This window comes from Cellulomonas sp. URHE0023 (assembly GCF_000688475.1).
Classification (GTDB): Bacteria; Actinomycetota; Actinomycetes; order Actinomycetales; family Cellulomonadaceae; genus Cellulomonas.
The window spans coordinates 396,968-510,589 of record NZ_JIAN01000006.1 but is presented as its reverse complement, the minus strand read 5'-3'; the positions used below and the strand labels follow the sequence as shown (position 1 = coordinate 510,589).

Here is a 113,622-nt window from a genome sequence, read left to right as displayed (position 1 = left end):
CCCTGCTCGACGACTCGCTCGCCATCCTCGACCTCGCCTGGACCGGTGAGCCGTTCAGCTTCGAGGGCACCCACCACCGGGTCAGCGACCTCGTGTTCCAGCCGCGGCCCGTGCACGGACGCATCCCCGTGTGGGTGATCGGGTCGTGGTTCGCTCCTCGGTCGATGCGTCGGGCCGCCGGTCGTGACGGCGTGCTGCCGATCCGCAGGGAGGACGGGTTCGACCCGCTGAGCCCGGACCAGCTGCGCGAGGTGCGGGCCTGGGTGTCCGAGCAGCGCGGAGGTGAGCCGTTCGAGCTCGTCGTCGAGGGGGTGCTGCCGTCCGACCCCGTGCAGGCCCGGGACCGTGCTGCGACGCTCGAGGATGCCGGCGTCACCTGGTGGATCCACTCGGACTGGGACTTCAGCACCGTGACGCCGGACGGCCTGCTCGACCGGATCCGGCTCGGCCCCGTCCCACGGTGAGGTGCTGACGGCTCCAGCGCGGCGGGCGGTCGCTGTGGGCGGTCCGGGGGAGACTAGGACGGTGAGCCTCTATCGCGACGAGGCGATCGTGCTGCGTACCCACAAGCTGGGGGAGGCCGATCGCATCGTCACCCTCCTGACCCGGTCGCACGGCAAGGTGCGTGCGGTGGGCAAGGGTGTGCGCCGGACCTCATCGCGGTTCGGCTCGCGGTTGGAGCCGTTCATGCACGTCGACGTGCAGCTGAGCACGGGCCGCAACCTGGACATCGTGACGCAGGCCGAGACCCTCGGGTCGTACGGGCGTCAGGTGTGCGAGGACTACACCCTGTACACCGCGGGCGCCGTGATGCTCGAGACGGCGGACCGGCTGGTCGAGGCCGAGCGGGAACCGTCGCTGCAGCAGTACTGGCTGCTGGTCGGTGCGGTCCGGGCGCTCGCAGCCCGCGAGCACGCTCCGGGCCTCGTTCTCGACTCCTACCTGCTGCGCGCGCTGGCCGTTGCCGGCTGGGCGCCGAGCTTCACGGACTGCGCGCGCTGCGGCGAGCCCGGTCCGCACTCGGCCTTCGCCGTCGCGTCGGGCGGTGCGGTCTGTCGGGCCTGCCGCCCGCCAGGGGCCGCGGCGCCCGCTCCGCAGACGTTCGAGCTGCTCGCCGCCCTGCTCGCGGGCGACTGGTCTGTCGCGGAAGCGAGTGCCGAGCGGCATCGCGGCGAGGGCAACGGTCTGGTCGCCGCGTTCTGCCAGTTCCACCTGGAGCGTCAGCTGCGCTCGCTGCCGATGGTCGAGCGGGTCTGACCGCCCGACCACCGGCCCCCGCTCACTACAGAGCGGACGCGAACGCGGACGCGACGGGGTCCTTCGAGCCCGTCTCGATGAAGCGACGCAGGTTCCCCAGCACGTAGGAGCTCCACGAGTCGTCGCAGACCTCGTAGCACTCGTGCTCGGGGACGAGCCCGACGTGGGTGAACACCACCTGGGTGCGTCCGCCGTTCTCAGCGATGTCGAACGTGACCGTCGTGCCGTTCCACTCCTGCCGGTTGGCGATGAACGTGAGCTCGCTCTCGAGCGCCAGCCACGCGATGCGGGTGCTCGGGACCAGCTCGGTGATCCGGAACTTGACGTAGTGCACGTCGGTGACGCGGTAGGTGAACTCCGCGCCGAGCTCGTCGGTACGGCCCTCGATCTGCGGTTCGGTCGGTGCCGGCGGGCCGGCCCACCACCCGCGGACGTCGTTGATGGCCGTGAAGACCTCGTCGGCGCTCTGGTCGACGGTGAAGGTGAGGGTCAGGCTTGTGCTGCTCATGGTGCGGGTCCCTTCCGATGTGCAACCGATAAATTGCACTTCACCGTAGGTGCTCGACCCGCATAGTGCAACCATTCGGTTTCACATCGGCTGGCGCGGCACAATGTCCGTCGTGCCGCACCCTGTCGAACCGCCGTACCCGCACCCGTCGGGCGCCCGTCCGCCGAGCATCCCCAAGGAGTTCGTGCCCAAGCACGTGGCCGTGGTCATGGACGGCAACGGCCGCTGGGCGAACGCGCGTGGGCTGCCCCGTGTCGAGGGCCACAAGGCGGGGGAGGCCTCGCTCCTCGACGTGGTCGCCGGGGCCATCGAGATCGGCGTGGAGCACGTCTCGGCGTACGCCTTCTCCACCGAGAACTGGTCGCGCTCACCCGACGAGGTCCGCTTCCTCATGGGCTTCAACCGTGACGTGCTGCGCAGGCGCCGCGACCTCATGAACTCCTGGGGGGTGCGCGTGCGGTGGGCGGGCCGGCGTCCGAGGCTCTGGCGGTCCGTGATCAACGAGCTCGAGACCGCCGAGGAGCTGACCAAGGGCAACTCCACGGTCACGTTGACCATGTGCGTGAACTACGGCGGTCGCGCCGAGATCGCCGATGCGGCACAGGCCATCGCCCGCGAGGTCGCGGCCGGTCGGATCAGGCCGGAGAAGGTCAACGAGAAGCTGTTCGCGAAGTACCTCGACGAGCCCGACCTGCCGGACGTCGACCTCTTCCTGCGGTCCTCGGGCGAGCAGCGGACGTCGAACTTCATGATCTGGCAGGCCGCCTACGCCGAGCTCGTGTTCCTGGACGAGCCCTGGCCGGACGTGGACCGCCGGCACCTGTGGCGCGCGGTCGAGACGTACGCGCGCCGCGACCGTCGCTACGGCGGGGCGGTCGACAGGGCGGAAGGTTCCAGCCCGGGGTGATGTCGGCGGTTCCGGCTACAGTCGTCCAGATGGCGTTCACCGTGGAGATGATCACATTCGACACGGCCGATGCCCGGGCGCTCGCCGCGTGGTGGGCCGCGCAGCTCGGTGGCACCGTCCGCGACGACCACGACGGCTGGTACGTCATGGTCGTGCCGCCCGAGGGTGGTCCGTGGCTCGGGTTCCAGAAGGTCACGCACCCGACGCCGGGCAAGAACCGGGTGCACATCGACCTGCGGCCGCAGGACCCGGCCGGCGCGATCGAGCGGCTGGTGTCCAACGGCGCGACGTTCGTCGCCGAGCACGAGGCGGGTCCCGTCGCATGGACCGTGCTGGCGGACCCGGACGGCAACCAGTTCTGCGTCGGGCGCGGCTGACGTCAGGCCGGGTCCGCAGGCACGGCCGGCTCGACCGGCACGTCTCGCCGCGCGCGACGAGACAGCCGGAACCACACGAGCCCGCCGATCACGACGGCCAGCACAAGCACCCCGGCAAGAAGCGCCCACGGAGACGCGTCGAACAGGTTGAGCGCCCCCCAGACGGCGCCGAAGCCGATGGTCGCCCAGACCACCGCCCAGACGAGGGCGCCGGGGATCGAGGCGAGCGTGAACCGCAGGTACGGCATCCGGACCAGCCCGGCGGACGCGAAGATCGCGGTCTGCAGCCCGACGGTCAGGTAGGCCAGCATGACGGCGAGAGCGCCCCAGCGGCGCACCATGCCGAGGCCCTTCTGGGCGGCGCTCGTGCTGGTCCACTGCTCGAGCCTGTCCATGGTCGAGTGCCACCAGCCGGGGCCGCGGTCATGCTGATGGGTGCCCTGCGCTCCGCGGACCACACCGCGCCCGGCCCAGTACGTGGCGTGCGATCGGGCCATCACGATGACGAACAGCCCGACGATCGCGATGCCGACAGGGACCCCGCCGAGGTGGTAGGCGTCCCGGACGTTCACTCCGCGATCGTACGTGAGGGCGGATCGATGACCGTGTCGTCGACGAGCAGGACGTCGTCGACCATGTCCGGGTGCGGGTCCCGTGGGGGGACCGGGCGCCGGACCAGAGGGCGTACCGCAGCGCCGACCCCGTAGACGAGGATCGCCAGGACGACGATCGTCGCGCCCGGCGGGATGTCGTGCCAGTACGTGATGACGAGTCCGACGACGCTGACCACGACGCCGATGATGCTCGCGGCGGTCATCGTGCGGCTGAACGACCTGGCGTACAGCTGCGCGATCGCCACCGGCACGATCATGAGCGCGCTGACCAGGAGAAGGCCCACCACGCGCATCGCGATCGTGACGGTCAGTGCGGCGATCGTGGCGATGAGCATCGACAGGAGGCGCACGGGAAGGCCGCTGGCGCGGGCGAACTCCTCGTCGTGGCTGACCGCGAACAGTGCGGTGCGCAGGCCGAGGCCGGCACCGAGCACGAGGGCTGCCAGTCCGGCGGTCCACCACAGGTCGGTCGTCGACACGGTGGAGATCGACCCGAACAGGTAGCTGACGAGGTTGGCGTTGGTGCCGCCCGCGACCTTGATGAGCAGCACGCCACCAGCGATGCCGCCGTAGAACATCAGAGCCAGGGCGAGGTCGCCGCTGGTGCGGCCCCGTTCGCGCACCAGCTCGATGACGATCGACCCGGCGATCGCCGCGACCACGGCGCCCGGCACGGCCAGGGCGTCCTGGGGGACCAGCCCGGCCCAGCTGCCGACGAGCCAGCCGACCGCGACCCCCGTGAGGGCGACGTGGCCGATGCCGTCACCCATGAGGGCCATGCGCCGCTGCACCAGGAACGTGCCGACGACCGGCGCAGCCGCACCGACGAGCACGGCGGCGATCAGGGCTCGTTGCATGAGGGGAGACGTCAGCAGCTCGACGACCTGGTCCCAGGCGGTCACGGGAGCACCTCCACGGTGAACGGCGAGGGCGGTTCCTCAGGGTCGGAGTGTGCGTGCGTGTGGTCGTGCCACTCGCCGGCGTGCTCGTCGCGGGCGTGGGGCGGCGAGCCGTCGTGCGCGACGCGTCCGTGCCGCAGCACCACTGCTCGGTCGATGAGCGGGGCGAAGGGCCCGAGCTCGTGCAGGATCACGACGACCGTGGTCCCCGCCTCGTGCAGGCGGCTGATCGTCTCGACGAAGGTGGTCTGCGTCGGGATGTCGATGCCGGACGTAGGCTCGTCGAGCACGAGCAGGTCCGGCCGGCACACGAGGGCACGGGCGATCAGCACGCGCTGCTGCTGGCCGCCGGACATCTCCTGAACCTGCTGGTGCACCCGGTCGGCGAGGCCCACGTCGGCGAGGGCGTCGAGGGCCCGCTGGCGATGTCCGTGCGGTCGACGGAGCATCCGCCCGTGCAGGAGCCCGGACGTCACCACCTCGAGCGCCGTGGCGGGGATCCCGGATGCGGCAGGCAGCCGCTGGGGGACATAGCCGATGCGGTTCCACGGGGCCGTCGGACCGAGCGGTGCACCGAACAGGCGGACGGCGCCGGTCGTCATGGGGATGACACCCAGCAGGCTCCGGACCAGGGTCGACTTCCCGGAGCCGTTGGCGCCGAGGAGCGCGAGGACCTCGCCCTGCGCCACCGTCAGGTCGATGCCGGCGAGGATCGGCTGGCCGCCGATGGTCACGCCGAGGTCGGTCGCCTCGATCACGGGCGTCGGGTGGGTCGACGGGCTGCTCATGTGCACTCCAGGTCCGTGCGCAGGGCGTCGAGGTTGCGTGCGGCGATGGAGAAGTAGTCGTCCGCGGGGTCCGCGAGGCCCTCGATCGGGTCGAGCACCGCCGCGGTGATGCCGAGGTCGGAGGCCAAGGTCTCGGCGACCTTCGGGCTGACCAGGCTCTCGAAGAAGATCGTGCTGATGTCCTCGCTGCGGACGATCTTCTCGACGGCGGCGAGCCGGGCGGGTGACGGCTCTGCCTCGGGGTCGATCCCGGAGATGCCGACCTGCTCGAGGTCGTACCGGTCCGCGAGGTACCCGAACGCCGCGTGCGAGGTGACGAACGTCCGGGTCCGGCAGTCGGCGAGGCCGTCGGAGTAGGCCGTGTCGAGGTCGTCGAACCGCTGGGTGAGCGCGGCGGCGTTGGCGGCGTACTGCGTCGCGCCGTCCGGGTCGATCTCGCTCAGGGTCTCGGCGACGTCCTGGACGAGCGCGGGCATGCGGGTCGGGTCCAGCCAGAAGTGCGGGTCGTAGGCACTCCGGTCGTGCTCCTCGGCTAGGGGCTCCCCGGAACCGGCCTCGTGCTCCTCGTCGGTGGTGAGCAGCTCGGTGTCCTGAGCTGCGTCGACGACGTGGTCGGGGCCTGTGAGCGCGACGGCGTCGTCGACTGCCGGCTGGAACCCTGACAGGTAGACCACGAGATCGGCCTGGTCCAGCCGGGAGACCTGCGCGGGGGAGAGCTCGACGTCGTGCGGCTCGGCACCCGGCGGCGTCAGTGATCGGACCGTGACGCGCTCTCCGCCCACTTCCTGCACGACGTGCTCCAGAGGGTAGAACGACGCCATGACGTCCACCGTCCCGTCGGCGACCGGGGACTGTGCGTCGGTGGCGCAGCCGGTGAGCGCGGACCCGACGAGCAACGCGGGGCCGGTCAGCAGGGCGGCGACCCGTAGCGCGGGGGGGATCATGGGGATCATTCTCATCGTAATCGAGAACGATTGTCAAAACCGTTGTGCCGCTTCACCGGTAACCTGAAGCGCTGCTCAATCCGCGACGACGTCGCGGTCCGCCCGCCCGCGACACCCAGCCGCGGGCGCCACCACCCTGGAGTGATCGAACGTGGCACCTTCCCGACTGGACTCTGTCGTCTCCCTCGCCAAGCGGCGCGGCTTCGTCTTCCCCAGCGGTGAGATCTACGGAGGCACCCGGTCCGCGTGGGACTACGGACCCCTCGGTGTCGAGCTGAAGGAGAACATCAAGAAGCAGTGGTGGCGCACCATGGTGCAGGGCCGCGACGACATCGTCGGCCTGGACTCGTCGGTGATCCTGCCCCGCCAGGTCTGGGTCGCCTCCGGGCACGTCGGCGTCTTCACCGACCCGCTGACCGAGTGCCTGAGCTGTCACAAGCGCTTCCGCGAGGACCACCTCGTCGAGGAGTTCGAGGAGAAGAAGGGCCGTGCGCCCGAGAACGGCCTCGGCGACATCGCCTGCCCCAACTGCGGCACCCGCGGTCAGTGGACCGAGCCCCGCGACTTCAACATGATGCTCAAGACGTACCTGGGCCCGGTCGAGGACGAGTCCGGCCTGCACTACCTGCGCCCGGAGACCGCGCAGGGCATCTTCGTGAACTTCGCGAACGTGTCGACGACGGCCCGCAAGAAGCCCCCGTTCGGGATCGGCCAGATCGGCAAGTCGTTCCGCAACGAGATCACGCCCGGGAACTTCATCTTCCGCACCCGCGAGTTCGAGCAGATGGAGATGGAGTTCTTCGTCGAGCCCGGCACGGACGAGACCTGGCACCAGTACTGGATCGACACGCGTACCGACTGGTACGTCGACCTGGGCATCGCTCGCGACAACCTGCGGCACTTCGAGCACCCGCAGGAGAAGCTCTCGCACTACTCGAAGCGCACCGTCGACATCGAGTACCGCTTCGGCTTCCAGGGCAGCGAGTGGGGTGAGCTCGAGGGCATCGCCAACCGCACCGACTTCGACCTCAAGACGCACTCCGAGCACTCCGGTCAGGACCTCTCGTACTTCGACCAGGCGACGAACACACGCTACGTGCCCTACGTGATCGAGCCCGCCGCCGGTCTGACGCGGAGCCTCATGGCGTTCCTCGTCGAGTCGTACACCGAGGACGAGGCCCCCAACACCAAGGGCGGTGTCGACGTCCGCACGGTGCTCAAGCTCGACCCGCGCCTGGCTCCGGTCAAGGCCGCCGTCCTGCCGCTGTCGCGCAACGAGTCCCTCTCGCCCAAGGCCCGGGACCTCGCCGCCGAGCTGCGCAAGAACTGGAACGTCGACTTCGACGACGCCGGTGCCATCGGCCGCCGGTACCGCCGCCAGGACGAGATCGGCACGCCGTTCTGCATCACGGTCGACTTCGACACGCTCGAGGACCAGGCCGTGACCATCCGGCACCGCGACGACATGACGCAGGAGCGGGTCTCGCTCGACAAGGTCACCGGCTACCTCGCGCAGCGGCTCGTCGGCGCCTGACGACCAGACGCGAACGGGTCGGCGGCCCTCAGGCTGCCGACCCGTTCGCGACGGCCACCGTGGTGACATCCGTCATCTCGATCGGGTGACGGTCGGCCGGGACGTGCGAGTGCCTGGGTCGACAAGATCGAGCCATGACATTCACCGACACGCTCCCCACGCCGGCACCCGCCGGTCCGAGCCCGCTGGCGATCGACCTGCGCGGCTTGCACAAGTCCTTCGGAACGGTGCGCGCCGTCGACGGGATCGACCTCGCGGTCTCGCCCGGTGAGGTCGTCGCGTTCCTCGGCCCCAACGGTGCGGGCAAGACGACGACGATCGACATGCTGCTCGGCCTGGCGAACCCGGACCAGGGTTCGGTCTCCGTCCTGGGGCTGGAGCCCGGCCGGGCCATCGCCGAGGGACGGGTCTCGGCCGTCATGCAGAGCGGCGGGCTGCTCAAGGACCTGACCGTCGGCGAGACGGTCGAGCTGACCGCGTCGTTCTTCCGCTCGGCGCGCAGCGTGCCGGAGGTGCTCACGCGTGCCGGCATCGCCGACATCGCGGACCGCCGGGTGGGCAAGTGCTCCGGCGGCCAGCAGCAGCGCCTGCGTTTCGCGCTGGCCCTGCTGCCCGACCCGGACGTGATCGTCCTCGACGAGCCGACCACCGGGATGGACGTCGAGGGCCGTCGGGACTTCTGGACCGCGCTGCGCGCCGACGCGTCGCGCGGCCGGACGATCCTCTTCGCGACGCACTACCTGGAGGAGGCAGACGCCTACGCCGACCGGATCGTGCTGGTCAGCCGCGGCAAGATCGTGGCCGACGGGTCCGCCGCGCAGATCAAGAACCTGGCGTCCGGCCGGATCGTGAGTGCGTCGCTGCCGGACATCACCCCCGCCCAGACCGCGGCCGTGGAGAGCCTGCCCGGCGTCCAGGGTGTCGAGCTGCGTGGCGACCGGATCCTCGTGCGGACGTCCGACTCCGACGGCGTCGCCCGCCACCTTCTCACCAGCACCACGGCCTCCGACGTCGAGATCACCGCCCGAGGTCTCGAGGACGCGTTCCTCGCGCTGACGGGCGACCACGCCGAGGCCGACGAGGCCACCGAGACCACCAGGAGCAACGCATGAGCGCCACAGCCCCGACGACCTCCACGATCGCGACGTCGACCGACCGCGCGCCACGGACCGGGCTGGTGAACGTCCGCTTCCTCGGCGTCGAGCTGCGCCGGCTGGTCCGGAACCGCCGCACCGTGGTCTTCACGCTGGTGATGCCGCCGGTGTTCTTCCTGCTCTTCGGCACGGCCGAGGACTACACGACGCAGTCCGTCGGCCATGCGAACGTGACCGCGTACATCATGGTCTCGATGGCGCTGTACGGCGCCATGATCGCCACCACGAGCGGCGGTGCGAGCGTCTCGGTCGAGCGCGCTCAGGGCTGGACCCGCCAGCTGCGCCTCACGCCGCTGCGACCGTCCACGTACGTCTTCACCAAGGTCGCGGTCGCGATGGTGATGGGTCTGGCCGCGGTCATCGTCGTCGGTGGTGTGGGCCTGGCGTCGGGTGCCACGGGGGGTGCCAGAGTCCTCGCAGAGTCGCTCGTGCTCGCGTGGGTGGGCTCGGTCGTGTTCGCGGCGTTCGGTCTGTTCATGGGCTACCTGCTGCCGTCGGAGAACGTCATGCAGATCCTCGGCCCGAGCCTGGCGCTGCTGGCCTTCGCCGGCGGTCTGTTCGTCCCGCTCGGGGAGGGCGTGTTCGCGACGCTCGCCAAGTTCACGCCCACCTACGGCCTGGCCGAGCTGGTCCGCGCACCCCTGACGGGTGACGGCGTCAGCATCTGGGCCGTCGTCAACGTCGTGGCCTGGGCCGCCGTGTTCGGGTTCGGTGCGGCCTGGCGGTTCCGCCGGGACACGGCACGCGTGTGACCTCCTCACGGGTGCGTCCGACGGACCGCCGCCCGACTACCGTGGACGCCGTGAGGCGCGAAGCGGAGGTCGGCGGCGGTCCTCCGTCCGCGGTTCCGGCCGTGCCCGGACGTGCAGCACCACAGGCGGGGCCGGCGGGGCAGGACCCGGACGAGCGCTACCCGAACTGGGGTGGCCGGGCTGCCTTCGTCGACGACAACGACGGCTTCGGGAGTCCGCGCGTCCGCAAGGTCATGCGGGTCGTCGGCCCCCTCATGGGGGTGGTCTGGGTCGTCTTCCTGGTGCAGCCCTGGTCGGTCGCCTGGCACAGCCCACCGGGACCTGAGCGCACCATCTCGCTGCTCGCGATCGCGGGCCTCGGGGCGAGCTTCACCTGGGTGGTCCTCGCCCGCGTGGGACCCAACCGTCGCCAGCGGGACTCGAACCGTTTCGTCATCCTCGTACTTGGCGGTCAGCTGGTTCTCGTCGGCCTCTCCTGCCTCGCCACCCAGGAGCAGGGTCTGTCCGGCATCGTGTTCGTCTGCGTCTCCGGCGTCTTCCTCCTGCGTGACCCCCGCGCACTTCTGCTTGCGGCTGTCGTCGCGGTGGCCGTCGTGGTCGTTCCGCGCCTGGTCCCGGGGTGGGAGACCGACGACGAGCTCGTCATCTCGGTGATCCTGGCGACGGTCGCGGTCTACGGCTTCACGCAGCTGATCCTGCGCAACCGTCAGCTCCGCCTGGCGCAGGACGAGGTCGCGATGCTGGCGGTGGACCGCGAGCGCGAGCGGATCGCCCGGGACATGCACGACGTCCTCGGGCACTCGCTCACGGTGATCGCCATCAAGGCGGAGCTCGCGGGCAAGGTGTTCGACCTCGACCCCGACCGCTCCCGCGCCGAGATCGCCGAGGTCCAGGCGCTGGCGCGCACCGCCCTCGCGGACGTCCGGGGCATGGTCACCGCGACGCGCGAGATGACCCTTGCGGGGGAGCTGACCGGTGCCCGTCAGGCGTTCGACGCGGCCGGCGTCGAGGCAGAGGTGCCCGGCTCGATCGACGAGGTGCCGGCCGAGCTGCGCGAGCTGTTCGCGTGGGCGCTGCGTGAGGGCACGACCAACGTCCTGCGCCACTCGGCCGCGACCCGGGTCCGCGTCACCATGTCCTGCGACACGCTCACGGTCGACGACGACGGCTACGGTCCGGCGGTGGTCGGCGCCGTCCCGGGCAACGGACTGACCGGTCTGAGCGAGCGGGCCCGGGCCGCCCGCGCCCACGTGACCGTGTCCGCGAGCCCGCTGGGCGGGTACCGACTGCTGGTCACCACGAAAGGTGCCCGATGATCCGCCTGCTGCTCGCCGACGACCAGGCGCTGGTGCGCGGTGCGCTCGCAGCCCTGCTCGACCTGGAACCCGACCTCACCGTGGTCGCGCAGGTCGGTCGTGGCGACGAGGTGGTGGCCGGGGCCAGGGCGGCTCGCGCGGACGTCGCGCTGCTCGACGTCGAGATGCCGGGCATCGACGGGATCGCCGCGGCGGCCGCGCTGAAGGCGCAGCACCCGGCCTGCCGGTCGCTGATCGTCACGACCTTCGGTCGCCCCGGCTACGTCCGGCACGCGCTGGACGCAGGTGCCAGCGGCTTCGTCGTCAAGGACACGCCCGCCGACCAGCTCGCCGACGCGGTGCGGCGCGTGCACCAAGGGCTCCGCGTCATCGACCCGGACCTCGCGGTCGAGTCGCTCGCGGTCGGGCACAGCCCGCTGACCGACCGCGAACGTGACGTCCTGGTGGTCGCGGCGACCGGCGGGACCGTGGCGGACATCGCCCGAGAGACGTACCTGTCCGAGGGAACGGTGCGCAACTACCTGTCCGCGGCCATGGGCAAGACGGGTGCTCGCACGCGCGCCGAGGCCGTCCGGCTGGCTCAGGAGTACGGCTGGTTGCTGGGCTGAGCGACAATGGAGGCATGACCGTCTCTGTCCCAGTGGTCCCCGCGCGCGCCGGCGCCGTGCTGCCGCCGTTGCGGATCGGACCTCTGACGGTCGACACGCCGGTCGTCCTGGCACCCATGGCCGGTGTCACCAACGCGGCGTTCCGGCGCCTGTGCCGCGAGTCCGGCGCCGGTCTGTACGTCGCCGAGATGGTCACGTCTCGCGCGCTGGTCGAGCGTGGCGAGGAGTCGATGCGGATCATCTCGCACGAGCCGGACGAGCGTCCGCGGTCCGTGCAGGTGTACGGCGTCGACCCCACGACGGTCGCTGCGGCGGTCCGGCTCATCGCCTCCGAGGACCGGGCTGACCACGTCGACCTCAACTTCGGCTGCCCGGTGCCCAAGGTCACGCGGCGTGGCGGTGGCGCGGTGCTCCCGTGGAAGCGGGACCTGTTCCGCGCGATCATCACGGCCGCCGTGGACGCCGCCTCGCCGTACGGCGTGCCGGTCACCGTGAAGATGCGCAAGGGCATCGACGACGACCACCTGACGTACCTCGAGGCCGGGCTGGTGGCGCAGGAGGTCGGTGTCGCGGCGGTCGCGCTGCACGCCCGGACCGCTGCCGACTACTACTCCGGGACCGCCGACTGGGATGCGATCGCCCAGCTCAAGGCCACCGTCACGGACATCCCGGTGCTCGGCAACGGGGACATCTGGTCCGCCGAGGACGCCCTCGAGATGGTCGCGCAGACCGGCTGCGACGGCGTCGTCGTGGGTCGCGGCTGCCAGGGTCGGCCGTGGCTGTTCGCGGACCTCGCGGCGGCGTTCGCCGGCTCGGACGAACGCGTGAAGCCTGGTCTGGCCTATGTCGCGACGATCGTGCGCCGACATGCGGAGCTGATGGTCGAGCACTTCGGCGACGAGGGGAAGGCGCTGCGCGAGATGCGCAAGCACATGGCCTGGTACTTCAAGGGCTACGTCGTCGGAGGCGAGACCCGTGCGGCGCTCGGGCTGGTCTCGACGATGGCCGAGCTGGACGACCGCCTGGCCGGGCTCGACCTGGACCAGGGCTACCCGGGGGCGGGTGCCGAGGGTCAGCGCGGTCGCGCCGGCTCGCCCAAGCGGCCTCTGCTCCCGTACGGCTGGCTCGACTCGCGGGAGCTGTCCGCGGAGTTCGCGAAGGCTCTGCACGAGGCCGAGCTGAGCGTCTCCGGCGGCTGACCCCTGGCTCCCGGTTCAATGGCGGCGGACCGGGACACCGGCCGCCAGGCGGGCTACGTCGTCGCGCGTCGCGTGCGGGGCGCCCAGGGAGCGGGTTCCGACCGCCAGTGCCCCCGTCGCCGCGGCGTGAGCCAGCGCGGTCGTGGTGGGCAGGCCGTCGAGGACCGCCGACAGCAGCCCGGCCAGGAACGCGTCGCCGGCGCCGTTGGTGTCGATGACGGTCGCGTCGGCGGTGCCCACTGAGATCCAGCCGTCGGCGTCGAGCGCGAGCGCGCCCTCGGCGCCGTCGGTGCAGACCGCCAGACGGCAGCCTCGGGCCACGGCGTCCGCGAGGTACGCCCGCCGGTCGGTCAGGCGGGCCGCACTGACGAGCAGGACGTCGGCGGCGACGGCGAAGTCGCGAGGGTAGGCCGCTGCGCCGTCGTCGTCGTGCACGTCGCACCACACGGGGACGCCGGCAGCCCGGGCGGCCGTGAGGAGAGGACGACTGTGGTCGGCGAGGTCGAGAACGGCGACGTCGACCCCGTCGAACGAGGGCGCAGGTCCCGGGGCGGCGGTCGGCAGCTCGAGGTAGATCGAGAGGCGCGCGCCGTCGTCGGCCATGAGGTTGACGTGCCGCTCGGTACGTCCGGCCGATGCGGGCTGTGCCACGAGGTCGATGCGAGGGTGGTCGAGCGCCGCCCGTACCTGGGTCCCGAACGCGTCGTCACCCAGCACCGTCCGCAGCGTGACGTCCACTCCCAGCGCGGCCAGGGTCACCGCCTTGCCCGCCGAGGTGCCGCCGAGGCCGTCGTCGTGCGAGCTCGCGAAGAGCGTGTGCGAGACAGGGGCCGGCAGGGCCGGCAGCCGGACCAGGGTGTTCCAGGACGCCGGACCGTTGATCAGCACATGAGTCACGGACGCGATCCTAGGGCGCTAGGGTGAGCGTTCCTGCAACTTGCTGCAACGTGTTGCGGCCCGTATCCGGTTGGTGACGATGACGCACCCGCTCCGTGCCCGCGCGCTCCTCGCGGCCGTCGCGCTCGGCCTGCTGACGGCCTGCACCGCCCCGGACGAACCCGTGGCGGTCCCGACGGACGGGGCCGGCCACGACGTCGGGGTAGAGCTGTTCCAGTGGACCTGGGAGGCGATCGGGCGCGAGTGCACCGACCACCTCGGCCCCGCCGGCTATGCGTGGGTGCTCACCAGCCCGCCGCAGGAGCACATCCTGGGGGAGCAGTGGTGGACCGCCTACCAGCCGGTGAGCTACCAGGTGGAGTCGCGCCTCGGCACACGTGAGCAGTACGCGACCATGGTGGCGACGTGCCACGACGCCGGGGTCGACGTGTGGGCCGACGCCGTGGTCAACCACATGACCGGACAGGACGAGCCCGGCACCGGCTGGGCCGGTTCGTCCTACAGCCACTACGGCTACCCCGGCCTGTACGACGAGGCTGACTTCCACCACTGCGGGCTGACGCCGAACGACGACATCTCGAACTACAAGGACGCCGCCCAGGTGCAGACGTGCGAGCTGGTCAACCTCGCCGACCTGGCCACCGAGGCCGAGCACGTCCGCTCGACGATCAGGACCTACGTGCAGGACCTGCTGTCGCTCGGTGTCGACGGCTTCCGCATCGACGCCGCCAAGCACATGGCCCCGCAGGACGTCGCGGCGGTCGTCGCGGACCTGCCCGAGGGCACCGGGATCGCGCAGGAGGTGATCCGCGGTAGCGGCGAGCCGGTCACGCCCGAGCAGTACACCGGCAACGGCCAGGTGTACGAGTTCGCGTACGGCAAGGACCTCAAGGGGATCCTGGCCGGCACCCCAGGGCTCGCGCTCCGGCTGGGCGAGGGCTACCTGCCGTCGCAGGACGCCGTCGCGTTCGTCGACAACCACGACACCGAGCGCAACGGCTCCACGCTCAGCTATCTCGACGGAGCGGACTACGGGCTGGCCAACGTGCTGATGCTCGCCGGGCCGTACGGCACGCCGCAGGTCTACTCCGGGTACGCGTTCACGGACCGCGACGCAGGCCCCACGCAGGACGCGGACGGACGCGTTGTCGACGCGGCCTGCGCGGACGTGCCGGGCCCGGACGCGAACGTGGTCGACGGCGACTGGGTGTGCCAGCACCGCTGGCCGGCGGTCGAGGGGATGCTCGGCTGGCGTGCCGTCGCCGCGGAGGCGCCGGTGAGCGACCCCTGGCACCGGGGTGAGGGCGTGGCGTTCGGGCGAGGGGACCGCGCCTTCGTCGTGGTCAATGCGGGCGACGAGCAGCTCACCGTCGACCTGGCCACGAGCCTGCCGGACGGCCGCTACTGCGACGTCCTGACGGGCCCGGTCGTGCGCGGCGCGGACTGTCCGGGCGCCGAGGTCGTCGTCCAGGACGGATCCGTGAGCGTCGCCGTCCCGCCGAGCGGTGCACAGGCCTGGGACCTGGCGTCCCGCCGCTGACAGCAGGGTCAGCGACGGGACGGCACGTCCCGTCGTCCGGTCAGCCAGGCAGGCGCACCCAGGCCGTCGCGTCGGACGGGACGAGCACCGTGCCCGCGTCGTCGAGCCCGAGCTCGACCGACGCCAGCAGCACCTCGGCGCCCGCAGGGAGCGAGACGGGCGTCGAGCCCAGGTTGGCGACGACCAGCACCTCACGGTTGGTGAACGCGATGACGTCGTCGTCGAAACCGGGCGCCCATGCGACGCCCCCGGAGCCGAGCACCGCGGACCGCCGCAGCGCGAGCGCCGACCGGTAGGTCTCGTAGGTGGACCCCTCGACGCCGCGCTGCGCGTCGAGCGCGTAGGCGGCCCAGTCGGCCGGCTGCGGCAGCCAGGTGACGCCCGTGGGCGAGAACCCGAACCCTGCCTGGTCCGCAGCCCAGGGCAGCGGGACGCGGCAGCCGTCACGGCCCCGCTCGGCACCGCCGGTGCGGAAGAACGCAGGGTCCTGGCGCAGGTCGTCGTCGAGCGAGGTGTGGTCGGGGAGCCCGAGCTCCTCGCCCTGGTAGAGGTAGGCCGACCCGGGCAGACCGAGCATGAGCAGAGAGGCGGCGCGTGCACGCCGCAGGCCCAGGGCCACGTCGGGCTGCTCGTCGCCGTGCCCGATGCCGTTCGGCCGCGAGCCGGGCACGGTCAGGCCCAGCCGGGAAGCGTGCCGCACGACGTCGTGGTTGGAGAGCACCCAGGTGGTGGGCGCGCCCACGGAGTCGGCCGCGTCGTAGGAGGCTTCGATGACGGCGCGCAGCGCAGGAGCGTCCCAGTGCGTCGCCAGGAACGCGAAGTTGAAGGCCTGCTGCATCTCGTCGGGCCGGACGTAGCGGGTCAGCCGGGACAGCGGGTCCACCCAGGCCTCGGCCACGAGCGCGCGGTCGCCGGGGTACTCGGCGAGCACCCGGTTCCACGCGCGGTAGATGTCGTGGACCCCGTCCTGGTCGAACATCGGGCCGTGGTTCCCGGTGGCGGCCTCGGACCCGTCGGAGCCCTCGATCATCGAGACGTGCCCGTCCCAGTCGGGCAGCCCGGGAGCCTTGACCATGCCGTGGGCGACGTCGACGCGGAAGCCGTCCACCCCCCGGTCCAGCCAGAAGCGCAGGATCGCCTCGAACTCGGCGCGGACCTCAGGGTGCTCCCAGTCGAGGTCGGGCTGACGCGAGTCGAACAGGTGCAGGTACCACTGCCCGTCCGGCACCCGGGTCCAGGCGGCGCCGCCGAAGATCGACTCCCAGTTGTTGGGCGGGAGCGACCCGTCGGGGCCCTTGCCGTCGCGGAACAGGTAGCGGGCGCGCTCCGGCGAGCCGGGCGCGGCGGCGAGCGCGGCCTGGAACCACACGTGCTCGTCGGAGGTGTGGTTGGGGACCAGGTCGACGATCACCCGCAGGCCGAGTCCGTGTGCGCGCTCGAGCATCTGGTCGAAGTCGGCGAGCGTGCCGAACAGCGGGTCGACGTCGCGGTAGTCGGCCACGTCGTACCCCGCGTCCGCCTGCGGGGAGCGGTAGAACGGCGAGAGCCACACCGCGTCGACACCCAGCTCGGCCAGGTGCTCGAGCCGGGACGTCACACCGGGCAGGTCGCCGATGCCGTCGCCGGAGGCGTCCGCGAAGGAGCGTGGGTAGACCTGGTAGATCACCGCGTCGCGCCACCACTCGCCGGCGGGCGAGCCGGCGGCGTGGACGAGGGTGGTCACCGGGCGCGCGTCAGTCGTGGTCATGCGGGCAGGCCTCACTTCGGTCTGTCGGTGGGGAAGGGGCCCCGTCGGTGGTCGGTCGCGACGCGCACGAGGGCGCGCCGGCCCGGTCAGAGGGCGGCGGGGACGTGCTGGGGGGTGGCCGATGCGGTGGCGGGTGCGGCGCCCGTCGACGCGCGGACGATGAGCTCAGGGTGGAACTTGAGCTCCGTCCGGGACGCGGGGGTGCCGTTGATCTCCGCCACGAGGGCCGACACGGCCGCGTGTCCCATGGCGAGCACGGGCTGGCGCACCGTGGTCAGCGGCGGGTCCGTGAACGCGATCAGCGGGGAGTCGTCGAAGCCCACCACGGACAGGTCCCCGGGCACGTCCAGGCCGCGCGAGCGGGCGGCCCGGACGGCCCCGAGCGCCATGAGGTCGGAGCCGCAGATGATCGCGGTGTGCCCGGAGTCGATGAGCTCTCCGGCAGCCGCCTGGCCGCCCTCGACGGTGAACAAGGTGGTGACCACGTGCGCAGCCGCGTCCGTGATGCCGAGGTGCCGTTCCAGATTGACGGCGAACTCCACCCGTTTGCGCGCCGCGGGCACGAACCGTTCGGGTCCGATGGCCAGTCCGATGGACCGGTGGCCGAGCGAGATCAGGTGCCGGAACGCGAGGTCGAGGGCGGCCGTGTCGTCGGTGCAGACCGACGGTGCGTCCACACCCTCGGCGAAGCCGTTGACCAGCACGATCGGCACGCCGCGGCTGCGCAGCCGGTGGTAGCGGTCCTTGCTCGCGGCGGTGTCGGCGTGCAGGCCGGAGACGAACACGATGCCGTCGACGTTGTGCTCCAGGAGCATCTCGACGTACTGGTCCTCCGTGGTGCCGCCCGGCGACTGGGTGCACAGCAGCGGCGTGTACCCGCGCTCGGTGAGCATGGTCTCGATGACCTGGGCGAACGCGGGAAACACGGGGTTGGACAGCTCGGGCACGACGAGCCCGACCAGACCGGCGGAGCGGGTGCGCAGCTTCTCGGGTCGCTCGTAGCCGAGCACGTCGAGCGCGGCGAGCACGGCCTGCCGGGCCTGGGACGACACGCCGTGCTTGCCGTTGAGGACGCGAGAGACGGTCGCCGTGCTGACGCCGGCCTGTTCGGCTAGGTCCGTCAGTCGGGTACGCACGGGGGGCAGCGTAGGGGACACCGGACCTCCTTGTCCGTGAGGGGTGATGATGGTCGTCGAGCGGATTCTGAGGGCGCAACGCGTCGGCTCATGCACCGCTGAAACCGTTGCCTGAAAGTTACCGTAACGACTTGCAAGCGATGTGGCAACGAGGTTAGCGTCGCCCCCATCAGGCCAGCGTTGGTGGGATGTCCCGCCGGACGCGGGCACCCCCACACGATGATGGAGATGACGATGCGACGGAGCATCCCGGTCGTCGCGGCTATGGTCGGCCTGGCGCTGACCCTTACCGCGTGCTCTGGTTCAGACGACAGCGGCGACGACGCCTCGGCGGCACCCAGCGAGAGCGCGGCGGCCACCGGAACCCTGACGATGTGGGTGGACGACACCCGAATCGACGAGATGAAGCCCGTCGTCGCGGCGTTCAGCGAGGAGTCCGGCGTCCAGGTCGACCTCGTGCAGAAGCCGACCGGCGACATCGGCAAGGACTTCGTCGCGCAGGTTCCGACCGGTGAGGGCCCCGACGTCATCGTCTCTGCGCACGACGGCCTCGGCGAGTGGGTCAAGAACGGCGTCGTCGCGCCGGTCGAGCTCGGTGACAAGGCAGGCGACTTCTCGGAGTCCGCGCTCGCCGGCGTCACCTACGACGGCAAGACCTATGGCACGCCGATCTCGATCGAGAACATCGCACTCGTCCGCAACAACGCGCTCGTGGCGGAGACCAAGGCGACGACGTTCGACGAGCTGATCGCCGAGGGCAAGGCGGCCGGTAAGCCGTTCTCCGTGCTGATCCAGCAGGGTGAGGCGTCCGACCCGTACCACCTGTACCCGCTGCAGACGTCGTTCGGTGCCCCCGTGTTCGAGCAGAACGCAGACGGCTCCTACACCGACACCCTGGCCCTCGGCGGCCCGGCCGGGGAGGCGTTCGCCACCTACCTGGCCAAGCTCGGCGCGGACAAGGTCCTCGACCTGGCGGTCAGCGGCGACCAGGCCAAGCAGGCGTTCCTCGACGGCAACGCGCCGTACATGATCACCGGCCCGTGGAACACCTCGGCGTTCGAGGAGGCCGGGATGGACATCTCCGTGCTCCCCGTCCCGAGCGCGGGCGGCCAGCCGGCACAGCCGTTCGTCGGCGTCCAGGGCGTCTTCGTCTCGTCGAAGTCGAAGAACCCGGTCCTCGCCAACGAGCTCGTCGTCAACTACCTGTCGACCGAGGCCGCGCAGGACATGCTGTACCAGGAGGGTGGCCGCATGCCGGCCAACGCCGCCTCCGCCGCGAAGGTCGACAACCCCATCCTCAAGGGCTTCGGTGAGGCCGGCGCGACCGGTGCCCCGATGCCGGCCATCCCGGCGATGAGCAGCGTGTGGGCTTTCTGGGGTGCCACCGAGGCTCAGATCATCAGTGGTCAGGCCGAGCCTGTGAGCGCCTGGAACACGATGGTGGCCCAGATCCAGGAAGCGGTCGACAAGGTCTAGTGGTGACAGACGTCCCGCCGGGTCCCGTCAGGGTGCCCGGCGGGACGTCCTCGCCCGCGTCCGGCGCGGGTCTGCACCACTACCGTGTGACTAGCCGTCACCCGTGCTTCGGAGGACTCGCATGACCGACCAGAAGATCGAGGCGCCCCCGGTCACTCCCGATACGGCACCGCCGCGTCGCGTGCGCGGAGACGACTCCCACGCCAGGAACTTCTCCGCGGGGTTCGTCGTCAAGCTCGTGCTCGTCGGCCTTGTCGATGCCCTCGGCGTGTACGGGATCCTCACGGCCCTGGCGGTGCAGTCGTGGGCGATCGTCGCGTTCCTCGTGCTCGCTCTCGTGGTGGTGAACTGGGTCTACTTCTCACGGCGCGCGGTGCCGGGCAAGTACCTGGTCCCCGGGCTGCTGTTCCTCCTCGTCTACCAGCTCTTCGTCATGGCCTACACGGGCTACGTGGCGTTCACGAACTACGGGGACGGGCACAACTCCGACAAGGCCGACGCGATCGAGGCGATCTCGATCCAGAACGAGACCCGCGTCGAGGGCTCGCCGACCCTGCCGCTCACGGTCCTGAACCAGGACGGTGAGCTCGGGTTCGCGATCGTGCAGGACGGTGACGTCCAGGTGGGCTCGGCCGAGGAGCCGTTCGCACCTGCCGACGACGCCACCGTCGAGGGCGGGAAGGTGACGGCCGTCCCGGGCTGGGAGGTACTGGGGTTCGCCCAGATCGCCCAGCAGCAGGACGCCATCACCACGCTGCGCGTCCCGTTCTCCGACGACCCGTCCGAAGGGTCCGTCCGGACCCAGGACGGCTCCACCGGGTACGTCTACGAGTCCACGCTCGAGTACGACGCGGCGACTGACACGTTCACGGACGCGGCGACCGGCGAGACGTACACGCCCGCGGACTCGGGCAACTTCGTGTCCGAGGACGGCGACGTGCTCACCCCGGGGTGGCGGGTTGGGGTCGGCTTCGACAACTTCACGAAGGTCTTCACCGACTCACGGCTGGCCGGTCCGTTCGCCCAGATCACCGTCTGGACCTTCGCCTTCGCGTTCCTCTCCGTGCTGACCACATTCGCCCTTGGCCTGTTCCTCGCGATCGTGTTCAACGACAACCGGATCCGCGGCCGGAAGATCTACAGGTCGTTGCTGATCCTGCCGTACGCCGTCCCGGGGTTCCTGTCCGCGCTCGTCTGGCGCGGCATGCTCAACGCGAGGTTCGGCTTCATCAACGAGGTCCTGCTCGGCGGTGCGGACATCAACTGGCTCGGAAACCCGTGGCTGGCGAAGCTGTCGATCCTGGGGGTCAACCTCTGGCTGGGGTTCCCGTACATGTTCCTGGTGTGCACGGGTGCACTGCAGTCGATCCCTGCAGACACCATCGAGGCTGCCCGCATCGACGGCGCCGGAACCTGGAGAGTGTTCCGTGCGATGACGCTGCCGCTGCTCATGATCTCGGTCGCGCCGCTGCTGATCGCGTCGTTCGCCTTCAACTTCAACAACTTCACGCTCATCTACATGCTGACCGGCGGTGGCCCGAACTTCGTCGGCACGCCGGTCGTGGTGGGCCACACCGACATCCTCATCTCGATGGTCTACGCGGTGGCCTTCGAGAGCGGGAACAAGCAGTACGGACTGGCCAGTGCGTTGTCGATCCTGATCTTCCTCATCGTCGGGCTCATCTCCTTCTTCAGCTTCCGCCGGACCCGCACCCTCGAGGAGATCTGAGATGGCTCGCACCGAGCTGGAGACGCCGGCACTGCGCGGCCGTCGCTGGTGGGCTGAGGTCGGGTGGAGGCACGTCGTCGGGTGGGTGATGATCCTGATCTGCGTCCTGCCGCTCGTCTACGTCTTCTCCGCATCGCTCAACCCGGGCGGCACACTGACCGGGTCCAACAAGCTGTTCCGCACCTTCGACCTGCAGAACTACAGCGAGCTGTTCGCCGAGGGGTACCAGGACTGGTTCGTCAACTCGATCATCATCTGCACGGTGGCTGCGCTCGGCACCGTCCTCATGGGTGCTGCGGCGGCGTACGCCTTCTCCCGCTTCCGTTTCCAGGGTCGCCACGGTGGCCTGACGGCGCTGCTGATCGTGCAGATGTTCCCGCAGATGCTCGCGTTCGTCGCGATCTTCCTGATTCTGCTCTCGATCGGAGACGTGTTCCCGGCGCTCGGGCTCAACAGCCGGCTCGGTCTCACGGCCGTCTATCTCGGCGGTGCGCTCGGGGTGAACACGTTCCTCATGTACGGGTTCTTCAACACCGTTCCGCGGGAGCTGGACGAGGCGGCAAAGATCGACGGCGCGTCCCACGCACAGATCTTCTGGAAGATCATCCTGCGGCTCGTCGCACCGATCCTCGCCGTCGTCGGTCTTCTGTCGTTCATCGGGACGTGGAGCGAGTTCCTCGTCGCCAAGGTCGTGCTCCAGCGGCAGGAGGAGTTCACTCTCGCCGTCGGGCTGTACTACTGGGGGTCGGACGAGCGCAACGCGCAGTGGGGCCTGTTCGCGGCCGGTGCCGTGCTCGCGGCCATCCCGGTCGTCGTGCTCTTCCTCTTCCTGCAGAAGTGGATCGTCTCCGGCCTGACGGCGGGTTCGGTCAAGGGATGAGCCACCTGCTCGACCTCCCGCACCACGACGGTTCGGAGGTCTACGTCCGGCGTGCCACCCCGCGGCTCGGTGAGGTGGTGCCGGTGCGGGTCCGGGTGCCCGCCACGGGCACCGAGCGGGCCGTGTGGGTGCGCACGGTGCGTGACGGGGAGCCGCGTCTCGTCGAGGCGCAGGTGGAGCGGTCCGACGAGCACGAGCGCTGGTACGTGGCCGACGTCCCCGTGCACAACCCGGTCACCAGCTACCGCGTGCTGCTCGACCAGCCCGGCGGCTACCGCTGGCTCAACGGTCGGGGCGTGCACGAGCGGGACGTCCCGGACGCAGCCGACTTCCGGCTCACCGTGCACGACCAGGCGCCCACCTGGATGGACACCTCCGTCGTGTACCAGGTGTTCCCCGACCGGTTCGCTCGTGGCGGCTCGCCCGACGCGCCGCTGCCCGACTGGGCGCTGCCCGCGCGCTGGGACGACGAGCCGATCGGTGGAGGACCGGGGACCTCAGCGCAGCTCTACGGCGGGGACCTGCCCGGGATCGAGGCCCGCCTTGAGCACCTGCAACGCCTCGGCGTCGACACCCTCTACCTGACGCCCGTCTTCCCGGGCCGGTCCAACCACCGGTACGACGCGAGCACGTTCGACCACGTGGACCCGTTGCTGGGGGGCGACGCGGCACTGGCGTCGTTGAGCCGGGCGGTGCACGCGCGAGGCATGCGGATCCTGGGCGACCTCACCACGAACCACACCGGCGCCGGCCACGAGTGGTTCACGCGCGCGCAGGGGGACCGGTCCAGCGAGGAGGCCGAGTTCTACTACTGGTCCGACACCGACCCGGGGTACGTCAGCTGGCTCGAGCACGCGTCTCTGCCCAAGCTCAACTACAACGCGCCCGCGCTCGCCGCCCGGATGGTGCAGGGCCCGGACTCCGTGATCGGCCGCTGGCTCGCCGAGCCGTACGCCCTCGACGGGTGGCGGATCGACGTCGCCAACATGACGGGCCGCTACGCCGACGACGACCTGACGCACCTGGTCGCACGGACCATCCGCGCGACGATGCGGGACATCAACCCGGACGCGGTCCTGGTCGCCGAGCACTTCCATGACGCGGGTCTGGACCTGGCCGCGGGTGGCTGGCACGCGAACATGAACTACTCGGCGTTCACCCGACCCGTGTGGACCTGGCTCGTGGACCCGGCCGGCGAGCTGGGCTTCCTCGGTATGCCGGTGCCGATCCCGCGCCGCGACGGAGCCTCCATGGTCGCGACGATGCGCGACTTCGACGCGACCGTCCCCTGGAGCATCACGACCCACCAGTGGAACATGCTCGGCTCGCACGACACCGCACGGCTGCGCACCGTCGTCGGTTCGCGCGAGCGCGTCGAGCTCGCGGCCGGCCTGCTGTTCACCTACCCGGGCACGCCGGCGATGTTCGCGGGCGACGAGGGAGGCCTGACGGGGACCAACGGCGAGCACGCACGTGTGCCGATGCCGTGGGGCGACATCGACGCGGGCGGCGGACGGCGCTGGGACGCCCGCACCTTCGAGGTCTACCGGTCGCTGATCGCGGTACGCCGACGGTCGCGTGCCCTGCGCGAAGGCGGGATGCGGTGGGCGGTCGTGCGGCCAGACGCTGTCGCCTACCTGCGCGAGACGCTCGACGAGCGGGTGCTCGTGGTGGTCGCGCGTGCGCCGTGGGAGGGCGTCGACCTGCCACGGCACCTGCTCGCCTCCCACGCCTCCCCGGAGAACCTCTACGGCGGAGGAGACCTCGACGTGCGACCCGATGCGCTGCGCGTCGCGGGGGACGGTCCCGGGGTGCAGGTCTGGCGGCTGTCCTGATCGTTAGGCTGGCGCCGTGACGGTACCGGACCAGGCACTGGCCCATCCCCCCGACGTCGACGGCTACGTCGACGCCGACCGTGAGCGCTGGGTCCGCGAGGGCACCAAGTCCCGCGAGCGCACGGCGTTCGAGCGGGACCGCGCCCGGTTGGTGCACTCCTCGGCGCTTCGCCGGCTCGGGGCCAAGACGCAGGTGCTCGGACCGTCGTCGGACGACTTCGTGCGGACCCGCCTCACGCACACCCTCGAGGTCGCACAGGTGGGCCGCGAGATCGGCAAGGCGCTCGGGTGCGACCCGGACGTCGTCGACACCGCCTGCCTCGCCCACGACCTGGGCCACCCGCCGTTCGGGCACAACGGCGAGCGCGCGCTCGCGGAGCTGGCCAAGGGCATCGGCGGCTTCGAGGGGAACGCCCAGACGCTCCGGCTCCTCACGCGCCTCGAGCCCAAGGTCGTCGGACCCGACGGTCACGCGGTCGGCCTGAACCTCACACGCGCCAGCCTGGACGCGTCCGTGAAGTACCCGTGGCGGCACCTGCGCGGCCCCATCAGCGAGGCGAGCGGGCGACCGACCCACAAGTTCGGCGTCTACGAGGACGACCTGCCGGTGTTCGAGTGGCTCCGCAAGGACGCGCCCGACGGTCGCAAGTGCCTCGAGGCGCAGGTCATGGACCTGGCCGACGACATCTCCTACTCGGTGCACGACGTCGAGGACGCCGTGGTCGGCGGGCGTCTGGACCTGGAGGTGCTGGGCGTCCCGCGCGAGCGCGACCGTGTGGTCGAGGCGGTGCAGACCTGGTACGGCGACGCGGTGAGCGGCGACGAGCTGCAGGATGCGATCGACCGGCTCGTGACCGCCCAGCTGTGGCGGCTCGGGTTCGACGGGTCGCGCGGTGCTCTGGCCCATCTCAAGGACTCGACGAGCCAGCTCATCGGCAGGTTCGCGAAGGCGTCCCAGCGCGCCACGCGGGCCGAGTACGGCCCCGGACCGCTCACGCGGTACGCCGCCGACCTGATCGTCCCGCACGAGACGCTCGCGGAGATCCTCGTGCTCAAGGGCCTTGCGGTCACCTACGTCATGGCCCCGCGCGAGCTCGAACCGCTGTACCACCGGCAGCGCGAGGTGCTCACCGATCTGGTCCACGTCCTGTCGGAGCGCGCCCCGATCGCGCTCGAGCCCCCGTTCGCCGCCGACTGGGCGGCCGCCGCCGACGACGCCGCTCGACTGCGGGTGGTGATCGACCAGGTGGCTTCCCTGACGGACATCTCGGCCGCCGAGCTGCACGCCCGGCTCGTCCACCCGCCACGTCACGGCGGACCGGCCGCCTTCGTCTAGGTTCGTCTCGAGCCCGAACACCTCGGTCGGGCGGCCACGGACCAGGTCGACGATCGTCTCGGCGGCCTCGTCCTCCTCCAGCCGGTGGTCCGCGACCAGGCGCGAGGTACCTGGGCGTCGAGCCGTCGTGGTCCCGTCGGGGGCGGCTCGATGACCTCACGACAAGCGGTTGCCACGACGTGCCGCCGTGCCTAGCGTTCGGGTCGTGGAGGAGCCGCCGGTGCCGACGATCTACGACGTCGCACAGCCCGCCGACGTGCTCCCGATGGACGCGGGCGAGGCGCTCGCGGAGCTGCGCACGCGGTTCGCGAACACCGGGATCGAGCACGAGCTCGCCCAGATCGCCCGCGACGGGTCGCAGAAGCTGCCGGTCCGCGTCCTCGCCGTCGCCCAGCAGCGCGCGGAGGCTGGACTGCCCGTGGGAACGGCGGGTGCCGCCGTCATCGCCGGGTGGATCCGGTTCCTCGAGTCCGCCGACGTGTCGTCCGTCGACCCGGGCGCGGTCGAGCTGGCCGTTCGCCTCCCCGGCCGCGGGAGCGCCGCCCGCGCCCGCCTGGCCCTCGCCGTCCTCGCACCCGACCTCACGCGCGCGGACGTGTTCGCGCGTCACGTCGCCGAGGTGCTCGTCCTTCGTCGACCCACTCTCACAGGAGCTCGTTCATGAAGATCACCGCAGCAGACGTCGTCGTCACCAGCCCGAACCGCAACTTCGTCACCCTGAAGATCACCACCGACGAGGGTCTGACCGGCCTCGGGGACGCCACCCTGAACGGTCGCGAGCTCGCCGTCGTCAGCTACCTGCGCGACCACGTGGTGCCCCTGCTGATCGGGAGCGACCCGCACCGCATCGAGGACACCTGGCAGTTCCTCTACCGCAGCGCGTACTGGCGGCGCGGTCCCGTGACGATGGCCGCGATCGGCGCCGTGGACATGGCCCTGTGGGACATCAAGGGCAAGGTCGCCGGCCTGCCGGTCTACCAGCTGCTCGGCGGGGCCAGCCGCAGCGGCCTCATGGCGTACGGGCACGCGTCGGGGGCCTCGCTTCCGGAGCTCTTCGACTCGGTACGCGAGCACCAGGCCCTGGGCTACCGCTCCATCCGCGTGCAGACGGGCGTGCCGGGGCTCAACCGGATCTACGGGATCGCGTCACAGTCGGGACCCGCGGACGCAGGCGCCGAGCGGTACGACCACGAGCCCGCCCAGCGTGGCGCCCTGCCCGCCGAGGAGGACTGGGACACGCGCGCCTACCTCCGGCACATCCCGACCGTGTTCGAGGCGGTCCGCAACGAGTTCGGCCCCGAGCTTCCGCTGCTGCACGACGGGCACCACCGGATGACGCCGATCCAGGCTGCCAAGCTGGGCAAGTCGCTCGAGCCGTACGACCTGTTCTGGCTCGAGGACTGCACCCCGGCGGAGAACCAGGAGGCGCTCCGGTTGGTCAGGCAGCACACCACCACGCCGTTGGCGATCGGCGAGATCTTCAACACCGTGTGGGACTTCCAGTCGCTCATCAAGGAGCAGCTGATCGACTACGTGCGCGCAGCGTCGACCCACTTCGGTGGCATCACGCCGCTGCGCAAGGTCATGGACTACGCCGCCCAGTACCAGGTGAGGTCCGGGTTCCACGGACCGACCGACATCTCGCCGGTGGGCCTGGCGGCGCAGATGCACGTCGGGCTGGCGATCCACAACTTCGGCATCCAGGAGTACATGCAGCACGGCACCAAGACCAACGAGGTGTTCCGGCAGTCGTTCACGTTCGAGGACGGCTACCTGCACCCGGGCGACCAGCCCGGTCTGGGCGTCGAGCTCGACGTCGACGAGGCCGGCAAGTACCCGTACGAGACCGCGTACCTGCCGTACAACCGGCTCGCGGACGGCACGGTGCACGACTGGTGAGCCACCTTCTCGTGATGGGAGTCTCGGGCTGCGGGAAGTCGACCGTCGGGTCGCTGCTGGCCGACCGGCTGGGCGTGCCGTTCCTCGACGCGGACAGCCTCCACCCACCCGCCAACCTCGCCAAGATGTCGGCAGGAGTGCCGCTGGACGACGACGACCGGTGGCCGTGGCTCCGGCTCGTCGGTGCGGCGATCGCCGCGTCGCCGGACGGGATCGTCGTGGCGTGCTCGGCGCTGCGACGGCCGTACCGGGACCTGCTGCGCTCGTTCGCGCCGGACCTCCACCCGGTCCATCTCGTCGGCACCCGCGAGGAGCTTGCCGCTCGGATGCGGGAACGGGAGGGCCACTTCATGCCGGTCGCGCTGCTCGACACGCAGCTCGCGACCCTGGAGCCGCTCGAGGCCGACGAGACCGGCATCGAGATCGACGCCATGCGGCCGCCGGCCGACATCGTGGCGTCTGCGCTGAGCACGCTCGGGAACCCGCCCATCCACGCCTAGACTCTGCGCGTGGCAGGACGCATCCGGCGGGAGGACGTGGAGGCGGTCCGCGAGCGTGCCCACATCGACGAGATCGTCGGGCAGCACGTCACGCTGAAGTCCGCGGGCGTCGGCTCGCTCAAAGGCCTGTGCCCGTTCCACGACGAACGCTCACCGTCCTTCCACGTCCGCCCGCAGGTGGGCCGCTACCACTGCTTCGGGTGCGGCGAAGGCGGTGACGTCCTCGACTTCGTGCAGAAGGTCGACGGTCTGGGGTTCACCGAGGCGGTCGAGTACCTGGCCGGCAAGGTCGGCATCCAGCTGCGGTACGAGGAGGGCGGCGCACCCCGGCCCGGCGAGGAGCCCGGCAAGCGCCGCCGGCTCATCGAGGCCCACAAGGTCGCCGAGGAGTTCTACCGCGAGCAGCTCAGCACACCCGCCGCGGCCGCCGGTCGGGCGTTCCTGTCGGAGCGCGGGTTCGACCGCACCGCCGCCGCCGACTTCGGGGTGGGCTTCGCGCCGCAGGGGTGGGACTCGCTCATGCGGCACCTGCGCGGGCGCGGGTTCACCGAGGCGGAGCTCACCGCGTCCGGGCTGGTCAGCCAGGGGCAGCGCGGCGTCTACGACCGGTTCCGCGGGCGGCTCGTCTGGCCGATCCGTGAGGTCACGGGGGAGACCGTCGGGTTCGGCGCGCGCCGGCTGTTCGAGGAGGACCAGGGCCCCAAGTACCTGAACACCCCGGAGACCGCGCTCTACAAGAAGTCCCACGTGCTGTACGGCATCGACCTGGCCAAGCGCGACATGCAGAGGGACAAGCGTGTGGTCGTCGTCGAGGGCTACACCGACGTCATGGCGATGCACCTGTCCGGGGTGGGAACGGCGGTGGCCACCTGCGGCACCGCGTTCGGGTCCGACCACGCACGGATCGTGCGCCGGCTGGTGGGCGACTCCGGCTCGACCGGGGGAGTCCAGCTCGCGTCCGGCGCGTCGGTGGGCGGGGAGATCATCTTCACGTTCGACGGGGACGCCGCGGGTCAGAAGGCCGCCTTGCGCGCGTTCGGCGAGGACCAGACCTTCACCGCGCAGACGTTCGTGGCCGTCGAGAGGTCCGGCATGGACCCCTGCGAGCTGCGTCAGGCCAAGGGTCCCGACGCGGTGCGCGCGCTGGTCGCGGGCCGCACGCCGCTGTACGAGTTCGTCATCAAGAGCACGCTGGAGACGTTCGACCTGCGGACGGCCGAGGGACGGATCGGGGCCCTGCGTGCTGCCGCACCGGTCGTTGCGGGGATCCGGGACACCGGGCTTCGGCCTGAGTACACGCGCATGCTGACCGGGTGGCTGGGCATCGACGACGAGGAGTCGGTGCGTCGCGCGGTGCAGGGTGCGACCAGCAGGCAGCCGTCCCGCGGCGCGGACCCTCGACCCGTCCGGGACGAGCGTCCCGCACTGCGCGACGAGCGCCCCGTGCCCCAGCAGGCGCGTATGCCGCAGCCGGACCGTCGGGACCCCGTCGCACAGATCGAGCGGACCGCGCTCGAGGTCGTCCTGCAGCAGCCGTCCCTCGTGCCCGAGGAGTTCGACGACCTGCCTGCCGACGCGTTCGGCGCACCTGCGTACCGCGCGGTGCACGAGGCGGTCCGGGCCGCGGGCGGCCTCGTCGTCGCCCGGACGCTCGGGAACGCGACCGCATGGGTCGGGGCCGTGATCGAGGAGGCAGGGGAGAACCTGCGGCCGCTGGTCACCGAGCTCGCGGTCGCTCCGCTGCCCGAGGACCGGCCCCAGTCGCTGGACGGCTACGTCAAGGGCGTCGTCCGCAGCCTGGTCGAGATGGGGTTCACGCGCCACATCGCCGAGCTCCGCGGGCGGCTGCAGCGCATGGACGCCGAAGAGGACCCGGTCGCCTACCGTGCCGCGTACGCGGAGCTCGTCGAGGTCGAGGGCCGACGCCGGAACCTGCGCGAGAGCGCGTAGCCCGTCAGCGCAGTGCGACCAGGCCCGTGCCTGCGTCGGGTCCTGGGCCTCCGTGGATCGTCGCGGTCACGGTCATCGCCTTGACGTACAGCGCCCCGCCGTACCAGGAGATGAACGCGGTGTCCGTGGCATCGCGCCCGGTGGCGATGCGCACGAGGGACTCCCGCGGCGCCATCCCCGTCGCGTCGACCACGTGCCAGGCGCCCTCGATGTAGGCCTCGGCGACGGCGTGGAAGTCCATCGGCTTGAGACCCGGCGCGTAGACGGACGTCAGTCGGGCCGGGACGTCCCGGGCACGGAGCAGGGCGACGACGAGGTGAGCGAAGTCGCGGCACACGCCGCGCCGCTTCAGCAGGGTGTCGGTCGCACCGTCGGTGGGGAGGCTCGAGCCGGACAGGTACGTGACGTGGCCGGTGACCCAGGCGACGACGGCATCGAGCAGGGCCTCGCCCTCGAGGTCGCGGAACTGGTCCCGCGCGAAGGCCAGCAGGCGGTCCGAGTCGGCGTAGCGCGAGGGTCGGCGGTACTCGACGATGTCGACGTCGTCGATGGCCGGCAGATCCGCCTGGCCGGAGACGCTGGCGTGGTAGTCGACGACCACGCGGCCCTTCGGCGCGAGCACCCGGTGCATGCGCGCGCCGTGCGCGAGCTTGACCTCGGTGACGTCCAGAGGGCCGTCCTCATGACGGACGGTGAGGAGCTCGGAACGGTCGTAGGCGCCATCGGCGACGGCCACGAGGAGCTCGATCTCGAGCGGGGCGCGCACGTCGAGAGAGAGGTGAGAAGTCACGGTGCGCAGCACGGCCGCGGGTCCTTTCCCAGCCATCGGCGGCTGGACCATCTAGAGGGGCGAGCGCAAGTGTGAGGCTCGCGGGGCCCCGCGTCCAGCCCGCGGACAGCACCGGGTGAAGGTGCAGGTCAGCGCGCTGTGCGCAGGCCGTGCGGCGCCGAGGGGACCCCCGGACGGACGCAGCTGCGCGCACGCCCCGAGTACTGCTCACCCGTCGTCGTGGCGGGGGACCCAGCTCTGGTCCACGGCGCCAGTGCGGCCGACTCCGCTCCGGTAAACCCGTCGTGCGCTCGACGGCAGTCGTCCTACGGTGGCGGCATGGACCTGGCACAGGAGGTCGCGTCGCTCGCCGACGAGTTCTCCGGGGTGGTCCGCGTCGAGCGCGGAGGCACCGCGGTGCTCCACGCGGCCTACGGGCTGGCCGACCGCAGGCACCGGATCCCCATGACCGTCGACTCCCAGGTCGCCATGGCCAGCGGCTGCAAGGGCATGACGGCGCTGGCCGTCATGAGCCTCGTCGAGGACGGCACGCTGACGCTCGGCACGACCGCGCGCTCGCTGCTGGGTGAGGACCTGCCGCTCGTCGCCGACGACGTCACGGTCGAGCACCTGCTCGCGCACCGCTCCGGGATCGGTGACTACCTCGACGAGAGCGTCGAGTCCGACATCGACGACTACGCCCTGTCCGTCCCCGTGCAGGACCTGGCGACCACGGAGCAGTTCCTCGCGGTCCTGGACGGCTTTGCGACGAGGTTCCCGGCCGGCGAGCGCTTCGAGTACTGCAACGGCGGCTACATGGTGCTGGCGCTGCTCGCCGAGCGCGCGAGCGGCGTCGACTTCCACGATCTCGTCCGTGACCGGGTCTGCCGGCCCGCAGGCATGGTCGACACGGACTACCTGAGGTCCGACGACCTGCCCGGGCGCGCCGCGCTGGGATACGTCGCGAACGGCCGGACGAACGTCTTCCACCTGCCCGTCGTAGGAAACGGCGACGGCGGGCTCTACACCACGACAGCCGACATGCACCGGTTCTGGGCCGCGCTGTTCGCCGGGGTGATCGTCTCGCCGTCGTCGGTCGCCCTCATGACCCGTCCGCGCAGCGAGGACATCGAGGAGGGGCGGCGGTACGGCCTCGGCTTCTGGCTGCACAAGGACCGCGACATCTACCTCCTCGAGGGGTACGACGCCGGCGTCTCGTTCCGCAGCCTGCACGCCCCGGCCGAGCAGCTCACCTTCACGGTCGTCGGGACGACGTCCGACGGAGCGTGGCCGATCGCCCGGCTCCTGGCCGAGCGCCTGGACGTCGTCCCCTGACGGCGGCCGGTCACCACCAGCCCTGGCGCTTGGCCCAGTAGAGGAGCCCTGCCGACATCGTGAGCATGATGCCGAGAGCAACCGACAGGGGGACCGGCGTCGTGCGGTCGTTGACGATGAGGTTCATGCCGAGCACGGAGGCGAGGGCCGTGATCGGCAGGGTGACCACCGCGATGACGGCGAGCCGTTCGGCGGCGATGGTCATCTTGGTCTCCGTGCGTGCCCGGTAGAACTCGATCACGCCCTGCAGGTAGTCCTTCTCCTCGCCGGCCAGCGCGGCGATGCGGTCGAACTGGTCCACCAGGTCGACGACGAGGTGCCGGCTCTCCTCAGGGACCGCGCGCGAGATCCCGGAGACGCGTCGGTAGATCTGGGCCGTCTGCGCGGCGATGGTGCGGACGGCCAGCAGTCCGTGCCGGGTGCGGAACATCTCGTCCAGAAACTTCTCCGGGTCGTCGTACCCGCCTTCCGTGACCCGCCGCTCGAGCTCCCACACGTCCGTGGTCAGCTCCTCGACGAAGCGCTCCATGCGCCGGGTCAGGGTCGAGACGATCGCGTGCGAGATGTCGAAGGCCGTGCGCGGCTGCAGCCGGCCCGACCGGATGCGCGCGAGGACCTCGTCGGTGTCCCGGAGCATGACCTCCCGGCCGACCGCCGGGTTGACCGGGCCGTGCACCGTGATGAGGTACCGAGGGCCGATGACGCGGTCGAGCTCGACGTGGTGGACGTGCCCTCCGGCACCGCGCTCCGGGGCGTGCAGGACGAGCAGCAGCGAGTCCGGGTAGGCGTGCAGCTTGGGCAGCCGGTTGCGGACCTCCATGTCGTGCTGCGCGAGCGGGTGCAGCCCGAAGACGCTCGACAGGATCTCGCCGGTCCTCGCGTCCCATTCGGGGATGTCGACCCAGACGATGCCGTGCTTGGCCGCGAGCAGCGCCGTCAGCTCGCCCGGGTCACAGTCGCGGACGCCCTCTGCCGTGATCAGGTGCACATCCATGGCCGTGCCCTCCCGTGCAGTTGGCACCGGACACCCCGAGAGTGCCACGTCGGCTGCATGGTCCGCCTGCCGACGGGCCGAGATGCCGCCGGGAGCCAGCGATCAGTCCCGTGCCGTCAGCCGACGCTCAGCCGCGGCCCACGGCGCGTCGCTGCCGGCCGCGGCCGGCAGGTAGGTCACCGTCTCGGCGCTACGGGCGGCGATGGTGCGCAGGGCGAGCAGGTCGCCGTCGAGGACGCCCGCGGCGCGCGCCTGGATCAGGACGTTCCCCAACGCGGCTGCCTCGACAGGGCCGGCCACCACCGGCAGGCCCGTCGCGTCGGCGGTGAGCTGGCAGAGCAGCGCGTTCCGGGCCCCACCACCCACGAGGTGGATGGTCCGCACGTCGCGGCCGGCCAGCTCGGCAGCCGTGCGGACCGCGCGGCGGTACGCGACCGCGAGCGAGTCGAGGATGCAGCGGACGACCTCGGCTCGTGACGACGGGACGGGCTGGCCGGTCGCGCGTGCGGCCTGCGAGAGCCGAGCGGGCATGTCGCCGGGGTGCAGGAACTCGCCGGCATCGATGTCGACCACCGTCCTCAGCGCAGGGACGTCGGCCGCCAGAGCGAGCAGGTGAGGCAGGTCGACGTCGTCACCGTCGACCTCGCGCCAGGTGCGCATCGACTCCTGCAGCACCCACAGACCCATGACGTTGCGCAGGTACCGGACGGTGCCGTCGACGCCTGCCTCGTTGGTGAAGTTGGCCTCGCGGCTCGCCTCCGTGAGCACAGGCGCATCAAGCTCGAGCCCGACCAGCGACCAGGTGCCGCACGAGATGTAGGCGAAGTCCGGCGCGGACGCCGGTACGGCCACGATGGCGGACGCGGTGTCGTGCGAGCCGACCGTCCACACGGGAACGTCGGCGCCCAGACCCAGGTCCGCACGGACGGTGCCCAGGAGGGTGCCCGGCTCGCGCAGAGGGGGCAGGAGGGAGGTGTCGACACCGAGTCGCGCGGCGACGTCGAGCGCCCACTCACGGGTCCGCGCGTCGAGCAGCCCCGTGGTCGACGCATTCGTGATCTCGGCGCCCTGGACACCCGTGAGCCGGGCGCCGAGGAGGTCGGGGACGAGCAGCATCCTGTCCGCGGCCGCGAGGTCGGTGGTGCCCTGCGCGGCGACGAGCTGGAAGACCGTGTTGAACTGTTGCGTCTGCAGGCCTGTGCGCGCGTACAGCTCGGCCGCGGGGACCTGCGCGAAGACCCGGTCCGGGACACCGTCCGTGCGGTGGTCCCGGTAGTGGACGGGCGCGGACACGAGGTCGCCGTGGCGGTCGACCAGGCCGTAGTCGACCGCCCAGGAGTCGATGCCGATGCCCTCGAGCGGACCGTGCTCGACGGCCGCGGCACGCAGGCCGTCGAGGATGCCCCGCCACAGCCGGGGGAGGTCCCAGCGCAGACCGCTGACGCCGGGCAGCTCGACCGCGCCGTTGGGGAACCGGGCGACCTCGTCGAGGACGACGCGTCCGCGGTCGACGCGACCGAGCATGACCCGGCCGCTCGACGCACCGAGGTCCACGGCGGCGAACCCGCCCATCAGCGCAGGAACGCAGCGGCGACGCCCGAGTCGACGGGCACGTGCAGGCCGGTGGTCTGGACGAGGTCGGGCCCGGTGAGCGCGAAGACCGCGGCGGCCACGTGCTCCGGGAGGACTTCCTTCTTCAGGAGCGTCCGCTGGGCGTAGTAGGCGCCGAGCTCGGTCTCGGGGACGCCGTACACGGCGGCGCGCTGAGCACCCCACCCGCCGGCGAAGATCCCCGAGCCGCGCACGACGCCGTCGGGGTTGACCCCGTTGACGCGGATGCCGTGCTCGCCGAGCTCGGCGGCCAGGAGGCGGACCTGGTGCGCCTGGTCAGCCTTCGTGGCGGAGTAGGCGATGTTGTTCGGGCCCGCGAACAGGGAGTTCTTGGACGCGATGTAGACGATGTCGCCGCCCAGCTTCTGCGCGATCATCGCCCTGGCGGCCTCGCGGGCCACCAGGAACGAGCCGCGGGCCATGACGTCGTGCTGCAGGTCCCAGTCCTTGACGCTGGTGTCCAGCAGCGGCTTGGAGATCGACAGCCCCGCGTTGTTCACCACGAGGTCGACGCCGCCGAACGCCAGGCACGCCTCGTCGATCAGGGCGCTGATCGCGTCTTCGGAGGTGACGTCCGCGTGCACGGCTACGGCGACGTCCGGGCCGCCGAGAGCCGCAGCGACCTCCTGCGCACCTTCGAGGTTGACGTCCGCGACCACGACGCAGGCACCCTCGGCCGCGAGCCGCTCGGCGATCGCGCGTCCGATGCCCGAGCCGGCACCCGTGACCACCGCGACCCTGGTGGCCAGCGGCTTGGGCCGGGGCATCCGCGCGAGCTTGGCCTCCTCGAGCGCCCAGTACTCGATGCGGAACTTCTCGGACTCCTCGATCGGGGCGTACGAGGAGATGGTCTCTGCGCCGCGCATCACGTTGATCGCGTTGACGTAGAACTCCCCGGCGACCCGGGCGGTCTGCTTGTCCTTGCCGAAGGAGAACATCCCCACGCCCGGCACGAGCACGATCGCCGGGTCGGCGCCGCGGATCGCCGGGCTGTCCGGGGTGGCGTGCCGGTCGTAGTAGGCCTGGTAGTCGGCCCGGTAGGTGGCGTGCCGCTCCTGCAGGCGCGCGACCACGTCCTCCAGCGGTGCGTCCCCGGGCAGGTCGACCACCAGCGGGGAGACCTTGGTGCGCAGGAAGTGGTCCGGGCAGGACGTGCCCAGCGCAGCCAGCCGCGCCAGGGCTTCCCGCCCGACGAAGTCGAGCACCACCTCGGAGTCGGTGAAGTGCCCGACCTGCGGCCGGTCCATCGATGCCAGTCCGCGGACCACCGGTGCCAGAGCAGCGGCGCGAGCGCGGCGTTCGTCGTCGGGCAACGCCGGCGCGACGACCGCACCGAACGGGTGCTCACCCGTCGAGCGTGACGCGATGAACGCCTCGACGGTCCGGATCATCCGCAGCGAGCGCTCCTCGGCCTCGTCGGACGTCGCACCCCACGCGGTGATGCCGTGCCCGCCCAGGATGCAGCCGATCGCCTGCGGGTTCGCCTCCTTGATCGCCGCGATGTCCAGCCCGAGCTGGAAACCCGGCCGACGCCACGGCACCCACACCACCACATCGCCGAAGATCTCCTCGGTCAGCGACTCACCGTCGGCGGCCGTGGCCAACGCGATGCCTGCGTCGGGATGCAGGTGGTCCACGTGGGCGGCGTCGACCAGGGCGTGCATCGCGGTGTCGATCGACGGCGCCGCACCACCCTTGCCGTGCAGGCAGTAGTCGAACGCCGCGACCATCTCGTCCTCGCGCTCGACCCCCGGGTACACGTCCTGCAGGGCACGCACCCGGTCCAGACGCAGGACCGCGAGGTTCTTCTCGGTCAGCGTGCCCAGGTCACCACCCGAGCCCTTCACCCACAGCAGGTCCACGTCCAGGCCGGTCACAGGGTCGGTCGCGGTGCCCTTGGCGGACGTGTTGCCGCCCGCGTAGTTCGTGGTGCGCGGATCCGCACCGAGACGGTTGGAACGGGCGACGAGTTCCTCGGCCGGAGTCGGCTGCGTGCTCATCTGGTCAGGCTCCCCATCCGGCCTGCGCGCCACCGACGCGCTCGGCCACGATCGTGTCGGCGTACCCGGACGCGCGGTAGGCGCTCATCGGGTCGGGGTCGAGCCCCTGGGACGTGCGAAGGTCGGACAGCAGCGGGCGCACGTCGGTGTTGTACGCGTCCATGAGGACGGCGTTCGCGCCGAGCACGTCGCCCGCCAGCTGTGCTGCGAGAAGGGCGTCGCCGTCGACGAGCAGAGCCTTGGCGGTGGCCTCCTGGACGTTCATCACCGACCGGATCTGCCCGGGGATCTTGGGCTCGATGTTGTGGCACTGGTCGAGCATGAAGTTCACGCCGGAGTCGGGGGACAGGGCACCGGACCCGACGATCTCGTGCAGGATGCGGAACAGCTGGAACGGGTCCGCGGCGCCGACCATCAGGTCGTCGTCCGCGTAGAAGCGCGAGTTGAAGTCGAAGGCCCCGAGGCGTCCGGCCCGCAGGAGCTGCGCGACGATGAACTCGATGTTGGTACCCGGAGCGTGGTGGCCGGTGTCCAGCACCACGAACGCCTGCTCGCCGAGCGCAAGGCAGTGCAACAGCGACGTGCCCCAGTCAGGGATGTCCATGGCGTAGAACGCCGGCTCGAAGAACTTGTACTCGAGGATCAGCCGGTGGTCCGGGTCGAGGGCCGCATAGACCTGCGCGAGCGACTCGGCGAGGCGGTCCTGGCGGGCACGCAGCGAGTCCTGACCGGGGTAGTTCAGGCCGTCGGGCAGCCAGATCTTCAGGTCTGTGGACCCCGTGGCCCGCATGACGTCGATGCACTGGACGTGATGGGCGACGGCCTTGGCGCGCACCCGGGCGTCTGGGTGCGTCAGCGAGCCCAGCATGTAGTCGTCGTCCTGGAACAGGTTGGAGTTGATCGCGCCGATCTGCAGCCCGAGGCCTGCGGCGTGCGCGGCCAGCCGGTCGTAGTCGTCGACGAGGTCCCAGGGGATGTGCAACGAGACCCGAGGGGTCACGCCCGTGAACCGGTGCACCTGGGCGGCGTCGGCGAGCTTCTCGTAGGGGTCACGAGGGACGCCCGCCTGCGCGAACACCTTGAACCGGGTCCCGGAGTTCCCGAAGGCCCAGGAGGGCAGCTCGATCGTCTGCTGGGCGAGGGCCGCGAGGGCGGCGTGTGGGTCGATCGTCATGCCTGTGGCTCCTGTGCTCCGGCGGTGGGCAGCCCGGCCGCCCGTAGCTGTGCGTCGAGGTCGAACACCTCGTCGAGGACCGCGAAGCCCTCGTCGGGGTTGCCCGGCGTGAGGAAGAACTGCGCCATCTCGGCCTGCCAACGTGCGTTGACCTGCGTCGCGGCCATGGCGGCCCGAGCGGCGGGAAAGTCGGCTGTCTCCAGGAACCCGACGAGAAGCCCGTCGGTGCCCAGGTGCAGCGTGTAGCGGGACCACCCGCAGTCGCGCAGCGCCTCGAGCATCTCCGGCCACACGGCTGCGTGCCGTGCGCGGTACTCGTCGAGGCGGTCGTCGCGCACACGGGAGATGAAGCAGACGCGGGTCATGGGTGCTCCGGGGAGTGGGATCCCCGGTGCCGGCCGCGTCGCGGCCGGCACCGGGTCGCGACGTCAGAAGTCGAAGTCGTCGATGTTGTCGGCGTTGAACACGTACGGCTCGCCGAGCAGGACCGTCGCGTCGGGACCGACCGTGTACTCACCGAGCTTTCCGGCCGTGAAGGTGTCGCCCTCCTTGCCGGTGATCGTCCCGTCGACGAGCGCGTTGGCGGCGAACGCGGACAGGTACCCGAGGTCCTCCGGGTTCCACAGGGCGAAGGCGTCGACGGTGCCGTCCTTGACGTAGTCGCGCATGTCGTTCGGCGTGCCGAGCCCGGTCAGCTTGACCTTGCCCTTGAAGTCGGACGTCTGCAGGTAGCGCGCGGCCGCGGCGATACCGACCGTCGTGGGGGAGACGATGCCCTTGAGGTCCGGGTGGGACTGCAGCAGCGCCGCGGTCTTGTCGAACGAGGTCTGGTCGTCGTCGTCGCCGTAGACGACGTCCACGAGGGTGATGTTGGGGTGGTTCGCCGCCAGGTCGGTCTTCATCATGTCGATCCAGGCGTTCTGGTTCGTCGCGTTGGCGGTGGCCGACAGCACGGCGATCTCGCCGGCGTCACCGATCTGCTCGGAGATCAGGTCCACCTGTGCCTTGGCGATGCCCTCGGCCGTGGCCTGGTTGACGAACAGGTCGCGGCACTCGGCGTCGACGTCCGAGTCGAACGTGACGACCTTGATGCCGGCCGCCTTCGCCTCGTCGAGGGAGCTGCACAGGGCCGACGGGTCGTTGGCGGACAGGACGATCGCGCTGACCTTCTGCTGCGTGAGCGTGTTGATGAAGCTCACCTGCGCGTCGGGCGTGGCCTCGGTCGGGCCGACCTCCTTGAACTCGCCGCCGATCTCCTCGACCGCCGCCTTGCCGCCCTTGCTGGAGGTGTCGAAGTACGGGTTGCCCAGGTTCTTCGGCAGGAACGTGATCGACACGTCACCCCCGCCCCCGGCCGCTGCCGACGAGTCGCCGTCGGCCGAGTCCTCCGAGCCCGGGGCGCCGGAGCTGCAGGCTGCGGCCAGGATGGCGACCGTGGCTGCGGCGACGGCGACGCGTGCCGCGGCCGACGCTCGACCGGCCTTGCGACGTGAGATCCACATCATTATGGAATTCCCTTCTGGTTCTGTGCGGGATGGGAAAAGCACGGAGGTGGTGCTGGATCAGGTGGTCCTGCGTCGGAGGCGTTCGCCGAACCGGGCCCACAGGCCGGGGGCGATCACGGTCGCGATGAGCAGGAAGCCGGTGATGACGTTGATGACGTCGGACGAGACGTCGGCGAGGCGCAGGGCGCTGCGCAGGGCTCCGATCACCAGGACGCCGGCGATGACGCCGACGATGCCGCCCCGTCCTCCGAAGATCGAGACGCCGCCGACCAGGACGGCGGCCACGACGGACAGCTCGAGGCCCACCGCGTTGTCGCCGCGTGCCGTGCCGTAGCGCAGCGTCCAGTACACGCCGGCGAGCGCGGACATGACTCCGGTGGCGACGAACAGCCCGAGCTTGAGCCTCCCGACGCGCGCCCCGGCGAACTGGGCCGCCTCGGCGTTGAGGCCGGCGGCGTAGGTGACGCGTCCGACCGCCGTGGCGTGCAGCGTGATCCAGAAGATCGCGGCGAGGACGAGGAACAGGAAGATCACCGACGGGATCGGCCCGATCCTGCTGGTCACGAGGTTCTGCGCCCAGTCCGGGAAGCCGGTGACCGCCCGGGTGCCCAGGATGCCGACCGCGATGCCACGGAAGAGCGCGAGCGTACCGATGGTGACCGCGAGCGACGGGAGGCCGACCCGGGTGATCAGGAAGCCGTTGAACCAGCCGCCGACGGCGCCCACGACGAGCGCGACCGCCGCCGCCGCGGGCAGCGGCCAGCCGGCCTCGAACAGCGACCCGACGATCACGCTGCTCAGGCCGAGCATGCTGGCGACGGACAGGTCGATCTCCGCGGAGATGATCACGAGCGTCATGGGCAGCGCGATCAGCAGGATCGGGAAGACGTCGAGCAGCAGGTAGTACCAGGTGGTGGTGCTGGCGAACCCGGGGACGAGCACCGAGGCGGCGATCACGACGACGATGAGCAGCCCGACGACCGCGGAGTCGCGGCCCAGCAGCGTCCGCCGCCACCGGGTTGCCGGACTGGGGGTGAGCGGGACCGTGCGTGCGGGTGTGAGTGTCTGGCTCATCGGGCACCTCCCACGGTGAGTGCGGGCGGCGGTTGGACGTGGTCTCGGACGCTCGTCGACGTGAGGCGGCGAGCGTTGCGCTGGGCGAGCACGCGGTCGAGGACGATCGCGCCGATGATCAGGGCGCCGACGACGGCCTGCTGCCAGAAGTCGGGGATGCCGAGGATCGGCAGCGCGCGGTCGATGGTGGCGAGCAGGACGGCCCCGAGGGCTGCTCCCGCGACCGTGCCGCTGCCGCCGAAGATGGCGACGCCGCCGATGACCGCCGCGGCGACGGCCTGGAGCTCCAGACCGGTTCCCGCGTTGGACGCCACCGTCGCGTACCGCGCCGCGAACAGGACGCCCGCGAGGCCGGCGAGCGTGCCGGACAGGACGAACGCGAAGAACGTGCGGCGCGCCACGGGCAGCCCGCAGAGCCGCGCGGCCTCGGGCTCGGAGCCGATCGCGTACAGCTCGCGACCGCCCCGGGCGAAGCCCATGTACACGGCGGCGACCACGACGACGGCGAGCGCGATGAGCGCGAGCAGCGGTACCGGGCCGACCTTGGCGGTTCCCAGGGCGAGGAACGGCTTGGGCATCTCGGACGCGTTGATGCGTTCGCTCCCGGCCCAGGTCACGGTGATGCCACGGATGATGTAGAGCGTGCCGAGCGTGATGACGAGCGACGGGACCGAGACGATCGTGACCAGCAGGCCGTTGATCGCGCCGAGCAGGGCACCGAACAGCACGCCGAGCAGGATCACCACGATGATCGGGATGTCGGGGACGCCGATGAACCACTTGCCGGTGGCGAAGGCGACGATGCCGAGCACGCTGCTGACCGACAGGTCGACGTTGCGCGTGATGATGACGATGCTCTGACCGACGGCCAGGAGCACGAGCAGCGCCGGCGCGAGCATCAGGTCGCGGAACCCGTCGTTGCTGAACGTGAAGCCGTTGTTCTTGGAGGTCGCGACGACGACCAGCACGATGATCGCGATCAGGATGCTGGTCTCGCGGCGGCGCAGGAGCTGTCCGACGCTCATGCGGCCACCCCCGTCGCCGCGGCCATCACGGTCTCGGCGTCGGCGTCGGCGCGGTCGAGCACGGCGGTGACCCGGCCCTCGTGCATGACGAGCACGCGGTCGCTCATGCCGAGCACCTCGGGCAGCTCCGAGGAGATCATGATGATCGCCACGCCCTGCCCGGCCAGCTCGTCGAGGAGCCGGTGCACCTCCGCCTTCGTCCCGACGTCGATGCCACGGGTGGGCTCGTCGATGATGAGGACGGTCGGCTTCGTGGACAGCCACTTGGCCAGCACGACCTTCTGCTGGTTCCCCCCGGAGAGCGTGCCCGCGACCGTGTCGAGGTCGCGCGCCTTGACCTGCAGGGCCGCGGCCCAGGTCTCGGCCTCTCGGTACTCGGCGCCGGGCGAGATGAGGCCCAGGCGGCCGATCTGCCAGCGCAGGGTGAGTGCGATGTTGCGGGCGACGGACAGGTCCACGTGCAGGCCCTGCTTGCGGCGGTCCTCGGGCACGAGGGCCAGCCCGCGGCGCATGGCGCCTTCCGGGTCGGCCGCCGGCAGGGCGGCGCCTTGCATCGTCACGGTGCCGGAGTCGTAGCGGTCGATGCCGAACACGGCGCGGACCACCTCGCTGCGTCCCGAGCCGACCAGCCCGGCGACTCCGAGGATCTCGCCCGCTCGCACGTCGAGGTCGATGTCGGCGAACACGCCGGCACGGGACAGACCGCGCACGGACAGGACCGTCTCGCCAGGGGTCCGCTCGGTTCGGGGGAAGAGGGTGTCGACCGAGCGGCCGACCATCTGGCGGACCACCTCGGGCGGCGTCGTGTCGGCGACGTTCTCCGTCGCGACGTGGGCGCCGTCGCGCATGACGGTGATGCGGTCGCACAGCGAGAAGATCTCGTCGAACCGGTGGGAGATGAAGACGACGGCCGCGCCGCGGTCGCGCAGCTGGCGGGCGACCGCGAAGAGGCGTTCGACCTCGACCCCGCTCAGAGCCGCGGTGGGCTCGTCCATGACGAGCACTCGGGCGTCGAGCGAGACCGCCTTCGCGATCTCGACCAGCTGCTGGTCGGCGATGGACATGCCGAGCGCCGGACGGTCGGGGTCGATCTCGACGCCCAGCAGCGCCAGGAGCTCACTGGTCCGTCGGCGCATCTCACGCCGGGAGACGAACGCTCCCGCCTTCGGCATGCGGCCCATGAACACGTTCTCCGCGACGGACAGGTCCGGGAAGAGCGTCGGCTCCTGGTAGATCACGGCGACACCCGCGTCTCGGGCCTCGGCGGGGGTGCGCGGCGCGAACGGCTGCCCACCGAGCAGCAGCGTGCCCGAGGTCGGCTGGTACACGCCGGCGAGGATCTTGACGAGCGTGGACTTGCCCGCGCCGTTCTCACCGATCAGGGCGTGGATCTCGCCGGCACGCACCTCGAGCTCGCCGTGGCTGAGGGCGATGACCGGTCCGAAGTGCTTGGCCAGGTCGTGGACCTCGAGCATCGGCGCGGTGACCCCGGCGCCGGCGGCGCTCATGCAGCGCCCTGCGATGCGGGGAGATGAGGGGTGGTACGGAACATCGATGTTCCTCTTCCTTGAGGCATGAATCGATTCAACGAAGGGACCATAGCCGCGCCGTCGCGGCGTGTGCAAGGGCGCGGCGAGTTCCTGCCTGAATCGTTATATTCGAGCCGCTAGCATCAGGGCCGACGGTTCAACGAAGGGTCGAGCGATGGCGACAGGTACCCAGGGACGTGCGCCACGGCGCGCGTCGGTCGTCGACGTCGCCAGGCTGGCCCAGGTCTCGGTGGGCACCGTCTCCAACGTCCTCAACAGGCCGGACCACGTGGCGAGCGCGACCCGCGACCGGGTGCTCGCGGCGATCGAGGAGCTCCAGTTCGTCCGGAACGCGTCGGCCCGACAGCTGCGCGCAGGCACCCTGCAGAGCATCGGCGTGGTGCTCCTGGACATCGCGAACCCGTTCTTCACCGCCGTGGCGCGCGGGATCGAGGACCGTCTGGCGCTCGACGAGTACACGCTGATGCTCAGCTCGTCCGACGAGAAGCCCGAGCGCGAGGCGCGGTACCTGCGCCTCTTCGAGGAGCACGGTGTGCAGGGCGTGATGGTGACGCCGTCGTCCGCGGCCTCGCTGGAGACGCTCCTGGTGGTGCGCGAGCGCGGAATCGACACGGTCCTGCTCGACGCGACGTCCCCGCTGGACGGGCTGTCGTCGGTCGCGGTCGACGACGTCCGGGGTGGTGCGCTCGCGGTCGAGCACCTGGTCGCCATGGGGCACACGCGGATCGCGTTCCTCAACGGCCCGCTCGGCATCCGGCAGTGCGCCGACCGGCGAGAAGGTGTTCTGGCGGCACTGGCCGCGGCCGGCCTGGACCCGGGTGAGGCGCTGGTCGAGCTGACGATCCCGACCCTGAACGCCGAGGGCGGAGCGCTCGGGGCGGAGCGGCTGATGTCGCGCGGGTCCGACGGCGCGCCGATCACCGCGACGTTCTGCGTCAACGACTTCACGGCGCTGGGCGCGTTGCGTGCGCTCCGGCGGGCGGGCGTCTCGATCCCGCGCGACATGGCGGTCGTCGGCTACGACGACGTCGACTTCGCTCCCGCGCTCATGGTGCCGCTGACCTCGGTGCGCCAGCCGACGCACAAGCTCGGCTTCACAGCCGCCGACCTCCTCCTCCGTCACCGGACGGAGGGGAGCGACTACGTGCACCAGCAGATCCAGTTCCAGCCCGAGCTGGTGGTGCGCACCTCGTCGGATCCTTCCGTCGTCGCGGGGTGAGCCGACTACCCGCATCCGGAATGAAACGTTACAGTCGACACCCGCGGGCGACGGTGCCCGCACCAGAGAGCGTGTGGAGGTCCCGGTGACGGCTCGTCAGGTGCCGCGGTGGTCGGAGCTTGCGCCGTTGATGCGTCCCAAGCCGATCGTGTGGGATCGCACCGACCGGCGGTTGCGCGACGCGTTGACGATCGCTGACCTGCGACAGGTGGCCAAGCGGCGGACCCCGCGCTCGGTCTTCGACTACACAGACGGTGCCGCCGAGGCCGAGATCAGCCTGCGTCGGGCACGCGCCCTGTTCCGCAACCTGGAGCTGCGGCCCTCGATCCTGCAGGACGTGTCCGCGATCGACACCACGACCAGCATGCTCGGCGCGCCGGCCGCCGTGCCGTTCGCGTTCGCCCCGACCGGGTTCACCCGCCTCATGCACCACGAGGGCGAACGTGCCGTGGTCCGGGTCGCACAACGGCGCGGCATCCCGTACGCGCTGTCCACGATGGGCACCACCTCGATCGAGGACGTCGCCGCGGCCGGACCCCAGGCCCGCACGTGGTTCCAGCTGTACGTGTGGCGTGACCGCTCCGCCGGGGAGGACCTGATGGCCCGGGCCAAGGCGGCCGGGTTCGAGGCGCTCGTGCTCACCGTGGACGTCCCGGTGGCCGGCGCCCGGCTGCGTGACGCCCGCAACGGGTTCTCCATCCCCCCGGCGCTGACGGTCAAGACCGTGCTGGACGCGGCGACCCACCCCGCGTGGTGGGTCAACCTGCTGACCACCGAGACGTTGACGTTCGCCTCCCTGACCGAGTGGTCCGGCACCGTCGCGGACCTGCTGGACCGGTTGTTCGACCCCACCATGACGATCGCGGACCTGGAGTGGATCCGGGCGTCCTGGGACGGGCCGCTGATCATCAAGGGAATCCAGACCGTGGCCGATGCCCGCCGCGTGGTCCAGGCCGGGGCGGACGCGATCGTGCTGTCCAACCACGGCGGGCGCCAGCTGGACCGCGCCCCGGTGCCGCTGCGCCTGGTCCCGGACGTCAAGGACGCGATCGGGGACAACGCGGAGGTCTGGGTCGACACCGGGATCATGTCCGGTGCCGACATCGTGGCCGCACTGGCCCTGGGCGCGGACGCGACCATGATCGGACGCGCCTACCTGTACGGGCTGATGGCCGGCGGGGAACGCGGCGTCGAACGCGCCGCCGACATCCTGACCCGCGAGATCCAGCGCACCATGGCCCTGCTCGGCACCACGAGCATCGCCGCCCTCGGACCCCAGCACGTCCACCTGCCCTGAACGGGCGCCCGGGCGCACTTCACCCGATCGGTGCCGGCGAGACGGCGATATCCTGAGCGGTCAGGCAGCGTGCGGTGTCGGTGCGACGAGGGAGTCGGCAGATGCGTCGGGCATTCCTGGTGGTCGGGCTCCTCGTGGGCGCGCTCCTGTTCCTGTCAGCCCCGACCGCGAGCGCGGGACCCTCCTGCGCGATCCGCTGGGGCTCGCTCGAGAAGTCGGCCCCGGGTCTCTCGCACGCGCCCGTGACCGCCGTCCGCACCGGGCAGCACTCGTGCTACGACCGGCTCGTCATCGACGTGGCCGGGGACGTCGGCGGGTACACCGTGCGCTACGTACCCGAGGTGACGCAGGACGGTTCGGGAGCCGTCGTGCCGACGCGCGGGGGCGCCTGGCTGCAGATTACGGTGAACGACCCCGGCGAGACCTACACGCCCGCCGACCCGGTCGAGCTCAGCAACGTCACGGGGTACCGGACGTTCCGCCAGGTCGTGCACGCCGGCACGTTCGAGGGCTACACCACCGTCGGGCTCGGGGTGCGGGCACGCCTTCCGTTCCGGGTGTTCTCGCTCGACGGTCCCGGGACGTCGTCGCGGCTCGTCGTGGACGTCGCGCACCGTTGGTGACCCGCGACGTGGTGTCCGGGGCTCGAGGGGTCACGCCCGGGGAATCGCGACGGCGGTGACCACCAGAGCGTCTCCGACGGCCCACCGGCCGTGCAGGACGTCGGTGCCCAGTCCGCTGACGCGCAGCCGCGCGGTGAACGTGCCGTCGTCGATCCGCACGTCCACGTGCTCGAAACCGAGCCACGAGTGCATGATCGGCGACCACACCTTGTAGACGGACTCCTTCGCGGAGAACAGCATCCGGTCGGGGCACAGCGCGGGATCGATGCCCGCCAGTGCGTCGCGCTCGGCGTCGCTCATGATCAGCGACACCGTCTCGGCAGGCAGCGGCTCGAGCACCTCGGCGTCGATCCCGATGCCGGCCCACGAGTCGCCGTGCGCGACGGCGGCCGCCCGGTAACCGTCGCAGTGGGTCATGCTGCCGACCACGCCCGAGGGCCAGATCGGCGCGCGGTCGCGCCCTGACGGGACGGCGACCGGGCCTGGTCCGAGGCGCGTCAGAGCGACCCGCGCACATGCGCGGACGGCGGCGTACTCGGTGCGCCGGGCGGGGACGGCACGCGCGACGGCGGCTTCCTCCTCGGGGAACAGGGGTGCGGGAAGGGGTTTCCCGCGATGCTCGACGACGACGACGTCGGAGGGCAGCACCTGCTCCATCACGTCCGACAGTCTGCAGGGTCACCGCCCTGCGCGCCCACTGCCGTCCGCTGCGGGACGGTCGTCCGTGGGGCGTCCGACCACTCAGTCGATCCAGAGCACGACGCCGCTGACTCCGGTCAGCACGGCCGCGGCCCCCGCGCGGACGGCGGACGCGCCGCGTTCGGGGGTGAACGAGCCGGCGTCGTAGGTCGAGGACGTGCCCAGGCCCTCGCCGCGGAACGACGCTCCCGTCCAGTCGACCGCGGTGACGTTGTGCGTCGGCTCCGCGACCTCGGCCCCGAGCACCAGGAACTGCTCGTCGAGGTGGTTGGCGGTCACGACCGCGAGCGGGTCGACGAGGGCGTCGCCCACGCTGATGATCAGGTCGGGGTGCATCGACATGGCCGAGGTGATGCCTCCGACGTAGTCGCCGTCGTCCACGACGACCTCCTTGAGCGCGACGCGCTCCTCGTCGGCCCAGTCCTGCACCGAGCGGACGAGCGTCGTCGTGGGAGCGTCGTCGCCAGCTGTGAGCAGGACCACCCGGTACCCCGGCGCGGGATGCACGTCGGACCAGGAACCGGGTTCCGGGGCGAGCGTGGCCTCCGGGCTCGGCGGTGCCGACGGGTCGAGGAACCCGGCCCCGAGGGCGCCGACGCCGGTGGGTGCGACGCGCGGTTCCGCCCAGCCGTCGGGACGGCTGCACCCGGCGACCAGGATCGCGGCGACGGCGAGCGCCGCGACCGTTCGAGCTCGTGCGTCCACGCGACATCGTCCTTTGTGAGGGGTGCGGCGTCCTTCGTACCCCAGGTCGTCCTCACGATCGCCCTCGAGGACCAGACGTTCCGCGGGCGTTCGTCGACGGTCCTCCTCGCGTTCATCCGCGCGGTGGACGGTGCGCTGGCCCACCGAAGGAGTACGCATGCCACGCGCCGCCGTGCGGTCCGTCCTCGCCTGCCTCGCGCTGCTCGCCCTCGGCGTCCTCGGGGCAGCACCCGCTTCCGCGCACGGCTTCAGCACGAGCGTCTTCGTCGACGTCGAGTCCGCAGCCAGGGGACACGTGCGCACCGAGGTGGGTCTGGAGTACGACCTGCTCGTCGTGTCGGTCGCAGACGCAGAGCGCGACGACGCGCTCTTCCAGGAGGGCACCGCGGCGTTCGAGGCGGGGGACGCCGCCGAGCAGGCTGCGGCCCTGGTCGCTCATTCCGACGCCGTGCTCGCGTACGTCACGGACCGCCTGTCGGTGTCGTCCGCAGGCCGCACCTGCACGGCCTCGCTGGTCGACCGGGTGACCGTCACACAGCGTGAGGGCGTGCCGTACGCGGTGCTCGTCCTGGACCACGAGTGTGCTGCGCATGACGGGGCGCACGAGGTGACGGCGACCCTGTTCGGCGACGACGAGGGCTACGTCCGCGACGCCAAGACGATCGTGACGTACGAGCTCGACGGGCAGCACGGCAGCGCCGCCCTGGACGCGGCGCACCCGACGTTCACCACCGAGCAGAGCACGGGCGAGCGGTTCTGGGAGTTCTTCCACCTGGGCGCCGAGCACCTGCTCACCGGCATCGACCACGTGCTGTTCCTGCTCGCCCTCATCGCCGGCTCACGAGGCCTGCGCGAGATCGTGCTCGCCGCGACGACCTTCACGCTCGCGCACTCGATCACCTTCATCCTGGCCGCGACCGGTGTCGTCACCGTGCCGGCACGTGTCGTCGAGCCGGTCATCGCCCTGTCGATCGCGGTCGTGGCCGGCTGGTACCTGTGGCGGATCTGGAAGCACGGCGACCGGGCCACCGAGATCGACGCGGCCCACGGGCTGCACCTCGGCCTGGACCGGGCCGGCTGGCTGCGGCTCGCCGTCGTCTTCTGCTTCGGGCTGGTGCACGGCCTCGGCTTCGCCGGGGCGCTGGGGATCGACGAGGCGTGGTCGTGGACGCTGCTGTGGTCGCTGCTCGTGTTCAACGTGGGGATCGAGGTCGTGCAGATCTCGCTGATCCTGCTCGTCTTCCCGGCGCTGACCATGACGAGGTACCGCGCACCGAGAGCCGGTCTGTGGATCACCGGGCTCCTCGCCGCGGGCGTGACCGTCATGGGACTGGTCTGGTTCGCCGAACGCCTGCTGGGTGCGTGAGGCAAGCGTTCCGACAGGGGCAACCCGCCGGATCGTCCGAGTTTGCGTGGGGTTCACGTGGCGTCGACACGTTGGGAACGCCACCCAGGCACCACCCAGGAGAGAACGGACGACGCATGTCTTCGATCAGCGTGACAACCGAGCGCCGGGCAGCCCGGCACCGGATGTCTGTACGCCTCACCGCACTCGCCGTGGGCGCCACGTGCGCCTTCGGCGCTCTCGCCATGACCACGCCCGCCATGGCCGACGACCCGGCCAGCCTCAGCGGCGTCATCCTCGGCGTCGGCGCCAACGAGACGCAGCGCATCGTGACCTGGTACTCCTCGGTCGACTCCGCGCAGAGCGTGCAGCTCGCGCCCACCTCCGCGCTCGTCGGCGGTGCCTTCCCGGCCGACGCGTCGACGTTCTCGGCCGCCGGGGCCGCCAACATCGCCACCAGCGGCGGGTTCAACCGCCACGCCACGCTCACCGGCCTGGCCGAGAACACGACGTACTCCTACCGCGTCGGTTCCGAGGGCAGCTGGTCGCCGACGTACTCCTTCGCGACGCAGTCCTTCGACGGCGACTACGACTTCCTCTTCTACGGCGACCCGCAGATCGGTGCGTCGGGCAACGTCGGCAAGGACCAGGCCGGATGGGAGGACACGCTGAACGTGTCGCTCGCGGCCAACCCCAACGCCGAGCTCCTGGTCTCCGGCGGTGACCAGGTCGAGACGGCGAACACCGAGTCGCAGTGGACCGCGTTCCTCGCGCCCGACAAGCTCCGTCAGTACCCGTGGGCAGCGACGATCGGCAACCACGACGTGGGCGGCAAGGCGTACGAGCAGCACCTGTACACGCCGAACACGGACCGCTCCGGCGCCTTCTACAACGACGGCAACCCCGCCGGGGCCAGGTCGGGCGGCGACTACTGGTACATCTACAAGGACGTCCTGTTCATCGACCTGAACAGCAACTCCTACGCGACCGCCCAGGGCGGCGGCGGCGACGCGGCACACCTCGCGTACGTCACCGACGTCATCAACCAGCACGGCGACGAGGCGAAGTACAAGGTCCTCGTCTACCACCACGCGATCTACTCGCCGGCCGACCACGCGAAGGACGCCGACAACAAGGTCCGTCGCGTCGACTTCCCGACGGCGTTCTCCAACCTCGGCGTCGACGTGGTCCTGCAGGGTCACGACCACAGCTACTCGCGCAGCTACCTGATCAAGAACAGCGAGAAGGCCGACCCCGCCGAGCAGCCCGGTGCCGCCGACGTGTACCCCGGTCCTGGCGGCGTCCTGTACGTCACGGCCAACTCGGCGTCCGGCTCGAAGTACTACGACCTGACGGCCCCCGACGGCAGCGGCACGAGCGGTGCCGGCAACGGCGCCGACCCGCTGAACCCGAGCAGCTACTGGTACAACTCGGTGCAGAACCAGGAGCACGTCCGCACGTACGTCAAGGTCCAGGTGCGCAGCGACAAGCTCGTCGTCGAGAACGTCCGTAGCGGTGACTGCTCCGCCCCGAACGCCGCGGTCGAGCTCGGCAAGGTCGCCTGGTGCGGCCCGGGCAACGGCTCATCGCCGGCGCAGCCGGTCGGGTCGGTCGTCGACTCGGTGACCGTGCACCCCTACCAGGGCTCCGGCCAGAGCATCCAGGTCGCAGTTCCCGACGCAGCCCCCGGCGAGTTCGGCTGGACCATCGACGGCTACAACGGCCTGGTCGACCTGGGCACCGCGGTCGAGCACGACGGCGACTACTTCGAGGCCGCGGGCCAGATCAACCCGATCACGGTGACCGACTCACGCAGCTCGCACGCTCCGTGGTCCGTCTCGGCCTCGGTGGGCGACTTCAAGGACGGCGCCAAGTCGTTCTCCGGCGCCAACCTCGGCTGGACGCCGAAGCTCGTCCAGGCCGGCGCGGGTGCGACCGCCGGTGAGTCGGTCGTCTCCGGCTACGCCGGTGGCGGCAGCGGCCTGTCGATCTCGCGTGGCCTCGGCTCCGCGAGCCAGGGCCACGACAAGGGCACGGCCAAGCTCGGCGCCGACCTGGATCTGAAGATCCCGGGCGACGTCGCGAAGGGCTCGTACCGCGCGACGCTCACGATCACAGCACTGAGCAGCTGACCTACGTCGGCTGACTCCCGGTGGGTGGGCGCCCTGCGCGTCCACCCACCGGATCTTCCGTTTCTCGAACCTGAAGGACTCTGCGATGCACGCACGACTCGTCCGCGCCGCCCTCGTGACCGCGTTGGCCGCGCTCAGCGCCTGCGTCGGACCGGCTGCGCTCGCGGTCCCGACGGCGGCGCCCGACGGCGACGTCACCTGGACGGTGCGTACCGGCACCCACGACCTGGGTGCGGACCGGACGAGCTTCACGTACACGGTGAACCCGGGTGGGTCCGTCGAGGACACGCTCGTGGTCGCCAACCACGGCGCGACCGCCCTCGACCTCGCGATCCACACCGCGGACGGCTACACGACCGAGAGCGGCCAGCTCGACCTGCTGACGCCCGAGGAGACGTCGACCGGCGTCGGCGCGTGGGTGGCCTCGTCGACGAGCACCGTGACCGTGCAGCCGGACGCCACGGTCGACGTGCCGTTCACGGTCCAGGTTCCCGACTCCGCGACGCCGGGCGACTACGTCGGTGGCATCGTCACGTCGCTGACGCAGGCCGACACCGAGGAGGGCATCAACGTGGACCGGCGCCTCGGCGTGCGGATCACGCTGCACGTGGGCGGAGAGGTGCAGCCCAGCCTCGCGGTCGAGGGTGTCGCGGTGGCCTACCACGGCACGCTCAACCCGTTCTCGGCGGGCGACGCCACGATCAGCTACACCCTCCACAACACCGGGAACACGACCGTCTCCGCCCAGCAGGTCGCGTCCGCCGGCGGTCCCTTCGGCTGGTTCACGGTGCACGCCAGCGACCTCGAGGCCACGCCCCAGCTGTTGCCCGGCGAGTCGTGGAAGGTCAGCGTCCCGCTGCACCACGTGACGCCGGCTGTACGTGTCTCGGCGACCGCCGTGGTGACGCCGCTGCTCACGGATGCTGCCGGGTCGACCACCTCGCTCGACCAGGAGAGCGCCTCGGCGTCCACCTGGGCGATCCCGTGGTCGCTCCTGGTGCTCGTCCTGGCCATGGTGGCGGCGGTGCTCGGCACCGTCCGCGTCCTTCGTCGCCGCAAGCGGGCCCGCACGGCGCGGGAGGCAGTGCGCGTCCAGGAGGCGGTGGACCAGGCGCTGCGCGAGCGGGCGACGACGTCAGCGAGCTGAGGCCGACGCCGCGAGCTCGGGTGGCCCGGCCCTGCTGCCACGCCGCACCGTCATGGCGCCCCCGAGCACAGCGACGACGAGACCGACGACGGCGAGGGCCCCGGGCAGCCAGGCCGGGATCCCGAGGTAGACGGTGATCCCCAGGATCCGGGACAGACCCCACGGCAGGAGTGCCATCTGGTCGTTCCAGACGGTCAGGGCCCGTTCGAGCCCCATGGCCGCGACCGCGCCGGACGTGACCGCGAGGGTGAGCCCGCCCGCGAATGCGGTGGTTCCCACGGCGCGGCCGCGACCGAGCCCGTAGGAGCGGCGCAGCACGAGCGCGATCACGACGAACGACCAGCAGAACGCCGCGAAGGCGACCGTGACGTACGCCGTGCGGGACGCCGGCTCGGTCCAGAACCCGAACCAGTAGCGCCCCGGGCCGCGCAGCGCGAGTGCGCCCAGAAGGATCACGGTGCGCAGCAGGACGACGCCGCCGAGAGCCGCCCAGAGGGCGAACGGGTCGCGGCGTCCGACGGCGACGCGCAGCAGCACCGTCAGGACCAGCCACGCGCCGAGCGTCGCGACGAGGTGCGCCGGTGCCGCGAACCACGTGTAGACCAACCGGCTGGCCACGAGGACGGCGCCCGGCACGGCCCAGACGAGGACGCGTTCTGCACGGCTCGTCAGGATCGCGATCTCGTCGAGCCGCCATGGACGGGTCGTCGCGACGAACAGTGCTCGCAGGGCGGTCGCACGCGGCCGAACGGCACCGATCACCAGGACGGTCAGGACCACGGCGAGCAGCCCGCGCGCGAGCCAGGCCATCGCGGGGTCCCGGTCCGCGCGCTCGGCGCCGAGGTCGGCTGCCGTGAAGTTGTACGCGGGCAGGTCGACGTCCCCGGCGTAGCGCGCCTCGTGCTCGACGCGTGCGGCGCGGAACGTCTCCTCGGCCGAGCGCCACTGGTCGTAGGCGGCCGGGCTGCCGGTGTCGAGCCACTGGACCCGCCGCAGGACGGACTCGCGGTACGCGGCGAGGGTACCGAGCAGGTCCGTCTCGTAGTCGAGGGCGTCGACGACGTGGTCGTACAGCTCGGGGGAGCGCCAGGCGTCCGGGTCGGTCCCGGCGACCTGCGCCCGCATCTGCTCGGCGACCGCTGTGGCGTGCGCTCCGTCGGCGACCGCGGAGTCGAGGTCGTCGCGGCTCACCGCGTAGATGCTGTCGAGCGCCGCGGAGTCGCCCGTGACGATGTCCCACTCGAAGATCCACATCATCGGTGGCGGTTCGAGGCCGAGGGCCTTGACGCTCTGCTGCGCGTAGGGCCGGATGTAGAGACCGGTCGTGAGGGCGTCGCGCGAGCGGCCGAGGCTCGCCGTGATTACCGCTGCCGTCGCCGGGTCGGGGGAGAGGGTCTGACGCACCCAGTCCGTGGTCACCTGCGTCGGGTCAGCCGACGGGTCCCACGCCAGGCGCGCGGTGCCGTAGGTGTTCAGGTCGTACAGCTGCCAGAAACCCGTGCGCAGGTACAGCGTCATGGGCCCCGCACGCAGCGGGCCACCGTCCTGCGTCCAGTTCCAGACGCCCTCGACGTGCGGGTTGGCCGCGAGGAACGTCTGCAGTGCCTGGGCCTCCTCGGCCACGAGGTCGTTCGGGAGTGCGCCGAACCCCTCGAACTCCCGGCGCGCCTGGAACTCCACGATGCGCCTGTGAGTCCCGACCGAGAGCGTCGGGTTGAGGGGCAGGTGGCTGTAGAAGTCGCCCATCGTGTACTTGGTCGACACGATGAGGTGCGGGTCGTCGACGGCGCCGAGCACCGCCTCGTAGGACGCGGGGTTGGTGTGCAGGTCGCCGACCGCGCCGACGCCGACGGTCCAGGTCCGGAAGATGATGTCGCGGTCGTGCTCGGTGGCCGTGGCCAGGAGGGCCGTGAGCATCGCCTGCACGGACGTCTCGGAGGTGACGGCCAGCTTCGAGGAGTAGTCCCAGCCGGCCTGGTAGACGGAGCCGCCCTCCCCGATCCGGATCATGAGCCCGTCGACGAACGGCATGCTCTCGAAGAGCTCCGCGAGGCCCGCCTGGTAGACCGACCAGAGCGCCGGGTCCTCGACGTCGAGCCCGCCCACCGTCTTCTCCAGGTACGCCTCGAGCGGCGGGGAGACCGCGAGCATGTCGGTGAGCAGGTAGACGTGCATGCCCATGTCTGCGGCGTACTGGAACACGGGCCCGAACGCGTCGACCATCGCCTGCGCGCGCGCCACGTGCGGGTCGCCGTCCGGGTACACCTGGTGACCGTCGCCGACGCCGCTGAACGTCACGTACTCGAGGAAGCCGGGCACGACGACGCCGTTGTAGCCGTGCCGGAGCGCGTGCTGGACCAGCTGGCGGAACTGCGCGTCGATGTCGGCGACCACGGCCTGGTCCACCCAGGGAGCTTCGGGGAGCACCGCGGTGGCGACGACGTCGGTGTTGAGCGAGTAGTCGGTCCCGGCCGCGAACGCGTCGGGGTCGGCCTCCCGTCCCACGGAGCCCGCATCGGTGAGGCGCAGCCCGAGCCGGGGTTCGTGCGTGGTGCCCGTGGTGTCCGGGGTGGCGCCTGAGCGGATGCGGTCGGCGAGGGCGTACAGCCCTGCCGCGGCGCCTGCCGGGCCGCCTGCTTCGAGCGCGTACCGTCCGCTCGCGTCCTGCTGGACACGGTAGGCCTCGGGGGAGGCCGCGAACGAGGGCACGTACCGGACGGCGAGGTCCGCGCCACCCACCGCGGGGGTGGGTGCGGGCAGGCCCCGGTCGGTCAGCGCATCGGAGAGGGCCGACGCCGCGAGCGCGATCTGCTCGTCGTCGGGGACGTCGATCGTGGCGATCGACGGCGCAGCAGCCACAGGGGTCGACGGGACGGTCGTCGTGGCGATCTGCGCAGGCGTGTCCGCCGGTTCGAAGCTCAGCCCGAGCACCTGTCCGACGCCCACGGCGACGGCCGCGCCGAGCGCGAGCACCACGAGGGCGGCCACGAGGGAGGGCCGGGCGCGGGAGCGGGACATCGGCGCAGTGTAGGAAGTCCGCGCGGGGCGCATGACCTCGGTCACATCCGCGGGGACGCTCCGTCGGGGACAAACCCGATCGAACCGGCCGACGGTCCTGGGCCTGTCACGGGCGTTCACCCGATCGGCCTAGTGGGTCAGCCCGGCTGGTGCGCGGCTCCCGCCAGGGCGCGTCGAGCGTCGCCGGAGACGGGCAGCCCCGCAGCGGCCCACGCGTGGAAGCCGCCGACGACGTCGGTCGCCCTGTCCAGCCCGAGATCGACCAGCGCCGCAGCGGCGAGGCTCGACGTATATCCCTCGGAGCACAGCACGATCACCTGGACGTCGTGACCCGTCGCGGCGGGGATCCGGTGGGCGCTGGTCGGGTCGAGGCGCCACTCGAGCACGTTGCGCTCGATGACGACGGCCAGCGGCACCTCGCCCTCGGTGGCGCGCTGCGCGGCGGGCCGGATGTCGACGAGCAGCGCACCGGCGTCGAGCGCGTCGCGGGCCTGACGGGGTGTCAGCCGGTCCAGACGCGTACGGGCCTCCGCCAGCACGTCGTCGATCGTCCGCGGCATCAGGTGGACTCCGGCTCGTCGGTCTCGACCGTGCGGGCAGGGACCAGGACGCCGTCGCCGGAGCGTGCCCAGTAGGTCATCCGCGTCAGCGGGACCGAGTACGCGTGGATGGTGACGGCCGGTTCGGTTCCGGCGTTCAGCACGTCGTGCAGGTCGCCCGGGTCCACGGTCTGCGTCTGCCCGGCGGCGAACCGGCGAGGAACCAGACCGCCGTCCGCGGTGGGGCGGATCTCGGTGATGGTGCCGCTGGCGATCGTGAACGCTGCGGACGACGCACCGTGGTCGTGCAGCTCGGTGCCCTGCGCGGGCAGCCAGGTGATCAGCCAGACGTCGACACCCGCAGGTGCGTCCAGGCGGGTCCACCAGCGACCGCTCTCCTGGAAGCGCACCCGGGGGCGCCACAGCTCCGGGCTGGCTGCGATGGAGCGCGTCAGTGCGCTGAGCTCGTGGACGTCAAGGACTGGGGGAGCGGACAGCTGGGTCATCGTCGGGTCTCTCGGGTGCGTCTCTGCTCCGACCGTTCGCGACGGTCGGACTGGCCGGGTGTCAGCGGTGACAGCGGGCCGGACAGGAGACCGACGCAGCGGCGCTGCCACGGACGGTGATCGTCACGGGAGGCTCCGTTCTGGTCGGGACGCGGTCGTCGAGGTCGGCGAACGGCCGCATTTGAGCGCGCACGGGCGATGCGGTCAACAGTGCAACCGGATCGTCTTGCATCGCGGACGCCCACGGCTCCCGCCGGGGTGGGCGGGAGCCGTGGGCGTCGACACCGTCGACGCTGACGGGGTGGGCGTCGAGTGCGGCAGGGGGCGGAAGCCCTACGCGGGGTCGGCGCCGGTCGGGTCGTCGGGGTAGATCCTCTCGACCGCGACGTCCTGGTTGTTGCCCTCCTCCGGCTCGCCCGTGTCAGGTTTCGAGGCGGGCAGCGGCTCCTGGTCCCCGACCGGGGCGGTCCTGGATGCGTCGTCCGGGCGCACGGTGCTCACCTGACCGGCTGGGCATCGGCGAAGGCCCTGGCGGCTTCGGCCACCGCAGGCACGAAGTCGTCGAGGTCCCCGGGGTTCCGCGACGTGACGAGCGTGAAGCCCTCGCCCTCGTCGACCACCACGGAGTCATCCACCCACTGCGCGCCGGCGTTGCGCAGGTCCGACTGCAGCGACGGGTACGACGTGAGCGTCCTGCCGCTGACGACGTCCGCCTCGATCAAGGCCCACGGTCCGTGGCAGATCGCGGCGACCGGGCGACCGGCCGCGGCCGAGGCGCGGACGATGTCGACGGCGGCGGACTCCTGCCGGAGCGAGTCCGCGTTGACGGTGCCACCCGGGAGGAGGAGCAGGTCGAACTCGGACCCGGCGTCCCCGAACGTCGTGTCGGGCTGCACCGTGCTGCCCGGGTCCTTGTCGCCCACGAGCGTCTGGATCGGGTCCGTGGACGACGCGGCGACGACGACGGTCGCGCCACGCTTGCGGAGCTTCTCGACCGGGACGACGAGCTCGTCCTGCTCGACGCCGTAGTTCGTGACGAGGACGAGGATGCGACGACCGGTGAGGTCGGTGTCGGTCATGGGGAAGTGTCCTTTCGGTGCGGGAGCGGGTGGGCCGCGGGCACGTCGGGGCGTCCGTCCGGAACCCGACGACGGGGCGGCATGGTGGTTCGAGGCGGTGGGGCGCGTGCGCGCCGGTTCCCTGCGCGGCGGCGTGTCCTGCCCCGGGCGACGGTCAGCCGGCCTGTCTCGCCGGTCCTTCGGACGCTAAGCCCGGGTCACGACGCCCGCCAGCCGAGCCGCAGGTCTGTCGTCGGCTGCTCGAGCAGGTCGTCTGCGGCCGACGGTGGCAGAGTGTGTCCGATACGGACGCGCGGTCGAGTCGACCTCCCGTCCGTGGTGCACCGGGGGGACACAGCGGGACGGACGCAGCCGGAAGGACGCAGGTCGGAGATCGCCATGGACCAGACGAGTGCAGATCCGATCGAGCTGGGCGACACGCTGGAGAGCGCCCTGGAGGACTTCGTCCTGCACGCGGCCTACCACCTGGGACCGGACATCGAGTGCAGCGTGTCGATCCGGTGGGGAGGTGTCAGCCGTCGGGTCGCGAGCAGCGGAGCGCGGGCGGCCCGCTGCGACGAGGTCGAGTACGCGCAGAGCGCCGGCCCCTGCGTGGCCGCGATGGACGGACTCGCCATCGAGCTGGTCCCCGACATCGAGGCAGAGGTGAGGTGGCCCGACTGGTGCCGCGCGAGCCTCGCCGAGGGTTTCCGCTCCGCTGCCGCGTTCGCCGTCCACGTCGGACCTCGAGCCGACGTCGCCCTCAACATCTACAGCGAGCTCGTCGACCCGTGGGACCGCGACCGGATCGTTCGCGCCGACGTGTACGCACAACAGCTCGGCCTGGTGATGACCTTCGCCCTGCGGCTCGAGGAGCTCGAGGGCGACGAGCAGGTGGTCCCGGCCGCACTCCGTGCGCAGGCGGACATCGACCGCGCGGTCGGTGCGGTCATGGCGCTGCACGACTGCAGCGCCGCTGCCGCGCTCGCCATGCTGCAGGCCGAGAGCGTCGACGAGCACCTCAGCCTCACGGAGGTGTCGCGGCGCGTCCTGAGCGAGCTGCGGCTCCCCGCGGAGTGACCGCGACCGCCGGCGTCATGGCGCGGCAAGGCCGAGATCGTTCACGAGTGCGTCGAACGCACTCTCGAAGCCGTCGCGGCCGCGCAGGCGCACCACGGCCGACGGGTGGGTCGTCACCAGGTAGCCGCCGTCCAGGATGCGTCCGCGCTCCCGCGTCACGCCGACGGACCGTCCGAGCACCGCGCGGGCGGCGGACGCGCCGAGCGCCACGACGACGCGTGGCCGCACGACCGCGAGCTCGGCGTCGAGCCACGGGCCGCACGCCCGCAGGTGCGTGACCGTCGGCGTCTTGTGCATCCGGCGCTTGCCGCGCTCCTCGAACCGGAAGTGCTTGACCGCGTTGGTCAGGTAGACGGCGTCCTCGTCGATGCCGGCGGCGCGCAGGGCGTCGCTCAGCAGCCGTCCGGCGGGGCCGACGAACGGCTCACCCTCGAGGTCCTCGTGGTCGCCCGGCTGCTCGCCGACCAGCACGATGGAGGCGTCCGACGGACCTCGGGAGAAGACGACCTGTGTCGCGGGAGCCCACAGCTCGCAGCCGCGACATGCCGGCGCCGCAGCTCGAAGACCGGCGATCGTCGGGGTGGGCGGCACCCACGGGGCGGCGCCCTGATCCGCGCTGTCCTGCATGGCTCTGCCTCCGAAACGCGCAGAAGGGTGCCTGGTGGCGCCGACCCGCCTCGTGCGCGCAGGTTCGACGCCACCGGCCGTGTGCGCCTACGCGCGGTCGCCGGGCTCGTCGACGTCGGCCCGGTCCTGGGCCTGGTCGTCGCCCAGGAGGATGGGGATGCCGACACCGACGGAGTCGTCGTCGGTACGGGTCCTATCGCGCTCCTCGTCGTCAGAGCGGAACGGGTCGTTGTCGCCCGTGATCGGGTCCGGTGTGGTCTGGCTCATCGCGCTTCTCCCCAGGTGGGGCGGGGGACCACGCTTCTGGAGCCCGAACGGCGGCGGCCTGTCGGCCCGCTGCGCCGTGCTGTCGATCATGCGCCCGTCCGTGTCACGCCGCGACCTCTGGACCTCACCGCACGCGCCGAGGCAGCAGCGGTCAGCGCACCGACCGCCGAGAGAGCGACGGAGGATGGTGGCGCGACCCGCCCCGGACGGTGAGCGCTGCCGACGTCAGTCGAGGCGGTCGGAGCGGACCTTCTCGGCTTCGGTCGTGTCGTCGGCCGGGTCCAGCCCCTCGTCGTCGAGCCTGTCGGAAGCGATCTTCTCTGCTTCGGTGGTGACGTCGGCCGGGTCCAGCCCCTCGTCGGGGAGGCCGCCGGCGCGGATCTTCTCCGCTTCGGTCGTGACGTCGACCGGGTTGAGGCCTTCGTCGGCGAGGCCGTCGGCTCGGATCTTCTCGGCGTCCGTCTCGTCGCCCACGACGTCGTCGGCGCGGTGCCGGGGTGCCTCGGGAACGCGTGCGTCGTTGCTTGTCATCGTCTCCCCCGTCGATCCGGTGTGCGAGACAAGCAGCGTAGGTCTGGCTCACCGCGTCCGCGCGCCGAGCCGGGCCTCGACGGCGGCCACGCCACGACCCGACGCGACCGGTCGATCGACTCCGACTAGCGTGAACCGCATGTCGTCGGAGACAGCGCGCGAGCCCGAAGGTCCGGGGACCGCACGGTCCTCGGAGGAGCCGGCCGTCGTCGACGCGGGGGAGCGGGCCGACACCTCCGGGCAGGTGCCGGTCCTGCGGGCGGGCGACCGACCGCAGCCGCCTCGACCCGAGGTGGGTGGGGCACGCTTCGTCGCGACGAGCGCACCCCCCGTGATGCCGAGGGCGGTGTCGACCGGCCTGAGTCTGTGGGTCGGCAGCCTCGCGTCGGGCCTGCTCGCAGCCGGGTCGATCGTGCGCTCCCAGCCGGCGCTGCGCGACAGGTTCGCCGCCGAGGTCATGAAGGAGAACCCCTCGACGACGCTCGGCACGGCGCAGGACGCGGCGAGCGTGCTCGTGTGGGTCGTGGTCGGTGGTCTCACGATCGTGTGGCTGGTCCACCTCGTCCTCGTCGTGCGGACGGCCCGGGGGCACGGGGGCGCCCGATGGGCCCTGGTCGTGCTCGGCATCCTGGGCGCGGCCGCCGTGGTCCTCGTCCAGGCGATCGTCGCCGATCCGGACGCCTCCACCGTGCACGACCTCAACAGGCTCGCCCTGCTCGCGCAGGCCGGGCTGGCCCTGGCCGGGTCGCTCGTCCTCGCGAGCTCAGCGGCGGGCCGCTGGTTCAGGGAGCTGCGACGCGGGCGGTGACCCCACCCGCTGCGTCGCGGTCGAGGACAGCAGGTCCTGGGCTGCGCGGGTCGCCTCGGGGATCCGGTCGTCGGTCGACATGAGGTCGAGCAGGCGACGGAGGGTCTCGGGCGCCTGGAGCAGGTCACGCCGCTCGGACGCGACATCGAGCGACCGGCGCAGCTCCTGGACCCCGCTACGCCTCGCGAGCTCCTCGGCGAGGCCCGCGCCGTCGAGGTGGTTGCCGCGCAGCAGGGCCAGGCACGTGCGCACTCCGAACATGCCGAGCCGGTCGAGCAGCTCGGCACGCGCCGCGGCCGGGACGGGGACCGAGAGGGACGGGCGCCGGAACCTGTCGACCGACAGCAGCAGCTCCTCCACGACGTGCCGGTCCAGTGCTGCCAACGCCCGCAGGTCGGCGACCTCGTTCGGCTGCAGCGTCTGGGCGGTCTCGGCGATCAGCCCCGCGACAGGCAGCGCCGTCCCGCACACGCGGGCGAGGTCCGGGTCACCGCGGTGGCGCAGGGCGAGGCGCTCGGCCGAGACGAGGGCGTCGATGCGACCGGCTCCGACCTCGTCCGCGCGTGCGACCACGGCGATCGTGCTCTCGACCGCGTCCTGGCCACGGAGTGTGGCCAGCTCGGTGAGGTAGCGCAGGTCGGAGCGTCGGACCTGGCGCACCAGGTACACGACCACGTCGACGACCGACGCCGCAGCGCCTTGCGTGAGGAACTCGTGCGACCGCCGGGACGCGATGCCGGACAGGGCGTCCAGACCGGGCGTGTCGACGAGGGTCAGCGCGCGCAGCGCGGGTGCCGGCCACGTGACGTCGACGTGGTCGATGCCGTCCGCGGGGATGCCGCGCAGGTCGATCTCCAAACCGGTCCGCCCCGCCATCGCCGGGCTCTCCCACGACCGGCCGGTGCGGGGGTGCACCGCGACCCGCGGTGTGTCGCCGTACCGGTACCAGGTGACCGCCTGGGTGCACTCGGACGCGTCCGACGCCGCGACCCGCGCACCCACGAGCGCGTTGAGCAGCGTCGACTTGCCGGACTTGATGGCCCCGGCGAGGCCGACGGTCAGCGGCCGGTCGAACCGTTCTCGCAGCAGGCCCAGCTCCGCGGCGAGGATCGGCTCGTCCGCGTACGCCTCGCCTGCGACCCGCAGCAGCTCCCGGGTGCGGCGCACCGTCGTCCGCGAGGTGCGGTCGAGCTCACCCGGTGCCTGCGGCCGACGACGACCCGCGGTCCGGGGCTGGGACTCCTCGCCGCTCATCGGGGCGCCCCCTCGAGCGTCGGCAGCATGTCCTGCTCGGCCGCGGCGTGCAGCTGCTCGAGCTCCGCCACGCGACCCGCCAGGGCGTCGCGCGGACCGACGCGGTCCTCCGGGTCGGTCCGGCTCGCCTCCTTCGCGGACCGGATCGACTCGTCGAGGGACCGGACCAGCTCGTCGGCGCGGGTGGTGAAGTGGTCGCGCAGCACCCGCTGGAGTCGTCGCAGGCGGTCCTTGGAGTCCTTGCCGACCTGGAAGACGACCTCGTCGAGGTGTCGCCGCACGGCCGCCTTGGCATCCGCCTGACGGCGGCGCACCCGGTTCACCTTGTCCTCGCGGTAGGCGCGCCCGCCGAGGACCACGCCCACCCCGACCGAGATCGGGTTCACGATCGACATGCCCAGCGCGATGGCAGTGACCATCCCGAACATGAGGACACCGCCGTAGGAGCCGCGCATGGCGACGATGACCTTGTGCACGGTCGAGACCTGCTCGACGTCGACCCGTTCCAGCCGGGCGACGAGCTCCAGCACGTCGTCGTCATCGCCGCGGACGAGCTCCGGCAGGGCGACGTCCGAGGCGTCGAACTGGGCTGCGACCTGTGCCGCGAGCCACTGCGCCCGCTCGTGCGCCCAGACGAAGTTCGCGGCGACGGTCGCCCGGACGCGCTGGCCGAGCCACTCGTCGAACTCGTCCCACACGAGCCCCGGGTCACCGTCGTCGATCGCCGCCTCGGCCTCCCGGCCGATGCGCCGCAACCTGTCGCGCAGGTCGTACTCGATGTCGGCGGTGAGGTCACCGACGCCGTCCTGCAGCACCTGCTGCCAGCGTGCGCTGCGTCGGCGCAGGTCGCCCGCGTTCTGCCGACCGGTCCTGAGCCCGGCGATGATCGTCTCCCCGCCGCCCGGGTCGTCCAGCGCGGACAGCTGGGCCCGGCCGGTCATGAGCAGGTGCTCGGTGACGGTCCGCACGTCGTGCGCGACGGAGCGGCGTGCCAGGACGCCCGCGTTGTCGACGACCTCGTCGCGCAGGTACCGGACGAGCTCGGGGAACCCCGACTCGTCGTGCAGGTCCCGGTCCTGACGCTGCGCCGCCAGGAGACGGAGCGTCGACGACACGGGGATCAGCGGTGCTCGGACACCGGCGCGCTGCAGGTGGCGACGGTCCAGGTCCGCCACCGCGCGCCAGTGCGGGTAGAGGTCCGTCTTCGTCAGGATGCACGCGACGTTCGGGCACACCTTCAGCGCCTGCTGCAGGAACTCGATCTCGGGCGCGGAGTACTCCTGGCCCGCGTCGGAGACGAGGAGCACGGCGTCCGCCGAGGGCAGCGCGGACATCGTCGCGGCGCCGTCGGCCGACCCGATCCCACCCACGCCCGGGGTGTCGACGAGGACCAGGCCACCGGCCAGCACGTGGCGGGGCAGCCCGACCTCGGAGCACTCGATGCGGGAACCGTCCGGCGCACGGCGTTCCGAGACCCAGTGCGCGTGCGACTCGATGGGGACGGGCGTCCGTCGCAGCCGGGCAGGGTCACCGTCGTGTGCACCGTCCCGGCCCGGGGACAGCCCGAGAAGCATCGCCGTCGGCGCGGCGGACCACCCCACGACGGTCGTGACGCTCGTCGCGACGTCGTCGTCGACCGGGCACACGGGTGCGTTGACCAGGGCGTTGATGAGCTGGCTCTTGCCCTGCTTCAGCTCACCGACGACCAGGACCCGGACGTGCGGGTCCTGCACCCGGCGGCGCGCCTGGCGAAGTCGGTCGAGGAGGTCGGTGCGACCGGCGTCGCGCGACAGCGCCTCCGTCCGGTCGAGCAGGTCCAGCAGAGCAAGCACGGCATCTCCTCGGTGCGCGGGACCGACCGGTCCGGGACGCTGTCGCCCCGGGACCGGCCGGCCGTGGAGCGGTCAGACGTCGGCGTCCATCGGTTCGTCGGGCATGTCGACGTACGTGCTGTCGTCGTCGATGAAGTCGTCGTCGGAGCTGTCCGTCGACGAGTCGTTGCCCGAGTTGTCGACGTCGATGCCGTCGTCGTCGGAGTTGTCGCTGTGGTCGTCCAGGGAGTTGTCGCTGTGGTCGTCCACAGAGTTGTCCGAGTGGTCGTCCAGCGAGTTGTCGCTGTGGTCGTCGACGGCGCTGTGGTCGTCCGTCGAGCTGTCGTTGCCCGAGTTGTCGACGTCGGTGCCGTCGTCGTCCGAGTTGTCGGTCGAGTTGTCGTTGCCGGAGCTGTCGTTGTCGACGCCGTCGTCGTCGGAGTTGTCGCTGTGGTCGTCCAGCGAGTTGTCGGTGTGGTTGTCGGTCGAGTTGTCGTTGCCGGAGTTGTCGTTGTCGACGCCGTCGTCGTCGGAGTTGTCGCTGTGGTCGTCCAGGGAGTTGTCGGAGTTGTCGTTGTAGGAGTCCTGCGGGTTGTACGAGCCGCTCGTGTTGCCCTGGTTCGAGTTGTCGGTGTTCCCCACCGCGTTGTCGTGGCCGACGACGTTGCTGTCGCCCACCACCGCGGTGCCGGAGAGGTCGCGGCCTGCCGCGACGCCGCCGCCGGAGGCGGTCACCGTGTCCAGGTCGAACATCTGGTCGACGTCCCCGTCTGCCCAGATGGTCTGGTTGATCGACGAGTCGACCACGGTGTCGCGGTCGTCGATCGACGTCGTGTTGTACGTGTACGTCTGGAACACCTGCTGCAGCTGCGGGATGACGGCGCTGACGCCGAGGCTGCCGCCGCCGGCCAGCGACGCCGCGCTCGCCCCGGAGCCACCACCACTGCCGCCGTCGTCCGAACCGTCGTCCGTGGAGCCTCCGCCGGCCGAGCCGCCGCCGCCGGAGGACGACTGCGAGGCTCCCAGGGTGTTCCCACCGGTGCTGTAGGACCGGTCGAAGCTCGACGTCGACGCGTCCATGAGCACCGGCATGATGTCGTCGATGTCGACCGACGTGATGTCGCCGAGGCCGTGGTCCTCGAGGGTGCCCTGGGGATCGTTGGCGAAGGCCTGCGCGGTCTCGGGGTCGCGCAGGAGGTTGAGGATGAAGTCGAGCAGGGTGCTCGCGACGGTGGACATGGTGCTCCCTTCGTTGGGCCGTCCAGTCTGGGTCGGCTGGTCCCGACGCTAGGCAGCGGGCGGCGCAGGGCCATCGGGGGCCGCCCCCCTACCGCGGACGAGCCATTAGGGGAATCGCCCAGTGTGCACGCGGGCCGAACAGCGCAGCACTGCTCCCACCAGGGTGAATTCCGAGGCCGGTCGACGCTCGCCGGCCTGCGTCTCACGCGTCGCTGACCAGCGGTGCGGGCACCCTTCCGCGCATGCCGCACAGGGCAGGCCCAGCGCTGCTCAATCAGGCCAGACGGTGCCAATTCCCCCAGGGGGGAGCATCATTCGTCGAGGAGGCCCAGCGACGTGGCCCCGACCCGAACCGACTACCCGTGCGATACCGAGCGCGGACGGCGCCGAAGAAGCCGGCGTCCACGTGTGCACAGACCGGCGCGGACGACCATGGCGGTCGCGCACCGGTCATGGCTGCCGATGCTCCGCGCGTGACGCGCGGTGGGAGCGAGCATGGACCCCGACGACGGCGACGTGCGCGGCGTGCTCCAGGTCGAACGGTTGCTCCGGAGCGTGAGCGTCGATCCCGGAGCGCCGCGCCTGGTAGCCGTTGCAGGTCCAGGAGGTAGCGGCAAGACCCTCGCGCTGCGGTCGCTGAAGCGGCTCTACGCCCGGACAGGGCAGGGACCGGCCGGCCCGAGCCACGACAGCGTCCCGCTCGTCGTCGACGACGTGCACGCGCTCGACGACCACGCGGTCCGCCGGATCGTCGCCGAGGCGCACCGCCCTGGCGCGCAGGTGGCGGTCGCGTTCCGGCCGTGGCCGGTCGAGCGCGGGCTCGGCGAGCTGCGCGAGCTCATCACGCAGCTCGGCACGACCGTCCACCTGGAGCCGCTCGACCGCACGCAGGTCGCGGTTCGGGCGCAGCACAGGCTCGGCGTACAGCTGGACGGTGCGGCGGTCGACTCGCTCACGTCGCGCACAGGGGGCCTGCTGTGCCTCGTCGACGCGGTGCTGGACTGCGCGGACGGTGTGGATCCGCAGCCGTGGGAGCGCCCAGCTGCCCTGGCCGCCTGGGACCCGGTGCGCCGGCTCGCGGCTGTGACCGACGTCGAGCTGCCGGTGGTACGCGACGTGGTGCTGGCACTCGCCCTGGGGGCCTGCGCCGAAGCGGGACTCCTGATGACGGTGCTGCGGCAGAGCCCGGCCGTCGTGATCGAGGCGCTCCAGCACGTCCGGGTCAGCGGCCTGCTCTCGCCGGACGGGACCGTCGTGCCGGCGGTGCGCGAGGCAGTGCTGGCGACGACTCTCCCGGCGCGTGCGTCTGCCGTGCTCGAGGCGGTCCTGCGCGGGTTCGAGGAACGCGGTGCTCCCGACCTGGAGATCGTCGGGCGGACGACGGGCGTCACCATGCACCACCCGCTCCTCGCGGCGCTACGGACGCGGGCGGCCCGGAGCGAGGTCGACCGGGACCCGGGGCGCGCCGCGCGACTCTTCCACGACGCGGTGGCCGCCGGCGCCGACCGCCGAGACCTCACGGTGGACCTCGCGCGCAGCACAGCACTGGCAGGTGACGTCCGGACTGCCGCGCGACTCGCGGACGAGGCGCTCGCGGACTCCGACGGCCCACGGGCCGCCGCCGCCGCCGAGGTGCTCGGCGCGGCGCTCGCGCACGAGGGTCTGGTCGGTCGGTCGGCGGCGGTCTACCGCCCGATCGCGGACCGTGGCCACGCCGGGGCTGCGCAGCTGTGGTCGCTCGCCGCGCTGGCCACCGGGAAGGGAGCCGGCCGGCTGCCGGACTGGCCGTCGAGCGGGCGCCCGCCGAGCCTCGCCGAGGGGTCGCGCGAGGCGATGGTGCGCGGGGTGCAGCAGTCGCTCGACGGTGACGGGACGACCGCCCTGCCGACCCTTCTGGAGTCGGCGGCGATGTTCCGTGCGCGGGGGCGTGGTGCGCTGCTGCCGGACACCCCGGCGGCGCTCGGCGCGCTCGTCGCCCTGCACTGCGGGGCCGGCGCCCTTGCCGAGTCGACGCTGCGGGAGGCGATCGCCTCCGGTCTCGGTGGACCCGTGGCGCAGCCGCGGCACCGGCTGCTGCTCGCGTGGGTGGCGATGGTCGACGGGCGTCTGGAGGAGGCGGTGCAGGAGGCCGCCCTCGCTGCCCGAGCGGCAACCGGCCCCGCCAACGGGCGCGACGAGCTCTTCGCGCGGGCGATCGACCTCGGTGTCGCTCGTCGCGCTCACGACCTCGCCGGGCTCGTGGAGGCGTGGCCCGCGGCGCTGGACACGCTCGTCCGCCGTCCGGCCGACCTCTTCGGGCTCCTGCCGCTCGGCGAGATCGCGGTGGCGGCCGCGCGACTCGACGAGGGGCCGCACGTCGCGCCGTACCTGGAGCGGGCCGAGGCGCTGCTCGACGGTCTGGGCCGGCCCGTGCTCTGGTCCGCGCCGCACCACTGGTACGGGATCCAGGTGGCGATCGTGGCCGAGCGTCCCGACTGGCTCGCGCGGCACGCCAGGGCGCTGGCGGCGGCATCGCCTCTGAGCCACTACGCCGACGTCCTCACGGACGCAGGCCGGGTGTGGCTCCACGTCCTCGGCGCCCGCGTCGACCCACCGGCCGTGGAACGGGCCGCACGCCGGCTGGTGGCCCTGGGGATGTCGTGGGACGGCGCGCGGCTGGTCGGTCACGCCGCCGCACGAACCCCCGACCGTGCGTCGATGGTCGCCCTGCTGCAGCTCGCCCGCTCGTTGCGGCCCGCCGTCGAGGAGTCGCGCGCCCCGACGGCCCGTCATCCTCGACCGGGCGACGGTGTGCTGGCCGTCGCGGGCGCCGGGGTACTGAGCGAGCGGGAGCTCGAGGTCGCGCGACTCGTCGTCGCGGGCCGGACCTACCGACAGATAGCCGAGCGGCTGTACATCTCACCGAAGACCGTCGAGCACCACGTGGCCCGCATGCGGCAGCGCCTCGACCTGCGCACCCGCGGGGAGCTTCTGGCGCACCTTCGGGGACTCCTCGCCCAGGCGAGCTGACGGGCGAGCCGACGTGCCTGCCGCCCGGCGCGTCAGGTGTCCTCCAGGGCGACCTCGAACGACGCACCCGTGGCAGCGCGCACCTCGTCGACGGTGACCCCGGGGGCCAGCTCGACGAGCCGGAGCCCGCCCTCGGTCACGTCGAGCACGGCCAGGTCGGTGATGATCCGGTCCACGCAGGCCCGGCCGGTCAGCGGAAGGGTGCACTGCTCGACGATCTTCGCGGACCCGTCCTTGGCCACGTGCTCCATGACGACCAGGACGTGTGCCGCGCCGTTGACCAGATCCATCGCGCCGCCCATGCCTTTGACCATCTTGCCGGGCACCGCCCAGTTGGCGATGTCGCCACCGGCCGAGACCTGCATCGCTCCGAGGATGGCGTGCGTGACCCGACCGCCGCGGATCATGCCGAAGCTGGCGGCGGAGTCGAAGTAGGCGGCACCGGGCAGGACGGTGACGGTCTCCTTCCCGGCGTTGATCAGCTTCGGGTCCGCCTCGCCCTCCCACGGGTACGGGCCGACGCCGAGGACGCCGTTCTCGGAGTGCAGGACCACCTCGACGCCGGGCGGCAGGTGGTTCGGGATGAGCGTCGGCAGGCCGATGCCGAGGTTCACGTAGGACCCGTCCTCGAGCTCGCGGGCCGCGCGGGCGGCCATCTGGTCGCGTGTGAGCGGCATCAGGACTCCTCAGGGCGGACGCGGACGGTGGTCTTCTCGATGGGCAGGTCCGCCGACTGCTCGGGACTCAGCAGGACGACCCGGTCGACGTAGATCCCCGGCAGGTGGATGTCGTCGGGCCCGAGCTCGCCCGGCTCCACCAGCTGGTCGACCTCGGCGATCGTGACCCGTCCGGCCATCCCCGCGAGCGGGTTGAAGTTGCGGGTCGACTTCTCGAACCGCAGGTTCCCGTGCCGGTCGCCGACCGCGGCACGGACCAGCCCGTAGTCGGTGCGGATCGCGTGCTCGAGGACGTACTCGCGGTTGCGGCCGAAGGTGGCGAACGGTCGCAGCTCCTTGGGCTCGCTCGCCAGCGCGACCGACCCGTCGGGGGCGTAGCGCAGCGGCATCCCGCCGTCGGAGACCGCGGTGCCCGCTCCGGCTGCGGTGTAGAACGCAGGGATGCCGACGCCGCCCGCCCGAAGGCGTTCGGCGAGCGTGCCCTGCGGCACGAGCTCGACCTCGACCTCACCGCTGAGGTACTGCCGCGCGAACTCCTTGTTCTCGCCGATGTAGCTGGCCACGACCCTCCGGATGCGCCCCGCGGACAGCAGCAGACCGAGCCCCCAGCCGTCGACCCCGCAGTTGTTCGACACGACCTCCAGGTCGTCGACCCCGAGGGCGAGCAGCGCGCGGATCTGCGCGATGGGCACCCCGACCAGACCGAAGCCGCCCACGGCGAGCGACGCGCCGGGTGGGATGTCCGCGACGGCGAGCTCAGCCGTCGGAACGGTCTTGTCCATGGCGATCTCCTTGCGTCGGGTCTCGTCGAGAGCCTCGCACGACGCCCGGTGCGGGCGCGCGCCGGCACGGAGTCGCGCGGGCAGCAGTACGGGGCCGCCGTCAGGTGCCCGACCCGAAGACCGTTCCGCCGGTGCACCCGTATTTCTGCCCCCGCCGTCCGGTCTTGTCTTTCGGGGCAGCGAGGACCACGGCTCTGGTGGACCGACGAGCCAGGGCGCGATCATGGGGCAGCGGGAGGAGAGTGCGATGGCGCGCGAGTTCGACCCGGGATACCGGGGCCGCTACCGGCCCTTGGTGCTGAGCTATCCGGCCGAGACGGTGTATCCGGCCGACGCCTTCCGCGTCGAGTGGGGCCCGATCTTCCATCGCGGCCGCCTGGACGGTTCGGCGCGTGTCCTGGTGATCGGCCAGGACCCTGCGGCTCACGAGACGATCACGCGACGCATCCTGGTCGGTGAGGCCGGTCAGCGTGCGCAGGGGCTGCTGGCGCGGCTCGGCATCACCCGCAGCTACGTCTTCATCAACACGTTCCTGTACTCGGTCTACGGCCAGGGCGGCGGGGCCAAGCACATCGCGGACCCGGACATCACGCGGTACAGGAACCGGTGGATCGACGCGACCGTCAAGGACCAGCAGATCGAGGCGGTCATCTCGCTCGGCCAGCTGGCCGACAAGGCGTACCAGGCCTGGCGCACGACGCCGCTCGGTGCGTCGAGCCGTGCCCCGTACGCGACCGTGCGGCACCCGACCTACCCGGAGTCGGCGAGCGCGACGGGGACCATCACGAAGGCGGCGGCGTTCCAGAAGCTGTGCGAGTCCTGGAACCAGGCGCTGGACGCACTCCACGGGGCCGTCACGCCCGACGTCCCGGTGGCGCTACGGCACTACGGCACGACGATCACGGCGCAGGACCTGGCGCCGATCCCCGACGCGGACCTGCCCCCCGGGCTGCCCGCGTGGATGGGCGACCTCGACGCGTGGGCCGCCCGCACGGGCGAGGACACGCAGAAGAAGCGGGCGACGATCACGGTGACGGTGCCGACCCGGTTCCGCACCTGGCCCGCGCTGTAGGGGTGGCCCATGTCGCAGCTCGTGATCACCGGTCAGGTCGCCCCGATGGTGGGCGATGCGCCCGACCAGCCGCGCCACGGCCGGGTGTGGATCCGCGACGACACGATCGTCGACGTCACCTTCGACGACCGGCCCGTCGACGGCTTCGCCGACGCGCAGCGGGTCGACGTCGGCGACTCGATCGTCCTCCCGGGCTTCATCGACATGCACAACCACCTCGCCTACAACGCCCTGCCCTTGTGGTCGGAGCCGCACCGGTCCGAGCCGTGGTTGCACAACAAGCACTGGACGCAGGCCGACACGTACACCGAGTCGGTGACCGAGCCCGCCTGGACCTACGCCAAGGCGTGCCCGGAGGCACTGCTGGGATACGTGCAGGTGCGGGAGATGGCCGGCGGTGCGACGTCGGCGCAGGGCTGGCCGTCGTCGAACCGGGGCTACCAGATCGTGATGCGCAGCGTCGACGACGAGCGCGCGGGGCGGGCAGGGAAGGTTGGCGACGACCTGATCTACACCTCGGTGGCAACCAAGACCGGGGACGCCCTGCTGACTGCGGTCCGCCGGATGGCGAACGGCTCGGGGTTCATCTACCACTGCGCCGAGGGCCAGAAGGACTCCCGCGTCCGGCGGGACTACACCGACCTGCGCAGCGACGACGGGCTCCTGCCCACCTTCATCGGCATCCACTGCTGCGCCCTGGGCCCCGCTGACTGGCTCGAGTGGGCTGAACCGCACGCGGGCGGGGTCGTGTGGTCGCCGCTCTCGAACCTCGTCCTGTACAGGGACACGACGCTCGTCGACGACGCACGGTCGCGCGGGGTCCGGGTGTGCCTCGGCTCCGACTGGGGCCCGTCGGGCACGCGCAACCTGCTCGGGGAGATGAAGGCTGCCCGGCTCGCGGCCCGCCACTTCGGCTACTCCGTGACCGACCGGGACATCGTCCAGATGGTCACGTCCAACCCCGGTGACCTGCTGGCTCGGTGCTGGGGTCGACCGGTAGGCCGGCTCGTGCCGGGCGGGTTCGCGGACGTGACGGTCGTGCGCGGGCACGGCCCGGGGGATGCGTGGCACCAGGTGCTCGCCGCCACCGAGCAGCACGTCGAGCTCGTCGTCGTGGGCGGGGTGCCCCGTTACGGCGACGAGGACCTGATGCTGGCCGCGGGCGCACCCCCGAGCTTCGCCATGGCGGTCAGACGCCGTCGCCGACGCGTCGCGCTGCCGGACCCGACCGACACCAGTCGCGCCTGGGCCTGGGACGACATCGTGGGCGCCCTGACCACCGTGCAGTCCGACCCTTCCGGCGCGATCGCCGACGCCTCGGCCCGGGCAGCGGCGGGACCGCGGTTCGCCGACGACGCTGCGCTCGAGCTGTTCCTCGACATGCCCGACACGCGTCGCACGGGCCGGGCCGGGCCACCCAAGGACCCCACCTCGGTGACCATCCCGCCCGTGCCACCGATCGAGCACGACCGGGCGTTCTTCGACGCGCTCGACGCGAACCCGATCCAGGAGGGGATCCTGGCGGGCCTCAGGCGGGAGTTCGGGCTGTGAGCCGGCTGCAGGACTCGACGCAGCAGGCCCGGCGTGGACGCGCCCTGCGCCAGGTCCCGGGTGTACCGCAGGACCCCTGCGAGCCGCCGGTCGAGCTGTCGGTGCCGCAGCGTCACGACCTGATCGACCTGTGGTGCCAGCTGATGACGGACCTGTACGTGCACCACGACCAGAAGAAGGCGCTCTACGGGTACGACCCGGTCCGCGCCCTGCTCGCGCTGCGTCGCCAGATCCCGTACCTGGGTTCGGCCGAGTTCCTGCGCGAGCTCACGCTCGTGATCAACCGGCTGCGCGACCAGCACACCCAGCTGTACCTGCACGGCCCGGACCCGCGGCGTCGGTCGTACGTGGCGACGCTGCCGTTCCTCGTCGAGGTGTACGGCGAGCACCTGTCACCCGATTACGTGGTCACGAAGGTCAGCGACCCCCGCGACGGCTTCGTGCCCGGTGTCCGGGTGACGACGTGGAACGGGATCCCCTTCTCGCGGGCCGTCGACCTGTACGCCGACACGCTCACCGGGGGCCGGCCCGACGCCCGCCGCGCCCGCGCTCTCGAGACGCTGACCCAGCGTCCGCTCGCGTTCCTGCCGCAGCCCGACGAGCTCTGGGTGGACATCGGCTACCGGGAGCTCGCGAGCACCGACGGACCGGACCGGTCGATCCGGTTCGAGTGGCGTGCCATCGAGCCGTCGACGGCCTCAGCCGGCTCGGACACGGTGCAGCTGCGCACCCGTCGGGCGGTCGACGCCATCAGCGAGACCGCTCGACGGTCCCGCAAGCTGCTCTTCCAGCCGGTGCTCTGGCAGCAGGAGACCGCCGGGGTGGAGCGGGTCGCGAGGGCGTCGGAGTGGATGCAGACCGCACTCCCGGACGCGATCTCCGCCCGCGAGGTCCCCACGAGCCACGGAGTCGTCGGGTACCTGCGCCTGTGGACGTTCGACGTGAGCCACAGCGACGAGTTCCTCGACGAGGTCGACCGGGTGCTGCGGGCGATGCCTCCCGGTGGTCTCGTCGTCGACGTCCGCTCGAACCCGGGCGGGGTGATCGAGGTGGCAGAACGCCTCCTTCAGCTGTTCACGACGAAGCCTGTCCAGCCCGTCCGGTTCGCGTTGCGCGCCACGCCCGCGGTCGCCGCGCTCGCCGAGGCCGACGGCAACGGAGCCGACCTGGCGGACTGGGCGGCATCGGTCCGCACGGCGATGGAGCTGGGGGAGGGGCACTCCCAGCACCTGCCCATCTCAGACCCGGACCGCTGCAACGGCCGTGCTGTGGCGTACAGCGGCCCGGTCGTCGTGGTCGTCGACCCGACCACGTTCTCCAGCGGCGACATCTTCGCCGCCGGGATGGCGGACCATGCCATCGGGCAGATCGTGTCCGTCGGCGCGGGCACCGGCGCAGGCGGGGCCAACGTGTGGACCCACGACGACATCGAGTACGCCTACCACGTCGCCGGTCTGCCGTTGCCGCCGCGGCCGCCCGGGATCGGGTACTCCGTCTCGGTGCGGCGCGCCACCCGGTCCGGCGCCGCCGCGGGGCTCGCGATCGAGGACATCGGCGTCTCGGGCGAGGAGCAGTACACGATGACCGAGCGTGACGTGCTGGGCGGTAACGAGGACCTCATCGAGTTCTGCGCGCGGCTCCTGGCCGAGTGCTGAGCGGCCCAGCCGAGACCGACCGAGCCGCTGCGTGGTGCCGCTGGTCATCGGGCCGTCGAAGGGTGTCGCGGCGCGCCCGTAGCGCCCGGATGCGGGATTGTATATGATTCGCGGATGTCCGAGAGCGAGTCGACGGCCGACGACGAGGTCGGCATCGCCGCACGTCAGCCGTTCGGCGCTCTCCCCGCACGGCCGGGCAAGATCATCGCCGTCCACCTCAGCTACACCTCGCGCGCGGACCAGCGCGGCCGACGGCCGGCTCACCCGTCGTACTTCCTGAAGCCGTCGAGCTCGTTGGCGGCGTCCGGGGGAGTCGTCGAGCGGCCCGCCGGGACCGAGCTGCTCGCCTTCGAGGGCGAGGTCGCTCTCGTCATGGGATCGACCGCGCGCCGCATCAGCCGTGCCGAGGCCTGGAGCCACGTCGGCTGGGTCACCGCAGCGAACGACCTCGGCCTGTACGACCTGCGCGGAAACGACAACGGCTCGAACCTGCGGTCCAAGGGCGGCGACGGGTTCACGCCCGTCGGCCCACGCCTCATCGACGCCCGTACCGTCGACCCCGGCGCCCTGCGTGTCAGGTCGTGGGTTAACGGGCGACTCGCGCAGGACGACACGACCGCCGGCCTGCTGTTCCCGCTCGACCAGATCGTCGCGGACCTCTCGCAGCACCTCACGCTCGAGGCCGGGGACGTCCTCCTCACCGGCACACCCGCCGGATCGAGCGTGGTCGTCCCCGGCGACGTCGTCGAGGTCGAGGTCGACGCACCGGACGCGTCCGGTGCGCCGAGCACGGGTCGCCTCGTGACGACGGTGACCGACGGGCACGTGGCGTTCGACGACACTCTCGGCTCGCTGCCGACCGTCGACGACCGTCAGCGCACCGAGGCGTGGGGATCACGGACCTCGGCCGGCCTCGGACCGAGGATCCCGCCCGAGCTCCACGGCAAGCTCGTGCGAGCACCCGTCGCGGCTCTCTCGGCGCAGCTGCGCAAGCTCGGCCTGAACACCGTGACGATCGACGGCGTGCGTCCCCTGACCCCCGGCACCCGGCTCGTCGGAACAGCCAAGACCCTGCGACTGGTCCCCAACCGCGAGGACCTGTTCCAGGAGCACGGCGGCGGGTACAACGCGCAGAAGCGCGCGTTCGACACCGTCGCCCCCGGCGAGGTCCTCGTGATCGAGGCCCGCGGCGAGACCGGCTCGGCGACCTTCGGAGACGTTCTCGCCATCCGCGCACACGCTCGGGGTGCGGCCGGGATCGTCACCGACGGCGGGGTGCGGGACGCCGACGCCGTGGCCGCCGTGGGCCTGCCGGTGTGGTCCGCCGGCAACCATCCGGCCGTCCTGGGCCGTCGGCACGTCCCCTGGGAGAGCGACGTCACGGTCGCGTGCGGCGGGACCACGATCCAGCCCGGCGACATCCTCGTCGGCGACTCCGACGGCGTCGTCGTGCTGCCTCCCGCGCTCGCCGAGGCGGTCGTTGACGCGGCGCTCGCGCAGGAGGACGAGGACGCGTGGATCGCGGACCAGGTGGCGGCCGGCAACCCGGTACACGGCTTGTTCCCCATGAACGCGGAATGGAGAGCGAGGTACGAGGCATGGCGCGCAGCTCGGTGAGCGTGACGGCCGGCGTGAGCAAGTCGCAGGCCGCGTACCGGTGGATCAAGGAGCGCATCGCGCAGCAGGACTTCACCCCGGGTTACCGGCTGGTCCTCGGCACGATCGCCAACGAGCTCGACATGAGCGTGGTGCCGGTCCGAGAGGCCGTGCGCCAGCTGGAGGCCGAAGGGCTCGTCACGTTCGAGCGCAACGTCGGAGCACGCGTCTCGATGATCGACGAGACGCAGTACCGCCACGCCATGCAGGCCATGACCATCTTCGAGAGTGCCGCGACGGCGCTCGCGGCACGCAACCTGACGGGCGACGACCTGCGCCGTGCGCGCGCCGTGAACGACCTCATGTCGAGTTCCCTCGACCAGTTCGACCCCCGGAGGTTCTCGGCGCTGAACCAGGAGTTCCACCACATCCTGTACTCGAGGTGCGCCAACCCGCGGCTGCTGGAGATCGTCGACGCCGAGTGGGCGCGGCTCGGGCACATGCGTGACTCGATCTTCGCGTTCGTCCCCGAACGAGCGCGCGAGTCGGTCCGCGAGCATGAGGGCATCCTCGTGCTGATCGAGCGCGGCGCCCCGGTCGGTGAGATCGAGCAGGCGGTTCGGCGTCACCGCTCGGGCACGCTCGCCGCCTTCCTCGAGCACGAGCACCCGGGCGAGTCGCTCGACCTGCCGGACCTCTGACGCGACATGGCACAGACGCCCGAGAGGAGCTAGGGATGCTGCCCGCGGAGACGATCACCGAGATCGCGGACGAGCTTGCCGTCGCCGAGCGCGCTCGATCGGTCGTCGCCCGCATCACCGCCCGCTACCCCGACGCGACCGTCGAGGACGCGTACGCGATCCAGGGTGTGTGGCGGGACAAGAACCTGGCGGCCGGCCGGCGCCTGGTCGGTCGAAAGATCGGGCTGACGTCGCGCGCCATGCAGCAGGCGACCGGCATCACCGAGCCCGACTACGGCGTGATGTTCGACGACACCGTGTGGCAGAACGGCTCCGTCATCCCGTTCGACGCGTTCTCCAACGTGCGGATCGAGGTCGAGCTCGCCTTCGTGCTCTCGGAGCCGCTCCAGGGTCCGGACTGCACGGTGTTCGACGTGCTGCGTGCCACGGAGTACGTGACGCCTGCCCTGGAGATCCTCAACTCCCACATCGAGCTCGAAGGCCGCACGATCGTGGACACGATCGCCGACAACGCCGCCTACGGCGGGATGGTCCTGGGCGGTCGGCCGATGGCACCCGACCAGCTCGACCTGCGCTGGGTCTCGGCCTTGCTCTACCGCAACGAGACGATCGAGGAGACCGGCGTCGCGGCGGGCGTGCTCAACCACCCGGCGGCGGGCGTCGCGTGGCTCGCCAACAAGCTCCACCAGCACGGCGCCCACCTCGCGGCCGGCGAGCTCATCCTCGCCGGGTCGTTCACCCGACCGGTCTGGGTGTCGTGCGGCGACAGCATCGTGTGTGACTACGGACCTCTGGGGACGATCTCGTGCCGCTTCCTCTGAGCCCCACGTTCCGCGCGGTGCTGACCGCGGCGTCTCGCCCGCTCGCGGGCATGTGGGTGTGCAGCGGCAGTCCGCTGGTCGCCGAGATCTGTGCGGACGCGGGCCTGGACTGGCTGCTGATCGACATGGAGCACAGTCCGAACGGGCTCGGGTCGGTGCTCGCCCAGCTCCAGGCGGTCGCGGCGTACCCCGTGACGCCGGTCGTCCGGGTGTCCGGCAACGACGCCGTGACGATCAAGCAGGTGCTCGACCTCGGCGCTCAGAACCTGCTCGTGCCCATGGTCTCGTCCGTCGAGGAGGCACGCGCGGCGGTCGACGCCGTGCGCTACCCGCCGCGCGGTCGCCGTGGCGTGGGATCGGCGCTCGCGCGCTCCGCGCGGTGGAACCGCGTCGACGGGTACCTCACGGACGCTGACGAGCACGTGTCGCTGTTCGTCCAGGTCGAGACCGTCGCCGGTGTCGACGCCGCCGCGCAGATCGCGGCGGTCGACGGCGTCGACGGGGTCTTCGTCGGCCCCTCTGACCTGGCGGCATCGATGGGGCTGCTCGGTCAGCAGACCCATCCGGACGTCGTCGCGGCGGTGCGTCGGGCCTTCGACGCGGTCGTCGGCGCCGGGGTCCCGGTCGGGGTCAACGCGTTCGACCCGGTGGTCGCGGACGCCTACCTCGCGGCCGGTGCGTCGTTCGTGCTCGTCGGAGCCGACGTCTCCCTGCTGGCACGGGGCTCTGAGGCGCTGGCCGCACGGTTCGTCGGTGGCGCCGGCTCCTGACGCCTGCCGGCTCCTGACGCCTGCGGGCTCCTGACGCCCGCCGGCTCCTGACGCCCGCCGGTCCTGACACCCGCCGGGTCCTGTCGCTTGCCGGTGCCGGGCCGGTCCAGGTCCGGACCGGCCCGACCGGTCAGCGCTCGAGCGCCGCGCGCAGCTGGGCCAGCCGGTCGTGCAGTGCGGCGGGTACCCGGTCACCGAAGACCGCGAAGAACTCCTCGGTCAGGTCGGCCTCGCGCGCCCAGGAGCCGGGGTCGATGTCGAACAGCTGCGCCAGCGTGGCGTCGTCGAGGCCGAGCCCGTCCGTGTTCAGCGCTCCAGGCGCCGGGAGGAGGCCCACCGGGCTGCCCACCGCTCCGACGTCCGTGCGCACGCCGCGCGCCCGGTCGACCTGCTCGACCATCCACGCCAGGACGCGGGAGTTCTCGCCGAACCCGGGCCACAGGAACCGTCCGTCGTCGTCCTTGCGGAACCAGTTGACCTGGAAGACGAGCGGGCGACGGTCGGCGTCGAGCGCGGCGCCCACCCGGAGCCAGTGCGCCCAGTGGTCGGCCATGTCGTAGCCGCAGAACGGCATCATCGCGAACGGGTCACGACGCAGCTCGCCGACCACGCCCTCGGCCGCGGCTGTCCGCTCCGACGAGATCGTGGCTCCCATGAAGACGCCGTGCTCCCAGCTCTGCGCCTGGGCGACGAGCGGCACGTTGGTGGCCCGGCGGCCGCCGAACACGATCGCGTCGAGCGCCACGCCCTCGGGGTCGTCCCAGCCGTCCGCGATGGTGGGGCACTGCGCGGCCGAGACGGTGAACCGGGAGTTGGGGTGCGCGGCGGGGCGTCCGGAGTCCGGCGTCCAGTCGCGGCCCGTCCAGTCGACGAGCCGCGGGGGCGCCTCGGCCGTCAGGCCCTCCCACCAGACGTCACCGTCGGGCGTCAGCGCGACGTTGGTGAAGATCGTGTCCCGGCTCAGGGTCTCGATCGCGGCCGGGTTGGTCGCCGGACCGGTCCCCGGAGCCACGCCGAAGAAGCCGGCCTCGGGGTTGATCGCGCGCAGCGAGCCGTCGGCGCCGGGCCGCAGCCACGCGATGTCGTCGCCGATCGTCTCGACGCGCCACCCGGGGAGCGTCGGCACGAGCATCGCGAGGTTCGTCTTGCCGCAGGCCGAGGGGAATGCGGCGGCCACGTGGTACCGGCGTCCCTGCGGAGACGTCAGGCGCACGAGCAGCATGTGCTCCGCGAGCCACCCCTCGTCGCGGCCGATGACGGACGCGATGCGCAGCGCGAAGCACTTCTTGCCCAGCAGCGCGTTGCCGCCGTAGCCGGAGCCGAAGGACCAGATCTCGCGGGTCTCGGGGAAGTGCGCGATGTACTTGGTGGGGTTGCACGGCCACGGCACGTCAGCCTGGCCGTCCGGCAGGGGTGCGCCCACCGAGTGCACCGCCGGGACGAACGGGGTGCCCGCCTCGACCAGGTCCAGCACCGCGCGGCCCACGCGGGTCATCACGTGCATGCTGACGACGACGTACGGGGAGTCCGTGACCTGCACGCCCACTCGTGACAGCGGTCCGCCGACCGGGCCCATCGAGAAGGGCACGACGTACATCGTGCGGCCGCGCATGCTGCCGGTGAACACCGGCTCGAGCTCGGTGCGCATGGCTGACGGCTCGCGCCAGTTGTTGGTGGGGCCGGCGTCCGACTCGTCCGACGAGCAGATGAACGTGCGGGACTCGACGCGCGCGACGTCGTCCGGGTCCGAACGTGCCAGGTAGCTGCCCGGCCGCAGGTCGGGGTCGAGCGGCAGCAGCGTTCCGGTGTGCACCATCCGCTCGACGAGCGCGCGCCGCTCCCGCTCGGATCCGTCGCACCACACGACCGCATCGGGCTGGGTCAGCTCGGCGACGGCGTCGACCCAGGCGTGCACGTCGCCCCGGGTGGCGGTGACGTCGGCAAGGGTCATGGCGCGGGTCTGGGGGACGACGCGGGACTCGGTCAGCAGGGTCATGTCGGTGTCTCCTTGTGCGGGCCTCCGGCGGCCCGGCTTCGTCGATGCCTCCATGTTTCGTCAGGCAGAACCGATCTGTGCGGCGGAAACGCGTGTAAGAATGGCACTTCTTGACGAAAGGCCATGTTCATGCTGGACCTTCCGAGCTCGCCCGACGCCCTGACCATCGGGCGCCGCCTGCGGCACCTGCGTACCGCCCAGGGACTGACCCTCGACGACCTGGGTCGGCGTGTCGGCGTCACGCCGAGCCTGCTCTCGCTCATCGAGAACGGCCGCCGCGAGCCCAGGCTCGCGCTGCTGCGCAGCCTCGCGGATGCCCTCGACGTCAGCGTCACGGACTTCCTGAACCCGGAACCGCCCTCCCGGCGGGCAGCGCTGGAGATCGCGCTCGACCGTGCCCAGCACTCGGCCGGGTTCGACCGGCTGGGTCTGCCGGCGGTGCGCCCCGGGAAGACGCTGCCGCTGCCGGTCCTCGAGCAGCTCGTCGGCCTGCACTCCGAGCTCGCCCGGCGTGACCTCGAGGCCGTCGCGACGCCCGAGGAGGCCCGACGCGCGAACACGCAGATCCGCCTGGAACGGCAGGCGCGGGACAACTACCTGCCCGAGATCGAGAAGCTGGCCGAGGACATGGCGCGCAAGGCGGGGTACACGGCCGGTGCGCTGACGCACCGCTCCGTGTCCCGGATGGCCGAGCACCTCGGGTTCGCGATCGTGTACGTCGACGACCTGCCGAGCTCGACCCGCACCATCACCGACCTCGCGAACGGCCGGATCTACCTGCCTCCGGCGTCGAGCCCGGGTGGGCACGGTCTACGGTCCCTCGCGCTGCAGGCCATCGCGCACCGGGTGCTCGGGCACGAGCGACCGACCTCCTACGACGAGTTCCTGCGCCAGCGCATGGAGATCACGTACTTCGCGTCGTGCGCCCTCATGCCGCAGTCGGCCGCGGTCGCGCACCTCCAGCAGCACAAGAAGGAGAAGGACCTCGCGATCGAGGACCTGCGCGACGCGTTCGGGGTGACGCACGAGGCGGCCGCGCAGCGCTTCACGAGCCTGGCGACCCACCACCTCGGCATCCCGGTCCACTTCCTGCGGATCGGCGGCGACGGCGCGATCTACCGCGCGTACGCCAACGACGGCCTGCCGCTGCCGACGGACGTGACCGGTGCGATCGAGGGCCAGCCGGTGTGCCGCAGCTGGGGTGTGCGACGCGCTCTGGCGCTGCGCGACCGCTCCTCCGAGTCCTACCAGTACACGGACACCCCGGCCGGCACCTTCTGGTGCTCGACGCAGACGGGTTCCGGCACGAGCGGGCAGATGGCGCTCGCGATCGGGGTGCCGTTCTCCTCGGCGACGTGGTTCCGCGGGCGCGACACGACGAACCGGCACCAGTCGACGTGCCCCGACGAGGCGTGCTGCCGCCGCCCGCGCGCGTCGGCGACAGCGCGCTGGCAGGACGCCTCCTGGCCGAGCGCCCGGATCCACCAGCAGGTGTTCACGGCGCTGCCCACCGGCGCGTTCCCGGGTGTGGACGCGCGTGAGGTCTACGCCTTCCTCGACCGCCACGCACCGCAGCCCACCGAGACGTGAGCGCCGGCGGGGGCGTGCCGCCAGACGCGTGCGAGGGTGCCGGTCAGAGCTGGTGCCCGAGCTTGTACTCGCCCTGCTTCCAGCTCGGGAGCTCGTCGGGAGCATCCTGCGGCCGCGTGTAGGAGAACCCGTCGGCCCCGATCGTCACCTCCATCTCGCTGGCGTCGATGCGTGCGACGACCGGCTGCGGGACGCCGTCCAGATCGAGGACCACGGACGCCTCGGTGTACCAGGACGGCACGACGGGGTTGCCCCACCAGTCTCGGCGCTGGTTGTCGTGGACGTCCCACGTGACGACGGGGTTGTCCGGGTCGCCCGTGTAGTAGTCCTGCGTGTAGATCTCCACGCGGTGCCCGTCGGGGTCGCGCAGGTACAGGTAGAACGCGTTGGACACGCCGTGGCGGCCAGGGCCCCGCTCGATCCGGTCCGACAGCCGCAGGGCACCGAGCCTGTCGCAGATCGCGAGGATGTTGTGCTTCTCGTGGGTCGCGAACGCGACGTGGTGGAACCGCGGCCCGTTCCCACCGGTCAGCGCGGTGTCATGGACGGTCGGCTTGCGGCGCATCCACGCGGCGTAGGTGGTGCCTTCCTCGTCCTGGATGTCCTCGGTCACTCGGAACCCGAGGTCCTCGAGGTACCGCACACCCCGCGGCACGTCCGGCGTGACCTGGTTGAAGTGGTCCAGGCGCACGAGGGTGCCGGGCGTGTGCAGGTCGTACCGCCACGCGAGGCGCTCGACGTGCTGGACGTCGTGGAAGAACTCGTAGGGGAACCCGAGCGGGTCCTCGACTCGCACGGTGTCCCCGACGCCCGTCACGAAGCCCTCCGCCCGCCGTTCGGTCCGGCACCCGAGCTCGCGGTAGAACGCGACCGCCCGGTCGAGGTCGTCGGGCGCGCGCACGCGGTAGGACAGAGCAGCGACAGCGGCGACGGGACCCAGACGCAGGATGAGGTTGTGGTGGATGAACTCCTCATAGGTGCGCAGGTAGACGCAGCGTTCGTCCTCCTCGGTCACGACGAGGCCGAGCACGTCGACGTAGAAGCTCCGCGACGCTGCGAGGTCGGTCACGACGAGCTCGACGGAGGCGGCACGCAGGATGTCCGGCGGCGGGGACGACGGGGTCGCGATGCGGTCGGACGTCGCGTTCACGTCAGTGTCCCTTCCCGAAGGTGGGGTTGTGCGGCTCGCCGAGCGTGACGTGCACGGCCTGCTGGTGGGTGTAGAAGTCGATCGAGCGGTACCCGCCCTCGTGGCCCAGACCGGACGCCTTGACGCCACCGAACGGGGTGCGCAGGTCTCGGACGTTGTTGCTGTTGAGCCACACCATGCCTGCCTCGACCGCCTGGGCGAAGGTGTGAGCCCGTCGCAGGTCGTTCGTCCACACGTAGGCCGCCAGCCCGTACTTCACACCGTTCGCGAGCGCGAGCGCGTCCTCGTCGGTGTCGAACGGCGTGATGGCGACGACCGGACCGAAGATCTCCTCCTGGAAGATCCGGGCGTCGGGGGCGACGTCGACGAAGACGGTGGGGGCCACGTAGTTGCCGGTCGGGAAGCCCTCGGGTCGCCCACCACCGGCGACGAGCCGACCCTCGGTCCGGCCGATCTCGATGTAGCCCATGACCTTGTCGTAGTGCTCCGGGTGCACCAGCGCCCCGACCTCGGTCCGTGCCTCGTGCGGGGGACCGACGACGACCCGAGCCGCCTGGGCGGCGTAGCGCTCGACGAACTCGTCGTAGACCTCGCGCTGGACGAGGATCCGGCTGCCGGCCGTGCACCGCTCGCCGTTGAGCGAGAACACCCCGAAGATCGTCGCGTCGATCGCCGCGGAGAGGTCGGCGTCGGCGAACACCACGGCGGGGGACTTGCCCCCGAGCTCCATCGAGAGGCCCTTCAGGTGCGGTGCCGCGTTCGCGAAGATCGTCTGGCCGGTCCGGCTCTCGCCCGTGAACGAGATCAGCGGCACGTCCGGGTGCCTGACGAGTGCGTCACCCGCCTCCTCGCCGAGCCCGTGGACGAGGTTGAAGACGCCCGGCGGCAGGCCGGCCTCCTGGAAGATCCCGGCCCACAGGGAAGCCGAGAGCGGTGTGAACTCGGCCGGCTTCAGCACGACCGTGTTGCCCGTGGCGAGCGCAGGTCCGAGCTTCCACGACTCGAGCATGAACGGCGTGTTCCACGGCGTGATCAGCCCGGCGACGCCGATCGGCTTGCGGTTGACGTAGTTGATCTGCCGTCCCGGCACCTTGTAGGCGTCGTCGGCCTGAGCGACGACCAGGTCCGCGAAGAACCGGAAGTTCTCGGCGGCGCGGCGGGCCTGGCCGAGCGCCTGGGTGATCGGCAGGCCCGAGTCGAAGCTCTCGAGCTCCGCGAGCCGGGTGTCGCGCGACTCGACGATGTCGGCGACGCGGTGCAGGGTGCGCGAGCGCTCGCGGGGCAGGAGCCGAGGCCACGGACCGTCGTCGAACGCTCGCCGCGCCGCAGCGACGGCCCGGTCGACGTCGACCCGCTTGCCGGCCGCAGCATGCAGGTAGGTCTCGTTCGAGGCCGGGTCCAGGACGGGGAACGTCGCACCGTCCGCGGAGTCGACGTTCTCGCCGCCCACGTAGTGCTGGATGCGGTCGGGAAGGTCGGCGGGCAGGTGTCGCTGGGCTGTCACCTTGGTCTCCACCATGTGTCGCCTCCTGGGGTGGGTCGTCGCGCCGAGCCGGCGCCTCGTCGTGAGTGCTCGTGGCTGAGGTGGCGGCGAGCGATGTGGAGCGGCGGGTCAGCCGCTCGCCCGGGTGATCTCCTCCCAGAAGGGCGCGACCACGGTGCCGGAGATCCGCAGGTCGAGGAGCAGGAAAGGGCGCTCGGTGACAGGGCGGGCGCGCCAGGCCGTGAGTGCCTCCAGGTCCTGCGTCGAGCGGACGACGACGCCCTGCGCGCCGAGCGCGGTGGCCACGCCGGCGAAGTCGACGTCGGGGATGAGCATCGGCTCCCTGGCCAGGCCCTTGCGCCCGTAGAGGTGCATCTCGGCGCTGTACGCCCCGTCGTTCCACACCACCGCGATGCCACGCCCGGACGCGACCCGGACCGCCGACTCCAGGTCGGACAGAGCCATGAGGCCGCCGCCGTCACCCGTCGTGAGGACGACCGTGGCGTCGGGGCGGGCGAGCGCCGCGCCCACCATGCTCGGGAAGCCGAGCCCGATCGCCTGGAACGCGGTGCCGACCATCACCATCCGGTCCGGTGCCGTGACGGGCCAGTACATGTTCGACCAGCCGAGGAAGTGGCCGCCGTCCGAGACCACTACACGGTCCTCGGGGAGCAGCTCGCCGAGACGGGCGGCCGCGGAACGCGGGTCGAGCCGCCCGTCGGGTGCGTGACCGTCCCCGGGCTCGTGCCGTCGTGCAGCCGCCACGTCGACGCTCTCGCGCCACCCGCTGGGGGTCGCACCCTGGAGCCCGTCGAGGATCGCGCACGCGACGACCGTGGCATCTCCGCGGACGTACCCGCCGACGTGCGGGTGGGTCGCCGCGGGCGCGACGTCGACCTGGAACACCCGGCAGCCCGGTGAGAAGAGGTCGCCGAACCGCATCGTGAACTGGTTGAGGGAGGCGCCGACGACGACCGCGACGTCGGCCTCCCGGACCAGTGCCATGGCCTCCCGAGCACCGAACCCACCGGCGACGCCGAGGTCGAACTCGGTCCGGGGGAAGACGCCGCGTCCGAGTGCGGTCGTGGTCGTCAGCGCACCGGTGGCGTCGGCGATCGCTCCGAGCGCCTCGCCCGCGCCTGCCACCCACGCGCCGCGTCCGGCCAGGAGCAGCGGGCGACGGGCGGTGGCCAGGGCCGTCGTGATCTCACGGATGACGCCGCCTGCGAACTGCCCGCGCACGGCGAGCGGCGCCGGCAGGCGGGGGACCGGCGTCTCGGGTATCGGCCCGGTGTCCAAGATCGCGACGTCGTAGGGGATGGCGAGCACCGTGGGCACCCGGTAGGTCAGCGCGTGCTCGACCGCGATGACGGTCGTGGCGGCGGCGTCCGCTCGCCCCACGGTGTAGGTCCGGGCACCGACCGCCGAGGCCATCGCGATCTGGTCGACGTCCCAGGGGCGCGGCCCCGAGGTCGGCTCGTCCCCGACGACGAGGACGAGCGGCACGTGCGCCTGCACGGCCTCGGCGAGGGCGGTGAGCGTGTTGGTGAACCCGGCCCCGTACGTCGTCGTCGCCGCGGCGAGCCTGCCGGAGGTCCGGTGGAAGGCGTCGGCGGCCACGACGGCGCCCGCCTCGTGCCGCACCGGGACGAAACGCGCGTCGGTCTGGCACGCCAGTGCGTCCAGGAAGTACGCGTTGCCGTTTCCCATCACCCCGAACACGTGGTCGACGTGGGCGGCGAGCGTCACGGCGACGTGTGCGGAAACCGTGGGCATCGAGCGGGGCCTCCCGGACCAGGTCGACCGCGTCGTTGCGGCCCAGGGCGATAGTATACGATCCGTCAACCTCGACATCGGCGTCAGGGGAGTCGGTCTCATGCAGTTCCACCACCACGGCTACGTCTCGGGCAACCCGCGCGTCGAGCCCGCGGCAGGCGTCGGGATCGACCGGCCCGACGAGCTCCCCGACGAGGTCGACGTGCTGGTCGTCGGCACGGGACCAGCCGGCATGATCACCGCCGCACAGCTGTCGCAGTTCCCGGGCATCACCACGCGGATCATCGACCGCCGCGAGGGACGGCTGGCGATCGGCCAGGCGGACGGGATCCAGCCGCGCAGCGTCGAGACGTTCCAGGCCTTCGGGTTCGCGGGCAGGATCGCCGAGGAGTCGTACCGCGTGATGGAGATCTGCTTCTGGCACCCGGACCCGGCCGACCCGACGAGGATCGTCCGCGGGGAGCGGACCCCTGACGACCCGTCCGGGATCAGCGAGTTCCCCCACCTGTACGTCAACCAGGCGCGAGTGCTCGACTACTTCGCGGAGTTCATGGCGAACGCGCCGACCCGGATGACGCCCGACTTCGGCTACGAGTTCCGCGACCTCGAGATCGCGACCGGCGGCGAGCGCCCGGTCACCGTCCACCTGGTGCGGACGTCGGGTGCCGACGCCGGACAGGAGAAGGTCGTCCGCGCGAAGTACGTCGTCGGCGCGGACGGTGCGCACAGCGGCGTGCGCCGAGCCATCGGCTGCACGGCCACGGGTGGCAGCGCGGCCCACGCATGGGGCGTCATGGACGTGCTCGCCGTCACCGACTTCCCGGACATCCGTCGCAAGTGCGCGATCCAGTCGGGTTCGGGCGGCAGCATCCTGCTCATCCCGAGGGAGGGCGGCCAGCTCTTCCGCATGTACGTGGACCTGGGCGAGGCGCGGCCCGAGAACCACGACGCGTTGCGCAGCACGACCGTCGAGCAGATCGTCGCCCACGCGAACGCGATCCTGCACCCCTACACGCTGGACGTGAAGGACGTCGCGTGGCACAGCGTCTACGAGGTGGGCCACCGGGTCACCGACCGGTTCGACGACGTCCCGCTCGACGAGGTCGGCGTGCGCACCCCGCGCGTGTTCATCGAGGGCGACGCCTGCCACACCCACAGCGCCAAGGCCGGTCAGGGCATGAACGTGTCCATGCAGGACGGGTTCAACCTCGGCTGGAAGCTGGGCTACGTGGTCTCGGGCCGCAGCCCGGAGAGCCTGCTGGCGACCTACTCTGCCGAGCGCCAGGTCATCGCGCAGAACCTCATCGACTTCGACAAGCAGTGGTCCTCGCTCATGGCGAAGAAGCCCGACGAGCTCGACGACCCGTCCGAGCTCGCCGACTTCTACGTGCAGACCACCGAGTTCCTGTTCGGCTTCATGACGCAGTACCCGCCGTCGGTGCTCGTCGCCGAACCCACCCACCAGGCGCTCGCCCCCGGCTTCCCTGTCGGGAAACGGTTCACGTCAGCGGCCGTCGTGCGGGTCGCCGACGCGAACCCCCTGCAGCTGGGCCACCAGCACCGGGCCGACGGCCGGTGGCGCGTGTACGCGTTCGCCGACGCCGCGCCCGCCGGGGAGACCTCCGCGCTGTCGGCCTGGGCCCAGTGGATGAGTGAGGCGCCGGAGTCGCCCGTGCTCGCGCACACGCCCGAGGGGGAGGAGCGGGACAGCGTCCTCGACCTCAAGGTCGTCTACCAGCAGCGCCACGTCGACGTGGACGACTCGGCCGTGCCGGACCTCTTCCGTCCTCGGACCGGGCCCTTCCGGCTCGTCGACTACGAGAAGGTGTTCGCGACGCACCCGGACGAGGACATCTTCGAGCTGCGAGGCGTGGATCGCCGGGGGTGCGTCGTGGTCGTCCGGCCCGACCAGTACGTGGCGGCCGTCCTGCCGCTGGACGCCACCGACGAGCTCGCGGCGTTCTTCCGGCAGCACCTGCTCGTCCGGGGCCGGCAGCCGGTCGCGTGACGGCCGAGCGGTCAGGCGTGTGCCGCGTTGCGCGCGAGCCTCGCCGCCCTGTCGTCGTCGAAGTCGGCGAAGAACCCGGCCACCCGGTCGGTGAGCTCGCTCATGCCGTCGCACGCGAACAGGATCGGCTGGTAGTGGCTGATGTCGTACGCGAGCGTGGCCATCTGGTCGAAGTCCACGGGACGGATGTCAGCCCCACGGAACTCCTCGATCTCGCCGTAGGACGAGAGCAGGCCGGCTCCGTACGCGCGCAGCTCGCCCTCCTCGTACATGACGCCGAACTCGATCGTGAACCAGAAGACGTCGGCCACGTACTGCAGGCCCTCGGGCGTCTCGCACCGACGCGCGGCCTCTCCGGCCCGTCGCTTGACCTCCGCGATCGCCGGGTTGGCGAGCAGGTTGCAGTGCCCCACCACCTCGTGGAGGATGTCCGGCTCCGGCGTGTACAACGGCTGCGACGAGTGCCTCAGGTACTGGGTGGAGTGGAACACGCCGTCGGCAAGGGACCCGTAGAACACGTCTAGCGGTACCAGGCCCGCCGCCGGGTGCAGGCGGAACCCGCTGAGCGGACCGAGGCCGGCGCTCACCTCGTCGAGCTGCGGGACGTGGTCGGTCGGCAGCGCGAGGGCCTCCTTGCCCTCCAGGTACCCGCGGATCGCGAGCCGCGCGTGCTTGGGGGCGAGCTCACGGCACACCGTCTCCCAGATCTGGTTCTCGGACTCGGTGTACTGGACGCGCGGCACGGGGTCCCCGGGCTGCCACGCCAGCGCAGGGGCGGCGATCTGCGAGCGACGGCGGCGGTACTCCGCGTCGTGGGCACCGGGGTGGTCGTCCGCGAGGTGCACCGTGACCTTGCCGTCCTCGTCTGCGGTGACGGGCGCGTAGAGCTGTCCTTCGTCGAACATGCGATCCGTTCTACGCCAGAAGCGCGGACGACGCATCCCCCAGCCGGGGCGGCAGCTACGGCAGCGGTCGCGCGCGCAGGTGGTCGGCGAGCTCGTCGATCGAGACCTGCACGAGCCGGTGCCTGCGCGAGAACCGGCGCAGGCGCTCGCCTCGGAGCATGACGCCGTCGCGGTCCGCGATCTCGCAGATCACACCTGCCGGCTCGAGCCCGGCGAGGACGGCCAGGTCGATCGCGGCCTCCGTGTGACCGGGCCGCGCCACGACTCCGCCCGGGTGTGCGACCAGGGGGAAGACGTGACCGGGACGGACCAGGTCACGGGCGGTCGAGCCGGGGCGCCAGAGCACGTCGATGGTGGTCGCGCGGTCCGCGGCGGAGATCCCTGTGGTGATGGCGGCGGTCGCGTCGACCGAGACCGTGAATGCCGTGCGCAGGCTCTCCTGGTTGTCAGGCACCATCGGCGGCAGCTCGAGCAGGTGGGCGCGTTCGGCGGTGACGGGGACGCAGATGAGGCCCCGGCACAGGCTCATCATGAACGCGACGATCGACGGGGTGGCGTGCTGCGCCGCGACGACGAGGTCGCCCTCGTCCTCCCGGCCCGGGTGGTCGGTCACGACGACGGGTCGGCCCGCCCGGACGGCGTCGACCGCGTCCTGGACCCGGGTGCCGGTCACGCGCTCGCGACCAGTGCTCGCGCGGTGCCCACGTCGGTGATGAGCACGTTGACCCACTCCCCGCGCAGCGCCCCACGGATCGCGGCGACCTTGCTGTTCCCACCGGCGACGGCGATGCGTCGCGGGATGGACCGCAGGGCTTCAGGGCTGATGCCCATGACGCGCCCGTCGAAGTCGGAGCTGACGAGGTCTCCGGCGGCGTCGAAGTAGTGCAGGCAGACGTCGCCCACCGCGCCCGCAGCCTGGAGGCTCTTCTGGTCGACCTCGGCGATCCCGTTGCCGCTCTGGCGCAGCAGCGGCGAGGGCTCGACCGCCCCGATGCCGACGAGGGCGGTCGTCAGGTCGGGCCACAGGGACGTCACCTGCGCGACGGAGGGATCGGCCATGAGGCTGCGCCGGGCCTCGGCGCTGCCGAGCAGCCCCGGTGCGGGCAGGAAGATCGGTGCTGCACCTGTCGTGGACGCGAGCTGGGTGAGGAGCCGGGTGGCCTCGACCTGGACGCGGGGGTCGCCTACGCCGCCCACGAGCTGCACGACGTTGGTGACGACCTGGCCGCTCGACGGTCGCATGGCCTCGACGGCGGCCAGCAGGGATGCGCTCCAGGAGGAGATACCGACCTCGTCGCCGCCGATGAACGTGGTCTCGAGGTACACCGCGGCGGCGGTGCCCAGGCCTCGCAGCACCTCGGCGTCGGATCCTGCGGCCTCGACGACGACGGCCTCGGCGAGGCCGTAGGTCGACTCGAGCTGGTCCTCCAGGTCGGTGTGGACGCCCGTCGGCAGGCTCACGGTGGTGCGGACCACGCCGGTCTCGACGGCCTGCTTGAGCAACCGCGACACGCGGGGCTGCGAGATGTGCAGCTCCGCGGCGATCTCCGCCTGGCGCATGCCCTTCTCGTGGTACATCCGCGCGACCTTGGCCATGAGCCGGACCTGCTCGTCGCTCTGACCGCCGCGGCGCGCTGCGGTTCCCCCCCGGCTGAATGCCACCGTCGTGCTCCCGTCGTGATGGACCGCTCGGTTCCATTCAGTACCGAAATCTCATGCGTCCCGCAGCATAGCGTCGGTGGGCACGGCTCATCGGTGACCGTCCCAGCGCGTTCTAGTCGATGTCGAAGGCGACCCCGCAGCGCAGGACGACGTTCGCGAAGGCGGTGTTCTCGCCCGTCCGGACGACGAGCTGTGCCTGCGACACCATCGCCTTGAGGTCGCCGTGCGCGATGAGCTCGACCGGGACGGTGACGCGCTCGCGCACCCACTGCCCGGCTGGCCGCCACTCGGCGTCCTCGCTGATCCACGCCTCCTCGACGACGATCTCGTCGAGCAGGGCCTCGAGGACGGTCGTGAAGCGGGGCTCGCCGTAGACGATGGCGAGGTCGACCACCGGGACGTGCGCCGGGATGGGCAGGCCCGCGTCGGCGACCACCACGAGGTCGGTGTGACCCAGGCGTGCGAGGCTAGCCGACAGGGGTGCGTTGATGATGCCGCGACGCTTCATGGCAGCGGTTCTTCCTTCCACGGGTAGGACGCTTGGGCTCCGAGCCTGGTGACGGACGCGGCAGCGACGCGAACGGCCTGCTGCGCGGCGTCGAGGATCGTCGAACCCTCGACCAGCCCGGCCGCGAGTGCGCCCACGAAGGCGTCGCCTGCACCCGTGGTGTCGCGCGGGACCACCATGCGCGCCGGCAGGGACGTCAGGCGGCCGCCCTCGAGGACGACCGCGCCGTGGCTTCCCAGCGTGATCACGACCGACGCGATCCCCAGCGCGGCCAGGTCGGCTGCGGCATCGGCGGGCGAGTCGATCGGACGTCCGAGGATGACCGCCGCCTCGTGCTCGTTCACGACGAGCGGGTCGGCGAGCCTCAAGGTGCCGGGCGGCAGCGCGGTTGCCGGTGCGACGTTCAGCAGCACGCGAGTGCCGGCATCGTGCGCGAGCTGCGCCGCACGCGCGACGGCAGGGAGCGGGATCTCGGCCTGGAGCACGCACACCTGGGCGGCGACGATCACGTCGCGGGCCGCGTCGACGGCGTCGACGGTCACGGCGAGGTTCGCGCCGGGGATCACGACGATCGAGTTCTCCGCGTCCTGCGACAGCGTCACCACGGCCAGACCGGTGGTTCCGGGGACGGTCGGAACGTGGGTGAGGTCGACGCCCGCGTCGCGCAGGCCGGCGAGGGCGACGGTCGCGGTGGAGTCGCTGCCCACGGCTCCCACCATGGCGACGCGCGCCCCGAGCCTGGCTGCCGCCACCGCCTGGTTCGCACCCTTCCCGCCTGACATCAGCACGGAGTCGCGCCCGAGGACGGTCTCGCCGGGGTGCGGGTGCCGAGCCACCTGCAGCACGAGGTCGGCGTTGATCGAGCCGACGACGACGATGGCGCCGCTCATGGATGTCCCTTCCGGACGATCGGGTGATGCGAGTTGACACGAGCATGGCGTGTTCCTACGGTGAGGGTACTTCATTCAAAGCGGAATGAATATGCAGACAGGATGCTCATGGTCAGCACCGCACCGCCGTCGTCCGCCACAGGCGGCGCTGTGCTCGCGTTCGATCAAGGCACGACGAACACCAAGGTGCTCCTGGTCGACTCGGCGTCGGGCGCCGTCCTCGCGTCGGCGTCGCGTCCCGTGCAGATCTCGCACCCCAGGCCCGGTTGGGCCGAGCAGGACGCCGAGCAGCTCCGGGACGCGACGTTCGCTGCGGCGCTCGAGTGCGTGGACGCCGCCGACGGGGTCACCCTTCAAGGCATCTCGATCTCCAGCCAGCGCGAGTCCGTCGTGTGCTGGAACACGCGCACCGGCAGCGCGCTCGGCCCGGTGCTCGGCTGGCAGGACGCCCGCACCGCCGCATGGTGCGCGCGTCTCGAGGAATCGAACCCGGGGGTTGACGGGCTCGTTCGCGCGCGGACCGGGTTGTCGCTCGACGCGATGTTCTCCGCTCCGAAGATGCGTGCCGCACTCGACCACGCCGTCGCCGCGGGTGCCGACATCCACGACATCGCGTTGGGCACCGTCGACGCGTGGCTCATCTGGTCGCTCACGGGGGAGCGCCTGACGGAGATGGGCAACGCCTCCCGCACGCTGCTGCTCGACCTCGAGTCGTGCTCCTGGGACCGCGAGCTGCTCGACCTGTTCGGGATCCCCGCTGCGGCACTCGCCGAGGTCCGCAGCTCGGACGCGGGCTTCGGGCGCACGCGGACGGGCGGTCCGTTGCCCGCAGGCCTACCCGTGCTCGCCGTGCTGGCCGACTCCCACGCGGCGATGTACCAGCAGGGCTGCACCGAGCCCGGTACGGGCAAGGCGACGTTCGGCACGGGGTCCTCGGTCATGGCGCCCATCGCGACGAGCAAGGGCGCGACCGCGGGCATCGCCACGACCCTCGCCTGGCACATCGGCGGCTCGCCGACGTACGCACGCGAGGGCAACATCCTCGCCGCAGGCTCAGCCCTGGACTGGATGGCAGCGATGCTGGGCTCGCCCGAGGACGCGTCAGGCGGCGCCTACCTGACAGACCTGGCCCGTGGGGTCGAGGACTCGGGCGGCGTCTCGTTCGTGCCGGCGTTCTCCGGCCTGGGCGCGCCCTACTGGGACCGGTCGGCGGACGGGCTCCTGCTCGGTGTCACCGCCGGCACGACGCGAGGGCACCTGGCACGCGCGGCGCTCGAGTCGGTCGCCCACCAGGTCGCCGACGTGGTCGAGGCGATCGAGTCCGACGGGCTCGCGCACATCGACGTCCTGCGTGCCGATGGGGGCGCCACGCGTTCGCACCTGCTCATGCAGACCCAGGCGGACCTCCTAGCCAGGCCGGTGCAGGTGGGGGACGCACCCGAGGCGTCCGCGCTCGGCGCCGCGACGCTCGCCCGACGAGTGCTCGGCCACCACACCGACGCAGCGCAGCCCGTCACGCGGGTCGACCCGCACCCGACCGACCCCGGTCCGGCGCGAGAGGCGTGGAAGCGGGCCGTCGCCAGGTCACGGGGGCTCGCCACCACGGACTGAGCCGACTCGACCCGACAAGCAGCAGAGCTCAAAGGAGAGGTATGCCCGAGAATGCAGCCGCACGTCAGGCGCCACCGTGGTGGCGCCGGCGGTCCGTGATCTGGAGCGTGGTGGGCGTCGTCGTGGCCGTCGCGGCGGTCGCGAGCACCACCTTCGTGCCCACCAGCTCGATCGCGAAGCCGGCCGACACCGCAGCGGAGTACGCGGACCTCAACTACGAGAGCGTCGTCGTCCCGACGATCGTCGACGAAGCGCAGCCGCTCGACACCCTCGTCGTCGCCCTCGTGGCGGACGCCGACGCCGCCGGCGAGAAGTACGGCAAGCGCGAGGCGGAGGGCAAGCCATGGGGCTTCGCGACGGACGTCACAGGTGTGGTCGTGGAGGGTGAGTTCGGGGAGGTTGGGCTGCAGGTCGAGGGGATCCCCGAGGGCATCACCGTCGGGGTGGCCGTACCGCCGCTGGGCTCGAACACCGCGCTGCGGGATGCCGGCACGGATCTCGCGTTCGGTGACTTCACCAACCAGACCGAGTTCCAGAAGGTCGCCATCGAGCTGAACAACCGTGCCGTCGCCAGCGTCTACGGCGACCTCGACCCGGCGACGCTCGTCGGCAAGACGGTCAGCGTCACCGGTGCGTTCACCTGGACGTCCACGACCGGTGGCGACATCACCCACGTGACCATCTACCCGGTCAAGGTCGAGGTCCAGCCGTGAGTGCCTCCACGGCCGTGGACACGGACGTCGTGCTGAGGGCGCGAGGAGTCGCCAAGGTCTACGGCGGCACCCACGCGCTGCGCGGGGTGGACTTCGAGGTCCGCCGCGGGCACGTCACCGCGCTGATCGGCGAGAACGGCGCGGGCAAGTCGACGCTGATGAAGATCCTCGCGGGTGTCGAGCAGCCGACTATGGGCACGATCGAGCTCGACGGCGAGATCGTCGCGTTCGAGTCGCCCGCCGATGCCGTGTCGCACGGCGTCGCGATCATCCACCAGGAGCTCAACCTCTGCGGGAACCTGTCGATCTCGGACAACATCTTCGTCGGGCGTGAGCTCAAGAAGGGCATGTTCGTCGACTTCGCCGCACAGCGCGCCGCGACGAGGGCGTTGCTCGAGCACCTCGAGGAGCCGCTCGAACCGACGACGCTCGTCGGTGACCTGCGCCTCGGGCAGCAGCAGCTGGTCGAGATCGCCCGCGCGCTCTCGGAGGAGACACGGGTCCTGATCATGGACGAGCCGACGTCGGCGCTGTCCGCGACCGAGGTCCGCGTGCTCTTCCGGGTGATCCGAGAGCTGACCGCCCGTGGTGTCTCGATCATCTACATCTCGCACCACCTCGACGAGTGCCTCGAGCTCGCCGACACCGCGGTCGTGCTGCGCGACGGGAACGTCGTCGCCCAGGCGCCGATGGCCGACGTGGACCTCAAGTGGATCGTCGCCCAGATGGTCGGCCGCGACGAGAGCGCACTCTTCGCGCCGATGAGCCATGACCCGGGCGAGCCGCTCCTCGAGGTGGACAACCTGATCGTGGCCGATCCTGACGCGCCCGAGCGCCTGGCCGTCCGAGGCGTGACGTTCACGGTGCACGCGGGGGAGGTGGTCGGCGTCTACGGGCTGATGGGCGCCGGTCGCACGGAGCTTCTCGAGTCGTTGGCGGGCCGGAACGCCGCCCTCGGCGGGAGCGTCGTCCTCGGTGACGTCGACCTGACCCACGCGTCGGTCGCCGACCGGATCGACGCGGGCCTCGTGCTCGTTCCGGAGGACCGGCAGCGTGACGGCCTCGTCCAGGCGCTCTCGGTCGGACGCAACGTGGCGCTCGCGGCCGTGAACCGCTTCGTGTCGGGCTCGTTCATCCGGCGCACGGAGGAGCGCGCGGCGGTCGACGGCGTGTCGCAGCAGGTGCGCATCAAGGCCGCCGGCCAGGACGCGCCGATCGGTTCCCTGTCCGGTGGCAACCAGCAGAAGGTCGTCATCGGCCGGGCGCTGCTCACCAGGCCCAGGCTGCTCGTGCTCGACGAGCCGACCCGCGGCATCGACGTCGGCGCCAAGGCCGACATCTTCGCGCTCATGGCGCAGGAGGCCCGCAACGGTATCGGCGTGCTGTTCGCGACGAGCGAGGTCAGCGAGGTGCTGCACGCCTGCGACCGGATCCTCGTGATGGCGCGGGGTCGCATCAGCGCAGAACTCGACCCCCGCACGACCGATCGCGAGCAGCTGATGGCGTACTCCGACGCCAGCCTCCCCGACGACGCGATGGGCGCGACCGCCCGCACCGACACGGACTCCCCGACGACCTCCGAGGACAACTGAGATGGCGACCACGACCACCAAGGACCAGGCTGCGACGCCCTCGGACGTGCAGACCACGAAGCGCGGGATCGGTGAGTTCCTCCTCGACCAGCGGGCGTTCGTGGCGCTGATCGTCCTCGTCATCATCTTCTCGTTGCTGTCGGACGCGTTCCTGACGCCGACGAACCTCATCACGATGACCAAGCACGTGGCCTTCAACGCGATCCTCGCGCTGGGCATGCTGCTCGTGATCATCACGGGTGGGATCGACCTGTCGATCGGCTCCATCGTCGGCCTGTCCGGGGTGGTCGCCGGCGTGATGCTCCAGGGCTGGCAGCTGTCGATCTTCGACACGACGGCCTATCCGGCGGTGTGGGTCGTGATCCTCATCTCGCTCGCGGTCGGCGCCCTGGTCGGGACGGTGAACGGCCTGCTCGTGACCAAGTTCAACGTCGCCCCGTTCATCGCGACGCTAGGCACGCTGTACATAGCCCGGGGAGCAGCACTGCTGATCTCCGACGGCTCGACCTTCCCGCGGCTCCAGGGTGACCCCGCGACGGGCAACACCGGGTTCTCGTTCCTCGGGGTGTCCCGGCCGCTCGGTATCCCGACCGCGATCTGGATCATGGTCGTCTTCGCGCTCGTGATCTGGGTGCTGATCACCCGGACGCCGTTCGGCCGTCACCTCTACGCGACCGGCGGCAACGAGCGCGCCGCGCAGCTGGCGGGCGTGCCCGTCAGGTCGATCAAGATGCGCGTCTACATCATCTCGGGCGTCTGTGCCGCGACCGCGGGCCTGATCATCGCGTCCGAGCTCACGTCGGCTGCACCGCAGACGGGCAACACGTTCGAGCTCAACGCCATCGCTGCGGTGGTCATCGGTGGTGCCTCGCTGGCGGGCGGCCGCGGCACCGTGAAGGGCGCTCTGATCGGCGCCTTCGTCATCGGCTTCCTCTCTGACGGTCTGGTCATGGTGGGCGTCTCCACCTTCTGGCAGACGGTGATCAAGGGCTTGGTCATCGTCCTCGCCGTGATGCTCGACCAGGGTCAGCAGAGGTTGAAGGACGCTCGAGCGGCAGCCGTCGCCGCCCAGAGCGTGAAGCGCGAGCTGGCGGCGGCACGACCCCGCACCCACTGACAGGGCGGGATCCAACTCTCAGGAGGAACTTCGATGCGACGCAAACTCCGCTATGGCGCGGTGCTGATTGCCGCGGTCTCGACAATGGCTCTGGCCGCGTGCTCCGGCTCGTCGAACGACGACACGGCGGGCAGCAGTGCCTCCGCGACGGAAGCCGCTGCCGGCGGCGGTGAGGCGGGCGGCCTCATCGCGGTGATCACCCCGTCCCACGACAACGTCTTCTTCAAGGCCGAGGCGGACGGTGCTGTCGCCAAGGCCGAGGAGCTGGGCTACACGACGCAGTCCGACTCCCACGACGACGACCCGAACAAGCAGAGCCAGCTGATCGACACGGCGATCTCCAACGGCGCCAAGGCGATCATCCTGGACAACGCCGGCGCCGACGTGACGATCGGTGCGGTGCAGAAGGCCACCGACGCGGGGATCCCGGTGTTCCTGATCGACCGCGAGATCAACCAGACGGGCATCGCGAAGGCGCAGATCGTCTCGAACAACGCTCAGGGCGCCGGGCTCGTCGGTGAGTCGTTCGTCAAGGCGATGAACGGCACGGGCAACTACATCGAGCTGACCGGCAAGGCGACGGACACCAACGCCGGCGTCCGGTCCGACGCCTACCACGCGGTCATCGACCAGTACCCGGACATGAAGATGACCACCCAGGAGACGGCGAACTGGGACCAGCAGGAGGCCTTCACCAAGGTGGAGACCTTGCTCCAGAAGGACCCGAACGTCCAGGGCATCATCGCCGGCAACGACACGATGGCACTGGGTGCCGTCGCTGCCGTGGACGCCGCCGGCCTGACCGGAAAGGTCATCATCGCCGGGTTCGACGGCAGCCCCGACGCCGCCGCGGCGATCACGGCGGGGACGATGATCGCGACCGGTCTCCAGCCGGCCGTGGACATCGCGGCCATGGCGGTCGAGCAGGCCGACCAGTTCATCCGCACGGGGAGCACCGGCAAGGACGAGAAGCAGTCCGTCGACTGCACGCTGATCGACAGCTCCAACGTCGCCAAGTACACGTCCTTCGCGCTCAGCAGCTGACGGCACCCGGGGCCGGCCGGGCCGAGGACAGCTCGGCCGGCCCCGCGACCGGACCGTTGTCGCGCCTGCCATGTCGCCGTGGCATCATTGATGCATTAACGATCGGAGTTGAATAGAAATGCCTTCGAAGTCTCCCGAGTTCGGTGCCGGCCTGTGGCACTTCGCCTCGTACGTGGATCGGTACGCAACCGACGGGTACGCACCGCCGGTGAGCACGCTCGAGCAGATCGCCCGGGCGGGGGAGGTCGAGGACCTCTCGGTGGTCGACGTGCCGTACCCCTTCACCGAGGGAGTGTCGGTCGACGACGTCGCGGCCGCGCTGAAGGAGAACGGGCTGCGTGCCATCGGCGTCACGCCCGAGATCTACATGCGCCGGTTCAGCAAGGGCGCGTTCACCAACCCGGACCCCCAGGTGCGCGAGCAGGCGCGCGCGGTCCTCAACGAGGCCGCCGACGTCGTGCGCGTCCTGGGCGCGAAGTACCTCAAGGTGTGGCCCGGGCAGGACGGGTGGGACTACCCGTTCCAGGTCGACCACCACACGCAGTGGGAGCTCGCCGTCGCCGGTATGCGGGAGCTCGCGCTGGCGAACCCGGACATCAAGATCGTCATCGAGTACAAGCCCCGCGAGCCGCGCAACACGATGTTCTGGGACTCGGCCGCCAAGACCATCCTCGGCATCCAGGCCATGGGTGTCGACAACGTCGGCGTGCTGCTCGACTTCGGTCACGCACTGTTCGGCGGCGAGTCACCTGCGGCGGCAGCCCAGCTCCTGATCGACCACGGCCTGCTGTGGGCCATGGACGTGAACGACAACCTGCGCAGCTGGGACGACGACATGGTCGTCGGCACCGTGCACCCCGTCGAGGTGTTCGAGTTCTTCTACACCCTGAAGATCAACGGGTGGGAGGGAGTGTGGCAGCTCGACCAGTTCCCCTTCCGGGAGGACACCGTCGAGGCCGCGAACCTGTCGATCCGCTTCCTCAAGGGGATCCACCGCGCACTGGACGAGCTCGACATCGACGCGCTGCGCGCCGCCCAGGCCCGCCAGGACGCGATGGGCGCCCAGAAGCTGGTGCAGGACGTGCTCTTCTCCTGCCTCCGTACCGACTCATGAGTGTCGAGGAGGACCTGGTTCCTCACCTCGAGCCCCACGCGGTCGCTGCGGAACCGCTGGCCGTGCTGGGCCGCGTTCCGCACGGCGCGGAACGGGAGGCCGTCGTCGCGCACCTCGAGGAAGCGGCCCGGCTCGTACGTCGCCAGGACATCGCGATGGTCCGTGCAGCCGGCCTGGGTCACATCGGCGGCGAGTTCTCGGTGATCGACACCCTCGTCACGCTGTACCTGTACTCGCTGCGGGTCACCCCAGAGACGCTCGACGACGCCGAACGGGACCGGTTCATCCTGTCCAAGGGGCATGCGGCGGCAGCCCTCTACACGACCCTCGCCATCGCCGGGTACCTGCCGTCCGCACAGCTCGCGAGCTTCATGCAGCCGATGTCCCAGCTGAACGGCCACCCCGCACGCACCAAGCTCGCCGCGGTCGAGGCGAGCACCGGACCGCTCGGGCACGGGCTGCCCATCGCCGTCGGCACAGCGATCGCCGGCCGACTGGACGGCTCCGACCGGCGCACGTTCGTCGTGGTCGGTGACGGCGAGCTCCAGGAGGGTTCCAACTGGGAGGCCCTCATGACCGCGGGCAACCACCACCTGGACACGCTGTGCGTGATCGTCGACCGCAACCGTCTCCAGCAGGGAGCGCGGGTGGCGGACACCAACGACCTCGAGCCGCTCGCCGACAAGCTGCGCGCATTCGGCCTGGACGTCGTCGAGGTCGACGGGCACGACCACGGTGCGCTCGCCGACGCCTTCGCCAACGTCCCTGCCGCGTCCGGCAAGCCCACCGCGGTCATCGCCCACACGTTCAAGGGCCACCCGATCTCGTTCATGTCCGACAACGTCGCCTGGCACCACAAGGTCCCGTCCGCGGACCAGGTCACGCAGGCACTGGCTGAGCTGGAGCGGTCATGACGACCTCCATCCTGCACGACTGCCGCGACGCCTTCGTCGCAACCCTGCTCGAGCTTGCCGAGGTGGATCCCCGGATCGTCGCCGTCGTCAACGACTCGGTCGGCTCCAGCAAGCTCGGGCCGTTCGGTAAGCAGTTCGGCGACCGGCTGGTGAACGTCGGGATCGCCGAGCAGGACATGGTCGGCGTCGCCGCGGGCCTGGCCAACGGTGGCAAGATCCCGTTCGTCTCCGCGGCGGCGTGCTTCCTGACGGCCCGCGCGATGGAGCAGATCAAGGTCGACGCGGCGTACTCGAACGCTCACGTCGTCCTGTGCGGGATGAGCCCAGGCATGGCCTACGGAGAGCTCGGCCCGACCCACCACTCCATCGAGGACCTCGCGTGGCTGCGGACCATCCCGGGGCTCACGGTCATCGTGCCGAGCGACCCGGCCGAGACCGCCCAGGCCGTCCGGTGGGCTGCGCAGCACGACGGACCCGTGTTCCTGCGGATCAGTCGCATGGGGGTGCCAGACGTCAACCCCGACGGCTACCGGTTCGTGCCCGGCAAGGCGGTCACCCTGCGCGAGGGCCGCGACGTCACGCTCATCGCCACCGGCACCGTCGTCGGCAGGACGCTGGACGCCGCCGGCCTGCTGGCCACCCGCGGGATCGACGCCCGGGTGCTCTCGATGCCCACGATCAAGCCCCTGGACGACACGGCGGTGCTGGCCGCCGCCCGGGAGACCGCGGGCATCGTCACGGTCGAGGAGGCTCTGACCAGTGGTCTGGGCGGCGCGGTGGCCGAGCTCGTCGTGCGCAACGAGCCCACGCGGATGCGCTTCGTCGGCGTCCCGGACGAGTTCGCCCCGACCGGATCGGTCACGTGGCTGCTCGACCACTTCGGGATCAGCGCGCAAGGCGTCGCGACGGCTGCGGAGGACCTCCTTGCCTCCGCAGCCCGACGATCTGCCTGACTGCGCGCTAGGCGGCGCCCTGCCTCCACGCCGGGACAGGGCGCCGTGCGCTGTCCCGGCGCGCGCACACTGCGTAGGCCGCGAGCGGCAGAGCGAGCGCTGGAGGTTGCGCTCGTGCGGCGGCCCGCGAGCCTGCACGCATCTCGGCGGTTGCTCTCGCTGCCGTGCCGAGGGCTCGATCGAGCGGATCCACGCTGACCGGCGGGACCGGGGCACCTCGGGATGGACGCCTGACAGCACGAAGGCCCCTCGAAAGGGGCCTGACCTGCGGTGACTGTGGCTCCCTCGACTGGACTCGAACCAGTAACCGTCCGATTAACAGTCGGATGCTCTGCCAATTGAGCTACGAGGGATCGTGCGGTGAAAACTCTAGCAGCCGTTCGGGGGCGCCCTGAACAGGGAGGCCAAGTCAGCGGGGGAGTCCTGCGGCGTCGCGCACCTCGTCCTCTGCCTGGTCGATCAGTGTCGCCACGGCAGGATCGGACAGGTCGACGGACGCGTCCCCGAGCACCTGGGTGAACATCTCGTCGTCCTCGCCTCGCCGCAGCGCGACGCGCACACGTTGACCGCCGGGGAGGGTCACGGCGACGGCGTGGACCACCGACTGCTGAACGCGTTCGCGGAAGGTCTGCGCGAACTCGACGGAGCCGGGTCCTTCGGCGAACGTGAGCCTCGTGGTCGGGCCCCACACCCAGCGGAGCGCGAGCGTCCGGGTCGCCGGGTCGAGCGCGCCGTGGTCGACGTCGGACCAGGGGTGTCGGGCGACCGGACCGCTCGGGTCGAGCAGATGCAGCGCCTGCCGGCTGGCGACGACCCAGCTGTCGTCGGTCAGGGCGGTGCTCACCAGGATGGAGTCTCCCGGGCGCAGCTCGAGTCGGGCTCGTTCAGCGTCTGGGAGCCGGCGACGACGGGAGAACAGGGCCACGGCCACACGGTACCCGTGGCGGCGGTGCTCGTCGGACGCGGGCCAGCGCCGGACGGGTGTATCAGGTAGCGCACCGGAGGATCCTGGTCTTGAGCATGGCCGTCCCGACCGTGCACCCCTTGGGCACCGTGTTCGAGAGTGAGACGCGCTATGAAGACTGCGTATCGGGTTCTGGCCTCCCTCGTTGCCGGAGGCGTCTTCCTCCAGGCCGGGCTGATCGCCCTGGCCTGGTTCACCACCCTCCATGACCTCGACGAGGGAGCCGTGCTCGACTCGAGCTACGAGGGCAACTATGCGCACGCCGCGCACGGCACGGTCGGGATGATGGTCATCCCGTTGCTTGCGATCGCCCTGTTGATCGTGTCGTTCTTCGCCAAGTTCGGGGGAGCCGTGCGGTACGCGGCGATCATCCTGGGTCTCGTCGTGCTGCAGGTGGTCCTGGCGTTCGTGTCGTTCGGCGCCCCCGCCGTGGGCGCGCTGCACGGGATGAACGCCCTGGCGATCCTGGGCGTGAGCATCACGGCTGCACAGCGCGTTCCGCGCGAGAAGTCGGTCTCGCCGCCTACCGGCGCCCTCGCCTGAGACGTGACGGAGCGAGAGGCCCTCCGACGCCGGCGCCAGGTGGTCGCCGGCGTGGTGGCCGCGCTCGTCGTCCTCGCGCCGCTCGTGTGGTTCTGGTGGTCCAGCCTCGTCCCGTCGAACGCGTCCGTGATGGACATGGGCTACCAGGACTCGGGCGGGGCGGCCTCGGTGGTGCACGAGCACGGCCGATCTCGCGACGACGGCGGTCGGACTGTGAGCGTCGCCGACCTGACGGGACCGGTCGACGGCTCTCCCGACGTGGACGTCACCCTGACGGTGGACCGTGGCGACGTCGTGCTCGCCGATGGGCGCACCGTGCCCGGGTACACGGTCAACGGCGTGTCGCCGGGCCCGACGATCGAGGCGCAGGTCGGAGATCTGGTGCAGGTGACGTTGGTCAACCGGTCGGTGGTCGACGGCGCGACCTTGCACTGGCACGGCGTGGACGTGCCGAACGCGGAGGACGGTGTCGCCGGCGTGACGCAGGACGCCGTCCCGGAGGGTGGCCGGCACGTGTACCGCTTCGTGGTGCCGGACGCGGGGACCTACTGGTACCACTCGCACCAGGTGTCGCACGCTCAGGTCCGTGGTGGGCTGTTCGGTGCGCTCGTGGTGCGTCCGGCGGACCCTGCGGGGAGCGACGTCGACGTGGTGGCAGCCGCTCACACGTACGGCGCCACCCCCACCGTGAACGGCGACCCGGGCGGTCTGCGGGTGCCGGCAGATCCGGGCACGACCGCACGCGTCCGTGTCGTCAACACCGGATCCGGGGTCCTGCGCGTCTGGGTGCCAGGTGCCGACTACCGCGTGCTGGCGGTCGACGGGCGTGAGGTGCACGAACCTGACGCGGTTCACGACAGGACCGTCGTCGTGGCCGGGGGTGGCCGCGCAGACGTGGAGGTCGCGGTTCCGGACGACGGCTCGGCCGTGCGCGTGCGGCTCGGCTCGCTCTCGGTTCTCGTCGGCGGCGACGACGCGACGGACGGCGCCGATCCGCGAGAGAGGCTCGACCTGCTCTCTTACGGCACGCCGGCCGACGTCGGGTTCGACCCGCGGGCGGCCGACCGCAGCTTCACCTACGCGATCGGCCGTCGGCCCGGGTTCGTCGACGGCCTACCGGGCCTGCAGTGGACCATCAACGGTCACACCTACCCGGACGTCCCCATGTTCGTGGTGCGGGAGGGAGACGTGGTCGCCATGACCATCCGCAACTCGAGCGGTCAGCCGCACCCGATGCACCTGCACGGCCACCATCTGCTCGTCCTGTCGCGGGACGGGCTGCGGTCGACGGGCAGCCCGTGGTGGGTGGACTCGCTGGAGGTCGAGAACGGCCAGACCTACCAGGTGGCGTTCGTCGCCGACAATCCCGGGGTCTGGATGGACCACTGCCACAACCTGCCGCACGCCCAGCAGGGTCTGATCGCACACGTCGCCTACACCGGGGTCGTGGAGCCGTTCCGGCTAGGAGGGGAGACCGGCAACGAGCCCGAGTGACTGGGTAGTGTGTGGCCCCCTAGGGGCAGTAGCTCAGCCGGTCAGAGCAGCGGACTCATAATCCGTGGGTCGTGGGTTCAAGCCCCACCTGCCCCACTTCTCGCACGTGGATCGCGTGGGCAGTCGTGTCACGTCCGTAGGCGGAGACCGGGGTGCCTCGCATCACCGCTCCGGTCGCCGAGGTGTACCGGCGCTGGGATCATCGCCGAAGACGGCCACCGGGGCCGGCACGGAGGTGCATCGATGGCAACGACCAGCGGGACGCGGAACGCGCAACGATCGTGGGAGGTCGCCGCGCGCGCCGGCTATGCCGTCTCCGGTGTGCTCCACGTGCTCATCGGGCTGCTCGCACTTCGGGTCGCGTTGGGCCCGGGGGACTCCGAGGCAGACCAGTCGGGTGCGATGAGCGCGATCGCGGCCACGCCGTTCGGGGGCGTCGTCCTGTGGTTCAGCGTGCTCGCGTTCGTCGCGCTGGGGGTCTGGCAGCTGGCGACCGCGGTCGGCGCGGGGTCGCCTGGGCGGTCGACCGCGACGGCGAGTGGCTCGGAGCGGGCGAAGGCGGCCGCTCGGGCGGTCGTGTACCTCGCGCTCGCCTTCACCGCGCTGACGTTCGCGCGTGGTGGCGGATCGGACAGCTCCGAACAGGCTCAGGATGCGACGGCGACGTTGATGTCGGCGCCGGGTGGGCGGTTCCTCGTCGGCGCGGTCGGCGTCGCGGTCGTGGCGGTGGGCGCATACCACGTGCACAAGGGAGTCACCAAGAAGTTCCTGCGCGACCTTCGCGGCCTGCCGCCGGCGCCCGCGGACAGCGTCGCGCGCCGGTTCGGGGTGGTGGGCTACACGGGCAAGGGCATCGCGCTCGGAGTGGTCGGTGCGCTGTTCGTCGTCGCCGCGGTCACCGAGGACCCGTCGAAGTCGACGGGGTTGGACGGCGCGATGCACACGCTGCGGGACCAGCCGGCGGGGGCTGCGCTCCTCGTGCTCGTCGCACTCGGCCTCGTCGCGTACGGCTTGTACTCCTTCGTGCGGGCGAGATACGGCCGCATCTAGGCGTTTCAACCCCTCGTCGTTACGGCAAACGGGTGAAGTGCGTCACGTGTTGGAGAAGTCTGCCCCGTTGCGCCCGATGTGTCCGAACCCCGATCCGCTAGGGGTGTTCGGCGGCCCTGGACGGGCTCTCGGACCACCTCTACCCGGACGGCGCGCAACGAATCGGGCGGCTGGCCGATTGCTTCAACGATCAACATTTCTCCAGGTCAGAGGGCATACGACCCATCCGGCCCCGGCGCGCGAGGGGTGGTCGGCCTTCGACCGGGGCGCGTTCGGATGGCCCGTACGCGTGCACCCACGGCCGGGCTCCGGGCGCTCCGAACCACGTCCCGCGTCCGGAATCGGAGGGTTTGAATCGCCCGTTTGCGTGCGAAACGGGCTCGAGCCCTTGTTGCACACGTGTCCAGAACCGGGCATAGTTCTCTTCGTCAGCGACAAACGGCAAACCCGCTGCAAGGCGGGGACGCAAAGCCACGGGGCCCATGAGGCCAGCCGAGCTACCGAACGACAGGAGCACCATCATGGCTGTGAACACCATCGAGTCCCCCCTCTCGCAGGGCGCCCTCCTCACCCCCGGTGAGGTCGCGGTTCTCTTCCGCGTCGACCCCAAGACGGTCACGCGCTGGGCCCAGGCCGGCAAGCTTTCCGCGGTTCGTACCCTCGGCGGTCACCGCCGCTTCCACGAGTCCGAGGTTCGCTCGCTGCTGACGGGTGTCCCCACGCAGCGTGGCGAGTGACCGACCCACACTGACGTCCTCCGGGACGACGAAAGAAGCCCGCCGGAAACGGCGGGCTTCTTGCATTTCCGAGGGTCAGCCGACGGTGGCGAGGACTGCTTCGCGCACCTCGGCGAGCGTGCGGTGCGGTTGGAACACGAGCCACTCGAGGCCGGCGAGCAGGGTGGCGCCGAAGAGTGCCGCCGCGACGAGGAGCGCGTTGCGCTCCGGCCACGTGTCTGTCACGACGTCCGCGAAGGTGCCGACGGACTCGTCGCGCAGGTGACGGATCGAGTCCTGCCAGCTCCGACCGGTCCGGAACGACTCGGCGGCCATCAGCTTGGCGAAGTCGGGGTGCGCCTGGATCTGCGTGAGCAGCTCGGTCACGAGCGCCTCGAGCGCGTCGCGGCCGACGAGTCCCTGGGATGCGGACCTCAGGCCGTCCGTGAGACGGCCGACACCCTCGCTGATGATCGACTCGAAGAGTCCGGCCTTGGAGCCGAAGTTGTAGAAGATGCTGCCCTTCGCGACGCCGGCGGCCGCGGCGATGTCCTCCACCGACGTGGCTGCGAAGCCGCGCTCGGCGACCAGTCCGAGCGCCGCGTCGACGATCTGTCGTCGTGTGTCCCCTGCGCGCATGCCGCAGCCTCTCAGATCGTCCGGTCGCTCAGATGGCCAACGACGGGTGAAGGCGCGCGACGGTCCAGGTCCGCATCCGGCCGGCCTTCCAGGCGGTGACCAGCAACGACGCCACCAGCACCGTGACGAGGTAGCCGATCGCGATCCACAGCCGAGCGTCCGGTGCTCCCGTGACGAGGTCGCGCAGACCCTGGACCGCGTAGGTCATCGGCAGCAGCGGGTGCACGACCTGGAAGAAGGCAGGCGTCGTCTGCACGGGGTACGTGCCGCTCGCCGACGTGATCTGGAGCATGAGGAGTGCGATCATCGCGACCTTGCCCGTGGCAGGGCCGAGGACCGCGATGAGCATCTGCTGGAGCGCCAGGAACGTCGCGGTGACGAGCACCAGGAACGCGATCGTGCCCACCGGGTGCCCGACGCTCAACCCGAGCCCGAAGGTCACCACGCCCAGCAGGAACGCAACCTGACCCGCGCCGATGGCGACGGCGGGCAGGTAGCCGGCGATCGCGACGCGCCAGCCGGACGCAGGGGTGGACAGGGCGCGTGCGGGCAGCGGGCGCAGCAGGAGCCAGATGATGATCCCGCCGACGAAGAGCGCCATGGGCAGGAACATCGGTGCGAAGCCCTCGCCCAGGCTGTGCGCGACGGCCAGGTCGGTCGTCTCGAGCGTCACGGGGTTGGCGATCGTGGTTGCGCGGGCGGTCCGCTGGTCCGCGGAGTCGTCAGGGATCTTCGTGGCTCCAGCAGACAGCCCGTCCGAGAGCTGCTGCGCACCGTCGCGCATCTGCGCGGTGCCGGATGCCACCTGAGCCGCACCGTCGGCGAGGGCCGTCGTGCCCGTGGCCAGTGACGCCGCTCCGTCGGCAGCCTCCGACGTGCCCTGCGCCACCTCGGCCGTTCCGTCGGCGAGCGTGTCCGCTCCGGTGGAGAGCGTCTGTGCACCGTCCGCCAGGGTCCCGAGCCCGTCCCGCAGCGCCGAGGCGCCGGTCGCGACCTGCGCCGCACCGGTGTCGAGCTGGTGCAGCTGCGTCGACATGCCGACGGGGTCGGACGCGCCGAGGCCCGCCAGCAGGGCAGCCGCGTCCGGGTCCCCGGCAGCGGCGCGCGCCGTGAGGTAGGCGCCCACGTGGTTCAGTCCCGACGCGAGCCCGTCGATCGCGCCGACCGTCGTGTGCACGCCGTCCGCCACTCGCTGGGCCCCGTCCGCGAGCGTGGCGCTCGACGAGCCGGCCGTCTCGGCGCCCGTCGCGAGGTCTCCGGCACCGTCAGCCAGGGCCGAGCTTCCCTCGGCGACCCGGGTCGCGCCGTCCCGCAGGGTGGCCGTGCCGCTCGCCAGTGCTGCTGACCCATCTCGTGCCTGGACGGCGCCGTCGGCCACCTGGGTCGCGCCGTCGCCCAGCTGGGTCGCGGCGTCACGCAGCGACAGGGCACCGTCGGAGGCCTCCACCAGACCGGCCCGGGCCGAACCCAGCCCGACGAGGACCTCGTCGACCGCTTCCTGGCCTGCGGTCGCGGCGACCGCGTCCCTCACCTGCGTCATGGCGGAGCGCCCGAGGGTGGTGCCGATGAAGGAGTTCGCGTCGTTGTAGGTGACGTCGATCTGCGCGCTGGTGGGGGTGTCACCGCCTGCGGACACGAGCGAGCTCGAGAAGTCGTCGGGGATGGTGACCGCGAAGTAGTAGTCGCCGTCCCGCACTCCCGCGGCAGCGTCGGCAGGATCGGTCACCTGCCAGTCGAGCGCGTTCCCGTCCGTCAGCTCGTCGGTCAGGTCCGAGCCCGCGGTCAGCCGGGTGCCGTCGGCTCGGGTAGCCCCCGTGTCCGAGTTGACCAGCGCGACGGGCAGTCGGTCGAGGTGCGACGTCGGGCTCCAGAACGCCCAGAGGTACAGCGCCCCGTACAGGAGGGGGACGAGAAGCATCGCAGCGACGGCCAGCCGGGGGAGACGTCCGCGGCGGAAGCGGCGGAGCTCGGAGCCCGAGGTCAGGGAGAGCATGGGTTGTCCTTCAGGCGGAGAGGTCGAGAACGGTGTGCGGGGCGGGTGCGGGCGCGGCGCTCGCGGCGATGACGGTGAGCCCGTCGTGCGTGAGCGCGTCGAGGCGGTCCCAGACGAGGGCGCGACGGGCGGGGTCGTGCACCTGGTCCAGGTCGTCGACGACGAGCAGGCTCGGGTGCTGCGCCATGGCGAGCGCGATCCGCAGCAGGAGGGCCTCCACCTCGTCGAGGTGCCACACGACGGTCTGCGCCGAGGGGATGGGCAGGTCGCCGAACACCGGTGCCAGGACCGCGTCGACGACGGACTGGTCGGGCCGAGGCTGCCGTCGGTACCACGGCGACAACCACCCGAGCCGCTCGCGCACGTGCTGCCCCACCGTCACGGAGTCGTCGAGCTCGTCGATGCCGGCGAAGCCTGCCACCGCCGCCTGGCGCTGCACGGCCGTGCGGTCGCGGGGGAGCACATACCCGAGCACCACCAGCTGCGAGGACCTGTCGGGGACCATGCGGCCGGCCAGGGTCAGCAGCAGGCTCGTCCGACCTGATCCCTGGGGGCCGTGCAGCACCGCGAGGCCCCCCTCGGCGACGTCGAGGTCCAGTGGGCCGTAGATCGTTCCGCGGTCGCCGGTCAGCTCGAGCCCGCGCGCCTCGGCGGCGAGCGGGGCGGCGGTCGGCTCGGTGTCGTCGTCCTCGACGGCGAGCGGTGCGGCGATGGTCGGCATGAGGTCTCCTTAAACTGACCGGTCAGTACAAAGGTACGCCCGCCCACCGCGCATGTCCCGGTCGTGGCCTGTCGTCCTGGTCACACCCCCAGTGGACCGGCACCTCGGTCTGCCGTCCGTCATGAAAGGATCAGGGCATGGCCATGCGAGAGATCCGGACCGTCGGAGACCCCGTCCTTCGCACACCTTGCGACCCGATCACGACGATCGACGACCGTGTGCGCGGGCTCGTCGAGGACCTCGTCGAGACCGTGGACACCGACGGGCGTGCCGGCCTGGCGGCCAACCAGATCGGCGTCGGTCTGCGGGCCTTCTCCTGGAACATCGACGACGAGGTGGGCTACGTGCTCAACCCGAAGATCGTCGAGCTCTCCGAGGAGGAGTACCAGGACGGCGACGAGGGCTGCCTGTCGGTCCCCGGCCTCTGGTACCCCACGCGGCGGGCCTGGTACGCGCGCGTGGTGGGGACCGACCTGGACGGCAACGAGGTCGTCGTCGAGGGTACCGAGCTGATGGCCCGCTGCCTGCAGCACGAGGTGGACCACCTCGACGGGATGCTCTACCTGGACCGCCTCGAGCGATCGGTGCGCAAGAAGGCCATGCGCTCCATCCGCGACCAGCTCTGAGGCACGGGCAGTCGGAGCGTAGGCCGAGGCTCTCTGCGCGCCACGCTGGCGCTCGGGCGAGCAGTCGTGCATGCTGTCTCCAGCATGCCGCGAAGCTGTGCGTACCTGCTGGACAGCACTGAGGTCGTTGGGGAAGACGAACCTCGAAGCCCGTTCAGGAGGATGACATGGCAGGTGCAATCACCCGCGGTGTACTTTTCGTGCACTCTGCACCCCGCGCGCTGTGCCCTCACATCGAGTGGGCGGCAGGCAACGTGCTGGGCGGACGCGCGTCGTTCGACTGGACGTCGCAGCCCGCCGGGCCGGACTTCTACCGTGCCGAGCACTCGTGGCAGGGAGCCCAGGGCACAGGGGCACGTCTGGCGTCTGCTCTGCGCGGCTGGGCTCACCTGCGCTACGAGATCACCGAGGAAGCGAGTCACGGTGTCGACGGCTCCCGGTGGAGCCACACGCCGGAGCTCGGCATCTTCCACGCCGCCACCGACGTGCACGGCAACATCGTCGTACCCGAGGACCGCATCCGCGCCGCCCTCGAGCACGCAGCCGACCCGGTCCGGCTGCGCACCGAGCTTGACCTCGCGCTGGGCCAGGCCTGGGACGACGAGCTCGAGCCGTTCCGCTACGCCGGCGCAGGCGCCCCTGTGCGGTGGCTCCACCGAGTCGGCTGAGCGCGCACGTCCGGGCCGGTCGCCCGGCCCGGACGTCTGAGCGAGTGCGCTGGCCCGGTCGTCAGACCGACGCGACGACGAGGGCCACGTTGTGGCCACCGAAGCCGAAGGAGTTGTTCACGGCCCCGATCTGACCGTCCCGCAGAGCGCGGGGCTTGTCGCGGACCAGGTCCAGGACGAGCTCGGGGTCCGGGTTCTCGACGTTGATCGTGGGCGGAGCCTGCCGCTCGTGGAGCGCGAGCACGGTGAAGATCGTCTCCAGCGCACCGGCGCCACCCAGGAGGTGACCGGTCATCGACTTGGTGGCCGAGAGCGCGACGTGGTCGGCCTCGTCGCCCAGCAGACCGCGGATCGAGCGTGCCTCGATGAGGTCGCCGACAACAGTCGACGTCGCGTGCGCGTTGACGTGCACGATGTCGGCCCGGGCGATCCCGGACTCGTCCAGCGCCGCCTGCATGGCGCGGACCTGGCCCGCGCCCGACGGCTCGGGGGAGGTGATGTGGTAGCCGTCGGCAGAGAGCCCCACCCCCGCGATGCGGGCGTAGACCCGGGCGCCGCGTGCGGCCGCGTGCTCGGCGCTCTCGAGGACGACGATGCCCGCGCCCTCGCCGATCACGAAGCCGTCCCGGTCGACGTCGTAGGGGCGTGACGCGCCCTCGGGGTCGTCGTTGCGCAGCGACAGCGTGCGGGAGGCGGCGAACGCAGCGACCGGCATCGGGTGGATCGTCGCCTCCGTGCCGCCGGCGATGACCACGTCCGCGCGCCCGGTGCGGATCATCTCGACCGCGTAGCCGATCGCCTCAGCGCCCGACGCGCAGGCCGAGACCAGCGCGTGCGCGCCTGCCCGGGCTCCGAACTCGAGCGAGACGTAGGCCGTCGGGGAGTTCGGCATGAGCATGGGGACCGTCATCGGCAGGACGCGGCGTGCGCCCCCGTCCGGGTTGGTGAGCAGCTTCTCCCAGGCGTCGAGGATCGTCTGCAGCCCGCCGATGCCGGACGAGACGACCGATCCGAGCCGGTCACCGTCGACCTCGGGCGACCCGGCGTCAGCCCAGGCCTCACGGGCCGCGATGATCGCGTACTGCGCCGACGGGTCCATCTTCTTCTGCTCGGGGCGGGTCAGGACCTCCCCGGGATCGACCTTGATGGTCGCGGCGAACTCGACGGGGATGCCGAACGTCCCCGCGCGCTCGAACCAGGCGTCGTCGAAGCGTCGCGCACCGGACTCGCCGTTCAGAGCGGCGGCCCAGGTGCTGGTGACGTCTCCACCCAACGGGGTGGTCGCGCCCAGTCCTGTGACGACGACATCAGGTACGTGGCTCATCGGTGCTCCAGGTCGGATCTTGGGGGCTCTTCAGGTGTGGAACGCCCGGGCGGGCACATGAGGCCCGCCCGGGCGGACCGGGGCAAGACAGGCTCAGGCCTGCGCACCCGCGATGAAGGTGACGGCGTCGCCGACGGTCGCGAGGTTCTTGACCTCGTCGTCCGGGATGGTGACCTCGAACTTCTCCTCGGCAAGCGTGACGATCGTCATCATCGACAGGGAGTCGATGTCGAGGTCGTCGGTGAAGGACTTCTCGGGCAGGACGGAGTCCGTCGGAAGGCCGGTCTCCTCGCTGACGATCTCGGCCAGGCCGGCCAGGATCTCCTGCTCGCTGTACGCCATCGGTGTCTCCTCGTGTCAGTGGTGCTGTGTGGGGTCGGACGAACGGTACAGCGGGGGCCGTACCGCAAGCGGTGTCAGGGCAGGACCACGACCTGTGCGGCGTACACGAGACCGGCGCCGAAGCCGATCTGCAGGGCGAGCGCGCCGCTGGACACCTGGCCCTCGCGAAGCAGGCGCTCGGTGGCCAGGGGGATCGATGCCGCGGACGTGTTGCCGGTGTCGGCGATGTCCCGGCCGACGACGACGGACTCGGGAAGCTTGAGCGTCTTGATCATCTGGTCGATGATCCGCATGTTCGCCTGGTGCGGGATGAACGCCTCGATCTGGTCGGCGGTCACCCCGGCGGCGTCCATCGCCTTCTGCGCGACCGGTGCCATCTGCCAGACCGCCCACTTGAAGACGCTCTGGCCCTCCTGGCGCAGCGTGGGCCAGCCGAGGCCCTCGTCGCGCGTGGCGAGCCACGAGTGCGTCTGCCGGATCGCCTGGGCCTGGCTGCCGTCGGAACCCCAGATGGTCGGGCCGATGCCGGGCGTGTCCGACGCGCCGATGACGACCGCACCGGCGCCGTCGCCCAGCAGGAACGAGATGCTGCGGTCGGTCGGGTCGATGAAGTCGCTCATCTTCTCCGCGCCGATGACCAGCACGTTCCGAGCGGTGCCGGCGCGGACCAGCGCGTCGGCCTGACCGATGCCGTAGCAGTACCCGGCGCAGGCGGCGGAGATGTCGAACGCTGCGGCCGGGGACGCGCCGATGCGGTCAGCGATGATCGCCGCGCCCGCGGGTGTCTGGTGGAAGTACGTGACGGTCGACAGGATCACCACGTCGATGTCCGCGGCGGTGAGGCCTGCGTCCTTGATCGCGAGGTTGGCCGCTTCCTCGGCAAGGTCGATCACGTCGGTGCCCTCAGACGCACGCCGACGGGTCACGATCCCGGTCCGCTGCTGGATCCACTCGTCGGATGAGTCGATCGGGCCGGCGATGTCGTCGTTGGTGACGACGTTCTCGCCGCGAACGGCGCCCAGGCCCAGGATGCGGGTGTGCGCCGGTCCGGTGGCCTGCGTGAGGGTGGGACGGGTCACGACGGGTTCTCCAGGCTGCTTGCGGGGATGGTGTTCGCGGGGGTTCCAGCGTGCCGACGGATCAGGTCGCGTGCGGCATCAAGGTCAGCGGGGGTCTTCACGGCGACGGTCTCGACCCCGGGCAGCGTACGCCGCGCCAGACCGGTGAGCACGCCGCCCGGCGCGACCTCGAGCAGGCCCGTGATGCCGTGCCGCTGGAGCGTTGCCTGGCAGAGGTCCCAGCGGACCGGGTTCGCGACCTGCGCGACGATCAGCGCCAGCGCTTCGGCACCCGAGGTCGCGAAGGATCCGTCGGAGTTGGTGAGCAGCGGCACCAGCGGGTCGACGGGCGACACGTCGGCGGCCGCGGCCCGCAGCTCCGCGACCGCTGGGGCCATGTGCTCGGTGTGGAACGCGCCGGCCACCTGCAGCGTGATCACGCGTGCCTTGGCCGGGGGAGCGGCTGCGAACGCAGCCAGGGCGTCCAGCGTGCCGGCTGCCACGACCTGCCCGCCCCCGTTGACGTTCGCGGGTACGAGCCCGTGCTGAGCGAGCAGCGCGAGGACCTCGTCGGCGTCTCCGCCGAGCACGGCGCTCATGCCGGTGGGCGTCACCGCAGCGGCGCGCGCCATGGCTGCACCCCGCACCGCGACCAGTCGCAGGGCCTCGTCGTCCGTGAGCACGCCTGCGATGGCCGCCGCAGCCAGCTCTCCCACGGAGTGGCCCGCGGTCGCGCCGAGCAGCGGCTCTGCGACCGGACCGAGCGCTGAGTCGGCGGCGATGTCGAGAACCGCGCGCAGACTGGCCAGCGCTGATGCGACGAGCAACGGCTGGGCGACGGCCGTGTCTCGGATCGTGTCGGCGTCGGACGTGCTGCCGTGGCCGACCAGGTCGAGCCCTGACGTCTCGGACGCCCTCCCGATCGACTCGACGACGGACGGCAGCTCGAGCCACGGGGCGAGCATGCCGGGGGACTGGGCGCCCTGACCCGGGCAGACGACGACGAGCACGTGCTCACTCTTCCTTCCTGACGCCGCCCAACCTGGTCACGGCGTGCACCAACCTTCTCCGACGCCCTTGTGCGTCTCCTACAAAAGACC

Annotated in this window: 103 protein-coding genes, 2 tRNA genes and 1 riboswitch (1 of these 106 running past the window's edge); of the genes, 54 read left to right on the top strand and 51 right to left on the bottom strand. The window is 71.4% G+C overall.

Annotated elements, in window-relative coordinates; translation table 11 throughout:
* Both N553_RS0111655 and recO read left to right on the top strand, forming a co-directional pair.
* A protein-coding gene (locus N553_RS0111655) for an LLM class flavin-dependent oxidoreductase (protein ID WP_028046664.1) crosses the window boundary here: on the top strand, nt 1-464 show its 3' portion. The gene continues 361 nt to the left of window position 1, outside the view; the window shows 464 of its 825 coding nt (coding positions 362-825); its start codon lies off the left edge, out of view; the stop codon is at nt 462-464.
* A 61-nt stretch (nt 465-525) separates the two neighbouring features.
* Nucleotides 526-1,257 (top strand): DNA repair protein RecO, encoded by a 732-nt coding sequence (gene recO, locus N553_RS0111650; RefSeq protein ID WP_028046663.1) that lies wholly within the window; start codon nt 526-528, stop codon nt 1,255-1,257.
* Between the two features lie 25 nt (nt 1,258-1,282).
* On the opposite strand, the gene N553_RS0111645 is transcribed toward recO, so the two are convergent.
* Nucleotides 1,283-1,765: an SRPBCC domain-containing protein gene (locus N553_RS0111645; RefSeq protein WP_028046662.1), complete on the bottom strand. Its 483-nt coding sequence runs from the start codon at nt 1,763-1,765 to the stop codon at nt 1,283-1,285.
* Nucleotides 1,766-1,868: 103 nt separating this feature from the next.
* On the opposite strand from N553_RS0111645, the gene N553_RS22385 reads away from it, so the two are divergent.
* Both N553_RS22385 and N553_RS0111635 read left to right on the top strand, forming a co-directional pair.
* A complete protein-coding gene (locus N553_RS22385; RefSeq protein WP_034621827.1) occupies nt 1,869-2,672 on the top strand; it encodes an isoprenyl transferase in 804 nt (267 codons plus the stop codon).
* A gap of 29 nt (nt 2,673-2,701) precedes the next feature.
* A complete protein-coding gene (locus N553_RS0111635; RefSeq protein ID WP_028046661.1) occupies nt 2,702-3,049 on the top strand; it encodes a VOC family protein in 348 nt (115 codons plus the stop codon).
* Nucleotides 3,050-3,051: 2 nt separating this feature from the next.
* Here the strand turns inward: N553_RS0111635 and N553_RS0111630 are convergent, their stop codons facing one another.
* Genes N553_RS0111630 through N553_RS0111615 form a run of 4 tightly spaced genes read right to left on the bottom strand, consistent with a single transcriptional unit; the run spans nt 3,052 to nt 6,294 of the window.
* Complete coding sequence (locus N553_RS0111630; protein ID WP_028046660.1) at nt 3,052-3,621, bottom strand: DedA family protein; 570 nt, start codon at nt 3,619-3,621, stop codon at nt 3,052-3,054.
* Nucleotides 3,618-4,565, bottom strand: coding sequence for a metal ABC transporter permease (locus N553_RS22380; RefSeq protein WP_034621825.1), 948 nt, complete (start codon nt 4,563-4,565; stop codon nt 3,618-3,620). The genes N553_RS0111630 and N553_RS22380 overlap by 4 nt, the downstream gene beginning before the upstream one ends.
* Nucleotides 4,562-5,350: a metal ABC transporter ATP-binding protein gene (locus tag N553_RS0111620; protein ID WP_028046659.1), complete on the bottom strand. Its 789-nt coding sequence runs from the start codon at nt 5,348-5,350 to the stop codon at nt 4,562-4,564. Before N553_RS0111620 ends, N553_RS22380 begins: the two co-directional genes overlap by 4 nt.
* Nucleotides 5,347-6,294 (bottom strand): metal ABC transporter substrate-binding protein, encoded by a 948-nt coding sequence (locus N553_RS0111615; RefSeq protein ID WP_231505242.1) that lies wholly within the window; start codon nt 6,292-6,294, stop codon nt 5,347-5,349. Before N553_RS0111615 ends, N553_RS0111620 begins: the two co-directional genes overlap by 4 nt.
* Nucleotides 6,295-6,445: 151 nt before the next feature.
* Between N553_RS0111615 and N553_RS0111610 the strand changes: the two genes are divergently transcribed.
* The 6 genes from N553_RS0111610 to dusB all read left to right on the top strand — a co-directional run bounded on the left by N553_RS0111610 (nt 6,446) and on the right by dusB (nt 12,857).
* Nucleotides 6,446-7,828, top strand: a complete 1,383-nt coding sequence (locus N553_RS0111610; protein ID WP_028046657.1) for a glycine--tRNA ligase — start codon at nt 6,446-6,448, stop codon at nt 7,826-7,828.
* Nucleotides 7,829-7,962: 134 nt separating this feature from the next.
* Nucleotides 7,963-8,940 (top strand): ABC transporter ATP-binding protein, encoded by a 978-nt coding sequence (locus N553_RS0111605; RefSeq protein ID WP_028046656.1) that lies wholly within the window; start codon nt 7,963-7,965, stop codon nt 8,938-8,940.
* Nucleotides 8,937-9,734, top strand: coding sequence for an ABC transporter permease (locus N553_RS0111600; protein WP_051640096.1), 798 nt, complete (start codon nt 8,937-8,939; stop codon nt 9,732-9,734). The genes N553_RS0111605 and N553_RS0111600 overlap by 4 nt, the downstream gene beginning before the upstream one ends.
* A 50-nt stretch (nt 9,735-9,784) precedes the next feature.
* On the top strand, nt 9,785-11,050 hold the full coding sequence (locus N553_RS22375; RefSeq protein WP_156043811.1) for a sensor histidine kinase: 1,266 nt from the start codon (nt 9,785-9,787) through the stop codon (nt 11,048-11,050).
* The gene (locus N553_RS0111590; RefSeq protein WP_028046654.1) at nt 11,047-11,658 is read left to right on the top strand and encodes a response regulator; all 612 of its coding nucleotides are present in this window, start codon (nt 11,047-11,049) and stop codon (nt 11,656-11,658) included. Before N553_RS22375 ends, N553_RS0111590 begins: the two co-directional genes overlap by 4 nt.
* A gap of 14 nt (nt 11,659-11,672) precedes the next feature.
* Nucleotides 11,673-12,857: a tRNA dihydrouridine synthase DusB gene (gene dusB, locus N553_RS0111585; RefSeq protein WP_028046653.1), complete on the top strand. Its 1,185-nt coding sequence runs from the start codon at nt 11,673-11,675 to the stop codon at nt 12,855-12,857.
* 15 nt (nt 12,858-12,872) lie between these two features.
* Here the strand turns inward: dusB and N553_RS0111580 are convergent, their stop codons facing one another.
* Nucleotides 12,873-13,754: a carbohydrate kinase family protein gene (locus N553_RS0111580; protein ID WP_028046652.1), complete on the bottom strand. Its 882-nt coding sequence runs from the start codon at nt 13,752-13,754 to the stop codon at nt 12,873-12,875.
* Between the two features lie 79 nt (nt 13,755-13,833).
* Here N553_RS0111580 and N553_RS0111575 point away from each other — a divergent pair, with 79 nt between their 5' ends.
* Nucleotides 13,834-15,294 carry an alpha-amylase family protein gene (locus tag N553_RS0111575; RefSeq protein WP_028046651.1) on the top strand — a complete coding sequence of 487 codons (1,461 nt, stop codon included), beginning with the start codon at nt 13,834-13,836 and terminating at the stop codon, nt 15,292-15,294.
* A 40-nt stretch (nt 15,295-15,334) separates the two neighbouring features.
* Here the strand turns inward: N553_RS0111575 and N553_RS0111570 are convergent, their stop codons facing one another.
* Together N553_RS0111570 and N553_RS0111565 are read right to left on the bottom strand one after the other, a co-directional pair.
* Nucleotides 15,335-17,041 carry an alpha-amylase family glycosyl hydrolase gene (locus tag N553_RS0111570; protein WP_028046650.1) on the bottom strand — a complete coding sequence of 569 codons (1,707 nt, stop codon included), beginning with the start codon at nt 17,039-17,041 and terminating at the stop codon, nt 15,335-15,337.
* An 86-nt stretch (nt 17,042-17,127) separates the two neighbouring features.
* On the bottom strand, nt 17,128-18,177 hold the full coding sequence (locus N553_RS0111565; protein ID WP_369796707.1) for a LacI family DNA-binding transcriptional regulator: 1,050 nt from the start codon (nt 18,175-18,177) through the stop codon (nt 17,128-17,130).
* Between the two features lie 228 nt (nt 18,178-18,405).
* Between N553_RS0111565 and N553_RS0111560 the strand changes: the two genes are divergently transcribed.
* The 9 genes from N553_RS0111560 (at nt 18,406) to dnaG (ending at nt 29,782) form a co-directional block, all read left to right on the top strand.
* Nucleotides 18,406-19,653, top strand: a complete 1,248-nt coding sequence (locus tag N553_RS0111560) for an extracellular solute-binding protein (protein WP_369796706.1) — start codon at nt 18,406-18,408, stop codon at nt 19,651-19,653.
* A 121-nt stretch (nt 19,654-19,774) separates the two neighbouring features.
* Nucleotides 19,775-21,382: an ABC transporter permease subunit gene (locus tag N553_RS0111555; protein ID WP_028046647.1), complete on the top strand. Its 1,608-nt coding sequence runs from the start codon at nt 19,775-19,777 to the stop codon at nt 21,380-21,382.
* Between the two features lies 1 nt (nt 21,383).
* The gene (locus N553_RS0111550) at nt 21,384-22,262 is read left to right on the top strand and encodes a sugar ABC transporter permease (RefSeq protein WP_028046646.1); all 879 of its coding nucleotides are present in this window, start codon (nt 21,384-21,386) and stop codon (nt 22,260-22,262) included.
* Nucleotides 22,259-24,097: a glycoside hydrolase family 13 protein gene (locus N553_RS0111545; RefSeq protein WP_028046645.1), complete on the top strand. Its 1,839-nt coding sequence runs from the start codon at nt 22,259-22,261 to the stop codon at nt 24,095-24,097. The genes N553_RS0111550 and N553_RS0111545 overlap by 4 nt, the downstream gene beginning before the upstream one ends.
* Nucleotides 24,098-24,113: 16 nt before the next feature.
* The gene (locus N553_RS0111540) at nt 24,114-25,433 is read left to right on the top strand and encodes a deoxyguanosinetriphosphate triphosphohydrolase (protein WP_231505241.1); all 1,320 of its coding nucleotides are present in this window, start codon (nt 24,114-24,116) and stop codon (nt 25,431-25,433) included.
* Between the two features lie 205 nt (nt 25,434-25,638).
* Nucleotides 25,639-26,097 (top strand): hypothetical protein, encoded by a 459-nt coding sequence (locus tag N553_RS0111535; RefSeq protein WP_028046643.1) that lies wholly within the window; start codon nt 25,639-25,641, stop codon nt 26,095-26,097.
* Complete coding sequence (manD, locus tag N553_RS0111530; RefSeq protein ID WP_028046642.1) at nt 26,094-27,332, top strand: D-mannonate dehydratase ManD; 1,239 nt, start codon at nt 26,094-26,096, stop codon at nt 27,330-27,332. The genes N553_RS0111535 and manD overlap by 4 nt, the downstream gene beginning before the upstream one ends.
* On the top strand, nt 27,329-27,832 hold the full coding sequence (locus tag N553_RS0111525) for a gluconokinase (protein WP_231505240.1): 504 nt from the start codon (nt 27,329-27,331) through the stop codon (nt 27,830-27,832). Before manD ends, N553_RS0111525 begins: the two co-directional genes overlap by 4 nt.
* A 9-nt stretch (nt 27,833-27,841) precedes the next feature.
* Nucleotides 27,842-29,782, top strand: coding sequence for a DNA primase (gene dnaG, locus N553_RS0111520; RefSeq protein ID WP_028046641.1), 1,941 nt, complete (start codon nt 27,842-27,844; stop codon nt 29,780-29,782).
* Nucleotides 29,783-29,786: 4 nt separating this feature from the next.
* On the opposite strand, the gene N553_RS0111515 is transcribed toward dnaG, so the two are convergent.
* Entirely contained in the window at nt 29,787-30,584 is a 798-nt protein-coding gene (locus tag N553_RS0111515; RefSeq protein WP_028046640.1) for a transglutaminase family protein, read from the bottom strand.
* Between the two features lie 306 nt (nt 30,585-30,890).
* Between N553_RS0111515 and N553_RS0111510 the strand changes: the two genes are divergently transcribed.
* Nucleotides 30,891-31,886, top strand: coding sequence for a serine hydrolase (locus N553_RS0111510; protein WP_028046639.1), 996 nt, complete (start codon nt 30,891-30,893; stop codon nt 31,884-31,886).
* Between the two features lie 10 nt (nt 31,887-31,896).
* Here the strand turns inward: N553_RS0111510 and N553_RS0111505 are convergent, their stop codons facing one another.
* The 9 genes from N553_RS0111505 to N553_RS0111465 all read right to left on the bottom strand — a co-directional run bounded on the left by N553_RS0111505 (nt 31,897) and on the right by N553_RS0111465 (nt 42,777).
* The gene (locus N553_RS0111505; protein WP_028046638.1) at nt 31,897-32,880 is read right to left on the bottom strand and encodes a magnesium transporter CorA family protein; all 984 of its coding nucleotides are present in this window, start codon (nt 32,878-32,880) and stop codon (nt 31,897-31,899) included.
* Nucleotides 32,881-32,982: 102 nt separating this feature from the next.
* Nucleotides 32,983-34,452: a rhamnulokinase family protein gene (locus N553_RS0111500; RefSeq protein ID WP_028046637.1), complete on the bottom strand. Its 1,470-nt coding sequence runs from the start codon at nt 34,450-34,452 to the stop codon at nt 32,983-32,985.
* Nucleotides 34,452-36,491, bottom strand: a complete 2,040-nt coding sequence (locus N553_RS0111495; RefSeq protein WP_028046636.1) for a bifunctional rhamnulose-1-phosphate aldolase/short-chain dehydrogenase — start codon at nt 36,489-36,491, stop codon at nt 34,452-34,454. The genes N553_RS0111500 and N553_RS0111495 overlap by 1 nt, the downstream gene beginning before the upstream one ends.
* A gap of 4 nt (nt 36,492-36,495) precedes the next feature.
* Complete coding sequence (gene rhaI / locus N553_RS0111490) at nt 36,496-37,665, bottom strand: L-rhamnose isomerase (RefSeq protein ID WP_028046635.1); 1,170 nt, start codon at nt 37,663-37,665, stop codon at nt 36,496-36,498.
* Entirely contained in the window at nt 37,662-38,030 is a 369-nt protein-coding gene (locus N553_RS22370) for an L-rhamnose mutarotase (RefSeq protein ID WP_034621821.1), read from the bottom strand. The genes rhaI and N553_RS22370 overlap by 4 nt, the downstream gene beginning before the upstream one ends.
* Nucleotides 38,031-38,093: 63 nt before the next feature.
* Nucleotides 38,094-39,167, bottom strand: a complete 1,074-nt coding sequence (gene rhaS / locus N553_RS0111480) for a rhamnose ABC transporter substrate-binding protein (RefSeq protein ID WP_028046634.1) — start codon at nt 39,165-39,167, stop codon at nt 38,094-38,096.
* A 60-nt stretch (nt 39,168-39,227) separates the two neighbouring features.
* The gene (locus N553_RS0111475) at nt 39,228-40,244 is read right to left on the bottom strand and encodes an ABC transporter permease (RefSeq protein ID WP_028046633.1); all 1,017 of its coding nucleotides are present in this window, start codon (nt 40,242-40,244) and stop codon (nt 39,228-39,230) included.
* A complete protein-coding gene (locus tag N553_RS22365; protein WP_034621819.1) occupies nt 40,241-41,269 on the bottom strand; it encodes an ABC transporter permease in 1,029 nt (342 codons plus the stop codon). Before N553_RS22365 ends, N553_RS0111475 begins: the two co-directional genes overlap by 4 nt.
* Entirely contained in the window at nt 41,266-42,777 is a 1,512-nt protein-coding gene (locus N553_RS0111465; RefSeq protein WP_028046632.1) for a sugar ABC transporter ATP-binding protein, read from the bottom strand. The genes N553_RS22365 and N553_RS0111465 overlap by 4 nt, the downstream gene beginning before the upstream one ends.
* A gap of 196 nt (nt 42,778-42,973) precedes the next feature.
* On the opposite strand from N553_RS0111465, the gene N553_RS0111460 reads away from it, so the two are divergent.
* The 3 genes from N553_RS0111460 (at nt 42,974) to N553_RS0111450 (ending at nt 45,958) form a co-directional block, all read left to right on the top strand.
* The gene (locus N553_RS0111460; protein WP_028046631.1) at nt 42,974-44,038 is read left to right on the top strand and encodes a LacI family DNA-binding transcriptional regulator; all 1,065 of its coding nucleotides are present in this window, start codon (nt 42,974-42,976) and stop codon (nt 44,036-44,038) included.
* Between the two features lie 85 nt (nt 44,039-44,123).
* Nucleotides 44,124-45,335: an alpha-hydroxy acid oxidase gene (locus tag N553_RS0111455; RefSeq protein ID WP_028046630.1), complete on the top strand. Its 1,212-nt coding sequence runs from the start codon at nt 44,124-44,126 to the stop codon at nt 45,333-45,335.
* A 101-nt stretch (nt 45,336-45,436) separates the two neighbouring features.
* Complete coding sequence (locus tag N553_RS0111450) at nt 45,437-45,958, top strand: hypothetical protein (protein WP_028046629.1); 522 nt, start codon at nt 45,437-45,439, stop codon at nt 45,956-45,958.
* A 30-nt stretch (nt 45,959-45,988) separates the two neighbouring features.
* Here N553_RS0111450 and N553_RS0111445 read toward each other — a convergent pair whose 3' ends face one another.
* Nucleotides 45,989-46,615 carry a 4'-phosphopantetheinyl transferase gene (locus tag N553_RS0111445; protein WP_231505270.1) on the bottom strand — a complete coding sequence of 209 codons (627 nt, stop codon included), beginning with the start codon at nt 46,613-46,615 and terminating at the stop codon, nt 45,989-45,991.
* An 84-nt stretch (nt 46,616-46,699) separates the two neighbouring features.
* The gene (locus tag N553_RS0111440; RefSeq protein WP_028046627.1) at nt 46,700-47,362 is read right to left on the bottom strand and encodes a hypothetical protein; all 663 of its coding nucleotides are present in this window, start codon (nt 47,360-47,362) and stop codon (nt 46,700-46,702) included.
* A 157-nt stretch (nt 47,363-47,519) separates the two neighbouring features.
* Here N553_RS0111440 and N553_RS0111435 point away from each other — a divergent pair, with 157 nt between their 5' ends.
* The 3 genes from N553_RS0111435 (at nt 47,520) to N553_RS0111425 (ending at nt 51,986) form a co-directional block, all read left to right on the top strand.
* Nucleotides 47,520-48,728, top strand: coding sequence for a HupE/UreJ family protein (locus N553_RS0111435; protein ID WP_028046626.1), 1,209 nt, complete (start codon nt 47,520-47,522; stop codon nt 48,726-48,728).
* 116 nt (nt 48,729-48,844) lie between these two features.
* A complete protein-coding gene (locus tag N553_RS0111430; RefSeq protein WP_028046625.1) occupies nt 48,845-50,839 on the top strand; it encodes an FN3 domain-containing metallophosphoesterase family protein in 1,995 nt (664 codons plus the stop codon).
* An 85-nt stretch (nt 50,840-50,924) separates the two neighbouring features.
* Nucleotides 50,925-51,986 (top strand): WxL protein peptidoglycan domain-containing protein, encoded by a 1,062-nt coding sequence (locus N553_RS0111425; RefSeq protein WP_028046624.1) that lies wholly within the window; start codon nt 50,925-50,927, stop codon nt 51,984-51,986.
* Here N553_RS0111425 and N553_RS22360 read toward each other — a convergent pair.
* The 5 genes from N553_RS22360 to N553_RS0111400 all read right to left on the bottom strand — a co-directional run bounded on the left by N553_RS22360 (nt 51,975) and on the right by N553_RS0111400 (nt 57,128).
* Nucleotides 51,975-55,004 (bottom strand): hypothetical protein, encoded by a 3,030-nt coding sequence (locus N553_RS22360; protein WP_081844521.1) that lies wholly within the window; start codon nt 55,002-55,004, stop codon nt 51,975-51,977. The two genes, N553_RS0111425 and N553_RS22360, sit on opposite strands and share 12 nt — an antisense overlap.
* 137 nt (nt 55,005-55,141) lie before the next feature.
* The gene (locus N553_RS22355) at nt 55,142-55,564 is read right to left on the bottom strand and encodes a rhodanese-like domain-containing protein (RefSeq protein WP_081844520.1); all 423 of its coding nucleotides are present in this window, start codon (nt 55,562-55,564) and stop codon (nt 55,142-55,144) included.
* Nucleotides 55,564-56,049 carry a cysteine dioxygenase family protein gene (locus N553_RS22350; protein ID WP_051640093.1) on the bottom strand — a complete coding sequence of 162 codons (486 nt, stop codon included), beginning with the start codon at nt 56,047-56,049 and terminating at the stop codon, nt 55,564-55,566. Before N553_RS22350 ends, N553_RS22355 begins: the two co-directional genes overlap by 1 nt.
* 333 nt (nt 56,050-56,382) lie before the next feature.
* A complete protein-coding gene (locus N553_RS25090) occupies nt 56,383-56,541 on the bottom strand; it encodes a hypothetical protein (protein WP_156043810.1) in 159 nt (52 codons plus the stop codon).
* A gap of 5 nt (nt 56,542-56,546) precedes the next feature.
* Nucleotides 56,547-57,128, bottom strand: coding sequence for a type 1 glutamine amidotransferase domain-containing protein (locus N553_RS0111400; RefSeq protein WP_028046623.1), 582 nt, complete (start codon nt 57,126-57,128; stop codon nt 56,547-56,549).
* 378 nt (nt 57,129-57,506) lie between these two features.
* On the opposite strand from N553_RS0111400, the gene N553_RS0111395 reads away from it, so the two are divergent.
* Nucleotides 57,507-58,187: an ANTAR domain-containing protein gene (locus N553_RS0111395; protein ID WP_028046622.1), complete on the top strand. Its 681-nt coding sequence runs from the start codon at nt 57,507-57,509 to the stop codon at nt 58,185-58,187.
* A 15-nt stretch (nt 58,188-58,202) separates the two neighbouring features.
* Here the strand turns inward: N553_RS0111395 and N553_RS0111390 are convergent, their stop codons facing one another.
* From N553_RS0111390 to N553_RS0111380, 3 genes are all read right to left on the bottom strand, one after another.
* Complete coding sequence (locus N553_RS0111390) at nt 58,203-58,814, bottom strand: UdgX family uracil-DNA binding protein (RefSeq protein ID WP_028046621.1); 612 nt, start codon at nt 58,812-58,814, stop codon at nt 58,203-58,205.
* A gap of 87 nt (nt 58,815-58,901) precedes the next feature.
* Entirely contained in the window at nt 58,902-59,081 is a 180-nt protein-coding gene (locus N553_RS0111385) for a hypothetical protein (RefSeq protein WP_156043809.1), read from the bottom strand.
* Between the two features lie 225 nt (nt 59,082-59,306).
* On the bottom strand, nt 59,307-59,612 hold the full coding sequence (locus tag N553_RS0111380; protein WP_028046619.1) for a hypothetical protein: 306 nt from the start codon (nt 59,610-59,612) through the stop codon (nt 59,307-59,309).
* Nucleotides 59,613-59,751: 139 nt separating this feature from the next.
* On the opposite strand from N553_RS0111380, the gene N553_RS0111375 reads away from it, so the two are divergent.
* Nucleotides 59,752-60,420: a hypothetical protein gene (locus N553_RS0111375; RefSeq protein WP_156043808.1), complete on the top strand. Its 669-nt coding sequence runs from the start codon at nt 59,752-59,754 to the stop codon at nt 60,418-60,420.
* Here N553_RS0111375 and N553_RS22345 read toward each other — a convergent pair.
* The 3 genes from N553_RS22345 to N553_RS25085 all read right to left on the bottom strand — a co-directional run bounded on the left by N553_RS22345 (nt 60,376) and on the right by N553_RS25085 (nt 64,724).
* On the bottom strand, nt 60,376-61,674 hold the full coding sequence (locus N553_RS22345; RefSeq protein ID WP_051640092.1) for a dynamin family protein: 1,299 nt from the start codon (nt 61,672-61,674) through the stop codon (nt 60,376-60,378). The genes N553_RS0111375 and N553_RS22345 overlap by 45 nt on opposite strands.
* Complete coding sequence (locus N553_RS22340) at nt 61,671-63,506, bottom strand: dynamin family protein (protein WP_034621815.1); 1,836 nt, start codon at nt 63,504-63,506, stop codon at nt 61,671-61,673. The genes N553_RS22345 and N553_RS22340 overlap by 4 nt, the downstream gene beginning before the upstream one ends.
* Nucleotides 63,507-63,578: 72 nt before the next feature.
* Complete coding sequence (locus N553_RS25085) at nt 63,579-64,724, bottom strand: IniB N-terminal domain-containing protein (RefSeq protein WP_051640091.1); 1,146 nt, start codon at nt 64,722-64,724, stop codon at nt 63,579-63,581.
* Between the two features lie 495 nt (nt 64,725-65,219).
* Between N553_RS25085 and N553_RS22330 the strand changes: the two genes are divergently transcribed.
* Nucleotides 65,220-67,733, top strand: a complete 2,514-nt coding sequence (locus N553_RS22330; RefSeq protein ID WP_051640090.1) for a helix-turn-helix transcriptional regulator — start codon at nt 65,220-65,222, stop codon at nt 67,731-67,733.
* 32 nt (nt 67,734-67,765) lie between these two features.
* Here N553_RS22330 and N553_RS0111350 read toward each other — a convergent pair whose 3' ends face one another.
* Nucleotides 67,766-68,410 carry a CoA transferase subunit B gene (locus tag N553_RS0111350; RefSeq protein WP_028046617.1) on the bottom strand — a complete coding sequence of 215 codons (645 nt, stop codon included), beginning with the start codon at nt 68,408-68,410 and terminating at the stop codon, nt 67,766-67,768.
* Nucleotides 68,410-69,192, bottom strand: a complete 783-nt coding sequence (locus tag N553_RS0111345) for a CoA transferase subunit A (protein WP_034621812.1) — start codon at nt 69,190-69,192, stop codon at nt 68,410-68,412. The genes N553_RS0111350 and N553_RS0111345 overlap by 1 nt, the downstream gene beginning before the upstream one ends.
* 247 nt (nt 69,193-69,439) lie before the next feature.
* Between N553_RS0111345 and N553_RS0111340 the strand changes: the two genes are divergently transcribed.
* The 7 genes from N553_RS0111340 to N553_RS0111310 all read left to right on the top strand — a co-directional run bounded on the left by N553_RS0111340 (nt 69,440) and on the right by N553_RS0111310 (nt 77,358).
* Nucleotides 69,440-70,264 (top strand): uracil-DNA glycosylase family protein, encoded by an 825-nt coding sequence (locus tag N553_RS0111340; RefSeq protein WP_028046615.1) that lies wholly within the window; start codon nt 69,440-69,442, stop codon nt 70,262-70,264.
* Nucleotides 70,265-70,273: 9 nt separating this feature from the next.
* Entirely contained in the window at nt 70,274-71,815 is a 1,542-nt protein-coding gene (locus tag N553_RS0111335) for an amidohydrolase family protein (protein ID WP_051640089.1), read from the top strand.
* Nucleotides 71,812-73,470: a S41 family peptidase gene (locus N553_RS22325; protein ID WP_051640088.1), complete on the top strand. Its 1,659-nt coding sequence runs from the start codon at nt 71,812-71,814 to the stop codon at nt 73,468-73,470. Before N553_RS0111335 ends, N553_RS22325 begins: the two co-directional genes overlap by 4 nt.
* 114 nt (nt 73,471-73,584) lie before the next feature.
* Nucleotides 73,585-75,087, top strand: a complete 1,503-nt coding sequence (locus tag N553_RS0111325; RefSeq protein WP_028046613.1) for a fumarylacetoacetate hydrolase family protein — start codon at nt 73,585-73,587, stop codon at nt 75,085-75,087.
* Nucleotides 75,069-75,767, top strand: coding sequence for a GntR family transcriptional regulator (locus N553_RS0111320; RefSeq protein WP_051640087.1), 699 nt, complete (start codon nt 75,069-75,071; stop codon nt 75,765-75,767). The genes N553_RS0111325 and N553_RS0111320 overlap by 19 nt, the downstream gene beginning before the upstream one ends.
* A gap of 35 nt (nt 75,768-75,802) precedes the next feature.
* Entirely contained in the window at nt 75,803-76,588 is a 786-nt protein-coding gene (hpaH, locus tag N553_RS0111315; RefSeq protein WP_028046611.1) for a 2-oxo-hept-4-ene-1,7-dioate hydratase, read from the top strand.
* Nucleotides 76,573-77,358, top strand: coding sequence for an HpcH/HpaI aldolase/citrate lyase family protein (locus tag N553_RS0111310; RefSeq protein WP_028046610.1), 786 nt, complete (start codon nt 76,573-76,575; stop codon nt 77,356-77,358). The genes hpaH and N553_RS0111310 overlap by 16 nt, the downstream gene beginning before the upstream one ends.
* Nucleotides 77,359-77,488: 130 nt before the next feature.
* Here the strand turns inward: N553_RS0111310 and N553_RS0111305 are convergent, their stop codons facing one another.
* Nucleotides 77,489-79,309, bottom strand: a complete 1,821-nt coding sequence (locus tag N553_RS0111305) for a phosphoenolpyruvate carboxykinase (GTP) (RefSeq protein WP_028046609.1) — start codon at nt 79,307-79,309, stop codon at nt 77,489-77,491.
* 168 nt (nt 79,310-79,477) lie between these two features.
* Here N553_RS0111305 and N553_RS0111300 point away from each other — a divergent pair, with 168 nt between their 5' ends.
* Nucleotides 79,478-80,944, top strand: coding sequence for a helix-turn-helix domain-containing protein (locus N553_RS0111300; protein ID WP_197030017.1), 1,467 nt, complete (start codon nt 79,478-79,480; stop codon nt 80,942-80,944).
* Nucleotides 80,945-80,987: 43 nt separating this feature from the next.
* Here N553_RS0111300 and hpaD read toward each other — a convergent pair whose 3' ends face one another.
* From hpaD to N553_RS0111285, 3 genes are all read right to left on the bottom strand, one after another.
* The gene (gene hpaD / locus N553_RS0111295) at nt 80,988-82,094 is read right to left on the bottom strand and encodes a 3,4-dihydroxyphenylacetate 2,3-dioxygenase (protein ID WP_028046607.1); all 1,107 of its coding nucleotides are present in this window, start codon (nt 82,092-82,094) and stop codon (nt 80,988-80,990) included.
* A 1-nt stretch (nt 82,095) separates the two neighbouring features.
* A complete protein-coding gene (gene hpaE, locus N553_RS0111290) occupies nt 82,096-83,613 on the bottom strand; it encodes a 5-carboxymethyl-2-hydroxymuconate semialdehyde dehydrogenase (protein WP_028046606.1) in 1,518 nt (505 codons plus the stop codon).
* 93 nt (nt 83,614-83,706) lie between these two features.
* Entirely contained in the window at nt 83,707-85,353 is a 1,647-nt protein-coding gene (locus tag N553_RS0111285; protein ID WP_028046605.1) for a thiamine pyrophosphate-binding protein, read from the bottom strand.
* 100 nt (nt 85,354-85,453) lie between these two features.
* Between N553_RS0111285 and N553_RS0111280 the strand changes: the two genes are divergently transcribed.
* Nucleotides 85,454-87,361 (top strand): FAD-binding monooxygenase, encoded by a 1,908-nt coding sequence (locus N553_RS0111280; protein WP_028046604.1) that lies wholly within the window; start codon nt 85,454-85,456, stop codon nt 87,359-87,361.
* An 11-nt stretch (nt 87,362-87,372) separates the two neighbouring features.
* On the opposite strand, the gene N553_RS0111275 is transcribed toward N553_RS0111280, so the two are convergent.
* From N553_RS0111275 to N553_RS0111255, 5 genes are all read right to left on the bottom strand, one after another.
* Nucleotides 87,373-88,266: a phenylalanine 4-monooxygenase gene (locus tag N553_RS0111275; RefSeq protein ID WP_028046603.1), complete on the bottom strand. Its 894-nt coding sequence runs from the start codon at nt 88,264-88,266 to the stop codon at nt 87,373-87,375.
* Between the two features lie 55 nt (nt 88,267-88,321).
* Entirely contained in the window at nt 88,322-88,939 is a 618-nt protein-coding gene (gene ribB, locus N553_RS22320; protein ID WP_051640086.1) for a 3,4-dihydroxy-2-butanone-4-phosphate synthase, read from the bottom strand.
* On the bottom strand, nt 88,936-89,928 hold the full coding sequence (locus N553_RS0111265; protein WP_028046602.1) for a sugar-binding transcriptional regulator: 993 nt from the start codon (nt 89,926-89,928) through the stop codon (nt 88,936-88,938). The genes ribB and N553_RS0111265 overlap by 4 nt, the downstream gene beginning before the upstream one ends.
* A gap of 112 nt (nt 89,929-90,040) precedes the next feature.
* Nucleotides 90,041-90,436, bottom strand: a complete 396-nt coding sequence (rbsD, locus tag N553_RS0111260) for a D-ribose pyranase (protein ID WP_028046601.1) — start codon at nt 90,434-90,436, stop codon at nt 90,041-90,043.
* Entirely contained in the window at nt 90,433-91,326 is an 894-nt protein-coding gene (locus N553_RS0111255; protein WP_028046600.1) for a ribokinase, read from the bottom strand. The genes rbsD and N553_RS0111255 overlap by 4 nt, the downstream gene beginning before the upstream one ends.
* Nucleotides 91,327-91,428: 102 nt before the next feature.
* Between N553_RS0111255 and N553_RS0111250 the strand changes: the two genes are divergently transcribed.
* From N553_RS0111250 to N553_RS0111215, 8 genes are all read left to right on the top strand, one after another.
* On the top strand, nt 91,429-92,937 hold the full coding sequence (locus N553_RS0111250) for a glycerol kinase (RefSeq protein ID WP_081844517.1): 1,509 nt from the start codon (nt 91,429-91,431) through the stop codon (nt 92,935-92,937).
* Between the two features lie 41 nt (nt 92,938-92,978).
* Nucleotides 92,979-93,650, top strand: coding sequence for a DUF2291 family protein (locus N553_RS24285; protein ID WP_081844516.1), 672 nt, complete (start codon nt 92,979-92,981; stop codon nt 93,648-93,650).
* The gene (locus N553_RS22310; RefSeq protein ID WP_081844515.1) at nt 93,647-95,242 is read left to right on the top strand and encodes a sugar ABC transporter ATP-binding protein; all 1,596 of its coding nucleotides are present in this window, start codon (nt 93,647-93,649) and stop codon (nt 95,240-95,242) included. The genes N553_RS24285 and N553_RS22310 overlap by 4 nt, the downstream gene beginning before the upstream one ends.
* Before the next feature lies 1 nt (nt 95,243).
* Entirely contained in the window at nt 95,244-96,359 is a 1,116-nt protein-coding gene (locus N553_RS0111235; RefSeq protein ID WP_028046598.1) for an ABC transporter permease, read from the top strand.
* Between the two features lie 33 nt (nt 96,360-96,392).
* The gene (locus N553_RS0111230; protein ID WP_028046597.1) at nt 96,393-97,403 is read left to right on the top strand and encodes a D-ribose ABC transporter substrate-binding protein; all 1,011 of its coding nucleotides are present in this window, start codon (nt 96,393-96,395) and stop codon (nt 97,401-97,403) included.
* Between the two features lie 118 nt (nt 97,404-97,521).
* The gene (locus tag N553_RS0111225) at nt 97,522-98,517 is read left to right on the top strand and encodes a sugar phosphate isomerase/epimerase (RefSeq protein ID WP_028046596.1); all 996 of its coding nucleotides are present in this window, start codon (nt 97,522-97,524) and stop codon (nt 98,515-98,517) included.
* Entirely contained in the window at nt 98,514-99,431 is a 918-nt protein-coding gene (locus N553_RS0111220) for a transketolase (RefSeq protein ID WP_028046595.1), read from the top strand. Before N553_RS0111225 ends, N553_RS0111220 begins: the two co-directional genes overlap by 4 nt.
* Complete coding sequence (locus N553_RS0111215; RefSeq protein WP_028046594.1) at nt 99,428-100,384, top strand: transketolase family protein; 957 nt, start codon at nt 99,428-99,430, stop codon at nt 100,382-100,384. Before N553_RS0111220 ends, N553_RS0111215 begins: the two co-directional genes overlap by 4 nt.
* Before the next feature lie 277 nt (nt 100,385-100,661).
* On the opposite strand, the gene N553_RS0111210 is transcribed toward N553_RS0111215, so the two are convergent.
* Both N553_RS0111210 and N553_RS0111205 read right to left on the bottom strand, forming a co-directional pair.
* Nucleotides 100,662-100,737, bottom strand: a tRNA-Asn gene (locus tag N553_RS0111210).
* A gap of 56 nt (nt 100,738-100,793) precedes the next feature.
* On the bottom strand, nt 100,794-101,309 hold the full coding sequence (locus tag N553_RS0111205; protein ID WP_051640155.1) for a hypothetical protein: 516 nt from the start codon (nt 101,307-101,309) through the stop codon (nt 100,794-100,796).
* A gap of 150 nt (nt 101,310-101,459) precedes the next feature.
* Here N553_RS0111205 and N553_RS0111200 point away from each other — a divergent pair, with 150 nt between their 5' ends.
* The 5 genes from N553_RS0111200 (at nt 101,460) to N553_RS0111180 (ending at nt 105,172) form a co-directional block, all read left to right on the top strand.
* Nucleotides 101,460-101,891 (top strand): hypothetical protein, encoded by a 432-nt coding sequence (locus N553_RS0111200; RefSeq protein WP_028046592.1) that lies wholly within the window; start codon nt 101,460-101,462, stop codon nt 101,889-101,891.
* A gap of 3 nt (nt 101,892-101,894) precedes the next feature.
* Nucleotides 101,895-103,385, top strand: coding sequence for a multicopper oxidase family protein (locus tag N553_RS0111195; RefSeq protein ID WP_051640082.1), 1,491 nt, complete (start codon nt 101,895-101,897; stop codon nt 103,383-103,385).
* Between the two features lie 22 nt (nt 103,386-103,407).
* A tRNA-Ile gene (locus N553_RS0111190) sits at nt 103,408-103,481 on the top strand.
* A gap of 147 nt (nt 103,482-103,628) precedes the next feature.
* The gene (locus N553_RS0111185) at nt 103,629-104,435 is read left to right on the top strand and encodes a DUF1206 domain-containing protein (RefSeq protein ID WP_028046590.1); all 807 of its coding nucleotides are present in this window, start codon (nt 103,629-103,631) and stop codon (nt 104,433-104,435) included.
* Between the two features lie 430 nt (nt 104,436-104,865).
* A riboswitch (cyclic di-GMP riboswitch) is annotated at nt 104,866-104,940 on the top strand.
* A gap of 16 nt (nt 104,941-104,956) precedes the next feature.
* The gene (locus tag N553_RS0111180) at nt 104,957-105,172 is read left to right on the top strand and encodes a BldC family transcriptional regulator (RefSeq protein WP_028046589.1); all 216 of its coding nucleotides are present in this window, start codon (nt 104,957-104,959) and stop codon (nt 105,170-105,172) included.
* 75 nt (nt 105,173-105,247) lie between these two features.
* Here N553_RS0111180 and N553_RS0111175 read toward each other — a convergent pair whose 3' ends face one another.
* Genes N553_RS0111175 through N553_RS22305 form a run of 3 tightly spaced genes read right to left on the bottom strand, consistent with a single transcriptional unit; the run spans nt 105,248 to nt 108,504 of the window.
* Nucleotides 105,248-105,790 (bottom strand): TetR/AcrR family transcriptional regulator, encoded by a 543-nt coding sequence (locus N553_RS0111175; protein ID WP_028046588.1) that lies wholly within the window; start codon nt 105,788-105,790, stop codon nt 105,248-105,250.
* A gap of 28 nt (nt 105,791-105,818) precedes the next feature.
* Nucleotides 105,819-107,783 carry a YhgE/Pip family protein gene (locus N553_RS0111170; protein ID WP_028046587.1) on the bottom strand — a complete coding sequence of 655 codons (1,965 nt, stop codon included), beginning with the start codon at nt 107,781-107,783 and terminating at the stop codon, nt 105,819-105,821.
* A gap of 10 nt (nt 107,784-107,793) precedes the next feature.
* Nucleotides 107,794-108,504: an ATP-binding cassette domain-containing protein gene (locus N553_RS22305; protein ID WP_051640081.1), complete on the bottom strand. Its 711-nt coding sequence runs from the start codon at nt 108,502-108,504 to the stop codon at nt 107,794-107,796.
* 137 nt (nt 108,505-108,641) lie between these two features.
* Here N553_RS22305 and def point away from each other — a divergent pair, with 137 nt between their 5' ends.
* The gene (def, locus tag N553_RS0111160) at nt 108,642-109,130 is read left to right on the top strand and encodes a peptide deformylase (protein WP_028046586.1); all 489 of its coding nucleotides are present in this window, start codon (nt 108,642-108,644) and stop codon (nt 109,128-109,130) included.
* Between the two features lie 167 nt (nt 109,131-109,297).
* Nucleotides 109,298-109,798, top strand: coding sequence for a DUF3145 domain-containing protein (locus N553_RS0111155; protein ID WP_028046585.1), 501 nt, complete (start codon nt 109,298-109,300; stop codon nt 109,796-109,798).
* 61 nt (nt 109,799-109,859) lie between these two features.
* Here the strand turns inward: N553_RS0111155 and N553_RS0111150 are convergent, their stop codons facing one another.
* The 4 genes from N553_RS0111150 to N553_RS0111135 all read right to left on the bottom strand — a co-directional run bounded on the left by N553_RS0111150 (nt 109,860) and on the right by N553_RS0111135 (nt 113,532).
* A complete protein-coding gene (locus N553_RS0111150) occupies nt 109,860-111,122 on the bottom strand; it encodes a beta-ketoacyl synthase (protein ID WP_028046584.1) in 1,263 nt (420 codons plus the stop codon).
* Between the two features lie 93 nt (nt 111,123-111,215).
* On the bottom strand, nt 111,216-111,464 hold the full coding sequence (locus N553_RS0111145) for an acyl carrier protein (RefSeq protein ID WP_028046583.1): 249 nt from the start codon (nt 111,462-111,464) through the stop codon (nt 111,216-111,218).
* A 74-nt stretch (nt 111,465-111,538) separates the two neighbouring features.
* The gene (locus tag N553_RS0111140; RefSeq protein WP_028046582.1) at nt 111,539-112,543 is read right to left on the bottom strand and encodes a beta-ketoacyl-ACP synthase III; all 1,005 of its coding nucleotides are present in this window, start codon (nt 112,541-112,543) and stop codon (nt 111,539-111,541) included.
* Nucleotides 112,540-113,532: an ACP S-malonyltransferase gene (locus N553_RS0111135; protein ID WP_028046581.1), complete on the bottom strand. Its 993-nt coding sequence runs from the start codon at nt 113,530-113,532 to the stop codon at nt 112,540-112,542. Before N553_RS0111135 ends, N553_RS0111140 begins: the two co-directional genes overlap by 4 nt.
* Between the last annotated feature and the right edge of the window lie 90 nt (nt 113,533-113,622).

Excerpts from the sequence above, each read along its gene's own strand:
- N553_RS0111645 (WP_028046662.1), bottom strand. The coding sequence starts at position 1,765 with ATGAGCAGCACAAGCCTGACCCTCACCTTCACCGTCGACCAGAGCGCC.
- N553_RS22385 (WP_034621827.1), top strand. The coding sequence starts at position 1,869 with ATGTCCGTCGTGCCGCACCCTGTCGAACCGCCGTACCCGCACCCGTCG.
- N553_RS0111635 (WP_028046661.1), top strand. The coding sequence starts at position 2,702 with ATGGCGTTCACCGTGGAGATGATCACATTCGACACGGCCGATGCCCGG.
- N553_RS0111620 (WP_028046659.1), bottom strand. The coding sequence starts at position 5,350 with ATGAGCAGCCCGTCGACCCACCCGACGCCCGTGATCGAGGCGACCGAC.
- N553_RS0111615 (WP_231505242.1), bottom strand. The coding sequence starts at position 6,294 with ATGATCCCCCCCGCGCTACGGGTCGCCGCCCTGCTGACCGGCCCCGCG.
- N553_RS0111605 (WP_028046656.1), top strand. The coding sequence starts at position 7,963 with ATGACATTCACCGACACGCTCCCCACGCCGGCACCCGCCGGTCCGAGC.
- N553_RS0111600 (WP_051640096.1), top strand. The coding sequence starts at position 8,937 with ATGAGCGCCACAGCCCCGACGACCTCCACGATCGCGACGTCGACCGAC.
- N553_RS0111590 (WP_028046654.1), top strand. The coding sequence starts at position 11,047 with ATGATCCGCCTGCTGCTCGCCGACGACCAGGCGCTGGTGCGCGGTGCG.
- dusB (WP_028046653.1), top strand. The coding sequence starts at position 11,673 with ATGACCGTCTCTGTCCCAGTGGTCCCCGCGCGCGCCGGCGCCGTGCTG.
- N553_RS0111575 (WP_028046651.1), top strand. The coding sequence starts at position 13,834 with ATGACGCACCCGCTCCGTGCCCGCGCGCTCCTCGCGGCCGTCGCGCTC.
- N553_RS0111570 (WP_028046650.1), bottom strand. The coding sequence starts at position 17,041 with ATGACCACGACTGACGCGCGCCCGGTGACCACCCTCGTCCACGCCGCC.
- N553_RS0111560 (WP_369796706.1), top strand. The coding sequence starts at position 18,406 with ATGACGATGCGACGGAGCATCCCGGTCGTCGCGGCTATGGTCGGCCTG.
- N553_RS0111555 (WP_028046647.1), top strand. The coding sequence starts at position 19,775 with ATGACCGACCAGAAGATCGAGGCGCCCCCGGTCACTCCCGATACGGCA.
- N553_RS0111550 (WP_028046646.1), top strand. The coding sequence starts at position 21,384 with ATGGCTCGCACCGAGCTGGAGACGCCGGCACTGCGCGGCCGTCGCTGG.
- N553_RS0111545 (WP_028046645.1), top strand. The coding sequence starts at position 22,259 with ATGAGCCACCTGCTCGACCTCCCGCACCACGACGGTTCGGAGGTCTAC.
- manD (WP_028046642.1), top strand. The coding sequence starts at position 26,094 with ATGAAGATCACCGCAGCAGACGTCGTCGTCACCAGCCCGAACCGCAAC.
- N553_RS0111510 (WP_028046639.1), top strand. The coding sequence starts at position 30,891 with ATGGACCTGGCACAGGAGGTCGCGTCGCTCGCCGACGAGTTCTCCGGG.
- N553_RS0111505 (WP_028046638.1), bottom strand. The coding sequence starts at position 32,880 with ATGGATGTGCACCTGATCACGGCAGAGGGCGTCCGCGACTGTGACCCG.
- N553_RS0111500 (WP_028046637.1), bottom strand. The coding sequence starts at position 34,452 with ATGGGCGGGTTCGCCGCCGTGGACCTCGGTGCGTCGAGCGGCCGGGTC.
- N553_RS0111495 (WP_028046636.1), bottom strand. The coding sequence starts at position 36,491 with ATGAGCACGCAGCCGACTCCGGCCGAGGAACTCGTCGCCCGTTCCAAC.
- rhaI (WP_028046635.1), bottom strand. The coding sequence starts at position 37,665 with ATGACGATCGACCCACACGCCGCCCTCGCGGCCCTCGCCCAGCAGACG.
- N553_RS22370 (WP_034621821.1), bottom strand. The coding sequence starts at position 38,030 with ATGACCCGCGTCTGCTTCATCTCCCGTGTGCGCGACGACCGCCTCGAC.
- rhaS (WP_028046634.1), bottom strand. The coding sequence starts at position 39,167 with ATGTGGATCTCACGTCGCAAGGCCGGTCGAGCGTCGGCCGCGGCACGC.
- N553_RS0111475 (WP_028046633.1), bottom strand. The coding sequence starts at position 40,244 with ATGAGCCAGACACTCACACCCGCACGCACGGTCCCGCTCACCCCCAGT.
- N553_RS22365 (WP_034621819.1), bottom strand. The coding sequence starts at position 41,269 with ATGAGCGTCGGACAGCTCCTGCGCCGCCGCGAGACCAGCATCCTGATC.
- N553_RS0111465 (WP_028046632.1), bottom strand. The coding sequence starts at position 42,777 with ATGAGCGCCGCCGGCGCCGGGGTCACCGCGCCGATGCTCGAGGTCCAC.
- N553_RS0111460 (WP_028046631.1), top strand. The coding sequence starts at position 42,974 with ATGGCGACAGGTACCCAGGGACGTGCGCCACGGCGCGCGTCGGTCGTC.
- N553_RS0111450 (WP_028046629.1), top strand. The coding sequence starts at position 45,437 with ATGCGTCGGGCATTCCTGGTGGTCGGGCTCCTCGTGGGCGCGCTCCTG.
- N553_RS0111445 (WP_231505270.1), bottom strand. The coding sequence starts at position 46,615 with ATGGAGCAGGTGCTGCCCTCCGACGTCGTCGTCGTCGAGCATCGCGGG.
- N553_RS0111435 (WP_028046626.1), top strand. The coding sequence starts at position 47,520 with ATGCCACGCGCCGCCGTGCGGTCCGTCCTCGCCTGCCTCGCGCTGCTC.
- N553_RS0111430 (WP_028046625.1), top strand. The coding sequence starts at position 48,845 with ATGTCTTCGATCAGCGTGACAACCGAGCGCCGGGCAGCCCGGCACCGG.
- N553_RS0111425 (WP_028046624.1), top strand. The coding sequence starts at position 50,925 with ATGCACGCACGACTCGTCCGCGCCGCCCTCGTGACCGCGTTGGCCGCG.
- N553_RS22360 (WP_081844521.1), bottom strand. The coding sequence starts at position 55,004 with ATGTCCCGCTCCCGCGCCCGGCCCTCCCTCGTGGCCGCCCTCGTGGTG.
- N553_RS22355 (WP_081844520.1), bottom strand. The coding sequence starts at position 55,564 with ATGCCGCGGACGATCGACGACGTGCTGGCGGAGGCCCGTACGCGTCTG.
- N553_RS22350 (WP_051640093.1), bottom strand. The coding sequence starts at position 56,049 with ATGACCCAGCTGTCCGCTCCCCCAGTCCTTGACGTCCACGAGCTCAGC.
- N553_RS0111400 (WP_028046623.1), bottom strand. The coding sequence starts at position 57,128 with ATGACCGACACCGACCTCACCGGTCGTCGCATCCTCGTCCTCGTCACG.
- N553_RS0111395 (WP_028046622.1), top strand. The coding sequence starts at position 57,507 with ATGGACCAGACGAGTGCAGATCCGATCGAGCTGGGCGACACGCTGGAG.
- N553_RS0111390 (WP_028046621.1), bottom strand. The coding sequence starts at position 58,814 with ATGCAGGACAGCGCGGATCAGGGCGCCGCCCCGTGGGTGCCGCCCACC.
- N553_RS0111385 (WP_156043809.1), bottom strand. The coding sequence starts at position 59,081 with ATGAGCCAGACCACACCGGACCCGATCACGGGCGACAACGACCCGTTC.
- N553_RS0111380 (WP_028046619.1), bottom strand. The coding sequence starts at position 59,612 with ATGACAAGCAACGACGCACGCGTTCCCGAGGCACCCCGGCACCGCGCC.
- N553_RS0111375 (WP_156043808.1), top strand. The coding sequence starts at position 59,752 with ATGTCGTCGGAGACAGCGCGCGAGCCCGAAGGTCCGGGGACCGCACGG.
- N553_RS22345 (WP_051640092.1), bottom strand. The coding sequence starts at position 61,674 with ATGAGCGGCGAGGAGTCCCAGCCCCGGACCGCGGGTCGTCGTCGGCCG.
- N553_RS25085 (WP_051640091.1), bottom strand. The coding sequence starts at position 64,724 with ATGTCCACCGTCGCGAGCACCCTGCTCGACTTCATCCTCAACCTCCTG.
- N553_RS22330 (WP_051640090.1), top strand. The coding sequence starts at position 65,220 with ATGGACCCCGACGACGGCGACGTGCGCGGCGTGCTCCAGGTCGAACGG.
- N553_RS0111350 (WP_028046617.1), bottom strand. The coding sequence starts at position 68,410 with ATGCCGCTCACACGCGACCAGATGGCCGCCCGCGCGGCCCGCGAGCTC.
- N553_RS0111345 (WP_034621812.1), bottom strand. The coding sequence starts at position 69,192 with ATGGACAAGACCGTTCCGACGGCTGAGCTCGCCGTCGCGGACATCCCA.
- N553_RS0111340 (WP_028046615.1), top strand. The coding sequence starts at position 69,440 with ATGGCGCGCGAGTTCGACCCGGGATACCGGGGCCGCTACCGGCCCTTG.
- N553_RS0111335 (WP_051640089.1), top strand. The coding sequence starts at position 70,274 with ATGTCGCAGCTCGTGATCACCGGTCAGGTCGCCCCGATGGTGGGCGAT.
- N553_RS0111325 (WP_028046613.1), top strand. The coding sequence starts at position 73,585 with ATGTCCGAGAGCGAGTCGACGGCCGACGACGAGGTCGGCATCGCCGCA.
- N553_RS0111320 (WP_051640087.1), top strand. The coding sequence starts at position 75,069 with ATGGCGCGCAGCTCGGTGAGCGTGACGGCCGGCGTGAGCAAGTCGCAG.
- hpaH (WP_028046611.1), top strand. The coding sequence starts at position 75,803 with ATGCTGCCCGCGGAGACGATCACCGAGATCGCGGACGAGCTTGCCGTC.
- N553_RS0111305 (WP_028046609.1), bottom strand. The coding sequence starts at position 79,309 with ATGACCCTTGCCGACGTCACCGCCACCCGGGGCGACGTGCACGCCTGG.
- N553_RS0111300 (WP_197030017.1), top strand. The coding sequence starts at position 79,478 with ATGTTCATGCTGGACCTTCCGAGCTCGCCCGACGCCCTGACCATCGGG.
- hpaE (WP_028046606.1), bottom strand. The coding sequence starts at position 83,613 with ATGGTGGAGACCAAGGTGACAGCCCAGCGACACCTGCCCGCCGACCTT.
- N553_RS0111285 (WP_028046605.1), bottom strand. The coding sequence starts at position 85,353 with ATGCCCACGGTTTCCGCACACGTCGCCGTGACGCTCGCCGCCCACGTC.
- N553_RS0111280 (WP_028046604.1), top strand. The coding sequence starts at position 85,454 with ATGCAGTTCCACCACCACGGCTACGTCTCGGGCAACCCGCGCGTCGAG.
- N553_RS0111275 (WP_028046603.1), bottom strand. The coding sequence starts at position 88,266 with ATGTTCGACGAAGGACAGCTCTACGCGCCCGTCACCGCAGACGAGGAC.
- rbsD (WP_028046601.1), bottom strand. The coding sequence starts at position 90,436 with ATGAAGCGTCGCGGCATCATCAACGCACCCCTGTCGGCTAGCCTCGCA.
- N553_RS0111255 (WP_028046600.1), bottom strand. The coding sequence starts at position 91,326 with ATGAGCGGCGCCATCGTCGTCGTCGGCTCGATCAACGCCGACCTCGTG.
- N553_RS0111250 (WP_081844517.1), top strand. The coding sequence starts at position 91,429 with ATGCTCATGGTCAGCACCGCACCGCCGTCGTCCGCCACAGGCGGCGCT.
- N553_RS24285 (WP_081844516.1), top strand. The coding sequence starts at position 92,979 with ATGCCCGAGAATGCAGCCGCACGTCAGGCGCCACCGTGGTGGCGCCGG.
- N553_RS0111235 (WP_028046598.1), top strand. The coding sequence starts at position 95,244 with ATGGCGACCACGACCACCAAGGACCAGGCTGCGACGCCCTCGGACGTG.
- N553_RS0111230 (WP_028046597.1), top strand. The coding sequence starts at position 96,393 with ATGCGACGCAAACTCCGCTATGGCGCGGTGCTGATTGCCGCGGTCTCG.
- N553_RS0111225 (WP_028046596.1), top strand. The coding sequence starts at position 97,522 with ATGCCTTCGAAGTCTCCCGAGTTCGGTGCCGGCCTGTGGCACTTCGCC.
- N553_RS0111220 (WP_028046595.1), top strand. The coding sequence starts at position 98,514 with ATGAGTGTCGAGGAGGACCTGGTTCCTCACCTCGAGCCCCACGCGGTC.
- N553_RS0111215 (WP_028046594.1), top strand. The coding sequence starts at position 99,428 with ATGACGACCTCCATCCTGCACGACTGCCGCGACGCCTTCGTCGCAACC.
- N553_RS0111200 (WP_028046592.1), top strand. The coding sequence starts at position 101,460 with ATGAAGACTGCGTATCGGGTTCTGGCCTCCCTCGTTGCCGGAGGCGTC.
- N553_RS0111185 (WP_028046590.1), top strand. The coding sequence starts at position 103,629 with ATGGCAACGACCAGCGGGACGCGGAACGCGCAACGATCGTGGGAGGTC.
- N553_RS0111180 (WP_028046589.1), top strand. The coding sequence starts at position 104,957 with ATGGCTGTGAACACCATCGAGTCCCCCCTCTCGCAGGGCGCCCTCCTC.
- N553_RS0111175 (WP_028046588.1), bottom strand. The coding sequence starts at position 105,790 with ATGCGCGCAGGGGACACACGACGACAGATCGTCGACGCGGCGCTCGGA.
- N553_RS0111170 (WP_028046587.1), bottom strand. The coding sequence starts at position 107,783 with ATGCTCTCCCTGACCTCGGGCTCCGAGCTCCGCCGCTTCCGCCGCGGA.
- N553_RS22305 (WP_051640081.1), bottom strand. The coding sequence starts at position 108,504 with ATGCCGACCATCGCCGCACCGCTCGCCGTCGAGGACGACGACACCGAG.
- def (WP_028046586.1), top strand. The coding sequence starts at position 108,642 with ATGGCCATGCGAGAGATCCGGACCGTCGGAGACCCCGTCCTTCGCACA.
- N553_RS0111155 (WP_028046585.1), top strand. The coding sequence starts at position 109,298 with ATGGCAGGTGCAATCACCCGCGGTGTACTTTTCGTGCACTCTGCACCC.
- N553_RS0111150 (WP_028046584.1), bottom strand. The coding sequence starts at position 111,122 with ATGAGCCACGTACCTGATGTCGTCGTCACAGGACTGGGCGCGACCACC.
- N553_RS0111145 (WP_028046583.1), bottom strand. The coding sequence starts at position 111,464 with ATGGCGTACAGCGAGCAGGAGATCCTGGCCGGCCTGGCCGAGATCGTC.